General features: G+C 65.4%; 103 protein-coding genes and 1 riboswitch (1 of these 104 running past the window's edge). Of the genes, 53 read left to right on the top strand and 50 right to left on the bottom strand.

The features are described 5' to 3' along the window. Window positions 1-114 precede the first annotated feature (114 nt). The 3 genes from POF53_RS02505 to POF53_RS02515 form a co-directional block, all read right to left on the bottom strand. Window positions 115-651, bottom strand: coding sequence for a BRO-N domain-containing protein (locus POF53_RS02505; RefSeq protein ID WP_203647707.1), 537 nt, complete (start codon window positions 649-651; stop codon window positions 115-117). Between the two features lie 585 nt (window positions 652-1,236). Continuing rightward, window positions 1,237-2,487 carry a ribonucleotide-diphosphate reductase subunit beta gene (locus POF53_RS02510; protein ID WP_050704266.1) on the bottom strand — a complete coding sequence of 417 codons (1,251 nt, stop codon included), beginning with the start codon at window positions 2,485-2,487 and terminating at the stop codon, window positions 1,237-1,239. A 637-nt stretch (window positions 2,488-3,124) separates the two neighbouring features. Beyond that, complete coding sequence (locus POF53_RS02515) at window positions 3,125-6,001, bottom strand: ribonucleoside-diphosphate reductase subunit alpha (RefSeq protein ID WP_203647706.1); 2,877 nt, start codon at window positions 5,999-6,001, stop codon at window positions 3,125-3,127. Between the two features lie 839 nt (window positions 6,002-6,840). Here POF53_RS02515 and POF53_RS02520 point away from each other — a divergent pair. Then, window positions 6,841-7,536 (top strand): response regulator, encoded by a 696-nt coding sequence (locus POF53_RS02520; protein ID WP_475860983.1) that lies wholly within the window; start codon window positions 6,841-6,843, stop codon window positions 7,534-7,536. Beyond that, window positions 7,533-9,137, top strand: coding sequence for an ATP-binding protein (locus POF53_RS02525; RefSeq protein WP_232856689.1), 1,605 nt, complete (start codon window positions 7,533-7,535; stop codon window positions 9,135-9,137). The genes POF53_RS02520 and POF53_RS02525 overlap by 4 nt, the downstream gene beginning before the upstream one ends. Here the strand turns inward: POF53_RS02525 and POF53_RS02530 are convergent. Both POF53_RS02530 and POF53_RS02535 read right to left on the bottom strand, forming a co-directional pair. Next, window positions 9,134-9,835: a 4'-phosphopantetheinyl transferase family protein gene (locus POF53_RS02530; protein ID WP_232856691.1), complete on the bottom strand. Its 702-nt coding sequence runs from the start codon at window positions 9,833-9,835 to the stop codon at window positions 9,134-9,136. The two genes, POF53_RS02525 and POF53_RS02530, sit on opposite strands and share 4 nt — an antisense overlap. 158 nt (window positions 9,836-9,993) lie before the next feature. Next, window positions 9,994-10,785, bottom strand: a complete 792-nt coding sequence (locus tag POF53_RS02535) for a dienelactone hydrolase family protein (protein WP_498966229.1) — start codon at window positions 10,783-10,785, stop codon at window positions 9,994-9,996. Window positions 10,786-10,908: 123 nt separating this feature from the next. On the opposite strand from POF53_RS02535, the gene POF53_RS02540 reads away from it, so the two are divergent. The 4 genes from POF53_RS02540 (at window position 10,909) to POF53_RS02555 (ending at window position 15,399) form a co-directional block, all read left to right on the top strand. Continuing rightward, window positions 10,909-11,514: an outer membrane protein gene (locus tag POF53_RS02540; RefSeq protein WP_050704272.1), complete on the top strand. Its 606-nt coding sequence runs from the start codon at window positions 10,909-10,911 to the stop codon at window positions 11,512-11,514. A gap of 128 nt (window positions 11,515-11,642) precedes the next feature. Beyond that, window positions 11,643-12,320, top strand: a complete 678-nt coding sequence (locus POF53_RS02545) for a response regulator (protein WP_028690933.1) — start codon at window positions 11,643-11,645, stop codon at window positions 12,318-12,320. Then, entirely contained in the window at window positions 12,317-13,657 is a 1,341-nt protein-coding gene (locus POF53_RS02550; protein WP_498966231.1) for an ATP-binding protein, read from the top strand. Before POF53_RS02545 ends, POF53_RS02550 begins: the two co-directional genes overlap by 4 nt. 419 nt (window positions 13,658-14,076) lie before the next feature. Further along, window positions 14,077-15,399: a dicarboxylate/amino acid:cation symporter gene (locus tag POF53_RS02555; RefSeq protein WP_110736363.1), complete on the top strand. Its 1,323-nt coding sequence runs from the start codon at window positions 14,077-14,079 to the stop codon at window positions 15,397-15,399. 205 nt (window positions 15,400-15,604) lie between these two features. Here the strand turns inward: POF53_RS02555 and POF53_RS02560 are convergent, their stop codons facing one another. Together POF53_RS02560 and POF53_RS02565 are read right to left on the bottom strand one after the other, a co-directional pair. Further along, the gene (locus POF53_RS02560) at window positions 15,605-16,099 is read right to left on the bottom strand and encodes a SprT family zinc-dependent metalloprotease (RefSeq protein WP_232856699.1); all 495 of its coding nucleotides are present in this window, start codon (window positions 16,097-16,099) and stop codon (window positions 15,605-15,607) included. A gap of 141 nt (window positions 16,100-16,240) precedes the next feature. Further along, window positions 16,241-16,840: a Yip1 family protein gene (locus POF53_RS02565; protein WP_028690929.1), complete on the bottom strand. Its 600-nt coding sequence runs from the start codon at window positions 16,838-16,840 to the stop codon at window positions 16,241-16,243. 263 nt (window positions 16,841-17,103) lie between these two features. On the opposite strand from POF53_RS02565, the gene ttcA reads away from it, so the two are divergent. Together ttcA and POF53_RS02575 are read left to right on the top strand one after the other, a co-directional pair. Then, window positions 17,104-17,928, top strand: coding sequence for a tRNA 2-thiocytidine(32) synthetase TtcA (gene ttcA, locus POF53_RS02570; protein ID WP_011532643.1), 825 nt, complete (start codon window positions 17,104-17,106; stop codon window positions 17,926-17,928). 4 nt (window positions 17,929-17,932) lie between these two features. Beyond that, on the top strand, window positions 17,933-18,604 hold the full coding sequence (locus POF53_RS02575; protein WP_050704524.1) for a DNA-3-methyladenine glycosylase I: 672 nt from the start codon (window positions 17,933-17,935) through the stop codon (window positions 18,602-18,604). A 116-nt stretch (window positions 18,605-18,720) separates the two neighbouring features. Here the strand turns inward: POF53_RS02575 and POF53_RS02580 are convergent, their stop codons facing one another. The 3 genes from POF53_RS02580 to arsC are packed head-to-tail and all read right to left on the bottom strand — an operon-like array spanning window position 18,721 to window position 20,082. Next, window positions 18,721-19,134: a DUF2069 domain-containing protein gene (locus tag POF53_RS02580; RefSeq protein ID WP_203647702.1), complete on the bottom strand. Its 414-nt coding sequence runs from the start codon at window positions 19,132-19,134 to the stop codon at window positions 18,721-18,723. After that, window positions 19,127-19,732, bottom strand: a complete 606-nt coding sequence (gene wrbA / locus POF53_RS02585; RefSeq protein ID WP_050704525.1) for an NAD(P)H:quinone oxidoreductase — start codon at window positions 19,730-19,732, stop codon at window positions 19,127-19,129. Before wrbA ends, POF53_RS02580 begins: the two co-directional genes overlap by 8 nt. Next, window positions 19,729-20,082, bottom strand: coding sequence for an arsenate reductase (glutaredoxin) (gene arsC / locus POF53_RS02590; protein WP_498966236.1), 354 nt, complete (start codon window positions 20,080-20,082; stop codon window positions 19,729-19,731). Before arsC ends, wrbA begins: the two co-directional genes overlap by 4 nt. A gap of 86 nt (window positions 20,083-20,168) precedes the next feature. On the opposite strand from arsC, the gene POF53_RS02595 reads away from it, so the two are divergent. Next, the gene (locus POF53_RS02595; RefSeq protein ID WP_028690924.1) at window positions 20,169-20,636 is read left to right on the top strand and encodes a TlpA disulfide reductase family protein; all 468 of its coding nucleotides are present in this window, start codon (window positions 20,169-20,171) and stop codon (window positions 20,634-20,636) included. A gap of 121 nt (window positions 20,637-20,757) precedes the next feature. Here POF53_RS02595 and POF53_RS02600 read toward each other — a convergent pair whose 3' ends face one another. The 4 genes from POF53_RS02600 to POF53_RS02615 all read right to left on the bottom strand — a co-directional run bounded on the left by POF53_RS02600 (window position 20,758) and on the right by POF53_RS02615 (window position 25,661). After that, window positions 20,758-21,162 carry an META domain-containing protein gene (locus tag POF53_RS02600; protein WP_203647700.1) on the bottom strand — a complete coding sequence of 135 codons (405 nt, stop codon included), beginning with the start codon at window positions 21,160-21,162 and terminating at the stop codon, window positions 20,758-20,760. After that, window positions 21,163-21,597, bottom strand: coding sequence for a hypothetical protein (locus POF53_RS02605; RefSeq protein WP_028690922.1), 435 nt, complete (start codon window positions 21,595-21,597; stop codon window positions 21,163-21,165). Window positions 21,598-21,628: 31 nt separating this feature from the next. Further along, window positions 21,629-22,618: a 2-hydroxyacid dehydrogenase gene (locus POF53_RS02610; protein ID WP_254464781.1), complete on the bottom strand. Its 990-nt coding sequence runs from the start codon at window positions 22,616-22,618 to the stop codon at window positions 21,629-21,631. 286 nt (window positions 22,619-22,904) lie between these two features. Further along, entirely contained in the window at window positions 22,905-25,661 is a 2,757-nt protein-coding gene (locus tag POF53_RS02615; RefSeq protein WP_203647698.1) for a response regulator, read from the bottom strand. Between the two features lie 219 nt (window positions 25,662-25,880). Between POF53_RS02615 and POF53_RS02620 the strand changes: the two genes are divergently transcribed. The 7 genes from POF53_RS02620 (at window position 25,881) to POF53_RS02650 (ending at window position 34,409) form a co-directional block, all read left to right on the top strand. Next, the gene (locus POF53_RS02620; RefSeq protein WP_254464780.1) at window positions 25,881-26,597 is read left to right on the top strand and encodes a response regulator transcription factor; all 717 of its coding nucleotides are present in this window, start codon (window positions 25,881-25,883) and stop codon (window positions 26,595-26,597) included. Window positions 26,598-26,600: 3 nt separating this feature from the next. Continuing rightward, window positions 26,601-27,995, top strand: a complete 1,395-nt coding sequence (locus tag POF53_RS02625) for a histidine kinase sensor domain-containing protein (RefSeq protein WP_498966241.1) — start codon at window positions 26,601-26,603, stop codon at window positions 27,993-27,995. Window positions 27,996-28,325: 330 nt separating this feature from the next. Then, complete coding sequence (cysM, locus tag POF53_RS02630) at window positions 28,326-29,219, top strand: cysteine synthase CysM (RefSeq protein ID WP_498966378.1); 894 nt, start codon at window positions 28,326-28,328, stop codon at window positions 29,217-29,219. Beyond that, window positions 29,219-30,577, top strand: coding sequence for a 23S rRNA (uracil(1939)-C(5))-methyltransferase RlmD (gene rlmD / locus POF53_RS02635; protein WP_498966244.1), 1,359 nt, complete (start codon window positions 29,219-29,221; stop codon window positions 30,575-30,577). Before cysM ends, rlmD begins: the two co-directional genes overlap by 1 nt. A 99-nt stretch (window positions 30,578-30,676) precedes the next feature. Next, a complete protein-coding gene (gene relA / locus POF53_RS02640) occupies window positions 30,677-32,917 on the top strand; it encodes a GTP diphosphokinase (RefSeq protein ID WP_203647693.1) in 2,241 nt (746 codons plus the stop codon). A gap of 92 nt (window positions 32,918-33,009) precedes the next feature. Next, window positions 33,010-33,843 (top strand): nucleoside triphosphate pyrophosphohydrolase, encoded by an 834-nt coding sequence (gene mazG, locus POF53_RS02645; RefSeq protein WP_232856705.1) that lies wholly within the window; start codon window positions 33,010-33,012, stop codon window positions 33,841-33,843. Window positions 33,844-33,869: 26 nt separating this feature from the next. Continuing rightward, window positions 33,870-34,409: a DUF2058 domain-containing protein gene (locus tag POF53_RS02650; protein ID WP_203647691.1), complete on the top strand. Its 540-nt coding sequence runs from the start codon at window positions 33,870-33,872 to the stop codon at window positions 34,407-34,409. Between the two features lie 46 nt (window positions 34,410-34,455). Here the strand turns inward: POF53_RS02650 and POF53_RS02655 are convergent, their stop codons facing one another. The 4 genes from POF53_RS02655 to purM all read right to left on the bottom strand — a co-directional run bounded on the left by POF53_RS02655 (window position 34,456) and on the right by purM (window position 37,352). After that, the gene (locus POF53_RS02655) at window positions 34,456-34,638 is read right to left on the bottom strand and encodes a hypothetical protein (protein ID WP_203647690.1); all 183 of its coding nucleotides are present in this window, start codon (window positions 34,636-34,638) and stop codon (window positions 34,456-34,458) included. A 292-nt stretch (window positions 34,639-34,930) separates the two neighbouring features. After that, the gene (locus POF53_RS02660) at window positions 34,931-35,641 is read right to left on the bottom strand and encodes a DUF3108 domain-containing protein (protein WP_050704538.1); all 711 of its coding nucleotides are present in this window, start codon (window positions 35,639-35,641) and stop codon (window positions 34,931-34,933) included. An 8-nt stretch (window positions 35,642-35,649) separates the two neighbouring features. Next, window positions 35,650-36,294: a phosphoribosylglycinamide formyltransferase gene (gene purN / locus POF53_RS02665; RefSeq protein WP_203647689.1), complete on the bottom strand. Its 645-nt coding sequence runs from the start codon at window positions 36,292-36,294 to the stop codon at window positions 35,650-35,652. Further along, complete coding sequence (purM, locus tag POF53_RS02670) at window positions 36,294-37,352, bottom strand: phosphoribosylformylglycinamidine cyclo-ligase (RefSeq protein ID WP_498966248.1); 1,059 nt, start codon at window positions 37,350-37,352, stop codon at window positions 36,294-36,296. Before purM ends, purN begins: the two co-directional genes overlap by 1 nt. A gap of 342 nt (window positions 37,353-37,694) precedes the next feature. Between purM and POF53_RS02675 the strand changes: the two genes are divergently transcribed. The 6 genes from POF53_RS02675 (at window position 37,695) to POF53_RS02700 (ending at window position 44,913) form a co-directional block, all read left to right on the top strand. Beyond that, on the top strand, window positions 37,695-38,750 hold the full coding sequence (locus POF53_RS02675) for a DUF2066 domain-containing protein (RefSeq protein WP_498966250.1): 1,056 nt from the start codon (window positions 37,695-37,697) through the stop codon (window positions 38,748-38,750). Window positions 38,751-38,761: 11 nt separating this feature from the next. After that, complete coding sequence (locus POF53_RS02680; RefSeq protein WP_498966252.1) at window positions 38,762-39,835, top strand: AI-2E family transporter; 1,074 nt, start codon at window positions 38,762-38,764, stop codon at window positions 39,833-39,835. 208 nt (window positions 39,836-40,043) lie between these two features. Continuing rightward, window positions 40,044-40,748: a DnaA regulatory inactivator Hda gene (hda, locus tag POF53_RS02685; RefSeq protein ID WP_203647685.1), complete on the top strand. Its 705-nt coding sequence runs from the start codon at window positions 40,044-40,046 to the stop codon at window positions 40,746-40,748. Between the two features lie 224 nt (window positions 40,749-40,972). Beyond that, window positions 40,973-41,509 carry a C40 family peptidase gene (locus POF53_RS02690; protein ID WP_498966255.1) on the top strand — a complete coding sequence of 179 codons (537 nt, stop codon included), beginning with the start codon at window positions 40,973-40,975 and terminating at the stop codon, window positions 41,507-41,509. A 147-nt stretch (window positions 41,510-41,656) separates the two neighbouring features. Next, on the top strand, window positions 41,657-42,190 hold the full coding sequence (locus POF53_RS02695) for a C40 family peptidase (protein WP_232856710.1): 534 nt from the start codon (window positions 41,657-41,659) through the stop codon (window positions 42,188-42,190). A gap of 152 nt (window positions 42,191-42,342) precedes the next feature. Further along, on the top strand, window positions 42,343-44,913 hold the full coding sequence (locus POF53_RS02700; RefSeq protein ID WP_498966257.1) for a dermonecrotic toxin domain-containing protein: 2,571 nt from the start codon (window positions 42,343-42,345) through the stop codon (window positions 44,911-44,913). Between the two features lie 11 nt (window positions 44,914-44,924). Here POF53_RS02700 and POF53_RS02705 read toward each other — a convergent pair whose 3' ends face one another. Then, window positions 44,925-45,503, bottom strand: coding sequence for a hypothetical protein (locus tag POF53_RS02705; RefSeq protein WP_498966259.1), 579 nt, complete (start codon window positions 45,501-45,503; stop codon window positions 44,925-44,927). 154 nt (window positions 45,504-45,657) lie between these two features. Beyond that, window positions 45,658-45,876: riboswitch (cobalamin riboswitch) on the top strand. A gap of 113 nt (window positions 45,877-45,989) precedes the next feature. Here POF53_RS02705 and cobO point away from each other — a divergent pair. The 16 genes from cobO to POF53_RS02785 all read left to right on the top strand — a co-directional run bounded on the left by cobO (window position 45,990) and on the right by POF53_RS02785 (window position 59,484). Continuing rightward, the gene (gene cobO, locus POF53_RS02710; protein WP_028690903.1) at window positions 45,990-46,601 is read left to right on the top strand and encodes a cob(I)yrinic acid a,c-diamide adenosyltransferase; all 612 of its coding nucleotides are present in this window, start codon (window positions 45,990-45,992) and stop codon (window positions 46,599-46,601) included. Beyond that, entirely contained in the window at window positions 46,598-47,893 is a 1,296-nt protein-coding gene (locus tag POF53_RS02715) for a cobyrinic acid a,c-diamide synthase CobB (protein ID WP_203647682.1), read from the top strand. Before cobO ends, POF53_RS02715 begins: the two co-directional genes overlap by 4 nt. Further along, window positions 47,890-48,540 carry a 5,6-dimethylbenzimidazole synthase gene (bluB, locus tag POF53_RS02720; protein ID WP_028690901.1) on the top strand — a complete coding sequence of 217 codons (651 nt, stop codon included), beginning with the start codon at window positions 47,890-47,892 and terminating at the stop codon, window positions 48,538-48,540. Before POF53_RS02715 ends, bluB begins: the two co-directional genes overlap by 4 nt. Next, window positions 48,537-49,445 carry an adenosylcobinamide-phosphate synthase CbiB gene (cbiB, locus tag POF53_RS02725; RefSeq protein WP_232856712.1) on the top strand — a complete coding sequence of 303 codons (909 nt, stop codon included), beginning with the start codon at window positions 48,537-48,539 and terminating at the stop codon, window positions 49,443-49,445. The genes bluB and cbiB overlap by 4 nt, the downstream gene beginning before the upstream one ends. After that, window positions 49,438-50,430 (top strand): threonine-phosphate decarboxylase CobD, encoded by a 993-nt coding sequence (cobD, locus tag POF53_RS02730; protein WP_498966262.1) that lies wholly within the window; start codon window positions 49,438-49,440, stop codon window positions 50,428-50,430. The genes cbiB and cobD overlap by 8 nt, the downstream gene beginning before the upstream one ends. Next, a complete protein-coding gene (locus POF53_RS02735) occupies window positions 50,427-51,881 on the top strand; it encodes a cobyric acid synthase (RefSeq protein WP_234560835.1) in 1,455 nt (484 codons plus the stop codon). The genes cobD and POF53_RS02735 overlap by 4 nt, the downstream gene beginning before the upstream one ends. 1 nt (window position 51,882) lies before the next feature. Then, entirely contained in the window at window positions 51,883-52,404 is a 522-nt protein-coding gene (gene cobU / locus POF53_RS02740) for a bifunctional adenosylcobinamide kinase/adenosylcobinamide-phosphate guanylyltransferase (protein ID WP_498966263.1), read from the top strand. Continuing rightward, window positions 52,401-53,456, top strand: coding sequence for a nicotinate-nucleotide--dimethylbenzimidazole phosphoribosyltransferase (gene cobT, locus POF53_RS02745; protein WP_475861015.1), 1,056 nt, complete (start codon window positions 52,401-52,403; stop codon window positions 53,454-53,456). Before cobU ends, cobT begins: the two co-directional genes overlap by 4 nt. Then, complete coding sequence (gene cobC, locus POF53_RS02750) at window positions 53,453-54,022, top strand: alpha-ribazole phosphatase family protein (RefSeq protein WP_498966266.1); 570 nt, start codon at window positions 53,453-53,455, stop codon at window positions 54,020-54,022. The genes cobT and cobC overlap by 4 nt, the downstream gene beginning before the upstream one ends. A gap of 1 nt (window position 54,023) precedes the next feature. Then, window positions 54,024-54,758 carry an adenosylcobinamide-GDP ribazoletransferase gene (locus POF53_RS02755; RefSeq protein ID WP_254464766.1) on the top strand — a complete coding sequence of 245 codons (735 nt, stop codon included), beginning with the start codon at window positions 54,024-54,026 and terminating at the stop codon, window positions 54,756-54,758. Between the two features lie 232 nt (window positions 54,759-54,990). After that, window positions 54,991-56,181, top strand: coding sequence for a glycoside hydrolase family 5 protein (locus tag POF53_RS02760; RefSeq protein WP_254464765.1), 1,191 nt, complete (start codon window positions 54,991-54,993; stop codon window positions 56,179-56,181). A 42-nt stretch (window positions 56,182-56,223) separates the two neighbouring features. After that, window positions 56,224-56,628: a MarR family winged helix-turn-helix transcriptional regulator gene (locus POF53_RS02765; RefSeq protein WP_203647674.1), complete on the top strand. Its 405-nt coding sequence runs from the start codon at window positions 56,224-56,226 to the stop codon at window positions 56,626-56,628. A 64-nt stretch (window positions 56,629-56,692) separates the two neighbouring features. Then, window positions 56,693-57,895 carry an MFS transporter gene (locus POF53_RS02770; protein WP_186712761.1) on the top strand — a complete coding sequence of 401 codons (1,203 nt, stop codon included), beginning with the start codon at window positions 56,693-56,695 and terminating at the stop codon, window positions 57,893-57,895. Continuing rightward, on the top strand, window positions 57,892-58,014 hold the full coding sequence (locus tag POF53_RS02775; RefSeq protein ID WP_267813785.1) for a hypothetical protein: 123 nt from the start codon (window positions 57,892-57,894) through the stop codon (window positions 58,012-58,014). Before POF53_RS02770 ends, POF53_RS02775 begins: the two co-directional genes overlap by 4 nt. A gap of 46 nt (window positions 58,015-58,060) precedes the next feature. Further along, window positions 58,061-58,612 (top strand): glutathione peroxidase, encoded by a 552-nt coding sequence (locus POF53_RS02780; RefSeq protein ID WP_186712762.1) that lies wholly within the window; start codon window positions 58,061-58,063, stop codon window positions 58,610-58,612. Window positions 58,613-58,695: 83 nt separating this feature from the next. Continuing rightward, complete coding sequence (locus tag POF53_RS02785) at window positions 58,696-59,484, top strand: RHS repeat-associated core domain-containing protein (protein ID WP_498966271.1); 789 nt, start codon at window positions 58,696-58,698, stop codon at window positions 59,482-59,484. 284 nt (window positions 59,485-59,768) lie between these two features. Here POF53_RS02785 and POF53_RS02790 read toward each other — a convergent pair whose 3' ends face one another. From POF53_RS02790 to POF53_RS02800, 3 genes are all read right to left on the bottom strand, one after another. Then, window positions 59,769-61,034 carry an OmpP1/FadL family transporter gene (locus POF53_RS02790; protein ID WP_498966273.1) on the bottom strand — a complete coding sequence of 422 codons (1,266 nt, stop codon included), beginning with the start codon at window positions 61,032-61,034 and terminating at the stop codon, window positions 59,769-59,771. Window positions 61,035-61,191: 157 nt separating this feature from the next. Further along, window positions 61,192-61,674, bottom strand: a complete 483-nt coding sequence (locus POF53_RS02795; RefSeq protein ID WP_232856723.1) for a hypothetical protein — start codon at window positions 61,672-61,674, stop codon at window positions 61,192-61,194. A gap of 258 nt (window positions 61,675-61,932) precedes the next feature. Then, window positions 61,933-62,157, bottom strand: coding sequence for a hypothetical protein (locus POF53_RS02800; protein ID WP_050704563.1), 225 nt, complete (start codon window positions 62,155-62,157; stop codon window positions 61,933-61,935). A 940-nt stretch (window positions 62,158-63,097) separates the two neighbouring features. On the opposite strand from POF53_RS02800, the gene POF53_RS02805 reads away from it, so the two are divergent. Next, window positions 63,098-63,517: a tetratricopeptide repeat protein gene (locus tag POF53_RS02805; protein WP_203647670.1), complete on the top strand. Its 420-nt coding sequence runs from the start codon at window positions 63,098-63,100 to the stop codon at window positions 63,515-63,517. A 215-nt stretch (window positions 63,518-63,732) separates the two neighbouring features. Next, window positions 63,733-65,205: a DNA recombination protein RmuC gene (locus POF53_RS02810; protein ID WP_498966276.1), complete on the top strand. Its 1,473-nt coding sequence runs from the start codon at window positions 63,733-63,735 to the stop codon at window positions 65,203-65,205. On the opposite strand, the gene POF53_RS02815 is transcribed toward POF53_RS02810, so the two are convergent. Continuing rightward, on the bottom strand, window positions 65,177-68,653 hold the full coding sequence (locus POF53_RS02815) for a hybrid sensor histidine kinase/response regulator (protein WP_498966278.1): 3,477 nt from the start codon (window positions 68,651-68,653) through the stop codon (window positions 65,177-65,179). The two genes, POF53_RS02810 and POF53_RS02815, sit on opposite strands and share 29 nt — an antisense overlap. Window positions 68,654-68,867: 214 nt before the next feature. After that, the gene (locus tag POF53_RS02820) at window positions 68,868-70,049 is read right to left on the bottom strand and encodes an MFS transporter (protein ID WP_203647668.1); all 1,182 of its coding nucleotides are present in this window, start codon (window positions 70,047-70,049) and stop codon (window positions 68,868-68,870) included. A gap of 172 nt (window positions 70,050-70,221) precedes the next feature. On the opposite strand from POF53_RS02820, the gene POF53_RS02825 reads away from it, so the two are divergent. Next, a complete protein-coding gene (locus POF53_RS02825; protein WP_234560827.1) occupies window positions 70,222-71,361 on the top strand; it encodes a TDT family transporter in 1,140 nt (379 codons plus the stop codon). Window positions 71,362-71,371: 10 nt separating this feature from the next. Here POF53_RS02825 and POF53_RS02830 read toward each other — a convergent pair whose 3' ends face one another. Then, entirely contained in the window at window positions 71,372-71,941 is a 570-nt protein-coding gene (locus POF53_RS02830; RefSeq protein WP_203647666.1) for a LemA family protein, read from the bottom strand. A 2-nt stretch (window positions 71,942-71,943) separates the two neighbouring features. After that, window positions 71,944-73,044, bottom strand: coding sequence for a hypothetical protein (locus tag POF53_RS02835; RefSeq protein ID WP_498966282.1), 1,101 nt, complete (start codon window positions 73,042-73,044; stop codon window positions 71,944-71,946). Window positions 73,045-73,279: 235 nt separating this feature from the next. On the opposite strand from POF53_RS02835, the gene POF53_RS02840 reads away from it, so the two are divergent. Beyond that, window positions 73,280-75,154: an MFS transporter gene (locus tag POF53_RS02840; protein WP_498966284.1), complete on the top strand. Its 1,875-nt coding sequence runs from the start codon at window positions 73,280-73,282 to the stop codon at window positions 75,152-75,154. Between the two features lie 16 nt (window positions 75,155-75,170). Here POF53_RS02840 and sugE read toward each other — a convergent pair whose 3' ends face one another. From sugE to POF53_RS02875, 7 genes are all read right to left on the bottom strand, one after another. Beyond that, window positions 75,171-75,488 carry a quaternary ammonium compound efflux SMR transporter SugE gene (sugE, locus tag POF53_RS02845; RefSeq protein WP_203647663.1) on the bottom strand — a complete coding sequence of 106 codons (318 nt, stop codon included), beginning with the start codon at window positions 75,486-75,488 and terminating at the stop codon, window positions 75,171-75,173. 234 nt (window positions 75,489-75,722) lie between these two features. Then, on the bottom strand, window positions 75,723-76,376 hold the full coding sequence (locus POF53_RS02850; RefSeq protein WP_498966286.1) for an HAD family hydrolase: 654 nt from the start codon (window positions 76,374-76,376) through the stop codon (window positions 75,723-75,725). A 13-nt stretch (window positions 76,377-76,389) separates the two neighbouring features. Next, window positions 76,390-77,379, bottom strand: coding sequence for an ABC transporter ATP-binding protein (locus POF53_RS02855; protein WP_498966288.1), 990 nt, complete (start codon window positions 77,377-77,379; stop codon window positions 76,390-76,392). Between the two features lies 1 nt (window position 77,380). Continuing rightward, window positions 77,381-78,175 carry an ABC transporter permease gene (locus tag POF53_RS02860; RefSeq protein WP_203647660.1) on the bottom strand — a complete coding sequence of 265 codons (795 nt, stop codon included), beginning with the start codon at window positions 78,173-78,175 and terminating at the stop codon, window positions 77,381-77,383. After that, window positions 78,165-79,004, bottom strand: a complete 840-nt coding sequence (locus POF53_RS02865) for an ABC transporter permease (protein ID WP_011532723.1) — start codon at window positions 79,002-79,004, stop codon at window positions 78,165-78,167. The genes POF53_RS02860 and POF53_RS02865 overlap by 11 nt, the downstream gene beginning before the upstream one ends. Then, window positions 79,001-79,807: an alkaline phosphatase family protein gene (locus tag POF53_RS02870; RefSeq protein WP_186712771.1), complete on the bottom strand. Its 807-nt coding sequence runs from the start codon at window positions 79,805-79,807 to the stop codon at window positions 79,001-79,003. The genes POF53_RS02865 and POF53_RS02870 overlap by 4 nt, the downstream gene beginning before the upstream one ends. Window positions 79,808-79,953: 146 nt before the next feature. Further along, a complete protein-coding gene (locus tag POF53_RS02875) occupies window positions 79,954-81,012 on the bottom strand; it encodes an ABC transporter substrate-binding protein (RefSeq protein ID WP_498966291.1) in 1,059 nt (352 codons plus the stop codon). Between the two features lie 327 nt (window positions 81,013-81,339). Between POF53_RS02875 and POF53_RS02880 the strand changes: the two genes are divergently transcribed. After that, on the top strand, window positions 81,340-82,053 hold the full coding sequence (locus tag POF53_RS02880; protein WP_203647658.1) for a UTRA domain-containing protein: 714 nt from the start codon (window positions 81,340-81,342) through the stop codon (window positions 82,051-82,053). 99 nt (window positions 82,054-82,152) lie between these two features. Here POF53_RS02880 and POF53_RS02885 read toward each other — a convergent pair whose 3' ends face one another. The 7 genes from POF53_RS02885 to minC form a co-directional block, all read right to left on the bottom strand. Then, window positions 82,153-84,306: a mechanosensitive ion channel family protein gene (locus POF53_RS02885; protein WP_232856733.1), complete on the bottom strand. Its 2,154-nt coding sequence runs from the start codon at window positions 84,304-84,306 to the stop codon at window positions 82,153-82,155. Between the two features lie 44 nt (window positions 84,307-84,350). Continuing rightward, complete coding sequence (locus POF53_RS02890; RefSeq protein WP_167388396.1) at window positions 84,351-84,521, bottom strand: hypothetical protein; 171 nt, start codon at window positions 84,519-84,521, stop codon at window positions 84,351-84,353. A gap of 224 nt (window positions 84,522-84,745) precedes the next feature. Beyond that, the gene (locus tag POF53_RS02895) at window positions 84,746-86,035 is read right to left on the bottom strand and encodes a M18 family aminopeptidase (protein ID WP_203647657.1); all 1,290 of its coding nucleotides are present in this window, start codon (window positions 86,033-86,035) and stop codon (window positions 84,746-84,748) included. Window positions 86,036-86,197: 162 nt separating this feature from the next. Continuing rightward, window positions 86,198-86,833, bottom strand: coding sequence for an RluA family pseudouridine synthase (locus POF53_RS02900; protein WP_084941741.1), 636 nt, complete (start codon window positions 86,831-86,833; stop codon window positions 86,198-86,200). 149 nt (window positions 86,834-86,982) lie between these two features. Beyond that, window positions 86,983-87,237 carry a cell division topological specificity factor MinE gene (gene minE / locus POF53_RS02905; protein ID WP_023631120.1) on the bottom strand — a complete coding sequence of 85 codons (255 nt, stop codon included), beginning with the start codon at window positions 87,235-87,237 and terminating at the stop codon, window positions 86,983-86,985. Between the two features lie 3 nt (window positions 87,238-87,240). Then, complete coding sequence (minD, locus tag POF53_RS02910; RefSeq protein WP_203647656.1) at window positions 87,241-88,053, bottom strand: septum site-determining protein MinD; 813 nt, start codon at window positions 88,051-88,053, stop codon at window positions 87,241-87,243. A 96-nt stretch (window positions 88,054-88,149) separates the two neighbouring features. Next, window positions 88,150-88,911 carry a septum site-determining protein MinC gene (minC, locus tag POF53_RS02915; protein ID WP_203647655.1) on the bottom strand — a complete coding sequence of 254 codons (762 nt, stop codon included), beginning with the start codon at window positions 88,909-88,911 and terminating at the stop codon, window positions 88,150-88,152. A 100-nt stretch (window positions 88,912-89,011) separates the two neighbouring features. Here minC and POF53_RS02920 point away from each other — a divergent pair, with 100 nt between their 5' ends. Together POF53_RS02920 and POF53_RS02925 are read left to right on the top strand one after the other, a co-directional pair. After that, window positions 89,012-89,947 carry a lipid A biosynthesis lauroyl acyltransferase gene (locus tag POF53_RS02920; protein WP_203647654.1) on the top strand — a complete coding sequence of 312 codons (936 nt, stop codon included), beginning with the start codon at window positions 89,012-89,014 and terminating at the stop codon, window positions 89,945-89,947. A gap of 144 nt (window positions 89,948-90,091) precedes the next feature. Then, window positions 90,092-91,240 carry a patatin-like phospholipase family protein gene (locus POF53_RS02925; protein ID WP_232856735.1) on the top strand — a complete coding sequence of 383 codons (1,149 nt, stop codon included), beginning with the start codon at window positions 90,092-90,094 and terminating at the stop codon, window positions 91,238-91,240. Window positions 91,241-91,375: 135 nt separating this feature from the next. Here the strand turns inward: POF53_RS02925 and POF53_RS02930 are convergent, their stop codons facing one another. Together POF53_RS02930 and POF53_RS02935 are read right to left on the bottom strand one after the other, a co-directional pair. Beyond that, a complete protein-coding gene (locus POF53_RS02930) occupies window positions 91,376-92,191 on the bottom strand; it encodes an MlaA family lipoprotein (protein ID WP_050704582.1) in 816 nt (271 codons plus the stop codon). After that, a complete protein-coding gene (locus POF53_RS02935; RefSeq protein WP_203647652.1) occupies window positions 92,184-93,482 on the bottom strand; it encodes an alpha/beta fold hydrolase family protein in 1,299 nt (432 codons plus the stop codon). The genes POF53_RS02930 and POF53_RS02935 overlap by 8 nt, the downstream gene beginning before the upstream one ends. A gap of 217 nt (window positions 93,483-93,699) precedes the next feature. Here POF53_RS02935 and POF53_RS02940 point away from each other — a divergent pair, with 217 nt between their 5' ends. Beyond that, the gene (locus POF53_RS02940) at window positions 93,700-94,062 is read left to right on the top strand and encodes a hypothetical protein (RefSeq protein WP_232856446.1); all 363 of its coding nucleotides are present in this window, start codon (window positions 93,700-93,702) and stop codon (window positions 94,060-94,062) included. Between the two features lie 85 nt (window positions 94,063-94,147). On the opposite strand, the gene POF53_RS02945 is transcribed toward POF53_RS02940, so the two are convergent. Beyond that, window positions 94,148-95,695 (bottom strand): glycoside hydrolase family 17 protein, encoded by a 1,548-nt coding sequence (locus POF53_RS02945; protein WP_232856445.1) that lies wholly within the window; start codon window positions 95,693-95,695, stop codon window positions 94,148-94,150. Window positions 95,696-95,912: 217 nt separating this feature from the next. Here POF53_RS02945 and POF53_RS02950 point away from each other — a divergent pair, with 217 nt between their 5' ends. The 3 genes from POF53_RS02950 to POF53_RS02960 all read left to right on the top strand — a co-directional run bounded on the left by POF53_RS02950 (window position 95,913) and on the right by POF53_RS02960 (window position 98,993). Continuing rightward, on the top strand, window positions 95,913-96,773 hold the full coding sequence (locus POF53_RS02950) for a glycine betaine ABC transporter substrate-binding protein (protein WP_498966297.1): 861 nt from the start codon (window positions 95,913-95,915) through the stop codon (window positions 96,771-96,773). A gap of 247 nt (window positions 96,774-97,020) precedes the next feature. Continuing rightward, window positions 97,021-97,332: a DUF485 domain-containing protein gene (locus POF53_RS02955; protein ID WP_110736475.1), complete on the top strand. Its 312-nt coding sequence runs from the start codon at window positions 97,021-97,023 to the stop codon at window positions 97,330-97,332. Then, the gene (locus tag POF53_RS02960; protein WP_232856443.1) at window positions 97,329-98,993 is read left to right on the top strand and encodes a cation acetate symporter; all 1,665 of its coding nucleotides are present in this window, start codon (window positions 97,329-97,331) and stop codon (window positions 98,991-98,993) included. Before POF53_RS02955 ends, POF53_RS02960 begins: the two co-directional genes overlap by 4 nt. An 80-nt stretch (window positions 98,994-99,073) precedes the next feature. Here POF53_RS02960 and POF53_RS02965 read toward each other — a convergent pair whose 3' ends face one another. Then, window positions 99,074-99,226: a DUF3309 family protein gene (locus POF53_RS02965; protein ID WP_082337667.1), complete on the bottom strand. Its 153-nt coding sequence runs from the start codon at window positions 99,224-99,226 to the stop codon at window positions 99,074-99,076. A 202-nt stretch (window positions 99,227-99,428) separates the two neighbouring features. Between POF53_RS02965 and POF53_RS02970 the strand changes: the two genes are divergently transcribed. Together POF53_RS02970 and csrA are read left to right on the top strand one after the other, a co-directional pair. Then, window positions 99,429-100,244, top strand: a complete 816-nt coding sequence (locus POF53_RS02970) for an SDR family oxidoreductase (RefSeq protein ID WP_498966301.1) — start codon at window positions 99,429-99,431, stop codon at window positions 100,242-100,244. Window positions 100,245-100,368: 124 nt separating this feature from the next. Then, window positions 100,369-100,554 (top strand): carbon storage regulator CsrA, encoded by a 186-nt coding sequence (gene csrA / locus POF53_RS02975; RefSeq protein ID WP_203647646.1) that lies wholly within the window; start codon window positions 100,369-100,371, stop codon window positions 100,552-100,554. 7 nt (window positions 100,555-100,561) lie between these two features. Here csrA and POF53_RS02980 read toward each other — a convergent pair whose 3' ends face one another. From POF53_RS02980 to mnmC, 5 genes are all read right to left on the bottom strand, one after another. Beyond that, the gene (locus POF53_RS02980) at window positions 100,562-100,789 is read right to left on the bottom strand and encodes a YheU family protein (RefSeq protein WP_203647645.1); all 228 of its coding nucleotides are present in this window, start codon (window positions 100,787-100,789) and stop codon (window positions 100,562-100,564) included. 176 nt (window positions 100,790-100,965) lie between these two features. Continuing rightward, window positions 100,966-102,150: an osmoprotectant NAGGN system M42 family peptidase gene (locus tag POF53_RS02985; RefSeq protein ID WP_203647644.1), complete on the bottom strand. Its 1,185-nt coding sequence runs from the start codon at window positions 102,148-102,150 to the stop codon at window positions 100,966-100,968. A 181-nt stretch (window positions 102,151-102,331) separates the two neighbouring features. Further along, window positions 102,332-104,077: an N-acetylglutaminylglutamine synthetase gene (ngg, locus tag POF53_RS02990; RefSeq protein ID WP_203647643.1), complete on the bottom strand. Its 1,746-nt coding sequence runs from the start codon at window positions 104,075-104,077 to the stop codon at window positions 102,332-102,334. A gap of 3 nt (window positions 104,078-104,080) precedes the next feature. Next, window positions 104,081-105,868, bottom strand: a complete 1,788-nt coding sequence (locus tag POF53_RS02995) for an N-acetylglutaminylglutamine amidotransferase (protein ID WP_203647642.1) — start codon at window positions 105,866-105,868, stop codon at window positions 104,081-104,083. Between the two features lie 247 nt (window positions 105,869-106,115). After that, window positions 106,116-108,086: a bifunctional tRNA (5-methylaminomethyl-2-thiouridine)(34)-methyltransferase MnmC2/FAD-dependent 5-carboxymethylaminomethyl-2-thiouridine(34) oxidoreductase MnmC1 gene (mnmC, locus tag POF53_RS03000; protein WP_498966305.1), complete on the bottom strand. Its 1,971-nt coding sequence runs from the start codon at window positions 108,084-108,086 to the stop codon at window positions 106,116-106,118. A 135-nt stretch (window positions 108,087-108,221) separates the two neighbouring features. Here mnmC and pap point away from each other — a divergent pair, with 135 nt between their 5' ends. Then, on the top strand, window positions 108,222-109,709 hold the full coding sequence (pap, locus tag POF53_RS03005; protein ID WP_203647640.1) for a polyphosphate:AMP phosphotransferase: 1,488 nt from the start codon (window positions 108,222-108,224) through the stop codon (window positions 109,707-109,709). Between the two features lie 258 nt (window positions 109,710-109,967). Next, window positions 109,968-110,918, top strand: coding sequence for a DMT family transporter (locus POF53_RS03010; RefSeq protein ID WP_498966307.1), 951 nt, complete (start codon window positions 109,968-109,970; stop codon window positions 110,916-110,918). A 139-nt stretch (window positions 110,919-111,057) separates the two neighbouring features. Here POF53_RS03010 and POF53_RS03015 read toward each other — a convergent pair whose 3' ends face one another. Beyond that, window positions 111,058-111,344, bottom strand: the end of a protein-coding gene (locus POF53_RS03015; protein ID WP_232856440.1) for a class II fumarate hydratase. Its footprint extends 1,108 nt past the window's final position; only the last 287 of its 1,395 coding nucleotides appear in the window; its start codon lies off the right edge, out of view; the stop codon is at window positions 111,058-111,060.

The following is a 111,344-nucleotide window of genomic DNA, read 5'->3' on the forward strand; positions in this document are numbered from 1 at the left end:
TGGCCGCTACGCAGCCCTTTCGCGGCACAAGGCCGCTCCTACAAAGATCGCGCAAGGCTTGAGGTTAAATCGGAACTGTTCCGTGACATTGGGCCGCAATACACACGGGGATCTTCAATCCCCCACCCCATGCAACCGCAACGCCCGCTGAGCACATTCCTTCCAGCTCAGCTTGCGCCGCTCGGGCACCACCACGGGCCTCTCCGCCGCCATCACCACCGGCATATCCCGCATCCGTACCCAAGGCTCACTTTGCCAATACAACAGACTCGCCGTATGCCCACCCGGCCAGCACATCCTGCCCAGGCGCGGCAGGTCTTCCAGCGCCGAGTCCTGCCCATCGCGCAGCACCGCCACCACCTCGTGGGTCAGCCAGTGGCGCAGGTGGCGGTTTTCCGGAATGTGATGATGGGCCAGCAGGGTATAGGCCCCGGACTCGCTGACCATGGTGGTCTCGCTGTACTGGCCGTAGCGCAGCAGCTGCACGGTGCGATGCTGGTCCGGGTCGAGCTTGCGGATGCAGTGTTCGTCGAAGAAGCGTCCGGTCATCCGGCCGAGTTCGTGGGCGCAGAACCAGGCCTGGGATTCGAGCCAGAGGGTGTGGAGGGGACGGTTGTGGCGGGTGAAGAGGGTGGTGGAGTAGTGGTCCATGATGGGCTATCCAAAGTCAGGAGAGCCGTTTCTAACGGGAACGGGATTCCGCTGCGTGAGCGTTCTTAGCGCTTGGAGAAATTAGCGTGATTTGCTGGTGGTAAAAAGTGGCAAATCTGTAGGGCGTTTCTTGATTTGATATCAGATGTTTGAGGGCATTTGAGTGCTATTGCATGAGGGCCACCAAGTGTTCGCCGAAAGCCTTGTGGCGCCTATCAGATCGAGCGCCGCCCGCGCGGCGCATCGCGGCACAAGGCCGCTTCTACATCTGTTTCGGGCCAGTTATGCCTGTTAGCGGGGCGGCGCCTGCCTTGGTGCATGTCTTGAGTCATGTGGGGCGGGGGTAAGGCACACGCTGAAACCGCGTCGTGCCAACAAGGCGGACCAGGTGATGGCGCAGGAGAAACTGGCCCGAAACAGATGTAGGAGCGGCCTTGTGCCGCGATGCGCCGCGCGGGCGGCGCTCGATCTGGTAGGCGCTACAGGATCCCCGACGAACACCTTTCGACCCTCACGCAAACACTTTGAAAGCGAACGCAATAAAAAAGGCTGCCCGAGGGCAGCCTTCTGGAGTGGCCGGACAAATTAGTCCCAGCTCAGCGCCCCACCAGTCTGATACTCAATAACCCGAGTCTCAAAGAAGTTCTTCTCCTTCTTCAAGTCCATGATCTCGCTCATCCATGGGAACGGGTTGGTAGTCCCCGGATACTCTTCCTTCAACCCAATCTGGGTCAGTCGACGGTTGGCAATGAACTTGAGGTAATCCTCCATCATCGCCGCGTTCATGCCCAGCACGCCGCGTGGCATGGTGTCACGGGCGTATTCGATCTCCAGCTGGGTACCCTGCAGAATCATCTGGGTAGCCTCTTCCTTCATCGCGGCATCCCACAGGTGCGGGTTCTCGATCTTGATCTGGTTGATCACGTCGATGCCGAAGTTCAGGTGCATGGACTCGTCGCGCAGGATGTACTGGAACTGCTCGGCGACGCCGGTCATCTTGTTGCGGCGGCCCATGGACAGGATCTGGGTGAAGCCGCAGTAGAAGAAGATGCCTTCCAGTACGCAGTAGTAGGCGATCAGGTTGCGCAGCAGCTCTTTGTCGGTCTCGACGGTGCCGGTGTTGAACTCCGGGTCCGAGATGGCGCGGGTGTACTTCAGGCCCCAGGCGGCTTTTTTCGCGACCGACGGGATCTCGTGGTACATGTTGAAGATCTCGCCTTCATCCATGCCCAGCGACTCGATGCAGTACTGGTAGGCGTGGGTGTGGATCGCCTCTTCGAAGGCCTGGCGCAGGATGTACTGGCGGCACTCGGGGTTGGTGATCAGACGGTACACGGCCAGGGCCAGGTTGTTGGCCACCAGGGAGTCGGCGGTGGAGAAGAAGCCGAGGTTGCGCATGACGATGCGGCGCTCGTCTTCGGTCAGGCCGTCCATGCTCTTCCACAGGGCGATGTCGGCGGTCATGTTGACCTCTTGCGGCATCCAGTGGTTGGCGCAGCCGTCGAGGTACTTCTGCCAGGCCCAGTCGTACTTGAACGGTACCAGCTGGTTGAGGTCGGCGCGGCAGTTGATCATGCGCTTTTCGTCAACGGCGACACGGGCCGAGGAGCCTTCCAGCTCGGCCAGGCCTTCAGCGATATCCAGGGCGTCCAGCGCAGCCTTGGCGCGCTTGACGGCGTCGGAGTCGGCGGCGGTGGCGGCACGGGCTTCCAGGGCGGCGGCACCGCCGGCGCTGTCGAGCTTGTCGAGGGTGGTGGCGGCTGCGGCCTGCGCGGGGGTGTTGCCTTTGGCGGCGACTTCACCGTCTTCTTTGTCGAATTCGTCCCAGCTCAGCATGGTCCTGGCTCCTGCTAGAGGGTTGCGCGGGGCAACCGGTTGGATTTTGAAGTGATGCCTGTACGGCGCGACGCCAACAGGCGCTGCGGCAAGCAATGAGAGCGGGCTCTCGTCACGTTTGAAGGTGTTCGGGTCGGCGCCTGGCCTGCACTCGGGCGAGGGGGCAGGGCACCTGGAAGCTGTACGGCAACGATAAAACCTGCGGTGTGGCCCGGGGGGGCTTGCTTCACGCAGTCGATCATTGGCTCATCCCTTTTTGGGGCCGCGAAGTATACCGGAAATCACTTTGGATCGGGGCGGCGCAGGAGGCGCAAGGCGGTAAATTTTCGACCTGCATTACGTGCTTCCGTTCACTGGATACCGGTGGTTCGTCACGGGGTAAGAGTCTAGCCCTAAATGGGATTAGATCCTATATGTAGTGTGATTTTTTTTGTTTGGCGCTACATATGGTGTTTTGATCTTGGTCAGGGCCTAGGGGGTGTATTGCCTGTAGGGGCCCTATCGCGGGGCAAGCCCGCTCTCACGTGCCGTTCCCACGCACCGCTCCCGCAGGGGATGTCGGGGCGCAAAAAAATGCCGCCTCAGCCACCCGTGAGGGCGGTTGAGGCGGCATCTTCAGCTCAGCGCTGCGAAGGCCTTATTGGCAGGCTTCGCAATCCGGCTCGTCGATGGCGCAAGCCTTCGGTACCGGGGCAGGGCCCGCGGCCTGGACCGGGGCGCTGTCGCCGCCGCTCGACACGGCGTTGAGCTTGCCGGTGTTGATGGTCGACTTCTCGGTGCTGGTCGCGGCCAGGGCACGGAGGTAGTAGGTGGTCTTCAGACCACGGTACCAGGCCATGCGGTAGGTCACGTCCAGCTTCTTGCCCGAAGCGCCGGCGATGTACAGGTTCAGCGACTGGGCCTGGTCGATCCACTTCTGGCGACGGGAGGCGGCATCGACGATCCACTTGGTCTCGACTTCGAACGCGGTGGCGTACAGGTCCTTCAGCTCTTGCGGGATACGCTCGATCTGCTGCACCGAACCGTCGTAGTACTTCAGGTCGTTGATCATGACCGAGTCCCACAGGCCACGGGCCTTGAGGTCGCGGACCAGGTACGGGTTGATCACGGTGAATTCGCCCGACAGGTTCGATTTCACGTACAGGTTCTGGTAGGTCGGCTCGATGGACTGCGACACGCCGGTGATGTTGGCGATGGTCGCGGTCGGCGCGATGGCCATGATGTTCGAGTTACGAATACCTTTTTGCACGCGCTCGCGCACCGGTGCCCAGTCCAGGCTCTCGGTCAGGTCGACGTCGATGTACTTCTGGCCACGGGCCTCGATCAGGATCTGCTGGCTGTCCAGTGGCAGGATGCCCTTGGACCACAGCGAACCCTGGAAGGTCTCGTAGGCGCCGCGCTCGTCGGCCAGGTCGCAGGAAGCCTGGATCGCGTAGTAGCTGACCGCTTCCATCGACTTGTCGGCGAACTCGACGGCAGCGTCCGAGCCGTACGGGATGTGCTGCAGGTACAGCGCGTCCTGGAAGCCCATGATGCCCAGGCCGACAGGGCGGTGCTTGAAGTTCGAGTTACGCGCTTGCGGCACCGAGTAGTAGTTGATGTCGATCACGTTGTCGAGCATGCGCACGGCGGTGTTCACGGTGCGTTGCAGCTTGGCGGTGTCCAGCTTGCCATCGACAATGTGGTTCGGCAGGTTGATCGAGCCCAGGTTGCAGACCGCGATCTCGTCCTTGTTGGTGTTCAGGGTGATCTCGGTGCACAGGTTCGAGCTGTGGACCACGCCCACGTGCTGCTGGGGCGAGCGCAGGTTGCACGGGTCCTTGAAGGTCAGCCATGGGTGGCCGGTCTCGAACAGCATCGACAGCATCTTGCGCCACAGGTCTTTGGCCTGGATGGTCTTGAATACCTTGATCTTGTTGTACTCGGTCAGGGCTTCGTAGTACTCGTAGCGCTCTTCGAAGGCCTTGCCGGTCAGGTCGTGCAGATCAGGCACTTCCGATGGCGAGAACAGGGTCCACTTGCCGTCATCGAAGACACGCTTCATGAACAGGTCAGGGATCCAGTTGGCGGTGTTCATGTCGTGGGTACGACGACGGTCATCACCGGTGTTCTTGCGCAGCTCGATGAATTCTTCGATATCGAGGTGCCAGGTTTCCAGGTAGGCACACACGGCGCCCTTGCGCTTGCCACCCTGGTTCACGGCGACGGCGGTGTCGTTGACCACTTTCAGGAACGGCACGACGCCTTGCGACTTGCCGTTGGTGCCCTTGATGTACGAGCCCAGGGCGCGCACCGGGGTCCAGTCGTTGCCCAGGCCACCCGCGAATTTCGACAGCATGGCGTTGTCGTGGATCGCGTGATAGATGCCCGACAGGTCGTCCGGCACGGTGGTCAGGTAGCAGCTCGACAATTGCGGGCGCAGGGTACCGGCGTTGAACAGGGTCGGGGTCGAGGCCATGTAGTCGAAGGACGACAGCAGGTTGTAGAACTCGATCGCACGGGCTTCTTTATCTTTCTCTTCCAGCGCCAGGCCCATGGCCACACGCATGAAGAACACCTGCGGCAGCTCGAAGCGCACGCCATCCTTGTGGATGAAGTAGCGGTCGTAGAGGGTCTGCAGGCCCAGGTAGGTGAACTGCTGGTCACGCTCGTGGTTGATCGCCTTGCCCATGCGCTCCAGGTCGTAGCCTTTCAGCGCCGGGTCGAGCAGTTCGAACTCGACGCCTTTCTCGACGTAGGCCGGCAGGGCCTTGGCGTACAGGTCGGCCATCTCGTGGTGGGTGGCGCTGTCGGCGACATTCAGGAAGCCCAGGCCTTCGGCGCGCAGGGTGTCCATCAGCAGGCGGGCGGTGACGAACGAGTAGTTCGGCTCGCGCTCGACCAGGGTACGGGCGGTCATCACCAGGGCGGTGTTGACGTCCTTCAGGGCGACGCCGTCGTACAGGTTCTTCAGGGTTTCGCGCTGGATCAGCTCGCCATCGACTTCGGCCAGGCCTTCGCAGGCTTCGCTGATGATGGTGTTCAGGCGGGCCATGTCCAGGGGGGCCAGGCTGCCGTCGGCGAGGGTGATGCGGATGCTTGGGTGCGGCTCGACCACGCTGTCGGCGTTGGAGCGGGTGGCACGCTCCTTGGCACGCTGGTCGCGGTAGATCACGTAGTCGCGGGCGACTTTCTGCTCGCCGGCGCGCATCAGGGCCAGTTCGACCTGGTCCTGGATTTCTTCGATGTGGATGGTGCCACCCGATGGCATGCGACGCTTGAACGTGGCGGTGACCTGCTCGGTCAGGCGCGCGACGGTGTCGTGGATGCGCGACGAGGCGGCGGCGGTGCCGCCTTCAACTGCGAGGAACGCCTTGGTGATGGCCACGGTGATCTTGTCGTCGGTGTAGGGGACGACAGTGCCGTTGCGCTTGATCACGCGCAGTTGGCCGGGGGCGGTGGCAGCCAGATCCTGGTTGGATTCGGCCTGCGGCGCCTTGGCCTGCGGGTTCTCGCGAGTTGTGTCGGTTTGCATGGGTGGGTGTCTCCACAGTTTCTAGTTTGTTCAGGCGCCTTGTTGGGGCGCCCACCGTTCCGTCCACTTGCTCGATGGCCCGGGCGGGGAGGCGTCATGCACGCGCACACGCCCGCTCGGGCTTACCGACTTCGGGACAGACTCAGGAATAAGGGGCAATAACCTGCCGCTCCCTGGCCGAAGTCAAAGGTTCTGGGCGTACCCAAAATCTGTTGCTGATGAGTGGCAAGGCACCGCCTGCAACACTCATACCCGAACAAGGCCGTTTGCGGCTTGCCTCGGTCGCCCTCCGCAGGAGCGGTTTGGCTGTTGAAATCACGTTAAGTTCAGTCGGTAAATTCGCTTGAATTTGCCTGGCGACTTGTGTTTGTGATTTTGCGCGAAACCCAACATCTAGTGGTTCGCTGCGATAGGGATACAAGATAATGCGGTCTCGGGGGCTTTGCAAGGTGAGCACCTGTGGATAACTTGTGGGTACTTTGTGAGTGATCCGTGGGTATTCGCTGTAGCCCTTGTCCCAAGAGGTTTGCACTATTTTTTGTCTGTGCTACGCCGTCGCGCAGTTTTTTTCGGGCGCGCACCCTATCACAAAAAACGGTTCAGTCGAGGGCTGTTTGCGGTGGTTGGCAGGGGTGGGGGCGGGACGTAGTATCCGTGGCTGATGTTGCGCTTTGGTGAAGGTGGATTTTCGCTGGAATCAAAGGGTTGTACTGGCCTCATCGCGGGACAAGCCCGCTCCCACGTTGCCATACGAGGCCATGCGTGGGAGCGGGCTTGCCCCGCGATAAGGCCGGCACGGACAACACAAGGCCAGACAATAACCAGAAGAAGGGGAGGCCATGGACCAGCCAATCAACCGCATCCTCATCGTCGAGGACGACCAGCGCCTCGCCGAGCTCACCGCCGAGTACCTCCAGGCCAACGGCTTCGAGGTGGCGGTGGAGGGCGACGGCGGCCGTGCCGCCCGGCGTATCATCGACAGCCAGCCGGACCTGGTGATCCTCGACCTGATGCTGCCCGGCGAAGACGGTCTGAGCATCTGCCGCCGGGTGCGTGGCCAGTACGCAGGCCCGATCCTCATGCTCACCGCCCGCAGCGATGAACTGGACCAGATCCAGGGCCTGGACCTGGGCGCCGACGACTATGTGTGCAAGCCGGTGCGCCCGCGTGTGCTGCTGGCGCGCATCAACGCCCTGCTGCGCCGCAGCGAGGCCCCGGAGCGGCGCCAGGAACTGAGCTTCGGCCCGCTGCATATAGACAGCCGCCAGCGCGAGGCGCGCCTGAGCGGCCAGTTGATCGAGCTGACCGGCGCCGAGTTCGACCTGCTCTGGCTGCTGGCCAGCAACGCCGGGCGGGTGCTGTCCCGCGAGGAGATCTTCACCTCGCTGCGCGGCGTCGCCTACGACGGCCAGGACCGCTCAATCGATGTGCGCATTTCCAAGATCCGCCCCAAGATCGGCGACGACCCGATCACCCCGCGGCTGATCAAGACCCTGCGCAGCAAGGGCTACCTGTTCGTCGGCGAGGCGCCATGAATTCGATCTTCCTGCGCATCTATGGCGGCATGCTCGCGGTGCTGGTGCTGGTGGCCGTGCTCGGCGTGCTCAGCCTGCATCTGCTCAACGAAATCCGCGCCGGCCAGCACCGCGAGCGCCTGGCCCAGGGCACTTTCAGCCTGATGGCCGACAACCTGGCGCAACAGAACGCGGTGGAACGCACCCGTTCGCTGGTGATCTGGGAGCGCCTGCTCGGCGTGCCGCTGGACCTGCAGCCGCTGTCGGCGTTCACCCTCGACGGCGGGCAGCGGGCGCGGCTGTACCGCGACCTGGTGGTGGTGGAAAAGACCGGCCCGCATGCCGCCCGGGTGTTGCGCCGGGTTGGTCACGAGGATCTGTTGCTGGTGGCCGAGGTCAAGCAGATCAGCGAACAGCTGGCCCGCGCCACGCTTTACCTATTGGCCGACGAACTGGTGCGCTACCCGGTGACCGAGCAGCAGGCGCGTCTGGCGCAGCTGCGCCAGAGCAAGGGCTTCGGCTTCGACATCGCCCTGCAGCGTATCGAGCGCGCTGCCCTGGACGACGACCAGCGCCGCCGGGTAGAGGAAGGCGATACGGTGATGGCCCTGGGCAGGGACGGCGATTCGATCCGTGTGTTCTCGGGGCTGTCCGGCTCGCCCTGGGTGCTGGAGATCGGCCCGCTGTACCAGCTCAACCCGTATCCGCCGCAGTTGCTGATCCTGATCGCCTTCCTCGGCCTGTGCCTGATCGGGCTGGTGGTCTACCTGCTGGTGCGCCAGTTGGAAAGACGGGTGTCGGGCCTGGAGGTGGCGGCCACGCGTATCGCCCAGGGCAGCCTCGACACCCGCGTGCCGGCCGGCGACGCCGACTCGGTTGGGCGCCTGGCCGAGGCCTTCAACGGCATGGCCGAGCACCTGCAGCGCTCATTGACCATGCAGCGCGAGCTGGTGCGGGCGGTGTCCCACGAGTTGCGCACGCCGGTGGCGCGCCTGCGCTTCGGCCTGGAGATGATCGAGAGCGCCAGCACCGACGAGGCCCGGGCCAAGCACCTGGCCGGCATGGACGGCGATATCCAGGACCTGGACAAGCTGGTCGACGAGATGCTGACCTACGCCCGCCTGGAGCAGGGCGCGCCGGCCCTGCATTTCCAGGTGGTGGACCTGGACGAGCTGCTGGCACGGGTGATCGAGGAGCTGGCACCGCTGCGGGCCGAAGTGCGCGTGGTGCGCGGAGTGTGCCACGGGCTCGACGGTGGCGACGCCCGGGTCGAGGCCGAGCCGCGCTACCTGCACCGGGCCCTGCAGAACCTGGTGCGCAATGCCATGCGCCATGCCGAATCGCAAGTGCGGCTGAGCTACCAGATCGGCCAGCAGCGTTGCCGCATCGATGTGGAGGATGACGGCCCCGGGATTCCAGAAGGAGTGTGGCACCGCATCTTCACCCCGTTCACCCGTCTCGACGACAGCCGCACCCGGGCCTCGGGCGGGCATGGGCTGGGGCTGTCGATCGTGCGGCGGATCATCTACTGGCACGGCGGCCGCGCCCTGGTCGGGCACAGCGAGCAGCTGGGCGGGGCGTGTTTCAGCCTGAGCTGGCCGCGTGAGCAGCCGCGCGACTAGACGCTGATCAAGCTGAGCAGATGGCCGTTCTGCAAGCAGAACTGGCCATCGAGTTCGACGCCGTGGTGCCACTCGGCCGACAGGTCGGTGAGCAGGCGCAGGCGGGCATGGCCGTCGTCGGACCAGGCCAGCAGTTCGGCGTGCTCGAAATAGAAGCGCTGCCGGGTGAGCGGGTAGAGGGTCTTGAACAGGCTTTCCTTGAGCGAGAAGGTCAAGGTCACGGCCAGGGCCTGCTGGCTGTGGTCCAGGCGCTCCAGCTCGGCGGGCGTTAGGATCTCCCCGGCCAGGCGTTCGGCGCGCTCTTCGCTGAGCAGGGTTTCCTGGTCCAGGCCCAGGCCACGGCATTGGCCGTCGGCTGCGACAACCGCGGCGGCCCAGCCTTGGCCGTGGGTGATCGAGCCGTGGATGCCGGCGGGCCAGATTGGCGAGCGGTCTTCATGAGGGGTGGGAACGTAGCTTCGACCATCGAGAATCCGCAGTGCCTCGCGGGCGCAGACCCGACCGGCCAGGTACTCGGCCTGGCGCTTGGCCACCGAGCGTTGCAGGCTGGCGGTCTGCTCGATGCCGGCGCGCTGGAAGTCGTCGGCGGCCAGGCGGGCCGGGTCGAAGGCGCAGCTGACCAGCACCGCGCCGGGGACCGGGCGGGGCAGGGGCCAGTGGTGCTGGAGCGGGGCGCAGCAGGTGGGGAGTCTGTTCATGGCGGGTATTGTGCCAGCCTGGTGACTGGTGGTGGAGCAGATATTTGGGGCTGCTTTGCAGCCCTTTCGCGGCACAAGGCCGCTCCTACAAGGGCATGCGGTCTCCTGTAGGAGCGGCCTTGTGCCGCGAAAGGGCCGCAAAGCGGCCCCGGCGATCATCAGTCGAACGCGTCTTTCAAGAACGCCTGCATATCCTTCCAGGAGCTCTCATCAGCCGCCTTGTCATACCCGATATCCGGCCCGCCATGCCCCCCATGCCCCAACCGATCCGCATCCGGGTTGGTAAACCCATGCTTGGCCCCCGGAATCCCGACGAACTGGTAGTCGGCCTTGGCCGCATCCATCTCCGCCTTGAACGCCGCCACCTGCTCCGGGGTAACCATGCTGTCGGCCTCGCCATGCTCCACCAGGATCTTCGCCCGGATCACCCCGGGCTTGGCCGGTGTCTGGGTCACCAGCGCGCCATGGAAGCTCACCACGCCATCGAGCTTCTCGCCCCGGCGCGCCGCATCCAGCACCACCTTGCCGCCAAAGCAGTAGCCAATGGCCGCCAGCTGGTGCTTGTTGGTGTTGGGCTGGATCTTCAACAGCTCAAGCCCGGCATCGAAGCGCCGGGCAGCGGCTTTCGGATCCTTCATCGCCGCCGCCATGAACGCCTGGGCGTCGGCCGGGTGCTCGGTGTTCTTGCCGTCGCCATACATGTCGATGGCCAGGGCGTTGTAGCCCAGCGCCGCGAGGTCGCGGGCGCGGCGCTTGGCGTAGTCGTTCAGCCCCCACCACTCATGCACCACCACTACGCCCGGGCGCTTGCCCTCGATAGCGTCGTCATAGGCGTAGTAGCCGACCAGGCGCTTGCCGTCGGCATCCTGGTAGGGAATCTCGCGGGTCTGCACCGCCGCCTGGGCAAGGCTGGCGCTGCACAACAAGGCCAGGGCAAGCAGGGTACGCATGGTCGAGCTCCTTCTTCGGTTCGTTCAGCCAAGGTTCAGGCCGGGTTCAGCAGGGGTTCAGGGCGCCCTCCCTACTCTAGCCCCCAGACAGCAACAACGCATCCAACCCGGAGTACCTGAATCATGAAAACCCTCAACACCCTGATTGCCGCCATGGCCGTTTGCGCCGCCGGCCTCACCAGCGTTGCCCAGGCCGATGACAACTTCGCCAGCCTGACCTACGGCCAGACCAGCGACAAAGTCCGCAAGTCCGGCCTGCTGCAACGCAACACCGACGGCCTGAACGCCGACGGCATCATCGGCAAGGACAGCACCTGGGGCGCGCGCCTGGGCAAGATCAACGACCAGGGCCGCTACTACATCACCTACGACAACGTCTCGGGCGATCACAGCGGCGTCAAGCTGCGCCAGGAGAACCTGCTGGGCAGCTACGACCTGTTCCTGCCGGTGGGCGATACCACCAAACTGTTCGGCGGCGGCAGCCTGGGCATGACCAAGCTGACCCAGGATTCGCCGGGCGCCCGCCGCGACACCGACTACGGTTACGCCGTCGGCCTGCAGGCCGGTGTGATCCAGGAAGTGACCGACAACACCTCGGTGGAGCTGGGCTACCGTTACCTGCGCAGCAACGCCGCCACCGAGATCGGCGCCCACGGCGGGCCGAAGGACGGTACCCTGCGCCTGACCAGCAGCGCGCAGACCTACCTGGCGGCTACCTACAAGTTCTGAGGTCGCTGTTATCCTGTGCCGGCCTCTTCGCGAGTAAACCTGCTCCCACAGGTGGTGCACAACCCTGTGGGAGCGGGTTTACCCGCGAAGAGGCCGGCACAGGGCATTCCCATTGAAAGGAGATCCACATGAAATTGCTGGTGGTCGAGGACGAGGCGCTGCTGCGTCATCACCTGTTCACCCGCCTCGGCGAGGGCGGCCATGTGGTGCAGGCGGTGGCCAACGCGGAAGAGGCCTTGTACCAGGCCGAGCAGTACAACCACGACCTGGCGGTGATCGACCTGGGCCTGCCGGGCATGAGCGGGCTGGATCTGATCCGCCAGCTGCGCAGCCTCGGCCAGACGTTCCCGATCCTCATCCTGACCGCCCGCGGCAACTGGCAGGACAAGGTCGAGGGCCTGGCTGCCGGCGCCGACGACTACGTGGTCAAGCCGTTCCAGTTCGAGGAGCTGGAGGCCCGCCTGAACGCCTTGCTGCGCCGCTCCAGCGGCTTCACCCAGTCGACCATCGCTGCCGGGCCCCTGGTGCTTGACCTCAACCGCAAGCAGGCGACCCTGGACGAGCAACCGCTGGCGCTGACCGCCTACGAATACCGCATCCTCGAGTACCTCATGCGTCATCACCAGCAAGTGGTGGCCAAGGACCGCCTGATGGAGCAACTGTACCCGGACGACGAGGAGCGCGACCCGAACGTCATCGAGGTGCTGGTCGGCCGCCTGCGCCGCAAGCTCGAGGGCGACAACGGCTTCAAGCCGATCGACACCGTGCGCGGCCTGGGCTACCTGTTCACCGAGCGCTGCCGATGATCCGTTCGCTGCGGGTGCGCCTGATGCTGGCGGCGGCGTTGCTGGCGCTGCTGTTCATGCTGGCGCTGCTGCCGGCCTTGCAGAAGGCCTTCAGCCTGGCGTTGCAGGAGTCGATCGAGCAGCGCCTGGCCTCGGACGTGACCACCCTGATTTCGGCCGCGCGCATCGAGCGCGGCCAGCTGCAGATGCCGGCGCTGCTGCCGGACGAACGCTACAACCTGCCTTACACCGGTCTGCTTGGCTACATCTTCGACCGCCAGGGCTCGCTGGTGTGGCAGTCGCGGGCTACGCGCAACCGCAATATCAACTACCACCCCCGCTATGACGGGCGCGGCAATGAGTTCGCCCGCATCCACCAGGACGACGGCGACGAGTTCTTCGTCTACGACGTCGAGGTCAAGCTGCTCGGCGGCAAAAGCGCGGCATTCAGCATCGTCGCCCTGCAGCCGGTGCGCGAATACCAGGACACCCTCAACGGCCTGCGCGAGAAGCTCTACCTGGGCTTCGGCGCGGCGCTGCTGGCGCTGATGGTGCTGCTCTGGGCCGGCCTGACCTGGGGCCTGCGCTCGTTGCGCCGGCTCAGCTCCGAGCTCGACGATGTGGAGAGCGGGGCCAGGGATGGACTAAGTCGCGAGCACCCACGGGAACTGCTGCGCCTGACCGGCTCGCTCAACCGCCTGCTGCGCAGCGAGCGCGAGCAGCGTCAGCGCTACCGCGACTCGCTCGACGACCTGGCCCACAGCCTCAAGACCCCGCTGGCGGTGCTGCAGGGCGTTGGCGAGAGCATGGAGCAGGGCGACCGCGAACAGGCGCGGGTGCTGCAGAGCCAGATCGAGCGCATGAGCCAGCAGATCGACTACCAGCTGCAGCGCGCCAGCCTGCGCAAGAGCGGCCTGGTGAAGCACCAGGTCGAGCTCAAGCCGTTGCTCGACAGCCTGTGCAGCACCCTGGCCAAGGTCTATCGCGACAAGCGCGTCGAGGTCAGCCTCGATATTCCGGCCCTGGCACGGGTGCCGATGGAGCAGGGCGCCTTGCTGGAGTTGCTGGGCAACCTGCTGGAAAACGCCTACCGGTTATGCCTGGGGCAGGTGCGGGTCAGCCTGCAGCAGTCGCCGGGGCTGCTGCAGCTGTGCGTCGAGGACGACGGGCCGGGCGTGCCGCCGGATCAACGCGAGCGGATTCTCGAACGCGGCGAGCGGCTGGACCGCCAGCACCCGGGGCAGGGGATCGGGCTGGCGGTGGTCAAGGACATCATCGACAGCTATGACGCCGAGCTGAGCCTGGGTGATTCGCCGTTGGGCGGGGCTGCGTTCCGTATCGCGTTCCGACTCGATTGATTCTGCCTTTCCAGTGCAGGGGGCGGTGCGTGGGAGCGGGCTTGCCCCGCGATACCGGCGAAGCCGGTGCCATCCGGCCCGGGCCTCATCGCGGGGCAAGCCCGCTCCCACCGGAAAGTCCCACTGAATACCTCTGAGGCGGATTCCCGCCAACCTGCCCTGTACGATTTCCGCCATCGGGCGGAAATCCGCCATTTCCTACGTGGTTCTTCGCCCCGTCCCGGGGCATTCACACCCTGTAATCATTGGCTGTGCACCTCAAGCGGGCACTTTGGCATCGCCCTTGCTATTCAGCTGACAGAGGCCTGCCCAGGCACTCGCCCACAACGACAAATCCCTCCGGGTACAGGAGGGTTCGCGATTCAGGTGCCCCGACATCCTGGGAAGGATGCGCCGGCCCACTTGAGGAAAAACTAGCCATGACGACTCGTCAGCCGCTGTACAAATCGCTGTATGTCCAGGTGATCGTTGCCATCACCATCGGTATCCTGCTCGGCCACTACTACCCGGAAACCGGCGTAGCCCTCAAACCCCTGGGTGACGGCTTCGTCAAACTGATCAAGATGGTCATCGCCCCGATCATCTTCTGCACCGTGGTCAGCGGCATCGCCGGCATGCAGAGCATGAAATCGGTCGGCAAGACCGGCGGTTACGCGCTGCTGTACTTCGAGATCGTCTCCACCATCGCCCTGATCATCGGCCTGGTCGTGGTCAACGTGGTCCAGCCGGGCGCCGGCATGCACGTCGACGTCAGCACCCTGAACGCCAGCAGCGTGGCCGCCTACGCCGCCGCCGGCGCGCAGCAGACCACCGTGGGCTTCCTGCTCAACGTCATCCCCAACACCGTGGTCGGCGCCTTCGCCAACGGCGATATCCTGCAAGTGCTGATGTTCTCGGTGCTGTTCGGCTTCGCCCTGCATCGCCTGGGCAGCTACGGCAAGCCGGTGCTCGATCTGATCGATCGCTTCGCCCATGTCATGTTCAACATCATCAACATGATCATGAAGCTGGCCCCGATCGGCGCCTTCGGTGCCATGGCCTTCACCATCGGCCAGTACGGCGTGGGTTCGCTGGTGCAACTGGGCTACCTGATGGCCTGCTTCTACATCACCTGCGTGCTGTTCATCCTGGTAGTGCTGGGCGGTATCTGCCGCGCCCACGGCTTCAGCGTGATCAAGCTGATCCGCTACATCCGTGAAGAGCTGCTGATCGTGCTGGGCACCTCGTCCTCCGAGTCGGCCCTGCCGCGCATGCTGGCCAAGATGGAGCGCCTGGGCGCGAAGAAATCCGTGGTTGGCCTGGTGATCCCGACCGGCTACTCGTTCAACCTGGACGGTACCTCGATCTACCTGACCATGGCCGCGGTGTTCATCGCCCAGGCCACCGACACCACCATGGACATCACCCACCAGATCACCCTGCTGCTGGTGCTGCTGGTAGCGTCCAAAGGTGCTGCGGGCGTCACAGGTTCCGGCTTCATCGTGCTGGCCGCGACCCTTTCGGCTGTCGGCCACCTGCCGGTGGCGGGCCTGGCGCTGATCCTGGGTATCGACCGCTTCATGTCCGAAGCCCGCGCCCTGACCAACCTGATCGGCAACGCCGTGGCCACCGTGGTCGTGGCCAAGTGGGTCAAGGAGCTGGACACCGACACCCTGCAGGCGGAACTGGCATCCGGCGGCTCGCCGCTGATCGACACCCGTCCGACCGACGACCTGGGCGTGGCCGAAGGCCCGGCACGTTGATCGCGGTGTGAAATGAAGAAGGCGACCCTCGGGTCGCCTTTTTTGTGCCACTTGCATAAGCCTACCCCCCCCTGTAGGAGCGGCCTTGTGCCGCGAAAGGGCCGCAAAGCGGCCCCAGGATTTCAGCGTTGATGCAAGGATCGCCGGGGCCGCTGCGCGGCCCTTTCGCGGCACAAGGCCGCTCCTACAGGGAGGTGTCCGGCATCTACTCGACGCGGGTCTCGCCGCTGTACACCAGAATCTCCCGACACCGCCGGCACAGGTACCGCCGCCCCTGGCGCACCAGCTTGTGCCGCTGGGCGGTGAACGGGAAATCACTCTCCGGGCACGGACAGCGGTAGATGTAGCGCGTCGTCACCCGCCGCTGCACTTCATAGTTGTGGCAACGGTTCGGCGGCAGCTCGTACACCCCGCGCATGATCAGTTGCCACTCCTCGCCATGGGCCTGGATGCGCTCGCCGAACAACTGGTGGGCCACCAGATGGGCCACCTCGTGGGCCACGGTCTGGCGCAGGAAGTCGTCCTGGTTCTCGCGGTACAGCTGCAGGTTGAAGCGCAGCAGGTTCTCGTGCAGGTGGGCGACACCGGCTTTCTGGCCGCGCAGCTTGAAGCTGACCTGCGGGCGCGGAAAAGGGCGTTTGAAGAAGGTTTCGGCTTGCTGGTAACAGGTTTCGACGCGTTGTCTGAGCAGCTCGGGCATGGCGGGGCAGTTCTCCTGACCGGGCATTATGCCGCAGGCAATGACCGGTTGCCGAGCCGCCGGTCAGGCACACGAAACGAAGCCGCCTTGCGGCGGCCTCGGGTGATGCCCCAGTGTTGGTTGGATCTGATAGGTATGCGTTCAGTTGGTGTAGACGGGCCCCACGCCCAGTCCCCAGATGATCACGGTCGCGGCCATGATCGCCACCAGTACCACCAGGCCCACCGCCAGCACGGAGCTGGAGAACAGGAAGCCTTCATCCGACGGTATGTTCATGAACGTCGGCAAGCCGACATACAACAGGTAGACGGTGTAGCAGATGGCCGCCGTGCCGATCAGCATGCCGAGCCACAGGTGCGGGTACAGCGCCGCGAGGCCGCCGATGAACAGCGGGGTGGCGGTGTAGGTGGCGAAGGCGATGCACTGCGCCATGCTCGGGTTGGCGTCGTAGGTGCGCGCCATCCAGTGGATGAAGGCGCCCATCACCGCGACCCCGGCGAGCATCGCCAGGTACGACATGATGCTCATCCACAGCGCGCTTTCCATGGTCAGCATCACCGCTGGCCGCTCGCCGATCACCCAGCCGACCTGGGTGGTGCCGATGAACGCCGAGACGGCGGGGATCGCCGCCAGGATCAGCGTGTGCGTCAGGTACATGTGGCTGATGCTTTCTTCCTCGCCACGGATCTCCCGCCACTCCTGGTCAGGGTGGGTGAACAGCCCAACAACGTGATGAATCATACGGGTCACTCCTATCGTCGTTGCCAAACGCCCCCCGGATGGAGCGCCTATGGCCCGAGGCCAGGACACCAAGTGCTGCGCCAATGTGGCCTTATGTCGCAGTATAGGAAGCGGATCCCGGCACAAAACCGGCTTTTTAGAGCAAATTGCGCTGTCAGGCGTGGTGCTGATTCCCTTGAAGTCTTTATCGGATTCACCTACTGCGCCGTGCGGTTTGTGCGTAAAATAGCCGGCTTTTGTCACACCTCGCGGATCCAAGCGCTATGGGCACCCTCTCGGTCAACCAGAACAAACTGCAAAAACGCCTGCGTCGTCTCGCCGGCGAAGCCATCACCGACTACAACATGATCGAGGATGGCGACAAGGTCATGGTCTGCCTGTCCGGCGGCAAGGACAGCTACACCATGCTCGACGTTCTGTTGCACCTGCAGAAGGTGGCGCCGATCAAGTTCGACATCGTCGCGGTGAACATGGACCAGAAGCAGCCGGGCTTCCCCGAGCACGTGCTGCCTGCCTACCTCAAGGAACTGGGCGTCGAGTACCACATCGTCGAGAAGGACACCTACTCGGTGGTCAAGGAGCTGGTACCCGAGGGCAAGACCACCTGCTCGCTGTGCTCGCGCCTGCGTCGCGGCACCCTGTACACCTTCGCCGACGAGATCGGCGCGACCAAGATGGCCCTGGGTCACCACCGCGACGACATCGTCGAGACCTTCTTTCTCAACATGTTCTTCAACGGCGCGCTCAAGGGCATGCCGCCGAAGCTGCGCGCCGACGACGGTCGCAACGTGGTGATCCGCCCGCTGGCCTACTGCAGCGAGAAGGACATCCAGGCCTACTCGGACATGAAGGAATTCCCGATCATCCCGTGCAACCTGTGCGGCTCGCAGGAGAACCTGCAGCGCCAGGTGGTCAAGGACATGCTGGTGGAGTGGGAGCGCAAGCACCCGGGCCGTACCGAGAGCATCTTCCGCGCCCTGCAGAACGTCGCGCCGTCGCAACTGGCCGACCGCAACCTGTTCGACTTCACCAGCCTGAAGATCGACGAGAGCGCCACCCCGCGTTTCCTCGACGTGCTGAACATCTGAGCCCATGCGCGACTATCAGTGGTTGCATGAGTACTGCCTGAACCGCTTCGGTTCGGCCCAGGCGCTGGAAGCCTTCCTGCCGCAGCCGCGCACGCCCGCGCAGCTGCGCGACATCCCTGACGATCGCTACCTGTCGACCCTGGCCCTGCGCGTGTTCCGCGCCGGGCTCAAGCACAGCCTGGTGGACGCCAAGTGGCCGGCGTTCGAGCAGGTGTTCTTCGGTTTCGATCCGCAGAAGGTGGTGCTGATGGGCGCCGAGCACCTGGAGCGGCTGATGCACGACGAGCGCATCATCCGCCACCTGGGCAAGCTCAAGAGCGTGCCGCGCAATGCGCAGATGGTGCTGGACGTGGCGAAGGAGAAGGGCAGTTTCGGCGCGTTCATCGCCGACTGGCCTGAGACCGATATCGTCGGGTTGTGGAAGTACCTGGCCAAGCATGGCAACCAGCTGGGCGGGTTGTCGGCGCCGCGGTTCCTGCGGATGGTCGGCAAGGATACCTTCATTCCCACCGATGACATGGCGGCGGCGCTGATCGCGCAGAAGATCATCGACAAGCCGCCGACCAGCCAGCGTGACCTGGCGCTGGTGCAGCAGGCGTTCAACCAGTGGCATGCAGAGAGTGGTCGGCCGCTGTGCCAGTTGTCGGTGATGCTGGCGCATACCGTCAATCATTGAGATCGCCGGGGCCGCCGTGCGGCCCTTTCGCGGCACAAGGCCGCTCCTACAGGAGTACGCGTCCCCCTGTAGGAGCGGCCTTGTGCCGCGAAAGGGCTGCAGAGCAGCCCCGGAACTTAACGCCCTTCACCCGCCAGGCGCCGCTCCTGCTGGAACTTCCAGCGCACAAACAGCAACCCGCTGACGAACAACCCCAGGCTCACCAGCACCTCGACCCAGCCGAACAGCGCCCGCGCCGGATCGAACGCCGCCAGCACGCCCTTGATGAAATAGATGTTCACCACGAAGCAGGTCCAGGCGTGCGCCCGGGCGCTGCCCATCAGCATGCCCGGCAGCAATAGCAGCAGGGGGATCAGCTCGATGGCCATGATCACCTCGACCCGCGCCCCGTGCAGGTCGGCGAACCACAGGTTGTTCACCACCAGCAGGGCGATCAGGCCGAAGAAGCAGGCCAGGCTCAGGGCGCGGGTAAAGCGCACCCGGGGGGCCAGCCAGTCCAGTGGCGGCAAGACCTTGGGCTTTCTAGCCACGTTCGCCACCCAGGGCCTTGGCCGTCTTCGCCAGGCGCTGCCCGAGCGCGCGACACAGGGTGATCTCGTGCGGGTCCAGCTCACGCTTGCCGTCGGCGCCGGCATGGTGGCTGGCGCCGTACGGCGTGCCGCCGCCACGGGTCTCGAGCAGCGCCGATTCGCTGTAGGGCAGGCCGGTGACCAGCATGCCGTGGTGCATCAGCGGCAGTAGCATCGACAGCAGGGTGGTCTCCTGGCCGCCGTGCAGGCTGGCGGTGGAGGTGAACACCGCCGCCGGCTTGCCCACCAGCTCGCCGCCCAGCCACAGGCTGCTGGTGCCGTCGAGGAAGTACTTGAGCGGCGCGGCCATGTTGCCGAAGCGGGTCGGGCTGCCCATGGCCAGGCCCGCGCAGTGGCGCAGGTCGTCGAGGGTGGCGTAAAGCGCGCCGCTGGCCGGGATGTCCGGGGCCACGGCCTCGCACTCGGTGGAGATTGCCGGCACGGTGCGCAGGCGCGCCTCCAGGCCGGCCATCTCGACACCGCGGGCGATATGCCGGGCCATCTCGCTGGTCGAGCCGTGGCGGCTGTAGTACAGCACCAGGATGTAGGGTTCGCTCACGGCAGGATCTCCAGGACCTTCTCTGGTGGGCGGCCGACCACGGCCTTGTCACCGGCCACCAGGATCGGGCGCTCGATCAGCTTGGGATGCTCGACCATGGCCTTGATCAGCTGGGCGTCGCTCAGGGCCGGGTTGGCCAGCTCCAGGTCCTTGTATTCGTCCTCGCCGGTGCGCAGCAGCTGGCGCGCGCCGATGCCCAGCTTGGCAAGCAGCTGTTCGAGGGTGGCGGCGTCCGGCGGGGTCTCGAGGTAGCGCACGATGGTCGGCGCGAGGCCGCGTGCCTCGAGCAGTTCCAGGGCGCCGCGGGATTTCGAGCAGCGCGGGTTATGATAGAGGGTCAGATCGGTCATGACGGGTCGCATCCAGCTGGGTGTGGCGGCTATTCTAACCGCAGCGACCGACTTCAATGCTTGAAAACTTCGAGAAGGATTGACCCATGGCAAGGCGTTTGGCAGCTGCACTGGCCATCACCGCGAGCCTGTTGCTCGGCGGCTGCGGTGCGGACTACGGCGTGGACCAGCACGGCAACACGGTAAAGGCCGAACAGATCGACGGGCACTGGCTGGTGCTCAACTACTGGGCCGAATGGTGCGGCCCGTGCCGCACGGAAATCCCTGAGCTCAATGCCGCCGCCAAGCAGTGGGAGGCCCAGGGCATTCGGGTGGTGGGGGTGAATTTCGACGGCCTGCAGGGGCCGGACCTGAAAGCCGCCGCCGACACCCTGGGCATCGGTTTTACCGTGCTGGCCCAGGACCCGGCCGAGCGCTACGAGTTGCCGCGCAGCGAGGCGCTGCCGGTGACCTACATCATCGACGACAAGGGCAAGGTGCGTGAGCAGTTGATGGGTGAGCAGACGCTTGAAGGGCTGCAGGCGAAGATCAGGGCTTTGAAAGGCGGCGCCTGATCGATCATGGGGCCGCTTTGCGGCCCTTTCGCGGCACAAGGCCGCTCCTACAAGGGAATGCGAAACCCTGTAGGAGCGGCCTTGTGCCGCGAATGGGCTGCAAAGCAGCCCCCGGCGATGATCAGCCTTCCTCAGGCCAGAAGCGCAGCGGCTTGCCCTCGGCCGGCCAGAAACGGATCTGCTCGATCGGCGACACATCCCAGCGCTGCACCGTTTCCAGCGCCTGCAGGAAGCGTTTTTCCTGGTCCATCAGCGCTGGCGCGCACAATTTGCGGGTCTTGCCGACCTTGCCGAAGCTGATACGCTCGCCCTCCAGCGTGTAGGGCGCGAACCAGTGGTTGCAGCCGCCGTTGCCGTAGGCGCGACCATCGCTGGCCAGGGTCAGCGTCAGGTGGCTGTAGTCGATCAGCGGGCGCTCACCGATCCACTCCAGCACGTAGCTCTGCTCCTGCTGCAGCTTCGAGGGTTGTGCGGCGCAGCCCAGCAGGCCGCAGGCGATCAGCGCGCCGGTCAGCAGCTGTTTCACTCAACCACGCTCCCGGCACTGCGGGCACAGGTGCTTGTCGCCCTTGCTCGCCCAGCCCAGTTCCTGGATACGCGCGCTGGCGGCCGGGGCCTGGCCCTTCTTGCCCAGCTTGGCGTCGTTGGCGAACTCGAAGTCCAGCACCGCGTCGCAGCTGTCGCACTTGACCTGCCAGTTGAGGATCTCAAGCTCGTTGAACGCCGGGCCCTGGGCCACGGCGACCCACTGGCCATGCGGGTTGATCAGGTGGCGCACGGTCTCGACGGTCAGGCGCATGGACAGGTCCTTGCTGCCCTTGAGGGTGACCAGCAGGACGTCGCCCTTCTGGATCGAGCCGCCGTTGCCGGTAACCTGGTAGCGGCCAGGCACCAGCGCGCGGCACTCGATCAGGGTGTGTTGCGGGTTAAAAAGGGTGTAGCGGAAATCGTGTTCGACCATGGCTCCTCCAAAATTGCCGCGTATCCTAGCATCAACCGTTTACAAGATTGTGCGGATTGCCTGCCGCCCAGCGGTTGATGTTGTCCAGGGTGGTCGCGGCGATGGCATCCAGGGCCTCGCGGGTGAGGAAGGCCTGGTGGGCGGTGACGATCACGTTGGGGAAGGTCAGCAGGCGTGCCAGCACGTCGTCCTGCAACGGCAGGTCGGAGCGGTCCTCGAAGAACAGCTGCGCTTCCTCTTCATACACATCCAGCCCCAGGTAGCCGAGCTGGCCGCTCTTGAGCGCGTCGATCAGCGCTGGGGTGTCGACCAGCGCGCCGCGACCGGTGTTGATCAGCATGGCGCCGGGCTGCAGCTGGGCCAGGCTCTGGGCGTTGATCAGGTGGCGGGTGTGCTCGGTCAGCGGGCAGTGCAGGCTGATGATGCGCGCCTGGCGCAGCAGCTCAGGCAGTTCCAGGTAGCGGGCGCCGAGGGCGACCAGCTCGGGGTTGGGGTAGGGGTCGTAGGCCAGCAGTTGGCAGCCGAAGCCGGCCATGATGCGGGCGAAGGCGGCGCCGATCTGGCCGGTGCCGACCACGCCGACGGTCTTGCCGTGCAGGTCGAAGCCGGTCAGCCCGTGCAGGGTGAAGTCGCCTTCGCGGGTGCGGTTGTAGGCCCGGTGCAGGCGGCGGTTGAGGGCCAGGATCAGGGCCACGGCGTGCTCGGCGACGGCGTGGGGCGAGTAGGCCGGGACGCGGACCACGGTCAGGCCCAGGCGCTGCGCCGCAGCCAGGTCGACGTGGTTGTAGCCGGCCGAGCGCAGGGCGATCAGGCGCGTGCCGCCGGCGGCCAGGCGCTCCAGCACTGGTGCGTCGAGCTCGTCGTTGATGAAGGCGCAGACCACCTCGAAGCCCTGGGCCAGCGGCGCGGTGTCGAGGGTCAGGCGGGCGGGCTGGTAGTGCAGCTCCACGTTGCCCGCACTGGCGGCGCGGGTGAAGCTTTCCTGGTCGTAGTGCTGGCTGCTGAACAACAGGGCGCGCATGGTCTGAGTCCTATCTTAAATGCCACCAGTCTAGCCAAATGGTCAGTCTGGGCGTTGACCTGTGTCTCCTGTGGGAGATCGCCCAGTCTGCTGGGCTGCGCTGTCGCGCTGGGAACTGACTTCACAGGTGATCCGCGCACCCTGTGGGAGCAACTGTCTTGCTCAATTTTTAGAATCTGGCGCGGTCCCTGTGGGAGCGGGCTTGCCCGCGAACACCGGCGCAGCCGGTGCCATCCATCGCGCTGGATTCTTCGCGGGTAAACCCGCTCCCACAGGGGACAGTTACCTACGCGCTCTCGCGCGCCTGTTCGGCCAGTCGGCTGATGGCCTGGTCCAGTTCGTCCAGCGCCTGCAACGCCTGGGGGCTGTCCTGCTTGAGCAAGGTTTCGCTGCGCTGGCAGGCCGCCCGTAACTGCGGTACGCCGCAATAGCGCGAGGCGCCGTTGAGCCGGTGCACGCGCTCGATCATCGCCGTGCGGTCGGCGGCGTTGCGCGCGGCGCGGATGGCTTCACGGTCGGACTCCAGCGAGGCCAGCAGCATGGCCAGCATGTCCGCCGCCAGGTCCGGCTTGCCGGCCGCCAGGCGCAGGCCTTCCTCCGGGTCGAGCACCTTCAGCTCGCTGCTGTCGGCCAGGCGTTCGCTGGCGCGTTCCGGTGGTGGTGAGCCCAGGCTCAGGCCGGTCCACTTCATCACCACCTGGCCCAGCTGGCGCTCGCTGATCGGCTTGGTCAGGTAGTCGTCCATGCCGCTGTGCAGCAGGGCGCGCTTTTCGTTGGCCATGGCGTGGGCGGTGAGGGCCACGATCGGCAGGGGCGGGCCGCTTTGGCTGCTTTCCCACTGACGGATCTGCTCGGTGCAGGCGCGGCCATCCATGCCGGGCATCTGTACATCCATCAGCACCAGGTCGAACGGTTCGTCCTGCACGGCCTGTACCGCGCCGTAGCCGTTGTCCACTGCCAGCACCTCGGCGCCCATGCCTTCGAGCAGGGTCTGTACCAGCAGCAGGTTGGCCGGGTTGTCGTCGACGCAGAGGATCTTCGGCATGCGCTGGCCACCGTGGTTGCGCTGTTCGCACACCGGGCGGCGCGGCTGCACCAGCTCCAGCAGCAGGCGACGCAGCTTGCGGGTGCAGGTCGGCTTGGCCAGCAGTTGGCCATGGGCATTGGGCAGGTAAGGGTGGTAGAGCGGCTGCTCGGTGGTCGGACAGAGCACCACGCACTGGCAGCCGAGACGTTCGAGCTGCTGGTGGTACTGGCCCAGCTGTTCCGGGGCCAGGCTGCCCAGGTTGACCCCGAGCACGGCGAACTCGAACGGCTGCCCGGCCTGGCTGGCGGCCTGCACGCCTTGCAGCAGCTGGTCGCAGGAGGCGAACACGCTGACCGCCAGGCCGCAGTCCTCCAGTTGGTGCTCCAGTGCCTGGCGCGCCAGGTCGTGGCCGTCGACGATGGCCACGCGGCGGCCGAGCAGGGCCTGGGCGGGTTGTTCCTCGGCGTCGTCGTGGGCCTTGGGCAGGTTGAGGCTGATCCAGAACTGCGAGCCCTCACCAGGGGTGCTGTCGACGCCGATCTCGCCGCCCATCTGCTCGATCAGGCGCTTGGAGATTACCAGCCCCAGGCCGGTGCCGCCGGGTTGGCGCGACAGCGAGTTGTCGGCCTGGCTGAACGCCTGGAACAGGGTACGCACATCCTGGGGCGACAGGCCGATGCCGGTGTCCTGCACGCTGATGCGCAGTTGCACGCTGTCTTCCTGCTCGTCCTCGAGCATGGCGCGCACGACGATGGTGCCTTCGCGGGTGAACTTGATGGCGTTGCTCACCAGGTTGGTGAGGATCTGCTTGAGCCGCAGTGGGTCGCCGACCAGCGACAGCGGCGTGTCGCGGTAGACCAGGCTGAGCAGTTCCAGCTGCTTGGCGTGGGCGGCCGGGGCGAGGATGGTCAGGGTGTCCTGGATCAGGTCGCGCAGGTTCAGCGGGATGCTGTCGAGCACCAGCTTGCCGGCCTCGATCTTGGAGAAGTCGAGGATCTCGTTGATGATCCCCAGCAGGTTGTCGGCGGACTTCTCGATGGTGCCGAGGTAGTCGAGCTGGCGCGGGGTCAGCTCGCTCTTCTGCAACAAGTGGGTGAAGCCGAGGATGCCGTTGAGCGGGGTGCGGATCTCGTGGCTCATGTTGGCGAGGAACTCGGACTTGATGCGGCTGGCCTCCAGGGCCTCCTTGCGCGCCATGTCCAGCTCGATGTTCTGGATCTCGATCGTCTCCAGGTTCTGGCGCACGTCCTCGGTGGCCTGGTCGATGCTGTGCTGCAGCTCTTCGTGGGCGCTGTGCAGGGTTTCGGCCATGCGGTTGATGCCGGCGGCCAGCTCGTCGAGCTCGTGGCTGCCCATGGCCGGCAGGCGCTCGTCCAGGTGGCCGTCCTTGAGCTGGTTGACCGCGTGCTTGATGCGGTTGATCGGGTTGTTGATGGTGCGGCTCATGCGCAGGGCCAGCAGCGCGGTCAGGCTCAGGCAGGCGAGGATCAGCAGCAGGCTGGTGAACAGGTTGCGGTAGCCGCGCAGCAGGGTGCCGTCGTGGGACAGTTCGATCTCCACCCAGCCGAGCAGGCGCTCGGCCTCGGCCGGCACGGCGTCGGTGGCCAGGTCGCGGTGATGGCCGAACACCGGCATCAGGTAGCGGGTGGCGTCGTTGCCCGTGCGCTGCAGCAGCTGCGTGCCGGTGCCGCCGCTGGGCGGCTGGTTGAGCATGCTGGGGCCGGCATGGGCCAGGCGCGTGCGGTCGGCGGCAAGGAACGCCACGGCGCGCACATCGGCCTGCTCCAGGGCCTGGGCGGCGATGCGCTCCAGTTGCGCCGGAGCCTGGCGGGCGAGGGCCGGTGCCGCCAGTGGTGCCAACTGCTCGGCGATCATCTTGCCGCGTTGCAGCAGTTGCGTGCGCAGGTCGCTTTGTTGCAGCCAGGTGAAGTAACTGCCCAGCACCAGGGCCATCAGGCTGGCGGGCAGCAAGGCCAGCAGCAGGACGCGGCTGCGGATTCCCAAACGGTCGAGCACACCTGTCTCCTGTCATGTGCTGTTAAAGGCGCGGTTCGCGCATCAGCGGGAACGTTACTCTGCGCTGAGGGGTAATGCACAGGATTTGTAATGGTTTTTGCTTTTCTCGGCTGGCGTTGCCGGTGTGGGCACTTCAATGTCACGCCAGTCGGACGGAGGTTGCCTTGTTCGGACCGCTTGTCCAATAATCGCGTAATTGAGAATTGATGGCAGTTGCCAATGCATCCTGAAGCGATTCACGCGACCAACATCCTCGCCATCGAGGACGATCCCGTGCTGGGCGCCTACCTGCATGACGAGCTGCAGCGCGGCGGCTTCCAGGTGACCTGGTGCCGCAATGGCCTGGAAGGCCTGGAGGCGGCGGGCCGGCAGGTGTTCGACCTGGTGCTGATGGACATCCTGCTGCCCGGGCTCAACGGCCTGGACGCACTGGCCAGCCTGCGTCGACGCAGCGCCACGCCAGTGATCCTGATGTCGGCGCTGGGCGCCGAGGCCGACCGCATCAGCGGCTTCGAGAGCGGCGCGGACGACTACCTGCCCAAGCCGTTCAGCTTTGCCGAGCTGCGGGTGCGCATCGAGGCGATCCTGCGCCGGGTGGCCTTCGAGCGGCGCGCTCGGGCGCCGCGTGGGGTGGAGGCCGGGCAATTGCATTTCGACGAGCAGGCCACCGATGTCAGCCTCGCCGGCGCCTGGGCCGGGCTTACCCCCAGTGAATATCGCCTGCTCGACACCCTGCACCGCAGCCAGGACGAGGTGCTGAGCAAGCCCTTCCTCTACCAGCAGGTGCTGCAGCGTGGCTACTCGCGGCATGACCGCAGCCTGGACATGCACGTCAGCCAGATCCGCCGCAAGCTCAAGGCCATCGGCTACCACGAGCGGCAGGTGCGTACCGTGTGGGGCAAGGGCTATGTGTTCGGCGCGGGCGAGGCCGACTGAACCGTGCTCGACCGTCACTCGCTGTTCTGGAAACTGACCGTCCTGCTGGTGGGCTTCTGCCTGCTGATGATCGGCCTGAGCTACAGCTGGGGCCGGCACATGGAAACCCAGGATGCCTTCCTGTCCGAGCCGGCGCGGCAAGTGCTGCGCGGCTACGCGGCGCAGGCCGAGCAGGCCTGGCGCAGTGGCGACCGCGAGGGCGTGGACGCCTGGCTGGCCGAGATGCGCGAGCGCGAGCAGGGCTGGGTGGGCGTGCTCGACGGTGACCTGCAACCGTTGGGCAGCGCCGACCTGAGCGCCGGCCAGGCCCAGCGCCTGACCCGCCTGCGTGGCGTCGACTGGCCCATGAGCCGACGCAGTGTCGGCCAGCCCTGGTTGCGCCTGCCGTTCCCCGGCGCGCCGGAGCAGGGCATGCTGGTGATCGAGCTGCCGGAGCGCTTCAACCCCGGCCAGTACCGCTTGTTCTGGCGCGTCGTCACCAACGGCATCATCCCCGGGTTGTTCACCCTGCTGCTGTGCGTCGGCCTGTACCGCATGCTGATCGTGCCGCTCAACCAGTTGCGCGAGCAGGCCAATGCCTGGCGGGCCGACCAGCTGGCCGCGCGCCTGGATTCGCGCACCACCCGGCGCAAGGACGAACTGGGCGAACTGGCCCGGGCCTTCGACCAGATGGCCGAGCGCCTGCAGGGCACCGTGGCCTTGCAGCAGCAGTTGCTGCGCGATCTGTCCCACGAGATGCGCACGCCGCTCAGCCGCCTGCGCGTGGCCTGCGATGGCGAGACCGACCTGCAGCGCCTGCGCGAACGCCTGCACCGCGAGGTGGATGGCATGCAGCAACTGGTCGAGGACACCTTGCAGCTGGCCTGGCAGGACGCCGAACGCGCACCGGTGAACCTCGAGCCGATCCAGGTGGCGGCGCTGTGGGACCTGCTCAGCGAGAACGCCTGCTACGAAAGCGGCTGGGCACCGCAGCGGCTGCGCTGCGACTTGCCGGTCGGCTGCTGGGTGCAGGGCAGCCTCAACGACCTGGCCCAGGCATTGGAGAACATGCTGCGCAACGCCATCCGTCATTCCCCGGAGGCGGGCGTGGTGCGCCTGAGCGGTTGGCGAGAGGGCGGGTACTGGCGTATCGACCTGGAGGACGAGGGCGGTGGCGTGGCCGAGGAAGACCTGGAGCGGATATTCGCGCCGTTTTCCAGGCTGGAGGGTTCGCGGCCCGGGGATGGTGGTTTCGGCCTGGGCTTGAGCATTGCCCGCAATGCGATCCGGCGCCAGGGCGGGAGCGTGTGGGCGGTCAATGGCGAGCATGGCCTGCGCTTGTGCATGCGCCTGGCTGCGGGGGAGTCGAGCTCATCGCGGGACAAACCCGCACCCACAAAGGCTTCGCACACCCTGTAGGAAACTTGCGTTGCCGCGCTGGGAACTGTCCTCCTGTGGGAGCGGGTTTATCGGACCGCCGCACCGCCGCGAACACCGGCGGAGCCGGTGCCATACACCGCGCTGGATTCTTCGCGGGTAAACCCGCTCCCACAGGGTCCACCTAAATCTATGAGTTACGGTTTGTTCCATGGGAGCGGGCTTGCCCAGCGATCACCCACAAAGCGGGTGCCAGGTCCATGCCCTTATAGCCATGCGCTATAACATCCAGCAATTGCGTGATATGGCCGCGCTGGGTTTGCCGGTATGATAGACGCCCCTGCCGTCCGGATTGCGAAAACGCCCATGACCCTGCAGTACCCAACCATCGCCGATTGCATCGGCCATACGCCACTGGTTCGCCTGCAGCGCATCGCCGGGGACACCAGCAACACCTTGCTGCTCAAGCTCGAAGGCAACAATCCGGCAGGTTCGGTCAAGGACCGCCCGGCGCTGTCGATGATCACTCGCGCCGAGCTGCGTGGCCAGATCAAGCCCGGCGACACCCTCATCGAAGCCACCTCCGGCAACACCGGTATCGCCCTGGCCATGGCCGCGGCGATCAAAGGCTACAAGATGATCCTGATCATGCCGGACAACTCCACCGCCGAACGCAAGGCGGCGATGACCGCTTATGGCGCCGAGCTGATCCTGGTGACCAAGGAAGAGGGCATGGAGGGCGCGCGCGACCTCGCCGAGAAGATGCAGGCCGAAGGCCGCGGCCTGGTCCTCGACCAGTTCGCCAACGGCGACAACCCGATCGCCCACTACAACAGCACCGGCCCGGAAATCTGGCAGCAGACCCAGGGCAGCATCACTCATTTCATCAGCTCCATGGGCACCACCGGCACCATCATGGGCTGCTCGCAGTACCTCAAGGAGCAGAACCCGGCGGTGCAGATCGTCGGCCTGCAGCCGATGGAAGGCTCGGCCATCCCCGGCATCCGCCGCTGGCCCCACGAGTACCTGCCGAAGATCTTCGACGCCACCCGCGTCGACCGCGTGGTCGACATGTCCCAGCAGGAGGCTGAGGAGACCACCCGTCGCCTGGCCCGCGAAGAGGGCATTTTCTGTGGCGTATCCTCCGGCGGTGCCGTGGCAGCCATGCTGCGCCTGTCCCGTGAAGTCGAGAATGCGGTGATGGTCGCCATCATCTGCGACCGCGGCGACCGTTACCTCTCCACCGGCCTGTTCGACCCGACCTGATGTCCAGAAAGAAAAGCAACACCGGCCTGCGCTTCCAGCCGGCCGGCGGCAACCGTGCCGCACAGCTGCCCGTGGGCAAGAAGCAACGTCTGTCGATCGAGCGCGTGGCCGGTGACGGTCGCGGCATCGCCTTCATTGAAGGACGTACCTGGTTCGTCAGCGGCGCGCTGGCCGGCGAGGACGTCGAGGCGCGGGTGCTCGCCGCCCGCGGCAAGGTGGTCGAGGCGCGCCTGGAGCGCGTGTTCCAGGCCAGCCCCGAGCGCCGTGAAGCGCCTTGCCGGCACTACGCCCGCTGCGGTGGCTGCAACCTCCAGCACCTGCCCCATGACGGCCAGCTGGCACTCAAGCAGCGCCTGCTCGCCGAGCAACTGCAGCGGGTGGCTGGCGTGCAGCCCGAGGAGTGGGCTGTTCCCCTGAGCGGACCGGAATTCGGCTACCGCCGCCGGGCGCGGGTCGCGGTACGCTGGGACACCAAGGCGCGCCAACTGGACGTGGGGTTTCGCGCCGAGGCGAGCCAGGACATCGTCGGCATCGACGAATGCGCGGTGCTGGTACAACCCTTGCAAACGATCATGCGCCACCTGCCGACCGTGCTGCGCAGCCTGGGCAAGCCACAGGCGCTGGGGCACGTGGAGCTGTTCAGCGGCACCGCCGAGGCGGTGCTGGTGCGGCATGTAGCGCCCCTGCCAAGTGACGACCTGGCGCGGCTCGAGGCGTTCTGCCGCGAGGCCGGCGCCCAGCTGTGGCTGCAGGGCGAGGGCGAGCCGGCGCCGGTGGATGCCGCGGCGCAACTGGGCTTTGCCCTGGAGCCCTGGGGCCTGGAACTGGCCTGGCGGCCGGGTGACTTCGTCCAGGTCAACGCCCAGGTCAACACCTTGATGATCCAGCAGGCTCTCGCCTGGCTGGCGCCCGAGGCGCACGAGCGGGTCCTGGACCTGTTCTGCGGCCTGGGCAACTTCGCCTTGCCCCTGGCCCGCCAGGCGCGCGAGGTGGTGGCGGTGGAGGGCGTGCAGGCCATGGTCGAGCGCGCCGCGGCCAACGCCGATGGCAACAATGTGCATAACGCTCGGTTTTTTCAGGCCGATTTATCGCAGCCTTTGGCGGGCGCCGGATGGGTCGCCGAGGGCTTTTCTGCGGTACTCTTGGATCCACCGCGCGACGGGGCTTTCGAGGTGGTGCAAGGCATCGCCCGGCTGGGCGCGAAGCGGCTGGTCTACGTATCGTGCAACCCGGCCACGCTGGCGCGAGACGCGCAGGTGCTGGTCGGGCAGGGGTACCGGTTAAAAAGGGCCGGGATTCTCGACATGTTTCCTCAGACGGCGCATGTCGAGGCCATGGCGTTATTCGAAGCGGGCTAGCTGGGCTGGCCCTCTTGGTGCGCCCTTCAGGGAGTGAGGGGCGCACAGGTGATAGCCAGTGCACCCGTGTGGTGCGCTGTATGGAAAGGTAGAACAAAGATGGTACAGGTGAGAGTGCACCAGCCGGTCAACAACGACGGCAGTATCAATCTCGAAGCATGGCTCGATCATGTGGTGAGCGTCGATTCGCAGCTCGATCGCCCTGGGCTGAAAGAGGCCTGCGAGTTTGCCCATGAAGTCGAGAGGAAGGGTAATCCGGCCAAGCATTCCTGGGCCGACGGTACCTCCAGTTTCCAGGCGGGGCTGGAGATCGCCGAAATTCTCGCCGACCTAAAGCTCGACCAGGATTCGCTGGTGGCGGCGGTCATCTACCGTTCGGTGCGCGAAGGCAAGGTGACCCTGGCCGAGGTCGGCCAGCGTTTCGGCCCGGTGGTGTCCAAGCTGATCGACGGCGTGCTGCGCATGGCGGCCATCAGTGCCAGCCTCAGCCCGCGCCAGTCGCTGGTGCTCGGCTCCCAGGCGCAGGTCGAGAACCTGCGCAAGATGCTGGTGGCCATGGTCGACGATGTGCGCGTGGCGCTGATCAAGCTCGCCGAACGTACCTGCGCCATTCGTGCGGTCAAGGCCGCCGATGACGAGAAGCGCCTGCGCGTGGCCCGCGAGGTGTTCGACATCTATGCGCCGCTGGCGCACCGGCTGGGTATCGGCCATATCAAGTGGGAACTCGAGGACCTGTCGTTCCGCTACCTCGAGCCCGACCAGTACAAGCAGATCGCCAAGCTGCTGCACGAGCGCCGGCTGGACCGCGAGCGCTTCATCAGCGACGTGATGAACCAGCTGCAGAACGAGCTGCTGGCCACCGGTGTCAACGCCGACATCAGCGGCCGGGCAAAACACATCTATTCGATCTGGCGCAAGATGCAGCGCAAGGGCCTGGAGTTCAGCCAGATCTACGACGTGCGCGCGGTGCGCGTGCTGGTGCCGGAAGTGCGCGACTGCTACACCGCGCTGGGCATCGTGCACACCCTGTGGCGGCACATTCCGAAGGAGTTCGACGACTACATCGCCAACCCCAAGGAAAACGGCTACCGCTCCCTGCACACCGCAGTGATCGGCCCTGAGGGCAAGGTACTGGAGGTGCAGATCCGCACCCACGCCATGCATGAGGAAGCCGAGCTGGGCGTGTGCGCGCACTGGCGCTACAAGGGCACCGACGTCAAGCCCAGCTCCAACCACTACGAAGAGAAGATCTCCTGGCTGCGCCAGGTGCTGGAGTGGCACGAAGAGCTGGGCGACATCGGTGGCCTGGCCGAACAGCTGCGCGTCGATATCGAGCCGGACCGGGTCTACGTGTTCACCCCCGACGGCCACGCCATCGACCTGCCCAAGGGCGCCACGCCGCTGGACTTCGCCTACCGGGTGCACACCGAGATCGGCCACAACTGCCGGGGTGCCAAGATCAACGGCCGTATCGTGCCGCTGAACTACAGCCTGCAGACCGGCGAGCAGGTGGAGATCATCACCAGCAAGCATGGCAACCCGAGCCGCGACTGGCTGAACTCCAACCTGGGCTACGTGACCACCTCGCGGGCCCGGGCCAAGATCGTCCACTGGTTCAAGTTGCAGGCCCGCGACCAGAACGTGGCCGCCGGCAAGACCCTGATCGAGCGCGAACTGAGCCGCCTGGGCCTGCCCCAGGTGGATTTCGAACGCCTGGCGGAAAAGGCCAACGTCAAGACTGCCGAGGACATGTTCGCCGCCCTTGGCGCCGGCGACCTGCGCCTGGCGCACATGGTCAACGCCGCGCAGCAGTTGCTCGAACCCGAGCGCCTGGAGCCGGTCGAGCTGATCCCGCGCCAGGCCCGGGGCATCCGCGCGGGCAAGCGCAGCGACATCCAGATCCAGGGTGTCGGCAACCTGCTTACGCAGATGGCCGGGTGCTGCCAGCCGCTGCCGGGCGACGCCATCGTCGGCTATATCACCCAGGGCCGTGGCGTGAGCATTCACCGCCAGGATTGTGCCTCGGTGCTGCAACTGGCGGGCAAGGAGCCGGAGCGCATGATCCAGGTCAGCTGGGGACCGATCCCGGTGCAGACCTATCCGGTCGACATCGTCATCCGTGCCTACGACCGCCCGGGGCTGCTGCGCGACGTGTCGCAGGTGCTGCTCAACGAGAAGATCAACGTGCTGGCGGTCAACACCCGCTCGAACAAGGAAGACAACACCGCGCTGATGTCGCTGACCATCGAGATCCCAGGCCTGGACGCCCTCGGGCGCTTGCTGGGGCGGATCTCGCAGTTGCCCAACATCATCGAGACGCGGCGTAATCGTACCCCTTGAGACTGCTATCGCGGGGCAAGCCCGCTCCCACGCTGTTGTACCGTCAGCGTGGGAGCGGGCTTGCCCCGCGATGAGGCCGGTAAGGACAACCCATGACCTACACCCTTGAAGACCTGCTGCACCTCATGGCCCGCCTGCGCGATCCGCAATATGGCTGCCCCTGGGACCTCAAGCAGGACTACGCCAGTATCGTCCCGCATACCCTCGAGGAAGCCTACGAAGTCGCCGATACCATCGAGCGCGGCGACTTCGAGCACCTTCAGGGCGAGCTGGGCGATCTGCTGTTCCAGGTGGTCTACTACAGCCAGCTGGCCCGCGAGGAAGGGCGCTTCGAGTTCGATGGCGTGGTCGATTCGATCACCCGCAAGCTGATCCGCCGCCATCCCCATGTATTCCCCACCGGCGAGCTGTACGCACCGTTGGACACACCCAAGCTCGACGAGGCCCAGGTCAAGTCGCGCTGGGAGGAGATCAAGGCCGAGGAGCGTGCCGAAAAGAGCGAGCCCGAGCAGTTGTCGCTGCTCGACGACGTGCCCGCGGCCTTGCCCGCGCTGTCTCGCGCCGCCAAACTGCAGAAGCGCGCCGCCACGGTCGGCTTCGACTGGCCCGAGGCGTTGCCGGTGCTGGACAAGGTCCGCGAGGAGCTCGACGAAGTGCTGCAGGCCATGGCCGATGGAGACAGCGAGGCGCTGGAGGACGAGCTGGGCGACCTGCTGTTCGCCACCGTCAACCTGGCCCGGCACCTCAAGCACGACCCGGAAAACGCCTTGCGCCGCGCCAACCGTAAATTCGAGCGCCGTTTCCGTTTTATCGAACAGGCATTGCGCGAGCAGGGCCTGAACATTCAAGATCGTACCCTCGACGAGCTGGACGCCTTATGGGGCGAGGCCAAGCGTCAGGAAAAGAACCTGCCCAGCTGCGGCTGAGCCGATGCATAAGTGAGTGAACACCCATGAGCCTTTCCCTTCGCGACCAATTGCTCAAAGCCGGCCTGGTCAACCAGAAACAGGTCTCGCAGACCAACAAAGCCGAGAAGAAACAGAAACGCCTGGAACACAAGGGCCAGGTCGAGGTGGACGACAGCCAGCAGCGCCTGGCCAGGGAAGCCCAGGCCGAGAAGGCCAAGAAGGACCAGGAGCTGAACCGCCAGGTCCAGGAAAAGGCCGAGCAGAAGGCCCGTGCCGCGCAGGTCAAGCAACTGATCGAAGCGACCCGGCTGCCCAAGCTGACCACCGAGGATTACTACAACTTCGTCGATGACAAGAAGGTCAAGCGCATCGCCGTCAACGCCCTGATGCGCAGCAAGCTGAGCAATGGCGCGCTGGCCATCGTCGCCCATGGTGGCGGCTACGAAGTGATCCCGCGCGAGGCGGCAGTGAAGATCCAGGAGCGCGACCCCAACCGTATCCTGCTGCTCAACACCCATGTCGAGGAAGCGGACGAGGACGATCCTTACGCGGCCTACAAGATCCCAGACGATCTGATGTGGTAAGCACGAAAAACCCCGCCTTGGCGGGGTTTTTTATTGCAGGGCCGGGTCACTGCGCCGGGCGTTGGCGCTCGAGGCATTCCAGCTCCATGCGGTACTGGTGAGCCTGTTGCTCGTCATGGAACATGCCGACCAGCTGGCCTTGCTGATGCACGTCCCAGATCCGCAGGCCAGCGGCCTGGCCTTCGTGGGACATTTTCGATTCGTCGCGTTCGGTTACTTGGACTGTCATCGTCAAACTCCACTGCTTGGTTGGCTGCGGCACTGTGTCGCAGGCCTTCTTTATAGAATTTGTTAGCAGGCTAAGTAAATAAAACAGCGATGAAACAAGTTTCATGTAGGAGCGGCCTTGTGCCGCGAAAGGGCTGCGCAGCAGCCCCAGGATGTCAGCACCGACGCAGAAATTGCCGGGGCCGCTTTGCGGCCCTTTCGCGGCACAAGGCCGCTCCTACACAGGGGAGGGCGGACAGCAGCAAAAAAAAGCCCCGCACGAGGCGGGGCTTCGGGCGTTACAGGCAGCGGTATCAGTTACCCTTGACCGCCTTGCCATCGACCGTGCCATCCTGCAGCACGATCACGTACTCCTTGCCATCGGTCTCGACCTGGCGCAGCTGGACCAGCAGGTAGTCCCAGTCCTTGGCGAACCACAGCTCGGTGATGCGCTTGCTCTGGCTCGGGTCGCGCACGCGCTCGACCTTGATCGCGTCGACCTGGCCGGTCTTGGTGGTCACTTTTTCGGTGCCCAGCACGCGGAAGTCGTAGGTGTCGATCTCGTCACCGTCGACCACCTGGTAGGTCATGCTCTTCTTGCCGGCGGCCACGTCATGCTGCAGGGCCAGCTGGTAGGACGACTTGTCCAGCACGCCGCGGTTGAGCGGCAGGTTGATGGCGTCGCCACGGTCGCTGCCGGTGATCTTCTTGCCGGCCCAGTCGAAGTTCAGGTCGACCTTCTTCGCCTTGCCCAGGCCGCCGCGTTCGAAGTGATACTGCTGCGGCAGCAGGGTGTCGTTCTCGAACTTGAGGGTGCTTTGCTCGGTCAGGCTGGCGATCATCATCGAAGCCTTGAAGTTCAGGCTCCAGGTGCCGTTGGCGTTCTTTTCCAGGCTGCGTGCGGCGGTGCCGCTCATCGGCAGCTGTTTCCAGTCGGCGGTGTAGCTGGCCGCGAAAGGCTTCAGGTCAGCTGCCTGGAGGGGCAGGGCGAGCACGGCGAGAGCCAAGAGCAGGGCGCGACGCATAAATTCTCCTAGGATCGAATCAAGTGACCGCTGGCCGCCAGCGGCTGGCCATCCAGTAATGCACCCTGTTCGCCCAGACGCAAGCGTCCTTCGGCGAACCAGCGCACCGCCAGCGGGTAGATCTGGTGTTCCTGCAGGTGCACGCGCTGGGCGAGCGTCTGCGCGGTGTCATCCGTTGCCACGGGTACCACAGCCTGTACGACCAGAGGCCCGCCATCGAGTTCCTCGGTGACGAAGTGCACGCTGCAGCCGTGCTCGGCGTCACCCGCTTCCAGCGCGCGCTGGTGGGTGTGCAGGCCTTTGTACTTCGGCAACAGTGACGGATGGATGTTCAGCAGGCGGCCCTGGTAGTGGCGCACGAAATCGCCACTGAGGATGCGCATGAAACCGGCCAGCACCACCAGGTCGGGTTGGAAGCCATCGATCAGCGCCATCAGCGCCGCGTCGAAGGCTTCACGCCCGTCGAAACCGGTGTGCGACAACACGGCGGTTTCGATGCCGGCGCCCTTGGCGCGCTCGAGGCCATAGGCATCGGCACGGTTCGAGATGACCGCGCGGATGCGTGCCGGGCTGTCGCTGGCGCTGTTGCTGTCGATCAGTGCCTGCAGGTTGCTGCCGGAGCCCGACAGCAACACGACTACATTGCAGGGCATCAGTGCGCCTTGAGGTTCTGCAGCTCGACCTGGGCGGCGCCTTCGGCGGCCACGTTGATACGGCCGATCACCCACGGTTGCTCGCCTTCGGCGCGCAGCACGTTCAGGGCGCTTTCGACCTGGTCCTGGGCCACGCAGATGACCATGCCCACGCCGCAGTTCAGCACGCGGTGCATTTCATGCTCGTCGACGTTGCCTTTTTCCTGCAGGAAGTCGAACACCGCCGGGCGCTGCCAGCTGGCCACGTCGACCACGGCCTGGGCGCCTTTTGGCAGCACGCGCGGGATGTTGTCCAGCAGGCCGCCGCCGGTGATGTGGGCCATGGCCTTGACCGCGCCGGTCTGCTTGATCAGCTGCAGCAGCGGCTTGACGTAGATGCGGGTCGGCGCCATCAGCAGGTCGGCCAGCGGCTTGCCGTCGAGCTGGGTGTTGTCGATGTCGGTGCCGGAAACCTCGAGGATCTTGCGGATCAGCGAGTAGCCGTTGGAGTGCGGGCCGGAGGACGGCAGGGCGATCAGGGCGTCGCCGGTGACCACTTTCGAGCCGTCGATGATCTCGGCCTTTTCCACCACGCCGACGCAGAAGCCAGCCAGGTCGTAGTCTTCGCCTTCGTACATGCCTGGCATCTCGGCGGTTTCACCACCGACCAGCGAGCAACCGGCCAGTTCGCAACCGGCGCCGATGCCGGTGACCACGGTGGCGGCCACGTCGACGTTGAGCTTGCCGGTGGCGTAGTAGTCGAGGAAGAACAGCGGCTCGGCGCCGCACACCACCAGGTCGTTGACGCACATGGCGACCAGGTCCTGGCCGATGCTGTCGTGCTTGTTCAGGTTCAGCGCCAGGCGCAGCTTGGTGCCGACGCCGTCGGTGCCGGAGACCAGCACCGGCTGCTTGTAGCCGGCCGGGATCTCGCAGAGGGCGCCGAAGCCGCCCAGGCCACCCATGACTTCAGGACGTGCGGTGCGCTTGGCGACGCCCTTGATGCGTTCGACCAGTGCTTCGCCGGCGTCGATGTCTACACCGGCGTCTTTGTAGCTCAGGGAGGGTTGCTTGCTCATTGATCCAGGCCTTTAGGAGGGAGGGATTCAGAAAAACGACCGGGACGGCCAAGGCCGGTTTCAGAAACGGCGGCTGCCTGTACGTCACTGGTCTGCGAAGGCGCGCGATTTTATCAGGGTTGCCCCAAGGCGGCCATCCTCAGGCCGACGGGCAGGCGGGAAATCTGGTCAAAAAACCGTGTTTCACCCCGTGCGACTGGTTGCCGCGCCGGTGCCTGTATAAGGTATAGGCATGGCGACCCACGTAACGGGCCGGCAACGCGGAGCATTTTCCGTGGTTGCGCGGTCACAGCCGACAGGCAAGGGCGTGTCGCCCCAAGGTCATCTGGACAGGAATCCTCAATGCGTCTTCTCAATTTCCTCGCGGGCGCCTGCCTGGCTGTGGCCGGCACCGTCGCCCAGGCCGAAACCGTCTCCGGCTTGTATCAGGTGCGCGAACCGGTCGAAGGGCAGGGCAGCGAAGCCCGCGCCCAGGCCACCGGCAAGGCCCTGGATACCCTGGTGCTGCGCCTGACCGGCGATGCCAAGGCGGCGCAGAACCCGGCACTGGCCGCGCTGCGCAAGGACCCGCAGCAGATCATCAACCAGGTCGGCACCGAAGCCGGGCCGCCGGAGTCGGTGCTGGTCGAATTCGACCCCGGCAGCACCGAGCGCGCCCTGCGCCAGGCTGGCCTGGCGCTGTGGGGCAGCAACCGGCCGTCGATCCTTGGCTGGTGGCTGAATGACAGCGTCGAGGGCAGCAACCTGGTCGGCGATGGCCAGGCCGTCGCCGAACCCCTGCGTCGGGCCGCCCAGCACCGTGGCCTGCCCCTGCGCCTGCCGTTGGCCGACCTGCAGGAGCAACTGGTGGCCAATGCCAAGCTGCTCGAAGGCAACGACCCGGCGCCGCTGCGCGAGGCCTCCGAGCGCTATGGCGCCGATGCCCTGCTGGCGGTGCACGCCCACGAGGCTGACGGCAAGTGGCAGGGTAAATGGCAGCTGTGGCTAGGTGACCAGCGTGAGCAGGGCAACGCCGAGGGCGCCGACCAGGCGGCCCTGGCCGATGCCGTGCTGCTGGCGGTGAGCAATCGCCTGGCGCCGCGTTACGTCACCCGTCCCGGCGCCAGCAGCGACCTGCAAGTGCAGGTCCAGGGCATGAACCTGCAACGCTACGCCGAGTTGAGCCGGGTGCTCGAGCCTTATGGTGCGCGGCTGCAGATGGCCGATGGTGGCACCCTGACCTACCGCGTCAGCGGCAATCGCGAACAGCTGCGCGCGCAGTTGAGCCTGGCCAAGCTCCAGGAGCTGTCCGCCGAGCCTGCTCCCGCCACACCTGTGCCGAGCGCGCAGGACCCGGCCGGCGCAACGCCGCCGGCCACCGCCGCCAAGCCGTTCGACGGCCTGCGTTTTCGCTGGTAAGGAATACTTGAATGATTGATATGCGTCGCTGGATCTGGTTGGGCGCGGCTTTTGTGGTCGCCGTGCTGCTGTACTTCCTGCACAACATCCTCTCGCCGTTCCTGGTGGGCATTCTGCTGGCCTACCTGGCCGACCCGCTGGTGGATCGCCTGGAGCGGCTCGGCCTTTCACGCACCTGGGGCGTGGTGGTGGTGTTCAGCCTGTTCACCCTGATCTTCCTGGCCCTGCTGCTGGTGCTGGTGCCGATGCTAGCCAAGCAGTTGCTGCGCCTGTACGAGCTGGCGCCGCAGATGCTCGACTGGTTGCAGCATGTGGCACTGCCCTGGGTGCAGAGCCGCCTGGGCCTGGCCGATGGTTTCTGGAAATTCGACAAGATCAAGGCCGCCATCGGCGAGCATATGGGCCAGACCACCGACATCGTCGGCGTGCTGCTGTCCCAGGCCACCGCCTCGAGCCTGGCGCTGATCGGTTGGCTGGCCAACCTGGTGCTGATCCCGGTGGTGGGCTTCTACCTGCTGCGCGACTGGGACCTGATGATGGCCAAGCTGCGCAGCCTGCTGCCGCGCCAGCGCGAGCCGCAGGTGGTGGGGCTGGCCGGCGAGTGCCATGAGGTGCTGGGGGCGTTCGTGCGCGGGCAGTTGCTGGTGATGCTGGCGCTGGGCGTCATCTATTCCAGCGGCCTGATGCTGGTGGGTCTGGAGCTGGGCCTGCTGATCGGCATGCTCGCGGGGCTGGCGGCGATCGTGCCGTACATGGGCTTCATCATCGGCATCGGCGCGGCGCTGGTCGCCGGGTTGTTCCAGTTCGGCGGCGAGCTTTACCCGATGCTGGGCATCGTTGCGGTGTTCATGGTCGGGCAGGCCCTCGAAGGCATGGTGCTGACGCCGCTGCTGGTGGGTGACCGCATCGGCCTGCACCCGGTGGCGGTGATCTTCGCGATCCTGGCCGGCGGTGAGCTGTTTGGTTTCACCGGAGTGTTGCTGGCGTTGCCGGTGGCGGCGGTGATCATGGTGCTGCTGCGGCATGTGCATGACCTGTACAAGGAATCGGACATGTATGCCGGGGAGATCGACCCGGAGCTATGACCCATCGCGGGGCAAGCCCGCTCCCACGCCGACCTGTGAGGGGTACCAGCGTGGGAGCGGGCTTGCCCCGCGAAGCTTTAAAAGTAGTGCAACTAATTGATTTTACTTGCGCTATTCCCCTCGCCGATTGTGCCGTCCGCGCTGCGGGTATAGACTTTGCACACTGTTAATCAAAGGCCCCCTGTGGTCCCCGCGACCGCCCGCGAGCATGAAACCGATCCAGTTGCCCCTGGGTGTGCGTCTGCGCGACGACGCCACCTTCATCAACTACTACCCCGGCGCCAATGCCGCGGCACTGGGCTATGTCGAGCGGCTGTGCGAAGCCGACGCCGGCTGGACCGAGAGCCTCATCTACCTGTGGGGCAAACAGGGCGTGGGCCGTACCCATCTGTTGCAGGCCGCCACCCACCGTTTCCAGCAGTTGGGTGAGCCCGCCGTCTACCTGCCCCTGGCGCAACTGCTCGATCGCGGCGTCGAACTGCTTGACCGCCTTGAACAGTACGAGCTGGTGTGCATCGACGACCTGCATGTGATTGCCGGCAAGGCGGACTGGGAAGAGGCCATGTTCCACCTGTTCAACCGCCTGCGCGACAGCGGCCGGCGCTTGCTGCTGGCAGCGTCCAGTTCGCCGCGGGAGCTGCCGATCAAGCTGGCAGACTTGAAATCGCGGCTGACCCTGGCACTGATCTTCCAGATGCGCGGGATGTCCGACGAGGACAAACTGCGTGCCCTGCAACTGCGTGCCTCGCGCCGCGGGCTGCACCTGACCGACGAGGTCGGTCACTTCATCCTCACCCGCGGCACGCGCAGCATGAGCGCGCTGTTCGACCTGCTCGAGCGCCTCGACCAGGCTTCCCTGCAGGCCCAGCGCAAACTGACCATCCCGTTCCTCAAGGAAACCCTAGGCTGGTGACCTTGGGAACACGGTGCCAGAGCGTCAAAACGGAAAAGTCACATCTTTTTCGATAAAATTTGCAAATGGGTCCGATAGAAGGCATAGTTTCCCCCTTCTAAAGGACTACAGACACGGTCGTGCCCATGCTGAAGCGCTTCGCACCCCTCGTGCCACTTGCACTTGTCACCCTACTTTACGGCTGCGCCTCCACCGGCCCGGTCGCACCCTCGCAGGATCACCGCGTGGCCGCCGAGCAGTCGGTCAAGGCCAAGGCTTCCGCCTCTTCCGTATTCACCGAGGAAGAACTGGCCAGCGAAGACGACCTCGAGGCCTTCTCCAGCAACAGCAAGCCGTACCAGCTGCCTGTGCTGGCCGACAGCATTCTCGAACGCGGCATGGCCCTGATCGGTACCCGCTACCGCTTCGGCGGCACCTCCGAGAAGTCCGGCTTCGATTGCAGCGGCTTCATCGGCTACCTGTTCCGCGAAGAGGCGGGCATGAACCTGCCACGCTCGACCCGCGAGATGATCAACGTCGACGCGCCCAAGGTCGCCCGCAACAAGCTCAAGCCCGGCGACCTGCTGTTCTTCAGCACCAACGGCCGTGGCCGCGTCAGCCACGCCGGCATCTACCTGGGTGACAACCAGTTCATCCACTCCAGCAGCCGCCGCAGCGGTGGCGTGCGCATCGACAGCCTGGGCGATCGCTACTGGAGCAAGACGTTCATCGAGGCCAAACGCGCGCTCGCCATGGCGCCGACCACGATCTCGCGCAATTGATTTGATATCAAAATGCTGTAACCTCGCACGGCGGCGTAGCTGAAAAGCTCGCCGCCGTGCGCATTTACAGAAAGCGTCTAATCTAAATTCTCAACTCTTTTCGACCTTCGGCCGTGGCCGCAGGGTTCCTGACAGGACGTTCGCATCATGGCGATGTTGGCGCGCTTCGCATTCCTCTCCCTGCTGGCCCTGCTCGCGGCCTGTTCCAGCCGTGCACCTGCGCCGGCGCCCATGCCCAAACAGCCGATGGTGTTCAATCAGGCGCCTTCATCGCCGGCGGCGGACGATGTGCTGTTCCGCGCCATCGGCCTGGTGGGCACCCCGTATCGCTGGGGGGGCAACACGCCGGATGCCGGGTTCGATTGCAGCGGCCTGATCGGCTACGTCTACCGTGACGCGGCGGGTATCAGCCTGCCGCGCTCGACCCGCGAGATGATCGTCATGCGCGCGCCGAACGTGGATATCAATGCGCTGCAGTCGGGCGATCTGGTGTTCTTCGCCACCAGCGGCGGTTCGCAGGTCAGCCACGCCGGCATCTACGTCGGTGAAGGGCGCTTCGTGCACGCGCCGTCGACGGGCGGGACCGTGCGCCTGGACTACCTGTCCAACAGCTACTGGGCCAAGGCCTACCTCCAGGCCAAGCGCGTACTGCCGCCGGGCCACCTGGCGCAGAATCCTTGATGGCGCTTCATTAAGCCTGTGGGAGCGGATTTACCCGCAATCGCGTCATAGGATCCACCGCCTTCGCGGGTGCTGCGACAATCTTCTACCGCGTCTGCCATTTCCCGTCGAGCCAGGATGTCCGTCCGACAACGACATCCCGGGAGTGGAGCATGAGCAGTATCAAGGAGCGTGTGGAGCGCAGTCTCGAGGCGTTGGACGCGGGGCGGCCGCTGGTACGCCTGGTCGACGAGATCATTCGCGAATACCCCGACCCCTATGTGCTGGCCTCCCAGCATGCGCAACGCATCGTGCTCAAGCACACGGGCAAGCCGATCGATCCACGGTTCATCTGGTGGCACCAGTTCGCCACCGCCAGTTCCAGTCACCGCAGTTTCACCGGCTGGCAGCACAGCGGCCCGCCGCTGAAGTCGATGCACCTGGTCGAGCTGGTGATCAAGCGCTTCGATGCGCATTTCCAGGAAGCGACCGACGAACTCGACCTGTACGGTGGTTTCTACCGCCAGGGTCGGCAAGCCGATTGTTTCGACGAACGCAATGAAGTGCCAATGCTTGCCAGCAAGGTCCAGGAGGATCTCTGGGCGTTGGACTTCGCCGTTGCCTACCGCGGCGCGATCAGCTGCTTCTGGAACACCTACTCGCAGCATTTTCGCGTACTGGCCAAGGTCAACCTGCTGGGGCAGGGGGCGGGCGCGGTGAGGGCCGGACGTATCAGTCGAAGCGACTGGGCGCTGCTGCGGTCGATGGTCGCCGACGGCCTGCAGGGCGGCGTGCTGCCGACCCTGGACAAGCTGAAACAGGCCAGCACCACGCACCCGTTTTCGGCCTGTCGCTACGTGCTCGATCGCGGCGATCGTGGTTGCCTCTACAGCTTTGCGACCGACACGGGGCGGACGCTGCTGTACCGCCCTTGGGCGAGCGACGCGTTCAAGAGCTTCGACTCCGAGCAGGCCATGGCGGGCTGGCTGCGTGAACAGTTGCAGGATGCCGACACCCTGGCCAGCTACGTCAAGGCGGCGCACACCGATGCCCGCGATCCCGCGCGCGCCCACTCGGTGAGGACCCACCTGCAAAGTATCGCCAACAGTGCGAGCGAGCAAGCGGCACGGGTGTTGCTCGGTTACCTGAAAAGGCCGATCAGCGACGATATCTTCACCTACCTGGCCAGCCAGGCCACCGGCGAGATGAATGACAACGCCGCGGCGATGCTTGGCAATGCCGACCTGCGCAAGGCGATGTGGAGCGGTTACCTGTCGGTATTCATCAAGGTGTTCGGCGGCTTTGCCCCGCTCGGTTGGCCAATGACCCTGATGCTGCTGGGGGCAAGCCTGGGCAAGGTGGGCCTGGACATCGATGCGGCGTTGCATGCCGCGGATGAGCAGAGCCGCAAGAGCGCCCTGCGCGATGCCATGCTCGACAGCCTGTTCGCCGCCTTGAACATGGTCGATCTGGGGTTTCAGTCGAGCTTTGCCTCACTGGCCTATGAAACGCCGGCCGGCGAGATGGATGTGCACCTGGAGCGCTGGCAGGTGGCGCAGACCGCCACGCTGCCGGTGGAAGGACGAGAGAGCAACGTGTTGCCGAGGGGGGAGTTGCAAGGCAGCGGGCGCTTGCGGGGTATCAGGGTCGATGCGCACGGCAGCTGTTGGATCATGCTCAACGGCCTGTCCTACCGGGTGCGCTACAACCATGAGCTGCGGGTCTGGCAGGTGGTGCCCGCGCATAATCCCTTTGCCTTTGGCCCCCTGTACCCGGTGCGCCTGAACGACGGTAACGAATGGGAGCTGCTGGTGCCGCCGCGGCTGGCCGGTGGCGCGCCTCCCGTCGTCGAAGGCATGCCCAGCGCCACCTCGCGCTTCTGGAACCGCCACGTGGTGGTGGATGACGCGCGGGCCAAGGCGTTTTCCGCCAATGCCTTGCACCGCCAGAAGGCATTGCTGGAGCCCCAGCCTATTCCACGCCTGGCGCGCGACCAGGTTCCCGAGCTGGACGAGCATGGCCTGGATTGCGTGCGGATGGAGGGCGTTGTCCAGTATTCCTACCGTTACGATCGCGAGTACTTCAATTCGTTGATCGAGTACTACACCAGCGACGAGTCGAGGGTGAACGATGTGTTCCGCTCAGGCACGTACCGCTATGGCGACGAGGATGACTACATCGCCAAGCTGGCCGATACCCTGGAGCAACTGCCCGAGAGCAGTGAGGTGAGCCTGTATCGTGGCGGGCATGCTTCGCGTGGCACCAGTGGCGAACACTATCGCAATGGCCGGATACGGGTTGGCGATGTGCTGGTCAATACCGACCTGACCTCGTTTACCGAGAATCCCTACAAGGTCGCCGAGTTCGCCTCGCAACCTTCGGTCAATGCACCCGGTCACCTGCCGGGGGTGTTCGACGACACGTCGGTGGTGTTCGAGCTGCCCCTGGGGCGTTACCAGGAGGGCACGCCGATCAGCGCATTCTCGCTTTACTGGGACGAAGGGGAGACCCTGTTCCTGCCGGGCCACTACTTCCGGATCGACAACCTGGAGCAGGTCTACGGTGAGCACTATCGCTTCGTCCATGTCACGCTCCAGCAGGTGCCCAAGCCTGCTGTCGGGCCGGTCTACGATCTGCGCACAGGCCTGTTGTTCGACGAACAGGCCTACAAGGTGCGATTCAGGACGCCTGGGCTGGCAGAGCGTTTCTTTCCCGTCGACCCGCCGGCTGCCGCTGCCAACTGAGGCGGCGCCGATCAAGCCTGCTTGAGCAGCAATGCCACCCCGGGATAGTACTGTCCCAGTTCGTTATGCAGCTTGCGGTAGGCATACGGGAAGTACCAGGCTATCGCGCAGGCCGTGTGCTTTTGCAGGTCGTCCACCAGGTCCTGCAGTTCCTCGGGGCTGGCATGCTGGCCGGCCTTCCATGGCGTGACGAACAGCGCCCCGGCCTTGAGCTGGCTGCCATAGGCGATCGGCTTGGCCAGGGCGGCGGTTTCCTGCAGGGCTGCTGTCAGGTCGAGGCGGGCGATGCGTGGCCAGCGCTGGCCGGCGTGCAGGTACAGCGACTCCTCGGCGCTGCTGATCGACAGGTCGCAGCGCCCATCGCGCTCACCCTCGTCGCGCTGCTTCTTGCTCATGTGCCGTTCCAGCGCCACCAGCTCACCCTGCCAGGCGGCGGCGGCGAGCAGGCCGACGTTGGCGACGGTGCCGTGCCAGTAGGGTGCCTCGTTGTCGCCCTGCAGCTGGTTGAAGCGGTCGATGCAGTCGACCCAGCGTTCCAGGGCCGGGCGCAGGAACTCCAGGCGCGGGTTGTTGATGATCAGGCCTTGCATGCTGCGCTCTCCTTGTCATTGTGATCGAGGTCAGCCGATAAAGTGGTGGCTATGTGATATCACTGCTTTGAGTGTGGCACAAGCTGGCGGATCGGCCATTGATCCAGGCCAGATCGGCCCTCGTTCGATTGACGCTCCCGATTCAACCCTCTAACCTTCGCGGCGTGTTTCAGGTGCCCTGCGAGCCGCGGTTCGGCAGGGTGAAACTGGGAAGCCGGTGGGCGCCAGCAGGCGCGAGCCCGGCGCTGCCCCCGCAACGGTAGATGAGTCGACGGTTACGCAAGGCCACTGGATTTCCAAGTCCGGGAAGGCGCGTGGCCAGGGCCTGCGCCCGCTCATGAGCCCGGAGACCGGCCTGTCACTGCCAAACGGCATCACGGAGGGTGATGCGCGGTGCGATGTGGCCGTTGCCATGCCCCCTGCGCGCTCCTCGTCTGCCTGCCTTTTATCTGTCGCCGCCGCCGCGACAGCCTGCGGAGACCCCTGATGAGCGAATCCATCGAACGCGACGAACGTCACCTGGCGCGCATGCAGCGCAAGAAGGCGATCATCGACGAGCGCATCGCCAATTCCCCCAACGAATGCGGCCTGCTGCTGGTGCTGACCGGCAATGGCAAGGGCAAGAGCAGCTCGGCCTTCGGCATGCTCGCCCGCGCCCTGGGCCACGGCATGCAATGCGGCGTGGTGCAGTTCATCAAGGGCCGCAACAGTACCGGCGAGGAGCTGTTCTTCCGTCGTTTCCCCGAGCAGGTGCGCTACCACGTGATGGGCGAGGGCTTTACCTGGGAAACCCAGGACCGTCAGCGTGACATCGCCGCCGCCGAAGCCGCCTGGGCGGTGTCGCGGCAGTTGCTGCAGGACCCGTCGATCCAGTTCGTCGTGCTCGATGAGCTGAATATCGCCCTCAAACATGGCTACCTGGACCTCGATCAGGTGCTTTCGGATATCCAGGCCCGTCCACCGATGCAGCATGTGATCGTCACCGGTCGCGCCGCCAAGCCGGAAATGATCGAACTGGCCGACACCGTCACCGAGATGGGCATGCTCAAGCACGCCTTCCAGGCCGGTATCCGCGCGCAGAAGGGCGTCGAACTGTGAGTGAGTCGCGCCAGTGTCCCGCCGTGCTGATCGCGGCCCCGGCCTCGGGCCAAGGCAAGACCACGGTCACCGCCGCCCTGGCTCGCCTGCACCGCAACCTCGGGCGTAAGGTGCGGGTGTTCAAGTGCGGGCCTGACTTTCTCGATCCGATGATCCTGGAGCGCGCCAGCGGCGCGCCGGTCTACCAGCTCGACCTGTGGATGATTGGCGCCGAGGAAAGTCGTCGCCTGTTGTGGGAAGCGGCGGGCGAGGCCGACCTGATCCTGATCGAAGGCGTGATGGGCCTGTTCGACGGTACCCCGTCAAGCGCCGACCTGGCACGCCACTTCGGCGTGCCGGTGCTGGCGGTGATTGACGGCACGGCCATGGCCCAGACCTTCGGCGCCCTGGCCCTGGGCCTGGCGCGCTACCAGCCCGACCTGCCGTTCGCCGGGGTGCTGGCCAACCGGGTCGGCAGCCTGCGCCATGCGCAACTGCTCGAAGGCAGCCTGACCGAAGGCCTGCGCTGGTACGGCGGGTTGTCCCGCGAGCGCGGCATCGAGCTGCCCAGCCGCCACCTCGGCCTGGTCCAGGCCAGCGAGTTGAACGATCTGGATGCTCGACTGGACGCTGCCGCCGAAGCGCTCGGTGCCAGCTGCGATGCCGCGTTGCCGCCACCGGTCAGTTTTGCCGGGCCTGAGCCGGTGAGCGTGACCTCGTCGCTGACCGGGGTGCGCATCGGCGTGGCCCGCGACGAAGCCTTTGCGTTCACCTACGGTGCCAACCTCGACCTGCTGCGCGGCCTCGGTGCGCAGCTGGAGTTCTTCTCGCCGGTGCATGATCGCGAGCTTCCCGTGGTGGACAGCCTCTACCTGCCCGGCGGCTACCCTGAGCTGCATCACCAGGCCCTGGCCGCCAACGCGCCGATGCTGGAGGCGATCCGCGCCCATCATGCCGCCGGCAAGCCGCTGCTGGCCGAGTGCGGTGGCATGCTCTACCTGCTCGACGCACTGACCGACGTGGCGGGCGAGCGCGCCGCGCTGCTGGGCCTGCTGCCGGGCGAGGCAACCATGCAGAAGCGCCTGGCGGCCCTGGCCCTGCAGGCGGTCGAACTGCCTGAAGGCACCCTGCGTGGCCACACCTACCACCATTCGCTGACCAGCACCGAGCTGGCGCCGATCGCCCGTGGCCTGAGCCCCAACGGTGGGCGGGGCAACGAGGCGGTCTATCGCCTGGGGCGCCTGACCGCCTCCTACGTGCACTTCTATTTCCCCTCCAACCCCGATGCGGCGGCGGCGCTGCTGCGACCATGAGCCGACACGCCTACAGTGAAGCCGAACGCCAGGCCATCTACCGGGCCATTGGCGAACGCCGCGACATGCGCCATTTCGCCGGGGGCGAGGTGGCCCCCGAGTTGCTGGGGCGCCTGCTCGCCGCCGCCCATCAGGCACCCAGCGTGGGCCTGATGCAGCCGTGGCGCTTCATCCGGATCAGCCAGCGTGCATTGCGCGAGCGGATCCAGGCGCTGGTGGAGCAGGAGCGGGTACGCACCGCCGAGGCCCTGGGCGAGCGCTCCGATGAATTCATGAAGCTCAAGGTCGAAGGCATCAACGACTGCGCCGAAGTGCTGGTGGCGGCGTTGATGGACAAGCGCGAGGCGCACGTCTTTGGTCGCCGCACCTTGCCCGAGATGGACCTGGCCTCACTGGCCTGCGCCATCCAGAACCTGTGGCTGGCGGCGCGTGCCGAAGGGCTGGGCATGGGCTGGGTGTCGCTGTTCGACCCCGAGGCCCTGGCCGAGCTGCTGGGCATGCCCGCCGGCGCCAAGCCCATGGCGGTGCTGTGCCTGGGGCCGGTGACCGAGTTCTATCCGGCACCGATGTTGGTACTGGAAGACTGGGCCGAGCAACGACCGTTGAGCGAGATGCTGTACGAAAACCATTGGGGAGAGCGTCCATGAGCGTGGCCTTGCTGACCGTGGCGGGCGTGGCCCTGGATGCGCTGCTGGGCGAGCCGCGTCGACGTCATCCGCTGGTGGGTTTCGGCAACTTCGCCTCGCGCCTGGAACAACGTTTCAACGCCGGCGGGCGCGGCTGGCGCAGCCATGGCGTTACCGCGTGGTTCCTGGCCGTGGTGCCGCTGACTCTGCTGGCGCTGATCCTGTCGTGGCTGCCGTATATCGGCTGGCTGGTGGATGTGCTGGCGCTGTACTGCGCCTTGGGCCTGCGCAGCCTGGGCGAGCATGTGCTGCCGGTGGCCCAGGCGCTGCGCCAGGGCGACCTGGCCGAGGCGCGGCGGCGCGTCGGTTACCTGGTCAGCCGCGAGACCCGCGAGCTGGACGAGCCCGCCGTGGCCCGGGCGGCTACTGAGTCGGTGTTGGAGAACGGCAGCGACGCGGTGTTCGCCGCGCTGTTCTGGTTCGTCGTGGCCGGCGCGCCGGGGGTGGTGCTGTATCGCCTGAGCAATACCCTGGACGCGATGTGGGGCTATCGCAACGAGCGCTTCGAGCGCTTTGGCTGGTGCGCGGCGCGCATCGACGATGGCCTGAACTATATTCCCGCCAGGCTGGTGGCGCTGACCTACGCGCTGCTGGGCAAGACCCGCCTGGCCCTGGCCTGCTGGCGCAGCCAGGCGCCGCTGTGGGACAGCCCGAACGCCGGCCCGGTGATGGCGGCGGGGGCCGGTGCGCTGGGCGTGGAGCTGGGCGGCCCGGCGGTGTATCACGGCGAGTTGCACGAACGGCCGCGCCTGGGTGAAGGGTCAATGGCCGACGCCGATGCCATCGAGCGCGGCTGGAGCCTGGTGCAGCGCGGCGTGTGGCTGTGGGTGCTGTTGATCTGCGTGGGAGCCTATCTGAATGCTTGAACACGGTGGCCGCCTGCTGCGGGCGGTGAAACAGTACGCCATCCCTCGGGAGCAGTGGCTCGACCTGTCCAGCGGTATCGCGCCATGGCCTTACCCGATACCGCCGATTCCGCTGGAGGCCTGGGCCCGCCTGCCGGAGACCGAGGATGGCCTGGAGGCGGCGGCGCGGCAGTACTACGGCGCGCAGCCGTTGCTGGCGGTGGCCGGTTCCCAGGCGGCGATCCAGGCCTTGCCGTACTTGCGCCCGGTCGGGCGGGTCGGGGTCCTGTCGCCGTGCTATGCCGAGCATCCGCATGCCTGGGCACGGGCAGGGCACACGCTGGTCGAACTGGACGAGACCGAGGTCGAGGACGTGCTCGACAGCCTCGACGTGCTGGTGCTGGTCAACCCCAACAACCCCACTGGCCGCCGGGTGACCCGCGAACGCCTGCTGGCCTGGCATACGCGCCTGGCCGAGCGCGGTAGCTGGCTGCTGGTGGACGAAGCCTTCATGGACAACACGCCCGAACACAGTGTGGTCGATCAGGCCGGGCAACCGGGCTTGATCGTGTTGCGCTCGTTCGGCAAGTTCTTCGGCCTGGCCGGCGTGCGGCTGGGGTTTGTCGTCGCCCAGGTGGATGTGCTGCGACGCCTGGCCGAGGCACTCGGGCCCTGGACCGTCAGCGGCCCGACCCGTGAGCTGGGGCAGGCGTGTTTTGCCGACGACGCGGCGCACCAGGCACAAATTGCCCGTTGCGCCCAGGCCAGCCAGCGTATGGCCACCTTGCTTGATGGTGCAGGCCTGCCACCCAGCGGTGGCTGCGACCTGTTCCAGTACGTGCGTGATGAGCGTGCCGCGCACCTGCATGAATTTCTCGCCCGCCGTGGCATCCTGGTGCGCTTGTTCGAGCAGCCGCCCGCGCTGCGTTTCGGCCTGCCTGCCACGTCGGCGGACGAACAACGTCTGGCCCAGGCCCTGGCGGACTACCAGAAGGAATCGGCATGACCACCCTCATGGTGCAAGGCACCACCTCCGATGCCGGCAAGAGCACGCTGGTCACCGCCCTGTGCCGCTGGCTGCTGCGCCAGGGCGTTGCCGTGGTGCCGTTCAAGCCGCAGAACATGGCCCTCAACAGCGCCGTGACCGCCGACGGCGGCGAGATCGGCCGCGCCCAGGCGGTGCAGGCCCAGGCCTGCCGGCTGGCGCCGCACACCGACATGAACCCGGTGCTGCTCAAGCCCAACAGCGATACTGGTGCCCAGGTGATCGTCCATGGCCGCGCGGTGACCAGCATGAACGCCGTCGCCTACCACGACTACAAGGCCATCGCCATGCAGGCGGTGCTGGCGTCCCACGAGCGCCTGAGCGCAGCCTATCCGGTAGTGATGGTCGAAGGTGCCGGCTCCCCGGCGGAGATCAACCTGCGGGCCGGCGATATCGCCAACATGGGCTTCGCCGAGGCGGTCGACTGCCCGGTGATCCTGGTGGCCGATATCAACCGGGGCGGCGTGTTCGCCCACCTGGTCGGCACCCTGGAGCTGCTGTCGGCAAGCGAACAGGCGCGGGTCAAGGGCTTTGTCATCAACCGTTTCCGTGGCGACATCGCCTTGCTGCAACCGGGCCTGGACTGGCTGGAGCAGCGCACCGGCAAGCCAGTGCTGGGGGTGCTGCCCTATGTCACCGACCTGCACCTGGAGGCCGAGGACGGTATCGATACCCGCCAGGGGACGAAGGGCGAGCGCGTGCTCAAGGTGATCGTCCCGGTGCTGCCGCGGATCAGCAACCACACCGACTTCGACCCGCTGCGCCTGCATCCGCAGGTGGACCTGCAGTTCATCGGCCCGGGCCAGCCGATCCCGCCCGCCGACCTGATCATCCTGCCAGGCTCCAAGAGCGTGCGCGGCGACCTGGCGCAACTGCGCGAGCGTGGCTGGGACACCGCCATCGCCCGGCACCTGCGCTACGGCGGCAAGCTCATCGGCATTTGCGGCGGCCTGCAGATGCTCGGCGAGCAGGTGCATGACCCACTGGGCCTGGAAGGGCCCGCCGGCTCCAGTGCGGGCCTCGGCCTGCTGGCCTACAGCACCGTGCTGGAGGCCGAGAAGCAACTGCGCAATGTCACAGGCACGCTGTACCTCGAACAGAGCCCGGTGTCGGGTTACGAGATCCATGCCGGTGTCACTCAGGGGCCGGCGCTGGAGCGTCCGGCGGTGCAACTGGCCGATGGCCGTGCCGACGGCGCCATAAGCGCCGACGGACAGATCCTCGCCACCTACCTGCATGGCCTGTTCGAGGGCAGCCAGTCGTGCGCCGCGCTGCTGCGCTGGGCAGGTTTGGCCGATGTGCAGCCCATCGACTACGAGGCCCTGCGCGAACGCGATATCGAGCGCCTGGCCGACCTGGTCGAGCAGCACCTGGACACCGCGCGCCTGCGCCAACTGTGTGGAGTCGTCTGACATGCGCAACCTGATCCTCGGCGGCGCCCGTTCGGGCAAGAGCCGCCTGGCCGAGCAACTGGCCGAGGCCAGCGGCCTGTCGGTGACCTACATCGCCACCAGCCGGCCGCTGGATGGCGAGATGAATGAACGCGTGCGCCTGCACCGCGAGCGCCGTCCGGCCCATTGGGGGCTGGTGGAGGAGCCCGTGGCGCTGGCTGATGTACTGCGTGCCGAAGCCGCCGAAGGACGCTGTCTGCTAGTGGACTGCCTGACCCTGTGGCTGACCAACCTGCTGATGCTCGAGGATGACCTGCGCTTGGCGCAGGAGCGCGACGCACTGCTCGAGTGCCTGGCGCAGTTGCCGGGCACCGTCATCCTGGTCAGCAACGAAACCGGCCTGGGCGTGGTGCCCATGGGAAAACTGACCCGTCGCTACGTCGACCTGGCGGGCACGCTGCACCAGGCTGTGGCCGAACGCTGCCAGCGCGTGGTGTTGACCGTGGCCGGCCTCCCTCTCATGCTCAAAGGACCTGCCCTATGACCCAGATGTGGTGGCGTGATGCCTGCCAACCCCTCGACACCGCCGCCATGGACCAGGCCCGCGCCCGTCAGCAGCAACTGACCAAGCCGGCCGGCTCCCTCGGCCAGCTCGAAGACCTTGCAATCCGCCTGGCCGGCCTGCAAGGGCGCGAGCGTCCCAGCCTGGAACGCATCGCCATCACGGTCTTTGCCGGTGACCATGGCGTGGTGGAGGAGGGCATCTCCGCCTATCCACAGGCGGTGACCGGGCAGATGCTGCGCAACTTCGTCGGCGGTGGCGCGGCGATCAGCGTGCTGGCGCGCCAACTGGATGCTCAACTGGAGGTGGTCGACCTCGGTACCATCGACCCGACCCTGCAACTGCCCGGTGTCCATCACCTGAACCTCGGGCCCGGCACCGCCAACTTCGCCCGTCAGCCGGCGATGACCGACGCGCAATTGGCGGCGGCGTTGCAGGCGGGGCGCGACAGTGCCCTGCGCGCACTCGATAACGACACCCAGTTGTTCATCGGCGGCGAAATGGGCATCGGCAACACCACCGCAGCGGCGGCGCTGGCCAGTACGTTGCTGGGCTGCCCGGCGCGTGAGCTGAGCGGGCCGGGCACCGGCCTGGACAGCGCCGGCGTGCGGCACAAGGCCGAAGTGATCGAACGTGCCTTGGTGCTGCACGGCCTGCGCGCCGACCAGCCGCTGCAGGCGCTGGCCTGTGTCGGCGGCTTCGAGATCGCCGCCCTGGCCGGTGCCTACCTGGCGTGCGCCCAGCATGGCGTGGCAGTGCTGGTCGATGGCTTCATCTGCAGTGTCGCCGCCCTGGTGGCGGTACGCCTCAATCCACAGTGCCTGCCGTGGTTGCTGTTCGCCCACCAGGGCGCCGAGCCGGGGCACAAGGTCCTGCTGGCGGCCCTGGAGGCCGAGCCGCTGCTGGTCCTGGGGCTGCGCCTGGGCGAGGGCAGCGGCGCGGCGCTGGCGGTGCCGCTGATCCGCCTGGCCTGCGCCCTGCACGGACAGATGGCGACCTTCGCCGAGGCGGCGGTGGCGGATCGCCCGGCATGATCCTCGAACTGCTGCGCCATGGCGAGACGGAACTGGGTGGCGGCTTGCGCGGCAGCCTCGACGACGCCCTGACCGAGACTGGCTGGGCGCAGATGCGCCAGGCTGTCGCCGAGGCCGGCCCTTGGGATGTGCTGGTCAGTTCGCCGTTGCAGCGCTGTGCGGCGTTCGCCGATGAGCTGGGTGCGCGCCTGAACTTGCCGGTGCTGCGCGAGGCCGGTGTGCGCGAGCTGCACTTCGGCGAGTGGGAAGGGCAAAGCGCCGCGCAGATCATGCAGGTTGACGCCGATGCCCTGGGGCAGTTCTGGAATGACCCGTATGCGTTCACCCCGCCGGGCGGCGAGTCGGTGCTGGCCTTTGCCGAACGGGTGCTGGCGGCGGTCGAGGGCATGCGCCGTGCGTACGCAGGCAAGCGCGTGCTGATGGTCACCCATGGCGGGGTGATGCGTCTTCTCCTGGCGCGGGCACGTGGCTTGCCGCGTGAGCAATTGCTTCAGGTCGAGGTCGGGCATGGCATGCTGGCTCGCCTGATGCTGGAGAACGACGGCCAGATGCGCGAGGTGGGTTGAGATGCTGCCGTTCTGGATCGCCCTGCAGTTCCTCAGTAGCTTGCCGGTACGCTTGCCGGGCATGCCGGAGCCTCGCGAGATGGGGCGTTCGCTGCTGTGCTATCCGCTGGTGGGGCTGCTGTTCGGCCTGTTGTTGTGGCTGGCCAGCCATCTGCTGCAAGGCACCGCGGCGCCCTTGCACGCGGCCTTGCTGCTGGCGCTGTGGGTGCTGCTCAGCGGCGGGCTGCACCTGGACGGCCTGGCTGACAGCGCCGACGCATGGCTGGGGGGCTTCGGTGATCGCGAGCGCACTTTGCAGATCATGAAGGACCCGCGCAGCGGGCCGATTGCCGTGGTCACGCTGGTGCTGGTGCTGCTGCTGAAGTTCTGTGCCCTCTGGGTGCTGGTCGAGCGGGGCGCTGGCGGCCTGCTGGTACTGGCGCCGGTGGTGGGAAGGGCGGCGATGCTTGGGCTGTTTCTCGGCACGCCTTACGTGCGTGCGGGTGGGTTGGGTGCGGCCCTGGCCGAACACCTGCCCCGGCGCGGCGCGATCTGGGTATTGTTGGTTTCTGCGCTGGCCGGACTGGCGCTGGGAGGCTGGGCGGTGCTGTGGCCACTGCTGGCGGCGTTGGTGGTATTCGTGTGGCTGCGTAAGCTGATGTGCCGTCGCTTGGGTGGAACCACAGGGGACACGGCCGGGGCGCTGTTGGAACTGCTGGAATTGACGGTGGTAATTACCCTGGCACTACGCGCATAGCTTCAGGCCGACACGTTCCCCTGTGTAGGAGCGGCCTTGTGCCGCGAAAGGGCCGCCTAGCGACCCCAGGATTTCAGCGTTAATGCAATGATCGCCGGGGCCGCTTTGCGGCCCTTTCGCGGCACAAGGCCGCTCCTACAGAAAGCGGACGTGTCCTGCATGGATCTCGGAAACCATCCCCACGTAATGCGGCTATCCTCGTTCGCCCCTCCAAATATCAGGAGCCCCCGCCATGCACCCCTGGATACTCGCCAGCCTGCTGGCCCTTGCCGCCATACCCGCCACCGCCGCCGACCTGATCGATTTCTGGAACACCCCCCGCCACGGCGGCAACAGCTTCAACCGCCTGCCCCCGGACCAGGCCTACTTCGATGCGCTGAAAGGCTACGGCGCCAGCTGGGTACGCCTCTCCTACGATAAATGGCACCCGGCCGAACGCGACTTCCTGCTGGGCAACGCCGACGATTACCAGGGCCTGGCCGACGCCGACCTGAAGCAGCTCATCGCGGTGCTGGACCGCGCCCACGCCGCCGGCCTCAAGGTGGTCATCACGCCGCTGTCGCTCCCCGGCATGCGCTGGGCGCAGAACAACCAGAACCGCTTCGACGACAGGCTTTGGCAGGACAAGCGTTACTGGACCCAGTCCGCCCGTTTCTGGCGAGACGTTGCCCAGGCCCTCAAGGACCACCCGGCTGTTGCCGCGTACAACCTCATCAACGAGCCCGCTCCAGAGAAACAGGGAAACCTGGCCGAGCACGCCGACCTCGATCGGATGAAGCAGTGGTACGCCCGCGAGCAGGGCGGGGCGCGTGACCTGCCGGCGCTCTATCGGCAGTTGCTGGCGGCGATCCGCAAGGTCGACGGCAAGACGCCGGTCATGGTCGATGCCGGCTGGTACGCCGCCGCCGATGCCTTCGGCTACTGGCCCAAGGCGTTGGCGGATGAGCGTGTGCTGTACAGCGTGCACATGTACGAACCCTATGCCGCCACCAGTGCGCCTAATCTTGCTCGCGAGCAACCTTTCGCCTATCCGGGGCCTGTGCCGTTTGCCGGGCAGACCCGGCAGTGGGATGCCGAGCAGGTCGCCCGCTATCTGCAACAGCCGGTGGATTGGGCCGATTCGATCAAGTTGCCGCGTTCGCGCCTTGTGGTGGGGGAGTTTGGCTGCATGCGTCGGTTGCCCGGGTGCCGACAATACCTGGAGGATGTGCTCGCGGTGCTGGATCGCCAGCAATTGCATTGGGCCTTCTACAGCTTCCGCGAGGACAGTTGGGATGGCATGGACTACGAACTGGGATCGGCCAAGGTGCCGTGGCGTTATTGGCAAGCCATCGAAAACGCCGCGCCGGACCCTTTGCCGCGCAAGGCCACGGCCGAGTTCGAGCCGATCCGCCAGCGCCTGCTACCTAAACCGATACCGTGAAATTTCTTGCAACATCCATAATGCGGGTATATACACGTAACCATGCTGACCAGTGAATGCATCTGCACCCATCTGCGTCGCGCCGCCCGTGGGGTGAGCCGGCATTACGACGAGGCGCTTGCCGGCTTCGGCATCAATGTCGCCCAGTTTTCCCTGCTGCGCCATGTGCAGCGCCTCGATCGCCCCAGCATCACCTGCCTGGCCGAGGCCATGGGCCTGGAGCGTAGCACCCTGGGCCGCAACCTCAAGGTGCTCGAGGCCGATGGCCTGGTGCGTCTTGCCGACGGCGACGACCAGCGTAACCGCGTGGTGCTGCTGAGCGAAGCGGGCAGGGCGCGCCTGGACGCCGCCTACCCGGCCTGGCAGCAGGCTCAGAGGCAGTTGGTGGAGCGACTGGGTGAAAGCCAGCGTGACGAGTTGGTGCGCTTGCTGGAGCAGCTTGCCTGAACGACCACGATAGAAAGCGGGTATATACCCGTATCAACCTTGCGATGGGCTGGAGACAACGACAATGACTTCCCTTTGGCGGAGCAGCGGTTGGGTACTTGTGGGGGCGGCGCTGATCCTGGCGTTGTCGCTGGGGGTGCGACATGGTTTCGGCCTGTTCCTGGCGCCGATGAGTGCCGAATTCGGCTGGGGTCGTGAGGTGTTCGCCTTCGCCATCGCCCTGCAGAACCTGATCTGGGGCCTGGCCCAGCCGTTCACCGGCGCCCTGGCCGACCGTCTGGGCGCGGCCAAGGTGGTGGTGATCGGCGGCATCCTCTACACCGCCGGACTGGTGATGATGGGCATGGCCGACTCGGCCTGGTCGCTGTCGCTGAGTGCCGGCCTGCTGATCGGCATCGGCCTGTCCGGCACTTCGTTCTCGGTGATCCTTGGCGTGGTCGGGCGCGCCGTGCCGCCGGAGAAACGCAGCATGGCCATGGGCATCGCCAGCGCCGCCGGCTCCTTCGGCCAGTTCGCCATGCTCCCCGGCACCCTCGGCCTGATCCAGTGGCTGGGCTGGTCGGCGGCCTTGCTGGTGCTGGGCCTGATGGTGGCGCTGATCGTGCCGTTCGTAGGTATGCTGCGTGATCGACCGCTGCCCAGCCATGGCGCCGAGCAGAGCCTCGGCCAGGCGCTGCGCGAGGCCTGTTCGCACTCCGGCTTCTGGCTGTTGGCGCTGGGCTTTTTCGTCTGCGGCTTCCAGGTGGTGTTCATCGGCGTGCACCTGCCGGCCTACCTGGTCGACCAGCACCTGCCGGCGATCACCGGCACCACCGTGCTGGCGCTGGTCGGCCTGTTCAATATCGTCGGCACCTATACCGCCGGCTGGCTCGGCGGGCGCATGTCCAAGCCGCGCCTGCTGACCGGCCTGTACCTGCTGCGCGCCGTGGTCATCGTGCTGTTCCTCTGGGCGCCGGTGACCCAGTTCAGCGCCTACCTGTTCGGCATTGCCATGGGCCTGCTGTGGCTGTCCACGGTGCCGCTGACCAATGGCACCGTGGCCACGCTGTTTGGCGTGCGCAACCTGTCGATGCTCGGCGGCATTGTGTTCCTGTTCCACCAGTTGGGCGCGTTCCTGGGTGGCTGGCTGGGCGGGGTGGTCTATGACCAGACCGGCAGCTACGACCTGGTATGGCAGATCTCGATCCTGCTCAGCCTGCTGGCCGCGGCCCTCAACTGGCCAGTGCGTGAACGCCCGGTCGCCCGTCTGCAGGCCCAGGCCGCATGAACCGCCTGCTCGGGCGTGGCCTGATGCTGGTCGCCGCCGTGCTGGTGCTGGCGTTGGTGTGGTGGGGCTGGCACAAGGGCGGGCTGGCGTTGATGCAGTTGGGCATGAGCCTGTGTTAAGCGCTACCCTGCACATTCAAGGAATCATGTGCAGGAGACCGCTATCATGCATGCCCGCTGGCTGACCCTCCCCCTGCTGGCCCTGGCCGCCGCCACTTCGAGCTGGGCAGCCGACTGCCCGGCACTGCTCCAGGGCAGCCTGCCGGAGCTGCGTGGCAAGGAGCAGATCGACCTGTGCCAGCGCTTCGCCGGCAAGCCGCTGGTGGTGATCAACACCGCCAGCTACTGCGGCTTCGCCCCGCAGTTCGAAGGACTCGAGGCGACCTACAAGGACTACCACGAACAGGGCCTGGAAATGCTCGGCGTGCCGTCCAACGACTTCAAGCAGGAAGACGCCGACAGCGACAAGACCGCCAAGGTCTGTTACGCCAACTACGGCGTGACCTTCACCATGACCAAGGCCCAGCCGGTGCGCGGCAAGGACGCGATCCCGCTGTTCGTCGAGCTGGCCCGGCAGAGCAGCGCGCCGAAGTGGAATTTCTACAAGTATGTGGTGGACCGCAAGGGCAAGGTGATCGGCAACTTCTCCAGCCTGACCAAGCCGGATGATCCGGCGTTCAGGGCGGCGATCGACAAGGCGATTGCTTCGCAGCCTTGAGGGGGTACCTGGCATTTTTGCCAGTTATTCGCTGGTCGAGCAGATGTTAGGTTGTCGGCATCTACCGCTCGGTTGGGTCTGACATGTCGACTACCTATCTTGCAATGTGTGACTGGCAGCAATCGGTGCTTGGTGATGGCCAGGTGGGCAGGCGCTATACACCCTATGGCGCGTTGCCGCAGGTTGCCGGCCCCCGATTGGCCTATTGTGGGATGCCTTGTGAGGTGCTGACGGGTAACTATTCTCCGGGGAATGGGCACCGGACTTATGATCCTTTATTGAAACGATTCCACTCTCCTGATCGGCTGAGTCCGTTTGGAGATGGCGGTATCAATGCATATGCATATTGCAGTGGGGATCCGATCAATCGCGAGGATCGTAATGGGCGTATTGATGGGTTTATCTTTGCGGCCAAAGCTGCTGCGACGGTTGGTGGAGTGCTGAGTCCGCTGACGCTGGCAGAAGGGGCGGCGGCTATCAATATGACGATCGCGCGAGCAAAGGGGGGAGATAATGCGCCAACAATTTCGCAGATAGCTCTTCAGGCCGGGGTGACTATTTATACAGGAGCCACTGATGTAGTTTCGTTTGCTGTACTTTCCGGCGTGGCGCCTAAATCGGCCTATCCTGGAACAAATCGTGATAAAGCGCAGAAAGGTATGACTGCACGAGGTGTGATCATGATGAATGCACTAGCGATTCCTGCGAGGATTGTTGCATTCAAAAATAACAAAAAATACTATCCAGGTTTTGGCGTTTCGGATCGAACAGGGGAAATAGCTCAGCCTGTAGAGTTGACGACGATTCTTCGTGATACGGGTGGAGAATCAGCAACTACTCCGGATAATTTCGGTGAAAATTTAACGGTTTAATTGATTGGCGTTGGCGATGTTTGATTGTGGGATGGTGAGGTCACATCTCGGTATAGCTGGCATCGCGCGACAATATTGCTTTGGTCTGAGGGGGTATCTGCTCCTGTGTAAGTATAACGTCAGGCCTACGCCCAGACCGAGTCCATGGATGTCCACCTGTGCCTGGTCGGCCGCTTTGCCCTGACGACCAACGTGCGGGTGCGCGGCGATGCCTGGGCGAGCAATGTTGGGTGTAGCATGAAAAAACCGCCACAAGGGCGGTTTTTTCATGCAGCGGGTGCCACTCAGAAGCGGTAGGTCAGCGAAGCACCAACGCCGTGGGCGCTGTTTTCGTACTTGGCCTGGTAGCTGCCCTTGAGGCCAGCTTCCGTCGCGCTGTGCGGCTGGTTGTTGACCTTGGTGTCTTCTTCCCACAGGTAGGAGTAGGCCACGTCGATGGTCATGTCGTCGGTCGGGCTCCAGCCGGCACCGATGCTGAAAATCTTGCGATCACCAGTAGGGATGCGCGGGGAGCGGTTGGTGTTGTTGGTCGGCGACTGGTCAACCGAGAAACCGGTGCGCAGGACCCACTCCTTGTTCACCTTGTAGGAGGCGCCGATGGCGTGAGCCCAGGTGTCGTGCCAGTTCTGTTCCTCGTTGATGGTCTTGAACTGCCCGGCAGGGCCTGCCGGCACTTCGTTGTTGACCGTGATGTTTTCCAGGCGGCTCCAGCGGGTCCAGGTGCTGCCTGCGTACAGGGTCCACTGGTCGTCCAGTTCGTGGGTGACCGAGAAGTCCACCGACTCGGGGGTCTTGATCTTCAGGGTGGCATCGAACTTGTTGCCGTCCAGGCCGAGCAGCGGGTAGCTGACCTTGGTCTTGCCTTCGAGCTTGTAGTCGACCATCGAGTGGTAGGTCAGGCCGACGCGGGTGCGGTCGGTGGCCTGCACCAGGACACCGATGTTGTAGCCGACGGCGGTGTCGTCGCCCTTGATCTTCACCTCGCCATCAGCCGGACGCAGCGGCGAGATACTGGCCAGGTTCGAACCCAGCTCGCCCTTGATGCGGTTGATGGTCGGGCCGAAGCCGATCGAGACCTTGTCGTTGAACGCATAGCTCACGGTCGGCTGGAAGGTCACGACCTCGACATGGCTCTTCTTGCCCCAGTAGCGCGCGGCATCGTCGCTACCGTAGTCGGTGACCAGGCCGAACGGCACGTAGACGCCGAAACCGACGCTCCAGTGGTCATCGATGGACTTGACGTAGTAACCCATCGGCACGCCGACCACGGGCACCATGTCACCGTCCATTTCCCCCCCTTTGTTACTGCCGCGTCCGGAAATATCGGACTTGGCGATGACCGCGGCACCACCGACGGTCATCTGGTCGCGCTTCAGGCGGGCCATGCCCGCCGGGTTGCCATACACGGTGCTGGCATCTTCGGCAGAAGAAGAACGACCCGCGAAACCTGTCCCCATGCCGCTGACGCTCTGTTCGTTCAGGGCAAAGCCGCTGGCGAGCAATTGGCTGGAAGCGAGGGCAACGGCAATGCCGAGAGAGGTTTTGAGCATAACTTTTTTCATTATTAGAAAACTCCTTGGGATCTCCGGGGCGAAAAGCTACCAACAAATGCCGCGCTGCGCCATAGGCTGAAACACAGGAGATAGAGCGGTTTTGTAGGACAATCCGACCAAAATTCCGTTTATTCCGGTTGTAGGACGTGTTGGCTCAGGAGGCTGGGGTGAGCATTGGCTCGATACAGTGTTGCCAGGCCTGAGTGAAATCCCGCAGGCGCCCCTGGGGCTGGAAGGTCTGCCGCCAGATCCGCGCCAGGCCCAGCAGATCGTCGGCCGCCGGCAACGGCATGGCCTGCTCTTCGATGAGCATCCAGGCGATGGCAGTGGCGTAGCGCAGGTTGACGGTCAGCTCGAGGTGCGGGCCGCCCAGGAAGGCGTGCTGGCTGGCCAGGCCACGTACCAGGCTGGCCAGTTCGGGGTCGCGGGCCAGGTATTCGTCCCACAGGCAGCGGTGACGATTCCCACCGATCCTGTAGAGCCCATGGCCGCGTCGGTCATGCAGGGCGGCCCCCAGCGCAGACTGGCTTGCGGCAACGCCCAGTAACAAAGCTTCTGCGCTGTCGCAGTGACGACCCAGGTAGACCAGGGTCGGCCGGATCACATATCGACTCAACTCGTTCGCAGCGATGCCCATGATGCCCTCTGCTGGATGCCCTCTGCTGGAAAGGGCCGACGGGCGCTGGAGCTTGGCAGCTGGTGAGTGGTCAGGCCCGCCGGAAGCGGCAGGAGCCGCTCGAGTTGAAGTGTAGTGTGATAACTGTGGTGTAAAGGGCTGTTTTTAAATCGATTGCAGCCCGAAGGCGCGGGGCATATGCCCGCTGGCGATTAGGCCAATTGCCTTCAGGCTGGGTTTTGCATGGCGTATTCATGGCGTGAATCACCCGCCATTCGTTCATGCGGTCAGCGACTGGCGGGTGCGCTCGATCACTGCCTGCAGCGGTTCGGCCCGGTTGTATTGTTCCGGGTAGAGCCGCTCGCTGTGGCAGGCGATGCCATGCTCGTCGACCAGGGTGAAGCTGAAGCTGCCCTTGCGTGGGGCAACGATAAGGCACTTCAGTGGGGCGAAGGCCTGGGAAAGGGTGCCAAAGGCAGCCTGGATCTGTTGATGGTTACTCATATTGTTGGATGTTCCTGCGTAAGACACGGTGTTTGATCCGTGCACAATAGAAACGTTCCAGTGACGTCTTTATTAAGGAGACGCAGAACCTGACTGGAACAGGGCAGCCAGAGGGGCGCATGCAATAGGTGGGCGCTGGGCTGACTGGTAGGTACGACAGAAGGCAGGCAGCACACCGACACCAGGGTTCTGGGCGTCGGGGAAGATCCTGATCAATCTGAAACGTGATTCGTGCTGGGCAAGGTCTGCCGAGTGAATCATCGAATGGGCCGGTCCCGATGGGGCAGTGCCTGCTCGTTGTCGAGCGGTGGGCTGCGGGGACTGAGTGGCCAGAATGACTTCAGCTGGGTACTAACAGGGCGCAACCCTACACGAACATTTCGGGGTTGGCAAGCTTTTGGCATTCTGGCGGGAAGCCGATCATTATGTCGTCAATCGCGCCTGCTGTGAAGAGGGGGAAATGCCCCGGCAATCGCCCGGCTGTACCGTTTTCGTGCACCGTGCTGCCGTTTGTTGGTGCACTTGTACACACTCGGCTGAACAGTTGTAACCCTCCTGCAACATCCTGTGGACGGCTCGCCAATGACTTGACTGGGGGCTTAAGTCAATGAAAAAAAACACTAATTTTTGCTGGTGAAAAAATCGACAGTTTGAGCGAAAGCCCCATTTCACAGGGGTTTGCGGGCTGCCTCAAGGGGTTGTCCACCGAGTTATCCACAGGTTCTGTGGATTGTCCCGGGCGCTTGCTCTAGGACGGGCGTGCCAGCTGTTTCATCGATTGTCCGACAATCGGTGGATTGAGGTGGCATGGGCATTTTCCCTGGGAAAACGTCAAGAAAAAATCATGGAAAAAAATGTCGATCAGCCGAAGGTCGCCCGGGCCAGACCACGAAAAATGGAGTAGAGTGGCGCGCCTCTCGAGTCACCCTTGCTGTTGGTCATGAAGCTTCGCGGTAAACACCTCGCCAGTCCTGATGCCTCGCCATCGCTGCCTTCCCCCAAGCGCTTTTCCCTGAAAGTGGCCCTGTGGCTGCTCGACAGCCCACGCCTGGGCGACAAGCCCAGCGTCAAGCACCTGGCCGGGCGCATGCTCAAGCAGCCCGCGCGCCAGGGCGTGGTGGTGGCCCAGAGCCGCTTGGGGCAGATGCTCTGCCGCGACTGCGGCAATGCCCGCGACCGGCGTATCGGCCATGAATTGCTGCGCCAGGCGGCCCGTGCCGGTGATCGGCGGGCCCAGTTGGAATATGGCCGGTTGTGCCAGTCCCAGGAGCCGGAGCAGGCCCGCTACTGGTTGGAGCTGGCGGCGGGGCAGGGCTCGCAGGAGGCGCGGCGGTTGTTGCGCCAGTGGTTCGGTGGTTAGGGGTATCGATCCTCGCGTCCCCCTGTAGGAGCGACCTTGTGCCGCGAAAGGGCCGCACAGCGGCCCCGGCGATCTTTGCGTCAACACCGAACCCCGGGGCCGTTGCACGGCCCTTTCGCGGCACAAGGCCGCTCCTACAGGGGGCACTGACCAGGCAGCCCTGCCACCAGGCTGATAAGCTGCGCAGCATTCGTCAATGTTCGATCGGGGTAAGCATGACAGTGGATCTGACCAGCATTCTGCTGGGCTTGGTGGCGGGCGCCGTGCCCTGCCTGGGCTGGGTCATGCAGGTGCAGCGCGGCCAGGGCGCGCGCAAGGCCGAGCAGGCTTTGCTCGAGGAGCGCCTGAATGCCGCCCAGTTGACCCAGGCCGGCCTGCAGGCGCAGTTGGAGGCCAGCCGCGACGAGGTCAGCGACCTCAGCGAGGCCAACACCGTCAAGCAGACCCAACTGGCCGCCCAGGGCCGTGAACTGGAACTGCTGCAGATCGACCGCGACAACGCCCGTGACGCCGCCCATGCCTGGCACCTCGAGCGCGCCAACCGCGAGGCCGAGCTGCGTCGCCTCGAGGCCCAAACCGCACGCCTGGAGGCCGAGCTGCGTGAACAGCAGGAGAGCCACCAGCAACGCCTCGAGGACCTGCAGGAGGCCCGCGACACCCTGCGCGCGCAGTTCGCCGACCTGGCCACCAAGATCTTCGACGAGCGCGAACAACGCTTCGCCCAGACCAGCCAGCAGCACCTGGGGCAATTGCTCGATCCGCTCAAGGAGCGTATCCAGGCGTTCGAGAAGCGCGTCGAGGAAAGCTACCAGCAGGAGGCCCGCGAACGCTTCTCCCTGGGCAAGGAGCTCGAGCGCCTGCAGCAGCTCAACCTGCGCCTGTCCGACGAGGCCACCAACCTCACCCAGGCGCTCAAGGGCCAGAAGACCCAGGGCAACTGGGGCGAGCTGATCCTGGAGCGGGTGCTGGAGCACGCGGGCCTGGAGAAGGGCCGCGAGTACCAGACCCAGGTCAGCCTGCGCAGCGCCGACGGCGAGCGCTTCCAGCCCGATGTACTGATCATGCTGCCGGGCGACAAGCAGGTGGTGGTGGACGCCAAGGTCAGCCTGACGGCCTACCAGCAGTTCGTCGGCAACAACGACGAAGCCGCGCTCAAGCAGCATGTGCAGTCGTTGCGCAACCACGTCAAGGGCTTGTCGAGCAAGGACTACAACCGCCTCGAGGGCTTGCACAGCCTCGACTTCGTGCTGCTGTTCGTGCCCATCGAGGCGGCCTTCTCGGCGGCGCTGCAGGCCGAGCCTAACCTGTTCCAGGAGGCCTTCGACCGGCAGATCGTGATCGTCAGCCCTACCACCCTGCTCGCTACCCTGCGGGTGATCGACAGCCTGTGGAAGCAGGAACGCCAGGGGCAGAACGCCCGGGAGATCGCCGAGCGCGCCGGCTGGCTGTACGACAAGTTCGTGCTGTTCATCCAGGACCTGGACGAGCTCGGCGCGCGCCTGGCCCAGGTGGACAAGGCCTACGCCGCGGCGCGCAACAAGTTGTGCGAGGGGCGCGGCAACCTGGTCAGCCGCAGCGAGCAGCTCAAGCTGCTCGGTGCCCGGGCCAGCAAGAGCCTGCCCGCCGAGCTGATCGAGCGCGCCCTGGCCGACGAAGCGCTTACTGAACCAGGCTCAGATGCCGATTGAGCAGGGCGCGCAGGGCCGCTGGCTTGACCGGCTTGGCCAGGTAGTCCAGGCCCGCGGCATGCACCAGGGCGATGGTCTCGTTGCGTCCGTCAGCGCTGATCACCACCCCGGGCACCGGCTCGCCCAGGCGCGTCCGTAGCCAGCCCATCAGCCCGGTGCCGGTCTCGCCGTCATCCAGGTGGTAGTCCACCAGCGCCAGGTGCGGGCGCAGGCCCTTGCCGAGCAGGGCCTCGCATTCGGTCTGGTTACGCGCCGTCCACACCTGGCAACCCCAACGGCTGAGCAGGCTGTTCATGCCGATCAGGATGCTGTCCTCGTTGTCCACGCACAGCACCTGCAGCCCGGCCAGCGGCTGCCCGGCCTGCTCCACGGGGGCGGGCGTCGCGGGCGCGGGGCTGTGGGCGATGGGCACGCTGACGCGGAACACGCTGCCCTTGCCCGGCCAGGAGCGCACCTCCAGCGAATGCCCGAGCACCCGGCACAGGCCGTCGGCGATCGCCAGGCCCAGGCCCAGGCCTTTCTCGGCGCGGGTCTGGTGGCTGTCCAGGCGCTTGAACTCCTGGAAGATCACCTGCAGCTTGTCGTCGGCGATGCCCGGGCCGCGGTCCCACACCTCCAGCCACAGGCGTTCGCCCTGGCGCCGTGCGCCCAGCAGCAGCGGGCTCTTGCCGTAGCGCAGGGCGTTGGTGAGGAAGTTCTGCAGCACCCGGCGCAGCAGCTTGATGTCGCTGTCCACCCGCAGGCGGCTGCCGCGCAGGCGGAACTCCAGGCCTTTTTCGGCGGCCAGCACCTTGAACTCGGCGCCGAGGGTATCGAACAGCTCGTTGAGGGCGAAGGGTTTGATGTCGGGGGTGACCTTGCCGTTCTCCAGGCGCGAGATGTCGAGCAGGTCGCTGATCAGCTCCTCGGCCGAGCGCAGCGAGCTGTCCATGTGCTGCACCAGCTGCCGGGCCTCGTCGTTCATGGCCTCGGCCTGTTGCGACAAGGCGGCGGAGAACAGCCGGGCGGCGTTGAGCGGTTGCATCAGGTCGTGGCTGACGGCGGCGAGGAAGCGGGTCTTGGACTGGCTGACCGCCTCGGCGCGGCTCTTGGCCTCGGTCAGCGCCTGGTTGAGCTGCGACAGTTCGTGGGTACGTTCGGCGACGCGTTGTTCCAGGCCTTCGTTGGAATCGCGCAGGGCTTGCTCGGCCTCGCGGAACGGGGTGATGTCGGTGAAGCTCATGACGAAGCCGCCGCCGGGCATCGGGTTGCCGATCAGCTCGATCACCCGGCCATTGGGGAACAGCCGTTCGGAGGAGTGGGCCCGGCCCTGGCGCATCCAGTGCAGGCGCCGCGCCACATGCACCTGGGCCTCGCCCGGGCCGCACAGGCCGCGCTCGGCGTTGTAGCGGATGATGTCGGCAATCGGTCGGCCGACGCTGATCAGCCCGTCGGGGTAGTTGAACAGCTCCAGGTAACGCCGGTTCCAGGCCACCAGGCGCAGGTTCTGGTCGACCACGCTGATGCCCTGGTTGATGTTCTCGATGGCGCCCTGCAGCAGCGCGCGGTTGAACTGCAGCACCTCGCTGGCTTCGTCGGCGATGCGCACCACGTCCTCGAGCTGCATGTCGCGGCCTTCGATGGCAGCCTTGACCACGGCGCGGGTCGAGGAGGTGCCGAGCACGCCGGCCAGCAGCCGCTCGGTGTGCTCGATCCAGTCGCCGTCGGCGTTCTGGTTGGGGTTGAAACCCTTGCCCTGGCGGTAGGCGAAGCGGATGAAGCTTTGCCGGGCGCGCTCCTCGCCGACGAAGCGCGCGGCAAGCTTGAGCAGGTCGTCGATCTGCACCGCCAGCAGGGGTTTGCTGGAAGGGCGGGCGCTGGTCTGCTGGCCGATGAAGCGCCCGGCCTGCCAGTGCTCGGAAACCCGTGTACGGGAGAGGATCGAGACCCAGGCGAACAGGGTGAAGTTGCCCGCCAGCGACAGCACCACGCCCTGGGTGAGCGGGGTGATCGGCAGGTTGAGCGGGTTGCCGTGCAGCCAGGCCAGCCCTGGGAACAGCTGCAGCGACCAGCCCAGGCTGTGGGCGGCGATCGGCAGCACCAGGGTGTAGAACCACAGGAAGATGCCGGCGGCCAGGCCGGCGAACACGCCGCGGCGGTTGGCCTGTTTCCAGTACAGCGCGCCGAGCATCGCCGGGGTCAGCTGGGTCACCGCGGCGAAGGCGATCTGGCCGATGGTCGCCAGGCTCGCGGTGGAGCCGAGCAGGCGGTAGCTGACGTAGGCCAGCAGCAGGATGACCACGATGGTCACCCGGCGCACCGACAGCATCCAGTGGCGGAACACCTCGAAAGGCCGCTCGGCGTTGTTGCGTCGCAGCAGCCAGGGCAGCAGCATGTCGTTGGAGACCATGGTCGACAGCGCCACGGCCTCGACGATGACCATGCCTGTGGCCGCCGAGGCGCCGCCGATGAACGCCAGCAGGGCCAGGCTCGGGTGGGCCTCGGCCAGTGGCAGGCTGATCACGAACGAGTCGGAGATCACCGTGCCCGGCAGCAGCATCTGCCCGGCCAGGGCGATGGGCACCACGAACAGCGCGGCCAGGGCCAGGTACAGCGGGAACACCCAGCGCGCCAGGCGCATGTCCTGGGGCTCGATGTTCTCCACCACGGTGACGTGGAACTGCCGCGGCAGGCAGATGATCGCCATCATCGCCACGGCGGTCTGCACCACCATCGACGGCCAGTTGATGGTTTCTTCCCAATAATCGTTCAGGTGCACCGACTGCCGGGCCTGGGTGAACAGGTCGTCGAAGCCGTCATACAGGTTGAACACCACGAAGGCGCCCACGGCGAGGAAGGCCAGCAGCTTGACCAGCGACTCGAAGGCGATCGCCAGGACCATGCCACGGTGGTGCTCGGTGACGTCCAGGCTGCGGGTGCCGAAGACGATGGCGAACAGCGCCAGCACCAGCGACACCACCAGCGCGGTGTCCTGCACCCGGCTGCCGGTGGCATCGGCGTTGGCGCCGATCAACAGGTTCACCCCCAGCACGATGCCCTTGAGCTGCAGGGCGATGTAAGGCAGCACGCCGACCAGGCAGATCAGCGCCACCACCACCGCCAGGGTCTGCGACTTGCCGTAGCGGGCGGCGATGAAGTCGGCGATCGAGGTGATGTTCTGCTGCTTGCTGATCAGCACCATCTTCTGCAGCACCCAGGGCGCGAAGATCAGCAGCAGCACCGGACCCAGGTAGATGGGCAGGAACGCCCACAATTGTTCGGCGGCCTGGCCGACCGCGCCGAAGAAGGTCCAGCTGGTGCAGTACACCGCCAGCGACAGGCTGTAAACCCAGGCGCGCAGGCGCGGCGGCAACGGCGTGCTGCGGCGGTCGCCATAGAAGGCGATGGCGAACATGATGGCCATGTAGACCAGGGCGACCACGGCGATCAGCCCGCTGGACAACGACATGCAAACTCCGGAGCAAAAATAGAAACGCGGTCCCGATCAATCAGTCTGGCACGCAGGGCGCGGTTCGTCAGCGCCGACCATGGTCGCAGTGGCAGGACGTCGCAGGGACCATCGCGGGGCAAGTCGCATCGGCGCACCGCCGCTCCCACGAATGTCGAGCTGCCCTTGGGCGTGGGAGCGGCGGTGCGCCGATGCGACTTGCCCCGCGATGGCATCACTCAGCTCGGCGCGTCCCCAGCCAGTAGAACACACCGGCCAGTATCACCGACCCGATCAGCAGATAGAACACCGCCACCGGCACCAGGTGCCCGAGCGCGACGCCCACCAGCACCGGCCCCAGTGCCGCGCCCAGGTTGCCCAGGTTCTGTGCGCCGTAATAGATGCCGCGCAGGTGCTCCGGGGCGATGAGGTCGATGAACATGTACTCGGCCGGAATCACGATGATCTCGCCCAGGGTGAACACCAGCATCGCCAGGCACCAGGCCAGCGCCGTGCCGGCCAGGGAAAAACCCAGCAGCCCGGCGACGAACAGGCCCATGCCGGCCATCAGCCAGGGCATCAGTCGGCGCCGGTCGATGCGCTTGCCGATCAGGTACTGCAAGGCGATTACCGTCACCGCGTTGGTGGTCACCAGGTAGCCGACCAGCCGCGCCGCCTCGGCGGGGTTGCGGGTCACCACCAGGTACTGCGACAGGTAGGCGGTGAACTGGCCGAACACCACCGCGCTGAGCACGCCGCCCAAGGTGAAGCATACCAGCCGCCGGTCGCGCAGCAGGCCCAGCGCCACCTGGCCGAAGCCGGCGCCGGGCTGCGGCCGGTCCTGGGGCTGCAGGTCGCGAACGCCCAGGCGCTGGTAAGCCAGGCACATGGCAAGCCCAATGAGTGCCGAGACCACAAAGGGCAGGTGGCCGTCCACCTCGATCAGGGCCACGCCGAGCATCGGCCCCACGGCATAGGCGATGTTGCTCAGGGTGTACTTGATGGCGAACACCTCGGCGCGCTGCTCCACCGGCAACAGGGCGCAGAAGGCGGCCTTGGCGGCGATGTCGACCAGCGCCAGGGCCAGGTTGATCACCACCAGGCAGAGAAAGAACAGGGCGGCCGAGCGACTGGCGATGGCGCCGACGAAGGCCAGGGCGAACACCAGCAGGCTGGCGATCACCAGGGTGTGGTTGCGCACGGTGTCGACCAGGTGCCCGCCATACAGGCTCAGCAGCGAGGCGACGATCAGCGCGCCGCCGATCACCAGGCCGATACGGCCGACTGAAAGCTGGAAGTTGTCGGCCAGGTAGACCACCAGGTAAGGCAGGGTGATCGCCCGCGCCATGGTCAGGGTAAAGGTGGTGAGCAGGAGCAGGCGTACCGGGTTGGGGTAGCGCTTGAGGGCGGTGAGCATCGACAGGTCCTTGTCATTATTGTCATCAGGAAAACCGCGCCAAGCATATTCCAGGGCCTGGGGTTTTAGCTATATCTACAAAACAGATAACAGATAGAGAAATTACCCGTTATATAGATATTCTTGGAAGGCATAAGATGAATCCACCTTACACAAGGCCAGGAGACATCCCATGCCATGCACCCAGACCCGCGCCCCCTCGTGGCGCCCGTTGAGCCATCTGGCCCATCCCCGTGAAGTGATTCGCCAGTTCACCCCCAACTGGTTCGCCGCGACCATGGGCACCGGCGTACTGGCCCTGGCGTTGCACCAGGTGCAGGTGCCACTGCTGGACACCCTTGCCGAGGGCCTGTGGTGGCTGACCATTGGCCTGTTCACCCTGTTCTGCGTCTTGTATGGCGCCCGCTGGGTGATGTTCTTCGATGAGGCGCGGCGGATCTTCGCCCACTCCACCGTGTCGATGTTCTTTGGCACCATCCCCATGGGCCTGGCCACCATCCTCAACGGCGCCCTGGTGTTCGGCTTGGCGCGCTGGGGCGAGTCGGTGGTGCCGTGGGTGGAAATGCTCTGGTGGCTGGACGTGGGCCTGGCGCTGCTGTGCGGCGTGGCCATTCCCTACCTGATGTTCACCCGCCAGGAGCACAGCATCGACCAGATGACCGCGGTGTGGCTGCTGCCGGTGGTGGCGGCGGAAGTCGCCGCCGCCAGTGGCGGGTTGCTGGCGCCGCACCTGGTGGATGCGCACCGGCAGTTTCTGGTGGTGATCACCAGCTATGTGATGTGGGCGGTGTCGTTGCCGGTGGCGTTCAGCATCCTCACCATCCTCATGCTGCGCATGGCCCTGCATAAACTGCCGCCAGCGAACATGGCCGCCTCCAGCTGGCTGGCGCTGGGCCCGATCGGTACCGGCGCGCTGGGCATGCTGGTGCTCGGCGGCGATGCTCCGGTGGTGTTCGCCGCCAATGGCCTGGGTGGCCTCGGCGAGGTGGCCCGTGGGCTGGGGCTGGTGGCCGGCATCGTGCTCTGGGGCGCGGGGCTGTGGTGGTTGCTTACGGCGGTGCTGATCACCCTGCGCTACATGCGCCAGGGCATGCCGTTCAACCTCGGCTGGTGGGGGTTCACGTTCCCGCTGGGTGTGTATTGCCTGGCCACCCTGAAGCTGGCGGCCTGGCTTGAGCTGGGTTTCTTCAGTGTGTTTGGCCAGGCACTGGTGGTAGCGCTGGCGCTGCTCTGGCTGCTGGTGGCCAGCCGTACCCTGCGTGGGGCGTGGCGTGGCGAGCTGTTCGTCTCGCCTTGCATCGCCCGGCAGTAACGGCGGGGATTCAGAGATTGGGCGTGTAGTTGAAGCTGCCTGAGGCCTCTGCGTCGGTGAACGGGGCGATCGGTGCCTTGCGGTTCAGCATGTCATTGACCATCGAGCCCGGTAACATCTGGATGCTGTTATTGAAGCGCTCCACCTCGCCGTTGAAGATGACGATCGCCGCACCGACGTTTTCCTGTTGTTCGGTGATTTCCCGCATGAAGTTGCCGAGCACTTCGGACGCCTTGAGGTCAGGATAAGCTTCGACGGCAACGCGCAGGCCATTGAGCAGCGAGCGAGTGGCGCTCTCGGCGGCGACCAACGAAGTGCCGTTGGCCGCGCTCGGCAGCTCGGCAATGGCGCTGCGCAGGCGCGTGATCTCGCTCATCAGGTTGTGTTCGTAGTCCTGATAGTGGCTGACATGCGGCTGCAAACCGTCGAGTACCTTGCTCTTCTGCCGCTCGTAGGTCAGCACGTCGGCCCAGGCCCGTTGCGCACGGTTGTGGCCGCCGATGATCGCGTTGTAGTAGCTGATCACGGCCAGCAGGCCCAGAACGGCGACGCTAATGCCGATGATGACGGGTAGATCCATTGTCAGTTTTCCCTCTGAATGGCGGTTGGGGTGGGTGATTCGAAATTGTCGTCATGCTGCTCGGCGAGCACGTGGATCGCTTCCAGCAAGGTAGTCAGCGCGGGCAAGTCGATGCCAGCTTCGATGGCCTTGTAAAAGGCCCCTGGGTTGCTCAAGTCACCCGGCATCTCGAAGTCGATGAGGTTGTTGTCGTCGAAGCTGAGGCAGAGCCCGGCGCCGTCGGCGGCGAATTCCAGATTGGGGTTGCGCAGGCGCGCGGTCATGCTCAGCAGGTGCAGTACCGTGACGGGCTTGGCGAACCGGGCGCAGGCCATCGCACTCGTGCCGCTGAGGGTGAGTGTGCTGTTGAAGGCGCTTGAGGTGGTTTCGTAGGTGTGGTCGAGGTCGATCTTGGTCTGTTTGTCGCTGCGCACGGCGATACCTTGCACCCACGGGAAATCCACCACCAGGCTGTAGCGCCGATACTGGTCGTAGACGTTTCGGGACCGTGTCACGGTTTCACCCTTGCTGTTTGTCTCGGTATAGGTCTGTGTATGCCTGTCGACGTATTCCAGGTCGACATAGTGGTAAGTGAGGGTGTGCAGAGGGCCTTTGAACGTACCTTTCAACGCGAGTTGTATCTGGCGACGGTGATTGCCTCGCGCGTAATCACGGAAGGATTGCTGCAACCGGACCAGCAACTGTTCGGGGGACGTGCCGATTTCCCCGAGGCCGTTGGCGAACCTGCTCGAGCGCAGCGCCAGTGCCCTGGACAGTTCGGGCAGCAGGTGGCGGCCGCGAGCGATGTAGGAAAGCGTGCCGGTGACGAAAAGGATGCTTGGCCCCGCGATGATCCAGGCGCAGGTCGACGGTGTGAAACCCCAGGCCTCAGCCAACCAGGTCAGGATTGCCCAGGGCCCCAGGTAGTTGGCCGCCAGGGCGACGATCGCCAGGACCGTAAAGGCTTGGATCGCTTGCCAGTCGGCTTTGTACTCGAACCGCAGCTTGCCCTTGTAATCAACGAATTTGCCCACGATAGTCAGGAGATCGGCGGTGTTTTTCGCCGATTTCGTGGCTTCGGTGGCGGCGTCGATCATCGCCGCCAACCGCTTGTCTTCATTCATGGTATTTCGATGTCCATTTCCTGGGGGCGTCCTGCAGAGAGGCTCTCGGTGCATCTAGCCTCGTTCATGCGCCCTGGATGGGGCGGCTTTTTTCGGTGCCTGGCAGTCTGCCATCGCCCTGGCTGTCTTTCCAGCGTGTCGGCAAGGTTGCCATGACCAGGCATTCCCGTGCAGATTTGTGGCTTATCACGCTGTACGTGCCTCCAATGACAAAGCCCAACCAGGTACAAGGACGATGAGTCACCCCTCGCAATTCACCCTGCTCGGCAAGCGGCGCTTCCTGCCGTTCTTCATTACCCAGTCGCTGGGCGCCTTCAACGACAACCTGTTCAAGCAGTCGCTGATCCTGGCGATCCTCTACAAGCTGAGCCTGGAAGGCGACCGCTCGATCTGGGTCAACCTCTGCGCCTTGCTGTTCATCCTGCCGTTCTTCCTGTTCTCGGCGCTGGCCGGGCAGTTCGGCGAGAAGTTCGCCAAGGACCGGCTGATCCGCGCGATCAAGCTGGCCGAGATCGTCATCATGGCCATCGGCGCGACCGGTTTCGTCACCCATCACCTGGAGCTGATGCTGGTGGCGCTGTTCGCCATGGGCACCCACTCGGCGCTGTTCGGCCCGGTGAAGTACTCGATCCTGCCCCAGGCCCTGCGTGAGGAGGAGCTTGTAGGCGGCAACGGCCTGGTGGAGATGGGTACCTTCCTGGCGATCCTGGCCGGCACCATCGGCGCCGGGATGCTGATGTCCTCCAGCCAGTACGCGGTACTGTCTGCCGCCGGGGTGGTGGCCACCGCCGTGCTGGGCTACCTGGCCAGCCGCTGGATCCCCCGCGCCGCCGCCGCCGCGCCGCAGATGAAGCTGGACTGGAACATCTTCAAGCAGTCCTGGTTGACCCTGCGCCTGGGCCTTGGCCAGACCCCGGCGGTGTCACGCTCGATCGTCGGCAACTCGTGGTTCTGGTTCGTCGGCGCCATCTACCTCACGCAGATCCCGGCCTACGCCAAGGACTGGCTGCACGGCGACGAGACCGTGGTGACCCTGGTGTTGACCCTGTTCTCGGTGGGCATCGCCGTCGGCTCGCTGCTCTGCGAGCGCCTGAGCGGGCGCAAGGTGGAGATCGGCCTGGTGCCGTTCGGCTCGTTCGGCCTGACCCTGTTCGGTTTGCTGTGGTGGTGGCATTCGGGGGATGTGCCGGTCGGCGCCGTGCCCCATGACTGGCTGGCGTTGCTGGGCATGAGCCAGGCTTGGTGGATCATGCTGTCGATCGTCGGCCTGGGCATCTTCGGCGGCTTCTACATCGTGCCGCTGTACGCGCTGATCCAGGCGCGCACCCCGGAAGACCAACGGGCCCGGGTAATCGCCGCCAATAACATCCTCAACGCGCTGTTCATGGTGGTGTCGGCGATCATCACCATCGCCCTGTTGAGCGTGGCCAAGCTGAGCATCCCGCAGCTGTTCCTGGTGGTATCGCTGCTCAATATCGCCGTCAACGCCTACATCTTCCGCATCGTGCCGGAATTCACCATGCGTTTCCTGATCTGGCTGCTCAGCCACTCGATGTACCGGGTCGAGCACCGCGAGCTGCAGCGTATTCCCGATGAAGGCGCGGCGCTGCTGGTGTGCAACCATGTGTCGTTCGTCGATGCGCTGCTAATCGGTGGGGCGATCCGCCGGCCGATCCGTTTCGTCATGTACTACAAGATCTACAACCTGCCGGTGCTCAACTTCGTGTTCCGCACCGCCGGCGCCATTCCCATCGCCGGGCGCGGCGAGGACGAGGCCACCTACGAGCGTGCCTTCGCCCGCATCGCCCAGTACCTGGCCGACGGCGAGCTGGTGTGTATTTTCCCCGAAGGCAAGCTGAGTTCGGACGGTGAGATCGATGTGTTCAAAGGTGGGGTGAACCGCATCCTGCAGGAGACGCCGGTACCGGTGATTCCGCTGGCGCTGCAGGGGCTGTGGGGCAGTTTCTTCAGTCGCGACCCGAACAAGGGCTTCTTCAAGCGCCTGTGGTCGCGGGTGACCCTGGTGGCTGGCGCCGCCATCCCGGTGGAGGCGGCGCAGCCCGAGGCGCTGCGCGAGCAGGTGAGCCTGCTGCGCGGCGACATGCGCTAAGGGAAAAGGAGGGAGGTCAGCTGGCGCTGACCTTCAGGCCGACCAGGCCGGTGATGATCAGGGCGACACTGGCCAGGCGGATCAGCGCCATGGATTCGCCGAACAGGATGATCCCGGCGATCACCGTGCCGACCGCGCCGACGCCGGTCCAGATGGCATAGGCGGTGCCCAGCGGCAGCTCCTTCATGGCCAGGCCCAACAGGCCAAGGCTGATGACCATGGCACCGACGGTGAGGATGGTGGGCATGGGGCGGGTGAAGCCGTCGGTGTACTTGAGGCCGACAGCCCAGCCAACTTCGAACAGGCCGGCGAACAACAGGATGATCCAGGACATGGTGAGTCTCCATCGATTCAATGATGGGGCCGTCCCCGGTATGTTCACGCACAGCGTCGTGAGGCCGTCCTCACAGTGCGCACTATACTGCACATTTGTGGCGGGAGTGGCAAGTGTGACGGATCAATGGTGCCTGTGCCGGCCTCTTCGCGGGTAAACCCGCTCCCACAGGATCACCACAGGCTTGATGCTACGCAATACCTGTGGGAGCGGGTTTACCCGCGAAAGGCCCGTTCAGGACCAGCTCAGAATGGGCCAGCGATTGGTCTGCGCATGCTCGCGCAGCACCGGGTCCGGGTTCACCACGTGCGGGTGATCGACCTTCAGCAGCAGCGGCAGGTCGTTGCGTGAATCCGAGTAGAAACTCGCGCCCTCCAGGTTCTCCTGCTCCTGGTCCAGCCACTCCAGCAAACGGGTGATCTTGCCCTCGCGGTAGGTGAGCACGCCGTGGGTCTTGCCGGTGAACACGCCATTGACCGCCTCCAGCTCGATGGCCAGGTACTCGTCGACGCCCAGGCGCGCCGCGATCGGCCCGACCAGGTGGGTGCCGCTGGCCGAGATGATCAGGATCCGGTCACCATGCTTGCGGTGTTCGGCGATGCAGCGGCAGGCGTCGCCGTAGATGATCGGCTCGATCACGTCCTCCACCCAGGGCTCGACCAGGTGCTCGACCTCTTCCAGGGTACGCCCGGCGATGGGCTCCAGGCTGAAGGCCATGTAGTCCTCCATGGCCAGGTGGCCCTTGCCGTAGGCTTCCATCAGCTCATGGTCGCGCTTGAGGAAAGCCTTGCCGTCCACCCAGCCCAGCCGGGCCATCTGCTCGCTCCACAGTGACGCGCAGTCGCCGTGGATCAGGGTTTCGTCCAGATCGAAGATTGCCAGTGCCATGCGTTGCTTCTCCTTAGGCCACTTCCCGTAGCGCCGTGGGGTCGATCGACAAGGATACCCGCTGCCCGTCCGCGTGCAGGTCGGCCGCGCAGCGGTTGAGTACGTCCACCACCAGCTCGACGTCGCGCACCCGTACCCGGTAGCGGATGACGTTGCCCAGCAGGCTGTGGCTGCGGATCTCGCCGTCCAGTTCGCCGTTCAGGCCCAGGGTGATGGACTCCGGGCGGATCGCCAGGCGACCGTTGACCGGGCGTTGCAGCAGGCGGCTGGCGCTGTCGGCGTCGAGCAGATTGTAATTGCCGATGAAGCCTGCGGCGAACAGGTCCACGGGCGCGGTGTAGAGGGTCTCGGCATCGCCGCTCTGGACGATGCGGCCCTGGTTCATCAGGACGATGCGGTCCGACATGGTCAGCGCCTCTTCCTGGTCGTGGGTGACGAAGATGGTGGTCAGCCCCAGCTCGCGCTGGATGGCGCGAATCTGTTCGCGCAGGTGCTTGCGGATGCGCGCATCCAGCGCCGACAGCGGTTCGTCGAGCAGCAGTAGGCGCGGGCGGGTGACCAGCGAGCGGGCCAGGGCCACACGCTGGCACTGGCCACCGGACAGCTGGTGCGGGTAGCGCCCGGCGAAGCTGCCGAGTTCGACCAGATCGAGTACTTCGCGCACCCGCGCCTGGCTTTCGTCGGCCTTGACCTTCTGCATGCGCAGGCCGAAGGCGACGTTCTGTTCCACGGTCATGTTGGGGAACAGCGCGTAGCTCTGGAACACCATGCCGATGCCGCGCTTCTGCGGGCTCACTGGCACGATGTCCTGGCCGTCGAGGAGGATTCGCCCGCTGTCCACCGAGGTCAGGCCGGCGATGCAGCGCAGCAGCGTGGACTTGCCGCAGCCCGAAGGGCCGAGCAGGGTGACGAACTCGCCGCGCTCGATCTGGCAGTCGATGTTCTCGAACACCGGGCTGCCGGCGTAGCTCTTTTGCAGTTTCTGTACGCTGACGAAGCTCATGTCAGGTCTTGTCCTTGTTCAGGCGGTTGGCGACCCAGGTCAGCACCAGCACGAAGGCGAAGTAGGAGATGACCAGCGCGCTGTTGAAGTGGCCGCTGCTGTTGCGCATGTTGTTCAGGTACACCTGCAGGGTCTCGTAGCGGGTGCCCACCAGCAGGTTGGCGAACACGAACTCGCCGAACAGGAACGAGAACGACAGCAGCAGCGCCACCATCAGGCCCTTGCGCAGGTTCGGCAGCACCACCAGCAGCGCCGCCTTCAGAGGGCTGGCGCCAAGCAACTGGGCGGCGTCCATCAGGTCGCGCAGGTTGATGGCTTGCAGGTTGTTGGTGATCGCCCGGTACATGAACGGCAGGGCGATGGTGAAGTAGCAGCCGATCAGGATCCACGGCGTGCCGACCATGGCCAGCGGCCCGCTGCCATACAGCTGCAGCAGGCCCACCGCCGACACCACCGGCGGCACCGCGAAGGGCAGCAGGATCAGCACGTTCATCAGCGCGTCGAGTTTCGGGAAGTGGTAGTGCACCACGAACAGGAGCGGCAGGATCAGCACCACCGAAAGCACCAGCGCACCCACGCACACCAGCAATGACTGGCCGAAGGCGGCGAGAAAGCGCGGCTCGCTCCACAGCGCCAGGTACCACTTGAAGGTCAGCCCGCTGGGCAGCAGGGTCGCCGACCAGCTGGTGGCCAGCGAGTAGAGCAGGGTGCCGGCCAGCGGCAGTAGCAGGATGAGGAACAGCAGATACACCACCACGCGGTGGTAGAGTCCGCCGGCGTTGTTCTCAGCGCGCATGGTAGCTCCTCTTGAGCAGCCATTGATGGACCACCGTGACCACCGTCATCAGGCCCACCAGCACCATCGCCAGGGCGCTGGCCAGGTTCGGGTCGAGGCTGATGTCGCCGGCCACCAGCCCGGCGATGCGGATCGGCAGCACGTTGAAGTTGCCGGTGGTCAGGGCGTAGACGGTGGCGTAGGCGCCCAGGGCGTTGGCCAGCAGGATGACGAAGGTGCCGAGCAGCGCCGGGGTCAGCACCGGCAGGCCGATATGCCGCCAGAACTGCCAGTGGCTGGCGCCGAGCAGTGCGGCGGATTCGCGCCAGTCCTCGCGCAGGGCGTCGAAGGCCGGGTAGAGCAGCAACACGCCCAGGGGGATCTGGAAGTAGGTGTACACCAGGATCAGGCCGGTCTTGGAGTAGATGCTGAAGTCGCCGAGCAGGCCCATCTGCTTGAGCAGCAGCGTCAGTGCACCGTTAAAGCCAAGCAGGATGATGAAGGCGAACGCCAGGGGCACGCCGGCGAAGTTGCTGGTCATGTTGGCGAAGGCGCTGACGAAGTCGCGCAGCTTCGAGTCGACCCGGCGCAGCGAATAGGCGCCCAGGGTGGCGATGACGATGCCGAACAGGCTCGACCAGAAGCTGATCTCCAGGCTGCGTTGCAGCGCCTGCAGGTAGAACTTCGAGGCGAAGATCTTGCTGAAATTGGCCAGGCCCCAGCCGCTCTCGCTCTGCAGGCTGTTGAGGGCGACCCAGGCCAGCGGCGCGACCTGGAAGATGATGAAGAACACGGCGAACGGCAGCAGGCAGAGCAGGGCCAGGTAGCGGCCGCGATGGCTTGCATTCACTTGAGCAGCTCCCGGCAGACCGGTTTGTCGTGGGCGGCGCCAAGCAGTTCGCAGATCGTGCCGCACAGTTCGGTCTGCAACGGCTTGGCCGCGGGATCGAGGCTGAACGCCTCGCCGAACACGAACAGCGGCACTTCGCGCTCCTCGGCCAGCAGGCCGTTGTGCGAGCGGTCGTTGTTCATGCCGTGGTCGGCGGTGACCAGCACCTGGTAGCCCTCCTCGAGCCAGCGTGGCAGGTAGTCGGCCAGGAGGATGTCGGCGCTGCGCGCGGCATTGCGGTATTGGCTGCTGTCCAGGCCGTGGCGGTGGCCGGCGTCGTCGATGTTCATCGGGTGCACCAGCAGGAAGTTCGGGGCGTGGCGGCGGCGCAGGTACTCGGCGTCGGCCAGCAGGTGCGAATCGGGGTAATGGTCGGCGTAGTAGAACAGGCCGTGCTGGATCGGCAGCTTCGGCGCGTGGGTATGGCGGTCGCGCAGCGGGTCGAAGGGCGAGCGGTTGTACAGCTCGCTCATCCAGTGATAGGCCGCGGCGGCAGTGCCCAGGCCAGCCTCGCGGGCGTAGTGGAACACGCTGCGCTGGTTGGACAGGCGGTTGACGTTGTTGTGCACGATGCCGCTGTCGATCGGCGGCACGCCCGTGAGGATGCATTCGTACAGCGGTCGCGACAGTGACGGCAGTTCGCATTCAAGCCGGTACAGCGCGGCGCGGTCGGCCTCGACGTAGGCGTGCAGGTGGCCCATGGCATGGTGCGCGACCTGGTGGTTGAGGCCGTCGAGCAGGACCAGGATGACGTTGTGTTGCATGGTGGCTCCAGTCATATACCGCGTTGCCTTCTTCGCGGGTAAACCTGCTCCCACAGGAAGTGATGCTGTCCTCAAGGTCAGCACGGCACCTGTGGGAGCGGGTTTACCCGCGAAAGGGCCGGTTCAGGCGCTAGACAACTCGCCCCTTACTCCATCTCGATGATCACCTGCTCCTGCCACTTCTGCGGCAGGGCCTTGGAGGTCGTTTCCCAGACTGCGGCGTCTTTGATCGGCTGGGCGGCCTTGTACTGCTCGTTGGGCAGCAGCTTGGCCTGCACGTCCGCTGGCAGCTTCAGGTGCTCGGCGCGGATCGGTCGGGCGTGGCCGATGGCCAGGTTGGTCTGCCCGGCGTCGCTGAAGATGTACTCACGCGCAAGCTTCGCCGCGTTCGGATGCTTGGCGTACTTGTTGATGATGGTGGTGTAGCCGGAGGTGATCGAGCCATCCGATGGAATCAGCACTTCGAAGCGTTTCGGGTCGATCTGGTCGCGGTAGCTCAGGCCGTTGAAGTCCCACACCACGCCGACTTCCACTTCGCCCTTCTCGAGGGTCTGGATGGTCGGGTTGGCCAGCGACAGGCGCTTCTGCTGGGCCAGCTTGGTGAACAGCTGCAGGCCCGGCTCGATGTTGCTCTCGTCACCCTTGTAGGCGATGGCGGCGGCAAGCACGCCGTTGGCGGCCTGGGCGGCGGTGCCGACGTCACCGATGGCGACCTTGTACTTGCCCTTTTCCAGGTCGTGCCAACTGGTGGGGCGTTCGCCTTCCTTGACCAGGTCCTTGTTGATGATGAAGGCGATGGTGCCGGTGTAGGCCAGCGCCCAGTGGCCGTCCTGGTCCTTGGCCCACGCCGGCACCTGGTCCCAGGTGCTCGGCTTGTAGGCCTGGGTGACGCCCTTGGCGACCGCGATCGGGCCGAAGGCGGCGCCGACGTCGCCGATATCGGCGCTGGCGTTGTCCTTCTCGGCGTCGAACTTGGCGATCTCCTGGGCCGAGCTCATGTCGGTGTCGCTGTGCTTGAGGCCGTACTTCTTGGCCAGGTCTTCCCAGGTGCCTTTCCAGTTGGCCCAGGCATCGGGCATGCCCACGCTGTTGACGGTGCCTTCCTTGCGGGCGGCGTCTTCAAGGGCCTTGAGGTCCTGGGCCATGGCCGAGGTGCAAAAAGCGATGGCCGAACCGAGCAGTGACGCCATGAACAACTTTTTCATCCGAAGCTCCTTTGGTGGGTGCCTTGCATTCGTTGTTATGAACAGAAGCGGTGCTTGCGAACCCTTGGTCTAGGTCAGCAAACCTTGAGCCAAGGTAGGCCTGTTGCGTGACAGTTTGATGTAAGGAGAGGGCGCGGGTGGCAGGCCGATGGCTCTGGGAATACAGCGTAGACCACATCGAAAGCCTTGAATCGCGTGGCCTGGCCCGGATCTGGCAAGTCCCTGGGCGAGGCTTTGTCACAGGATGTTCATCAGCCATGCCTAGGCTTGTAGCCATCGCCACATGCCCTGTTATGGGGCTGGACTAGTCCAGATAGGTAACCTTTGATGCAAGCGACGCCACCGCGCGCGGTAACAGCCATCTGCCATGCCCTGCAGGAGCAGATTGAACACGGCCTGCTGGCCCCCGGCGGCAAGCTGCCGGCCGAGCGCAGGCTCAGCGAAGTGTTCGACACCACGCGCATCACCCTGCGCGAGGCGCTGGTGCAGCTGGAGGCCCAGGGGCTGATCTACCGCGAGGAGCGCCGTGGCTGGTTCGTCGCGCCCGAGCGGCTGACCTACGACCTGATCGAGCGCAGCCATTTCCATGCGATGGTCCGCGACCAGGGGCGGGTACCGAGCACCGAGTTGTTGTCGGCGCGCCTGCAGCCGGCCTCGGCGTCGATCTGCGCGCGCCTGCGCCTGCCGGCGTTGTCCAGCGTGGTGCGGATCTGCCGTCTGCGGCGCATTGACGGCAGGGCGGTGCTGTATGCCGAGCACTACCTCAACCCGCGCTACTTCCCGAAGATTCTTGAGCTGGACCTGGCCCGGTCGCTGACCGAGATCTATGCGCGGGAGTACGCCATTCACTATGGGCAGGTGTGCTTCGAGATCCTGCCGACCGCGTTGCCGGTGGCGGCGGCGGGGGCGTTGAAGGTTTCGGCGGGCAGTCCGGGCTTGCATATCACCCGGGTCAACAGCGACCAGCATGGGCATCTGATCGACTGTGACCTGGAATATTGGCGCCACGATGCGATCCGCATCCGTGCCCAGGCGGGATAAGGTGTTGGATTCTTCGCGGGTAAACCCGCTCCCACAGGGACCCCACAATTTTCGAATGTGTGGCAATCCTGTGGGAGCGGGTTTACCCGCGAAAGGGCCCTAACTGGAGGACCCGGCTTCCGCCATCTGGCCCCCTCCGGCCGTCACCACCTGCACCGACAACCGCGGCGTCGCCAGGTCCAGCCCCGCCTCGTCCAGCTGCCGCTTCAACGCCAGGTTGAACGCCCGCGACACCTCCCACTGCTTGATCGGTGCGGTCTTGAACCGCGCCCGCAGGATCGCCGAACCCGACTCGAAACTCTCCACCCCCTGCAGCTCCAGCGGCGACCAGATGTTGCGGCGCATCAGCGGGTCGTTGCGCAACTTCTGCCCCACTTCGCGGATCAGCGTGATGGCCTGGTCGATGTTCATGCTGTGCGGAATGGCCACGCGGAAGATCGCATAGCCGAACTCCCGCGAGTAGTTCTTGATGCTCTTGATCTCGCTGAACGGGATGGTGTGCACGATGCCGTCGATGTCCCGCAGGCGCACGGTGCGGATGGTCAGGCCCTCGACCGTGCCCAGGTGGCCGCCGACGTCGACGTAGTCGTCGATCGCCAGCGAGTCCTCGATGATGATGAACAGCCCGGTGATCAGGTCGGCCACCAGCGACTGCGCGCCGAAACCGATGGCCAGGCCGATGACGCCGGCACCGGCCAGCAGCGGGGTGACGTTCATGCCCATGTTGGCCAGGGCGACGATCACCGCGATGATGAAGATCACCACGAACATCACGTTGCGGATCAGCGGCATCATGGTCTGCGCCCGGGCGTTGGCCAGGCCCCGGCGCGAGCGCACCAGGGCATGGTGCACGGCGGTGTCGGCGAGGATCCACACCAGCCAGGCGACGATCAGCGTGCCGGCCAGGCCCAGCAGGCGCAGGCTGACCTCATGGCCGTCGCCTTCGGCGAAGCTGATCATCGAGCGACCCCACACACGCAGGCCCAGTTCGATGAACACCAGCCAGATGAACAGGTGCACCAGCACGTAGCCGAAGTTGCGCAGGCGTTCGGTGTAGACCGCCTGGCGCTTGTTGGCGCGCCTGGGCTTGGCGGCGTGGCGTCGGACCAGGCCGTTGAGCACCATGCACACCACCACCAGCACCGTGCACATCAGCGATTGGCGCAGGGCGGTGCTGGTGTCGCCGGCGGAGACGAAGGTGGCGAACAGCGAGATCGCCACCAGGATCAGCGCCGGGACGTACCAGAAACTGCCGAGCAGCTCGATGGTGTCGCTCAGGGTGCGCCGGGTCAGGCGTCGGGACAGGGGCTGGTTGCGGATCAGGTGGGCGATCGGGCGGCGAAAGCGCAGGATGAACAGCCCGGTGCACAGCGCGGCGACGACATTGGCCAGGGTGGCCAGGGCGTGGGCCAGGTGGCTGCCCAGCGCGGTGGTCAGGCGCGGGTCGCTCATCGCCTCGCCGAACGCGGCGAAGCTGCCGATCAGCCACAGCGGGCGGAATGCCTGGTGGCGCAGGATGTGCAGGGCGCGGTGGCGATGCGGGCCGTCGAGCAGCGAGAAGGCGATCACGCAGATCGCCGAGAACAGCGTGCCGACCACCAGCGCGTAGGCCAGCACCATGGCCATCGACTTGCCCAGCGAGGAGGGCAGGGCGAAGCTCAGGTACACGGTGAACACCAGCGCCACCAGCCACGGTCCCAGCTTGCGCAGGGCGAAGCGCACCAGGTCCCAGGTACGTGGGTGCTGGGGCAGTTCCTCGGTCAGGCCGAAGCGCAGGCGCACGCGGTGGCCGATCCAGTTGAAGGTGTAGGCCAACAGGCTCCAGACCAGGATCACCCCGGCAAAGCCGAACAGGATCGCCGGCCACTGGTGCACCGGCACCACCAGCGCGGCCAGCTCGTCCTGCGCCTGGTCGATTTCCAGCGACCAGCGCTTGAACGGGCTGGCATCGCCGCTGAACTGCTGCTCGAAATCGTGCAGGGCGCCGCCGATCAGGCCGAGCACGCCCTGCTCGACGGTGGGTTGCGATTGTTTGGTGGCGTCGCGCAGCTTCTTCAGGTCGGCCAGCAGCTTGGTCCGTTGCTGGTCGTTCTCCAGGTTCTTGATCACCTCGTCCAGCGACTTGCCCAGCGGTTCGCTGGCTTCGGGCTGGGCGGGTGTGCTGGAGCCGAGCAGGCCGGGCAGGCCGGCGGCGTGCGCCGGGGTGACGAACAGCAGGAACAGCAGCGTGATGCAACGCAGAAGGGCTGGCACCGGAAACTCTACCTCAGGTCAAACGTTTGCCCGAGTGTAGTGGTTTACGACGGCAGTTTCTCGAGGATCTTCCAGCAGGTGAGGCCAAAGATGCCGAGGGTGCCGATCCACATCATCAGCACGCCGACATTGCGCTCGCGCAGGCTGAAGCCGATGGTCAGCAGCATCAGGAACAGGAACACCGGCACGAAGAGGGAGAGGAAGGGGGATGACATGGACGGCAATCCTTTTGCTGTGGGGCATGTCTTAAGCATAGCGGGTTGCGCGCGGAGGGCGTTGATCCGGGACAGTTGCGTCGCCTGTGCCGGCCTCTTCGCGGGTGAATCGCATCGGCGCACCGCCACTCCCACAGGAATATCACTGGGCTCAATAACAGTGATATCCCTGTGGGAGTGGCGGTGCGCCGATGCGATTTACCCGCGAAGAAGGCGACTCGGTCTCAGGGCAGTTCGCGACTGCGGTAGAACGCGCTGAGCACCTTCACCAGGTGTGCCAGGTCATGGCTGCCGCACAGCTCGCGGATCGAGTGCATGGCGAAGGTCGGCAGGCCGATGTCGACCGTGCGCACGCCCAGGTGGCTGGCGGTGATCGGGCCTATGGTCGAGCCGCAGCCCATGTCGCTGCGCACCACGAAGCTCTGCACCGGTACTTCCTCGGCCATGCACAGGTGGCGGAAGAAACCGGCGGTTTCGCTGTTGGTGGCGTAGCGCTGGTTGTTGTTGACCTTGATCACGGGGCCGGCGTTGAGCTTGGGACCGTGGTTGCCGTCGTGCTTGTCGGCGTAGTTGGGGTGCACGCCGTGGGCGTTGTCGGCCGAGACCATCAGCGAGCGCTGGATGGTGCGCACGTATTCGTCGCCCTCGGGCAGCAGGCGCTGCAGGGTCTGCTCGAGCATCGGGCCGTCGGCGCCGCAGGCCGAGCACGAGCCGACTTCCTCGTGGTCGTTGCACACCAGCACGCAGGTCTCGTCGCTGTCGGCACCCAGCAATGCCTGCAGGCCGGCATAGCATGACAGCAGGTTGTCCAGGCGGGCGGCGGCGATGAAATCGCCGTTCAGGCCGATCAGCGCGGCGTCCTGGGTGTCGTAGAAGCTCAGCTCGTAGTCCAGCACCACGTCGGCATTGAGGTCGTGCTCGCGGGCCAGCTGCTCGGTGAGCAGGGCGCGGAAGTCGATGCGCTCGTCGCCGGCCACCTGGGCCAGGATCGGCGGCAGCTCGGTCTGCGGGTTGATCTGCCAGCCTTCGTTGGCGGTGCGGTTGAGGTGGATCGCCAGGTTCGGGATCACCGCGATCGGCAGCTTGAAGTCGATCAGCTGGCTCTCGACCTTGCCGTCACGGCGGAAGGTGACCCGCCCTGCCAGCGACAGGTCGCGGTCGAACCAGGGCGCGAGCAGGGCGCCGCCGTACACTTCCACGCCCAGTTGCAGGAAGCCCTGGCGTTGCAGCTCGGGCTGCGGCTTGACCCGCAGGCACGGGCTGTCGGTGTGGGCGCCGACCATGCGGATGCCGCCCAGCAGCGGCGAGAGCTTGCCGAGCTTGATGGCGATGATCGAGGAATCGTTGCGGGTCACGTAGTAGCGACCACCGGGCACGGTGGCCCAGCTGTCGCGTTCGTCCAGGCGCTGGTAACCGGCGGCCTCGAGGCGCTGCGCGAGGCTGGCGGTGGCATGGAAGGGCGTCGGGGAGGCCTTGAGGAATTCGATCAGGCCGGCGTTCAGGGCATCGCGCATAAGTCACTCCAGACAGCAGTGGCGCGAGTTTAGCGTAAATACTCGAAAATTTGTGTCGGCCTCTTCGCGGGTAAACCCGCTCCCACAGCTGCCGCGCAGATTTCAAGTTAGGCACTCTCCTGTGGGAGCGGGTTTACCCGCGAAGAATCCAGCGCCGATGGATCAGAACGGTGCCGGACACTCGAACTTCAACCGCTCACCCGAAACCGGATGGGTAAAGCTCAGCATCGACGCATGCAGGCACAGCCGCTCATGGGCCGCCAGCGCCTCGGGGTTGGCGTACAGCCGGTCGCCCAGCAGCGGGTGGCCGATCGACAGCATGTGCACGCGCAACTGGTGCGAGCGTCCGGTGATCGGTGTCAGCTCGACCCGGCAATGATCGCCACAGCGCTCGACGATGCGCCAGAAGGTCAGGGCGTGCTTGCCCTGTTCATGGTCGACCACATGACGCGGCTTGGTCGGCGGGTCGTAGCGCAGCGGCAGGTCGATGCTGCCGCTGTCCAGGGTCGGTTGGCCCCAGCACAGCGCGGTATAGGCCTTTTCCGTCTCGCGGTCGTGGAACTGGCGCGACAGCTCGCGGTGGCTGTCGGCGTCGCGGGCGAGCAGGATGATCCCCGAGGTTTCCCAGTCCAGGCGGTGGACGATCAGGGCATCCGGGTAGCCGTTTTCCTGCAGGCGGGTGATCAGGCAGTCCTTGTTGTCCTCGGCGCGGCCCGGCACCGACAACAGCAGGGTCGGCTTGTTGATCACCAGGATGGCGGCGTCTTCGTGAAGGATCTGGATGTTCGACAGCGGCATTGCAGGTTCTCTATAGACAATCGGGGCCGCTTTGCGGCCCTTTCGCGGCACAAGGCCGCTCCTACAGGGGGGGCAGGGCCTGTGTAGGAGCGGCCTTGTGCCGCGAAAGGGCTGCAAGGCAGCCCCAGGATCAGCCGGAAGTGCTTGAATCAGCGATCAGGCAAAGTGATGTTCAGTTCCAGAATCGAGCAACTGCCCTGATTTTCCAGCTCGATCTGCACGTCATCGTTGCCGATATTGACGTACTTGCGGATCACCTCGACCAGCTCCTTCTGCAAGGCTGGCAGGTAGTCCGGGGTGCTGCGCTGGCCACGCTCGTGCGCCACGATGATCTGTAGACGCTCTTTCGCTACCGACGCGCTGCTCTGTTTCTGTCTGCCACGAAAGAAGTCAAAAAGGTTCATGGTTTATTTGCCTCCAAACAGGCGCGCGAAGAATCCTTGCTTCGGCACTTCGATGAACCGCAGCGGCTTTGGCTTGCCCAGCAGGCGGTCGACGGTGTCGCTGTAGGCCTGGCCGGCATCGCTCTGGTCGTCAAGGATGACCGGGATGCCCTGGTTGGAGGCCTTGAGTACGGCTTGGGATTCGGGAATCACACCCAGCAATTCGACCGAGAGGATTTCCTTGACGTCTTCGACGCCAAGCATTTCGCCTTTCTCGACGCGCTCCGGGTGATAGCGGGTGATCAGCAGGTGTTCCTTGATCGGGTCGTCACCTTGCTCGGCACGGCGCGACTTGCTGGACAGCAGGCCGATCATGCGGTCGGAGTCACGCACCGACGAGACTTCCGGGTTGGTCACGACAATGGCTTCGTCGGCGAAGTACATCGCCAGGTGAGCACCTTTTTCGATACCGGCCGGCGAGTCGCAGACCACGAACTCGAACTGCTCCTTGAGCTCCATCAGGACCTTTTCGACGCCTTCCTTGGTCAGGGCGTCCTTGTCGCGGGTCTGGCTGGCGGCCAGGACGAACAGGTTCTCGAGGCGCTTGTCCTTGATCAGGGCCTGTTGCAGGTTGGCTTCGCCATTGACCACGTTGACGAAGTCGTACACCACGCGGCGTTCGCAGCCCATGATCAGGTCGAGGTTACGCAGGCCGACGTCGAAGTCGACGATGACAGTCTTGTGCCCGCGCAGCGCGAGGCCGGTACCGATAGCGGCGCTGGTGGTGGTCTTGCCCACACCCCCCTTGCCGGAAGTAACCACGAGAATCTTGGCCAAGGTGTTTCACCCCTAAATAATCGGGACAGGCGTCCCTGCAAATACAAAAAACGGCAACTGGAAAAAAGTTGCGCTAAAAATGCCGGCAAGTATCCGTTAAAGACGGGTGATGTTCAACACGTCGCCGGACAGGCTGACCTGCACGCCCGATCCCCACAGCGGGTCGCGGCGCAGGTCTTCGCAGACTTTGTACTGGCCGGCGATCGAGACCATTTCCGCGGTCATCTGCAGGCAGAAGATGCGCGCCTTGGTATTGCCTTTGATACCCGCCAAGGCACGGCCGCGCATGGCGCCGTACACATGGATGTTGCCATCGGCGAGAAGTTCCGCGCCGGGGCTGACGGAGCCCGTGACCACGAGGTCGCCGCCCTGGGCGTAGATCTGCTGGCCGCCGCGCACGGTCGAGGTGATGATCCGCGTCGGGCGTACCTCGGGTTCGGCCGGTGCCGCTGGTGGAGCGGGTGCAGGCTCGGGCGTCTTCACTTCCGGCTCGGGTTCCAGCGGGCGTTCGCGGGCCCCGGACGGCGGCAGCACCGGCAGGTCGATGGCGATCGCCGCGGCGATGTCCTCGATGCGGCTGGCACGGATCGCCAGGGTGCGCAGGCCATGATGACGGCAGATGCGCATCAGCCCGGGCAGGTCGATGGCGCCCGAGTCATGGGGCAGCTTGTCCAGGGCCAGCACCAGCGGGGTGTTGCTGAAGAAGTTCGGCGCCTGCGCCACCTTCGCCGCCAGCTGGCGGTCGAGGGATTCGAGGTCGTTGCGCGCCAGTTCCAGCACGGTGATGGCAAGCATGCTGCCCTTGAGCTGGAACACGGGGGCGTTGTCGGGTGTCTGGTTGGGGCTCATGGTCTGCATAGACGGCTTGTTGCGAAAAAAGTGCCCTGACTTATAGCGATAAGACCGATTGCCCGCAACCGATGTAGAATGCCGGGCTCATGTCTTGCCGGAAGCTTCAATGGAACGCCCGCGTTTTCGATCCTCTTTCCTCCACCCGCGATTCTGGGGCCTGTGGCTGGGCCTGGGCCTGCTGTGGCTGGTCGCCCAGCTGCCGTACCGCGCCCTGCTGGGGCTGGGTCGCGCCCTGGGCGCGGTGATGTACCGGGTGGCCGGCGAGCGCCGGCGCATTGCCGCGCGCAATCTCGAACTGTGTTTCCCCGAACTGTCCGGCGACGAACGGCAACGCCTGCTCAAGGAAAACTTCGCCTCCACCGGCATCGCCTTCTTCGAGATGGCCATGAGCTGGTGGTGGCCAAAGGCCCGTCTTGCACGCCTGGCCCACATCGAGGGCATCGAGCACCTGCAGGCCGCCCAGCGCGAAGGCGAGGGCGCCATCCTCATGGCCGTGCACTTCACCACCCTGGAGATCGGCGCCGCGCTGCTGGGCCAGGCCCACACCATCGACGGCATGTACCGCGAGCATGGCAACCCGGTGTTCGACTTCATCCAGCGCCGTGGCCGCGAGCGCCACAACCTCGATTCGCTGGCCGTGGAGCGTGATGACGTGCGCGGCATGCTCAAGCTGCTGCGCAAGGGCCGGGCGATCTGGTACGCGCCGGACCAGGACTATGGCGCCAAGCAGAGCATCTTCGTGCCGCTGTTCGGTATCCCCGCAGCCACCGTCACGGCCACCACCAAGTTCGCCCGGCTGGGCAAGGCCCGGGTGATTCCGTTTACCCAGCGACGGCTTGAGGACGGCAGCGGCTATCGTCTGGTGGTGCACCCGCCGCTCGAGGACTTCCCCGGCGAAACCGAGGAAGCCGACTGCCTGCGTATCAACCAGTGGGTCGAGGGCGTGCTGCGCGCGTGTCCCGAGCAGTACCTGTGGGCGCACCGGCGCTTCAAGTCGCGGCCCGAGGGCGAGCCACGGCTGTACGACAAGAAGAAACGCTGACTGTTGCTATAGCAGGGCCGGCCTCTTCGCGGGTAAACCCGCTCCCACAGGGGGTATGTATATGCTAAGGCCGGCACTGTACCTGTGGGAGCGGGTTTACCCGCGAAGAGGCCAGACCTGTCAACCATGATCCAGGAAGGAAGCATGTCCCCAACCACCGGCCTGATCCTCTCCGGCGGCGGCGCCCGCGCCGCCTACCAGGTCGGCGTGCTGGCCGGCATCGCCGAGCTGCTGCCCCCTGGGGCGGCGAACCCCTTTCCGGTGATCGTCGGCACCTCCGCCGGCGCCATCAACGCCGTCAAGCTGGCCAGCGGCGCCACCCGCTTCGCCGAATCGGTGCAGCACCTGACCGCCTTCTGGCAGAACTTTCGCAGCCACCTGGTGCTGCGCAGCGACTGGCCCGGGGTGATCCGCCAGGCCAGCCGTTTCGTCGGCCACAGCCTGCTGGGGCTCGGCGGCCAGGTGCCGGTGGCGCTGCTCGACAGCCGCCCGCTGCGCCGTCTGCTGCATGAGCACCTGGACCTGGATGGCATCGCCCACTCCCTGGCGGCCAATCAGCTGCGCGCCATCGCCGTGACCGCGTTCGGCTACGAGTCCGGCCAGGCGGTGACCTTCTACCAGGGCCGCGACACCATCGAACCCTGGCTGCGCCACCGGCGCATCGGCATGCCCACGCCGCTGACCATCGACCACCTGCTGGCCAGCTCGGCGATCCCGCTGCTGTTCGCGCCAGTGCGCCTGGGCGATGAGTTCTTCGGCGACGGCGCGGTGCGCCAGTCGGCGCCGATCAGCCCGGCGCTGCACCTGGGCGCCAGCCGCGTGCTGGTGGTCGGCGTCAGTGGCAACCCCCAGCGCCCGGCGCCGCCCTTGCCGACCCAGCGCGTGTTCAGCGGCCAGCAGCCAAGCCTGGCGCAGATCGGCGGGCACATGCTCAACAGCACCTTCATCGACAGCCTCGAGGACGATATCGAGCTGCTGCAGCGGCTCAACCATCTGAGCCACCTGATGCCGGCGCACCTGGACGCCCGGCGCCTGGGGCTGGCGCCGATCGAGGTGCTGGTGGTAGCGCCCAGCCAGCCGCTGGACGAGATCGCCGCCCGTCATCGGCGCGAGCTGCCGGCGGCGCTGAGGCTGTTCCTGCGTGGGCCTGGCGCTACCAAGACCAGCGGCGCGGGGGTGCTGAGCTACCTGCTGTTCGAGGCGAGCTATTGCAGCGAGCTGATCGAACTGGGGCGCAAGGATGCATTGGCCAAGAAGCGGGAGTTGTGTCAGTTCCTGGGATTGCCCGCCTGACCCTGTAGGAGCGGCCTTGTGCCGCGAAAGAGCTGCAGAACAGCCCCAGGATGTGTGCCCATCTCAAGACTGCCGGGGCCGCTTTGCGGCCCTTTCGCGGCGCAAGGCCGCTCCTACAGGGGATCGGGGTTGCCGTTATTCAGCGATCTGCAACTTGCGCGCCTGGGTATACACGTACCGCAGCTTCTCATACTCGAACGGCGAGTTGGTCTGCCCATAGCGGAAGTTGGTGGTGTAGCGCTTGTCCACCGCCCGCAGCACGGTGAGTTCCGGGTGGTCGCTGGCGGTGTCGGGCACGTTCAGGTAGTTGATCTCCTTCTCTCCCACATAGTCGACCACCAGCCCGGTGGTGTCGCGCAGGTTGGATGGCCCGAGGATCGGCAGCATCAGGTACGGCCCGTCCGGCACCCCATAGAAGCCCAGGGTCTGGCCGAAGTCCTCGCTCTGGCGGGGCAGGCCCATCTTGGTCGCCGGGTCCCACAGGCCGCCAACACCGATGATGGTGTTGAACATCAGCCGCGCGGTAATTTCCGCCGAGCGCTTGGGCTTGAGCTGCAGCACGCTGTTGAACAGGTTGGGCACATCACCCAGGTTGTTGAAGAAGTTGCTCACCCCGGTGCGCACGAAGCCTGGGGTGACATAGCGGTAGCCATCGACCACCGGCAGGAACACCCACTGGTCGAAGCGGTAGTTGAAGTGGTAGATGCGCCGGTTCAGCGATTCCAGCGGGTCGTAGATGTTCAGCGCGGCGAGGGTCGAGCGTTCGAACTCGCGCTGGTCCAGGCCGGGGTTGAACTTGAGCTCGCGCAGCGGATCGACGAAACCGTCGGCCTCCACGGTGAGGGTTTCGGTCTTGTCGGCCTCGACCACGCTGGCACGCGGCGCGACTTCCTCGGCCAGGGCGCAGCCGCTGGCGAGCAGGGCGGTGACGAGCAGCAGTCTGTTAACCACGGAAGAACTCCAGCATGGCGTCGCTGTTGACGCGGTAGTTGAGGTTGCCGCAATGGCCGCCATGGGGGTAGAGCGTAAGGCGTTCGCCGAACACCCGGCGCAGGAAACCGATGTCGCCGGGGCCGAGGATCACATCGTCGGCATTGTGCATCACGGCGATCTTGGGGCTGGCGCGCAGGTAGTCCTCCAGTGCGTACAGGCTCACCTGGTCGACCAGTTGCAGCAGGCTGTTGCCGTCGGTGCGCGCTCGCCACATGGGGATTACCTGCTCGGTCAGGTAGCAGTCGAAGTCGCATTGCAGGGCCCGTTTGAAGAACGGCTCCAGGCTGCTGCCCTCGGTGATCGGGAATTTCGGCGGGATGATCAGGCCGCGGCGGTTGATCAGGTCGGAGGTGAAGGCGATGTCGGCGGCCGAGAAGCGGAACGAGGTGCCGATGAGCATGGCCATCTGTTCATTGGACAGGTGCTGGCGCGACTTCTGGAAGTCGTACAGCAGCGCTTCGTTGAGGTCGATGTAGCCCTTGTCCTGGAAATATCGGGTGAGTTTCTCCAGCATCAACTCGTAGAACGTGGTGCTGCGATCGATGCCCTTGACCCGGGTCTGCACCAGCTTGTCCAGGTTGCTGATCGAGGTGTACAGGTTGACCGGTGGGTTGAGCAGCAGTACGCGCTTGAAGTTGAAGCTCTGGCGGGTCTCGTCGAGCTTGCTGACGAACGCCGCGTCCAGCGCCCCGAGGCTGTAGCCGGTGAGGTAGTACTCGCTGACCGGCAGGTGTGCCTGCTGGGCGCGCACCGCCTGCATGACCCGGTACAGGTCCTTGGCATCCTCGCTGGTCACCCCGGGGGTAGCGAAGCGCGAGGCGGCGCTCATGAAGTCCCAGCTGGTCGGCGAGGACAGTTGCACCACGTGGTAGCCGGCCTGGTAGAACAGCTTCTTCAGGTACTCGTTGATGCTGCTGGAATAGGGCGCGCCGGTACCGGCGATCAGGAAGATCAATGGCGCTTCGTGGTCCTGCCTGGCCAGGCGATAGCGCAGTTTTTTCACCGACCAGAAGTTATCGGGCAGGGTGAACTCGCGCTCCGGGCGCAGGGTGAGGCTGTAGTCGGCCTGGTCGATGTCGTCGTCGCTGGGCAGCGTCGGGCGCTGTTCCGGCGGCGTGGTGGCGATGGTCGCCTCGAACGGGTTGGTCAACGGATAGCCGTAGCTCGCCGCGTCGATATCCCGCGCCGAAGCGGCCGCAGCCATGAGCAGGCCACCCAGCAGGGCGGCGAGGCGCAAAGATCGAAGCATTTATGTCCCCCAGGGAAAACGCAAGGTCGTGCAGTACGCAGGCTAGGACCACGGCATGTCGGACAAAGTTGCCCGTTGCCCTGTCGTTCGTCGCACAAGATGTTGCCGCGCCGGACAACGTTTGTCTTGTGCAACATAGCTGCCGGGCCATGATTTTGCCTTGTCGCGGCCCCTGGGCGATCATGCAACGTTTCGATTACCGCTATTGGAGATCCGCATGGCGCGTTGGAGGCCGGTCGTTGCCCTGTTGCTGTTCCTGCCGCTGTGGCTCGCGGCCAGTTATGGCGTGCGCTATGGGCTGATGGAGGATGCTCGGTGGGTCGGGCTGTGCAGCGTGCCGGGAGAGGTCTGGCAATGCCAGGTGCGTTCGCTGCTGGGGCTGGGGATACATTTCCAGATAATTGCCTGGGGGGCATTGGGGTTGGCGTTGCTCTGCCAACTGGTGCCTGGCCGAGGCGGATGGTGGCTGGCGGCGCTGGCGCTGCTGTTCGGGATTCCGGCGCTGGTGCTGTATACCGCGAGCATCGCGGTGTTTGCCGTGGTGCTGGCGGGGTTGCGGCTGGTACGGCGCACGGCTTGAGGTCGTATCGCGGGGCAAGCCCGCTCCCACGCTCAAACAAGGCGTTGACCTCAACGTGGGAGCGGGCTTGCCCCGCGATGGGCCATCAGGCTTTGCGCAAGCTGCGCCACAACGCGCCAACCATCAACACGCTGACCACCGCCCAACCCCAGGCCTGTCGATTCGCCAACCCTTCCTGGAACAACTGCGGCGCCACTCCAGCGCCCACGATAAAGGCCAGCAACGCCACCTCCGCCCGCCGCGCCGACACCGGCCGCAACAGGTAGACCACTGCCGGCAGCAACAACGCCGCGCTGGGGAAGCTGCGATAGCGCGGGTCGAACACCATCGCCAGCATGCTCACCGCCGCGGCGAATCCGGCTGCCAGCAGCCATGTGCCGGCATGCTTTTCCAGCCAGGCGAACAACCGCTGGCGCCAGCCGTCTCTGCGAGCCAGGGCCAGCGCGCCATGGGCCAGCACCAGCAGGTTCAAACCGGCCAGGGCCACCGCCCACAACCATTCCCCGGCAAAGCGGGCATTGGTGCGCATCAGCTCCCCCCACAGCCCCAGGCTGCCGGCACCCAGGGCCGCCAGCAACGGCAGCAGCAGGGCGGCGCGGCGGCTTGCCGGGCGCCCGGCCAGAGCCAGGGTCGCCAGCATCAGCAACACACTGGCCAGCAACCACTGCGGCCACAGCGCCAGGTTGCTCACCGGCCCTTCAAGCACGCCCTTGTCCTGGCGGTCGGCATCGTACAGCCCCCAGTAGCCGCCCACGGCGCCTTCGCTGGCACGCTTCCAGGGCTGGTCGAACGCCTCGATCAGGTTGTAGCGCCAGCCGTTGGCCTCGGCCAGGGCGATGAAGCCGCGGATGAAACGCGCCTCGTTGACCCGGCTCGGCTCTGCGGTCTCGCGCTGGCGTCCTTCACTGGGCCAGCCGGTTTCGCCGATCAGGATGTCCTTGGGCGCGAAGCGGTTGCCGAACACCTGGCGCACCTCGGCCACATGGGTCAGTGCCGCATCGATGCCACGCGGGTCGTCTTCCCAGTACGGCAACAGGTGGATGGTGAGGAAGTCCACCGCCGGTGCGATCTGCGGGTGTTGCAGCCAGAACTCCCAGACGTCGGCGTAGGTCACCGGCACCTTCACCTGGCTTTTCACTTTCTCGATCAGCCCGGCCAGGCGCTCGCCGGTAACTTCCTTGCGCAGCAGCGCCTCGTTGCCGACGATCACCGCGCTGACCACGTCGGGGTTGGCGTTGGCCGCGGCGATCAGCAATTCGATTTCCTTGTCGGTGTCCACGGGGCTTGAGTTGACCCAGGCACCGAGCATCACCTTCAGGCCATGCTTGCGGGCCAGCGCCGGGATCGCCTCCAGGCCGGTCATCGAATAGGTGCGGATGCACTGGAATCGCTCGCTCAGCAACGCCAGGTCGGCGTCCATGCGCGCCGGGCGCAGGCGAAACGGCTGGTCGAACGGCGACTGGTCCTTGTCGAACGGGGTGTAGGACGCGCACTGCAATTTGTGCGTCGGGCTCGCCGCATCGGGCAGGTGCACCGGCTTGCCGAGGCCGTACCAGAGCGCCCACAGCCCGATGAGGGCGAGCAGGCAGGCGAGCAGGTAAGCAGGCAGGAGCAGTCGGGTGTTACTGGGCATCGGGCGGTCCGTCGGCAAGCACAAAGGGCTAGATGATAGCCGCAAATGACCGGCGCCAAGCCTTTGGCATGCAAGGATCGCGCAGGCCGCTCGGCTGGCATGGCGTTAATGGCACAGTGCTGTCGCTGATCGTTCGCTGGAGGTCGCTGACAGAGCAGGTCGTGCGCGGGGGCAGGTCGATGATGCTCTCTCCAAGACCTGACGAGGGGATGCTTTGATGGCGACTTTTACAAGAGTACGACGTTTCCTGAGTGTGGGCGCCGCCCTGGTATTGACCATGAGCACTGCGCAGGCCATGGCCAAGGAAGTGAGCATCGGTTACGTGGACGGCTGGTCGGACAGCGTGGCCACCACCAACGTGGCCGCCGAGGTGATCAGGCAGAAACTCGGCTATGACGTGACGCTGCAGGCCGTGGCCACCGGGATCATGTGGCAGGGCGTGGCCACCGGCAAGCTCGACGCCATGCTCTCGGCCTGGCTGCCGGTGACCCATGGCGAGTACTGGGCCAAGAACAAGGACAACGTCGTCGACTACGGGCCGAACTTCAAGGACGCCAAGATCGGCCTGATCGTTCCCGAGTACGTCAAGGCCAACAGCATCACCGACCTCAAGACTGATACCAGCTTCAAGAACAAGATCGTCGGCATCGATGCCGGCTCCGGGGTCATGCTCAAGACCGAGCAGGCCATCAAGGACTACGACCTGACCGGCTACAAACTGACGGCCAGCTCCGGCGCGGCGATGACCGCCGAGCTGGGCCGCTCCTACAAGAAGAACGAGTCCATCGCCGTGACCGGCTGGGTACCGCACTGGATGTTCGCCAAGTGGAAACTCAAGTTCCTTGAGGACCCCAAGGGCGTGTACGGCGCCGCCGAAACGGTCAACAGCATCGGCAGCAAGGAACTGGCGAGCAAGGCGCCGGAAGTGGCCGAGTTCCTGAAGAAGTTCCAGTGGCAGTCCAAGGATGAGATCGGCGAGGTCATGCTGGCGATCCAGGAAGGCGCCAAGCCCGAGGCCGCTGCCAAGGACTGGGTGGCCAAGCATCCGGAGCGGGTCAAGGAGTGGACCGGCAAGTAACCTCGCCGTAGAGGCCAGTGCGACCATTTCGCGGGTAAACCCGCTCCCACAGGATCACCACAAACTTGAACATTGTGGCTTACCTGTGGGAGCGGGTTTACCCGCGAATGCCCCTACTCGGGTTTTGGTTGTTGCGAAATCTGTAAAACACCGTTGCATCTAAGACTAAGGTCGTCTGGTTGGCGTCCAGCGGCAGCATAAAGTTGGAGTCGGGTTATCCCTACTCTGTGCTGCTAGGACAAAAACAATGAACGACAGCATTTACCAATCGATACAGAACAGTCCGCGCTTCAAGGAACTGGTTACCAAGCGCGAGCGCTTCGCCTGGATTCTCTCGGCGATCATGCTCGGCCTTTACTGCGCCTTCATCCTCCTCATCGCCTATGGCCCGCACGTGCTGGGCGCCAAGCTCAGCCCCGAGTCGTCGATCACCTGGGGCATTCCACTGGGCGTCGGCCTGATCCTCTCGGCCTTCGTGCTCACCGCGCTCTACGTGCGTCGCGCCAACGGCGAGTTCGATGAACTGAACAAGGCCATTCTCGAGGAGGCCAAGCAATGATCCGTCACGCCAAAACCCTGGCCGTCCTGGCCTGCGGCGCTTTCGCACCCGCCGTGTGGGCCGCCGATGCCCTGACCGGCGAGGTGCAGAAACAGCCGCTGAACGTCTCGGCGATTGCCATGTTCGTGGCCTTCGTCGCCTTCACCCTGGGCATTACCTACTGGGCCTCCAAACGCAACAAGTCGGCGGCCGACTACTACGCCGCCGGCGGTAAGATCACCGGCTTCCAGAACGGCCTGGCGATTGCCGGTGACTACATGTCGGCGGCCTCGTTCCTGGGTATTTCCGCGCTGGTGTTTACCTCGGGCTACGACGGCCTGATCTACTCCATCGGCTTCCTGGTCGGCTGGCCGATCATCCTGTTCCTGATCGCCGAGCGCCTGCGCAACCTGGGCAAGTACACCTTCGCCGACGTGGCCTCGTACCGCCTCGGGCAGAAGGAGATCCGCACCCTGTCGGCCTCCGGTTCGCTGGTGGTGGTGGCGTTCTACCTGATCGCGCAGATGGTCGGTGCCGGCAAGCTCATCGAGCTGCTGTTCGGCCTGGACTACCACGTGGCGGTGATCCTGGTGGGCATCCTGATGTGCCTGTACGTGCTGTTCGGCGGCATGCTCGCCACCACCTGGGTGCAGATCATCAAGGCGGTGCTGCTGCTGTCCGGTGCCAGCTTCATGGCGCTGATGGTGATGAAGCACGTGGGCTTTGACTTCAACACCCTGTTCTCCGAGGCGATCAAGGTGCATGCCAAGGGCGAGGCGATCATGAGCCCGGGCGGCCTGGTCAAGGACCCGATCTCGGCGTTCTCGCTGGGCCTGGCGCTGATGTTCGGCACCGCCGGTCTGCCGCACATCCTGATGCGCTTCTTCACCGTCAGCGATGCCAAGGAAGCGCGCAAGAGCGTGCTGTACGCCACCGGCTTCATCGGCTACTTCTACATCCTGACCTTCATCATCGGCTTCGGCGCGATCCTGCTGGTCAGCACCAACCCCGACTTCAAGGACGCCGCCGGCGCCCTGATCGGCGGCAACAACATGGCGGCGGTGCACCTGGCCGATGCCGTGGGCGGCAGCGTGTTCCTCGGCTTCATCTCGGCGGTGGCCTTCGCCACCATCCTGGCGGTGGTCGCCGGCCTGACCCTGGCCGGTGCCTCGGCGGTGTCCCATGACCTGTATGCCAGCGTCTGGCGCAAGGGCAAGGCCAACGACAAGGACGAGATCCGCGTGTCGAAGATCACCACCATCGCCCTGGGCGTGCTGGCGATCGGCCTGGGTATCCTGTTCGAGAAGCAGAACATCGCCTTCATGGTCGGCCTGGCCTTCTCCATCGCCGCCAGCTGCAACTTCCCGGTGCTGCTGCTCTCGATGTACTGGAAGAAACTGACCACCCGCGGCGCCATGATCGGCGGCTGGATGGGCCTGGTCAGCGCGGTGGGCCTGATGGTCCTGGGCCCGACCATCTGGGTGCAGATCCTCGGTCACGAGAAAGCCATCTACCCGTACGAGTACCCGGCTTTGTTCTCGATGATCATTGCCTTCGCCGGCATCTGGTTCTTCTCGGTCACCGACAAGTCCAAGGCTGCCGAGAACGAGCGCGCGCTGTTCTTCCCGCAGTTCGTCCGTTCGCAGACCGGCCTTGGGGCCAGCGGGGCGGTTTCCCACTGATCCTGGTTGTTGCCTGAACGAAAACGCCCCGGCTTGCCGGGGCGTTTTCGTTCAACAGGGAGCCAGCTGCAATGGCTGGCTCAGATCCGACCGAGCAGCAACAGGATCAACAACACCACCAGCACCACGCCGATGATGCCGGAAGGACCGTAGCCCCAACTGCGCGAGTGCGGGAAGACCGGTAAGCCACCGACCAGCAGCAGGATCAGGATGATGATGAGGATCGTGGTCATGATGGAGTCCTTGCGTGGTTGAGGGTCAAGGGCCTCGGAATGCTGGGCGCTTACTGTTCCGACCGTTGGCGGTGGGCAAAGATTCCATCGGTTGTGCAGGCCCCGGGTGGATGAATCCTCATTCAGCATTCTGATGCTGCACCGCTGTGGCCCGCGTTCTGGCTAGACTCCAGGCCAATCCCACTGTTCAAGGCAGCTGACCATGCACAACCGAATGATGATCACTGGCGCCGGCTCCGGCCTTGGTCGCGAGATCGCCCTGCGCTGGGCCCGCGATGGCTGGCGCCTGGCCTTGGCCGATGTCAATGAAGCGGGCCTGCGCGAGACCTTGGAGCTGGTGCGTGGCGCCGGTGGTGACGGCTTCATCCAGCGCTGCGACGTGCGCGACTACAGCCAGCTCACCGCCCTGGCCCAGGCCTGCGAGGAGAAGCTCGGCGGCATCGACGTGATCGTCAACAATGCCGGGGTGGCGTCGGGCGGGTTCTTCGCCGATTTGTCCCTGGAGGACTGGGACTGGCAGATCGCGGTCAACCTGATGGGCGTGGTCAAGGGCTGCAAGGCGTTCCTGCCGCTGCTCGAGCGCAGCCGTGGGCGGATCATCAATATTGCCTCCATGGCTGCCCTGATGCAGGGGCCGGGCATGAGCAACTACAACGTGGCCAAGGCCGGGGTGCTGGCCTTGGCCGAGAGCCTGCTGGTGGAGCTGCGCCAGGTCGAGGTGGCGGTGCATGTGGTGTGCCCGTCGTTCTTCCAGACCAACCTGCTCGACTCGTTCCGCGGGCCGGATCCGGCGATGAAGGCGCAGGTGGGCAAACTGCTGGAAGGCTCGCCGATCAATGCCGCCGATATCGCCGAGTATATCCATCAGCGGGTTGCGGCTGGCGAGTTCCTGATCCTGCCCCACGAAGCCGGGCGTCAGGCCTGGCAGCTCAAATGCCAGTCGCCCCAGCGGCTGTACGATGAAATGGCGGACATGGCGGTGAAAATGCGGGCGAAGGCACGCAAAGCCGCACATTGAGGGAAGTTTCTGTAGGTTTTTTTACCCTCGCCAGTAGGGCATGTCTATTTATCCGAAGAAGGATTGAGTAGGCCAAAGCTGGCGGGGCAGTCTCCGATTTTCCATTGAGCGGGAGGATCGGAGCATGCTGGTAATCGGACGAGAAGTGGGCGAGGTCATCGTCATTTCCGACAACATCAGGATCCAGGTGATGTCCGTGGAGAACGGCCAGGTCCGTTTCGGCATTTGCGCGCCGCGCGAAGTGGAGGTGCACCGGGTCGAGGTGTACAAACGCATCAAGGCACTGGAGTTGGAGAAGCAGCAGGCCTGAAGGCCGGCTACTCGAAGAGCTCCCGCGGCACGTCATGCTTGGCCAGCAACTGGCACTGCTGGCTGTCCATGTCGAACAGGATGAACGCCTGCCCCTTGGCCAGGGCCTGGCGTACCCGCAGCACGCGGGTTTCCAGTGGGGTGTCGTCGCCGTTGTCGGTGCCGTCGCGGGTGACGAAGTCCTCGATCAGGCGGGTCAGGGTTTCGGCTTCGAGTTGGTCGTAGGGGATCAGCATGGTCTGGGCAGTGGTTGTGGGAATGGGGGCATGCTACGTGAATTTGCAATTCCCTTGTAGGAGCGGCCTTGTGCCGCGAACGGGCCGCAAAGCGGCCCCGGCGATCTTTGATCCAGGGGCCGCTACGCGACCCGTTCGCGGCGCAAGGCCGCTCCTACAGGGATAGGCGTTTGAGCTTAGCCTTTGTTGCCCACCAGGCTGTCCACCGCCGGCACCCGGGTATCGCTTTCCATCTGCGCGTCGTGTTCCAGCTGGTGGCTGAAGCGCTCCAGTGAGGCATTGGCCGGCTGCGAGTCGCTGGCGAACACCGGCGGGCTGAGCAGGTAGGCGCCGAGCAGCCGGCTGAGCGCCGCCAGGCTGTCGATATGGGTGCGCTCGTAGCCATGGGTGGCATCACAGCCGAAGGCCACCAGGGCGGTGCGGATATCGTGCCCGGCGGTCACCGCCGAGTGGGCGTCGCTGAAGTAGTAGCGGAACAGGTCGCGGCGTACCGGCAAATCAGCATCGCCGGCCAGCTTCAGCAAGTGGCGCGACAGGTGATAGTCGTAGGGACCGGACGAATCCTGCATGGCCACGCTCACCGCGTGCTCGCTGGACGCCTGCCCCGGCGCCACCGGGGCGATGTCGATGCCGACGAATTCGCTGACGTCCCAGGGCAGGGCGGCCGCGGCGCCCGAGCCGGTCTCCTCGGTGATGGTAAACAAGGGGTGGCAGTCGATCAGTGGCTGACGGCCGCTTTGCACCACGGCCTTGAGCGCCGCCAGCAAGGCCGCCACGCCGGCCTTGTCGTCCAGGTGGCGGGCGCTGATATGGCCGCTTTCGGTGAACTCCGGCAGCGGATCGAAGGCAACGCAGTCACCGATGGCGATCCCCAGCGCCTCGCAATCGGCGCGGGTGGCGCAGTAGGCGTCCAGGCGCACTTCAACGTGTTCCCAGCTGATCGGCATCTGGTCGATGGCGGTGTTGAAGGCGTGCCCGCTGGCCATCAGTGGCAACACGCTGCCGCGGTACACGCCGGTATCGGTGAACACACTGACCCGGCTGCCCTCGGCGAAGCGGCTCGACCAGCAACCCACCGGTGCCAGGGCCAGGCGACCGTTGTCCTGCAACTGGCGCACGCTGGCGCCGATGGTGTCCAGGTGCGCCGAGACGGCGCGGTCGGGCGAGTTCTGGCGGCCCTTCAGCGTGGCGCGTATGGTGCCGCGACGGGTCAGCTCGAAGGGGATGCCCAGTTCGTCCAGGCGCTCGGCGACATAGCGCACGATGGTGTCGGTGAAGCCGGTGGGGCTGGGGATGGCGAGCATCTCCAGCAGCACACGTTTGAGGTAGTCGAGATCGGGTTCGGGGAGTCGTTCGGACATGTCCAGGTCTCCGGTCGGGGTGAAATTTCCAAACTGCGGGCAAGGCCTTTGTAGGAGCGGCCTTGTGCCGCGAAAGGCCCGCAAAGCGGGCCCGGCGATAGATGCAGCGAAGCTGAAATCCTGGGGGCGCTTCGCACCCCTTTCGCGGCACAAGGCCGCTCCTACAAATAACGAGGGGTTGTCAGGCCACAGGTCGGCTATGTGGGAACAACAAATCGACAAAGCGCTCGGCCGTAGGCTGCGGTTCATGATTGGCCAATCCCGCACGCTCGTTGGCCTCGATGATCACGTAGTCCGGATGTTCGGCATCGCGGACCATCAAATCCAGGCCCACCACCGGGATCTCCAGGGCGCGGGCGGCGCGCACGGCGGCATCGGCCAGTACCGGGTGCAGGCGCGCGGTGACATCCTCCAGGGTGCCGCCGGTGTGCAGGTTGGCGGTGCGGCGCACGGCCAGGCGTTGCCCGGCGGGCAGGATGTCGTCGTAGCCCAGCCCCGCGTCCTTGAGCGTGCGCTCGGTCTCTTCGTCCAGTGGAATGCGGCTCTCGCCGCCGGTGGCCACCTGGCGGCGCCGGCTCTGGGCTTCGATCAGCGCACGGAGGCTGTGCTTGCCGTCGCCGATCACCTGGGCCGGATGGCGGATTGCAGCCGCCACCACCTCGTAGCCGATCACCACGATGCGCAGGTCGACGCCTGCATGGAAACTCTCCAGCAGCACGCGGCTGTCGAAGACGCGGGCCTGTTCCACGGCATGGCTCAGCGCTTCAAGCGTGGTGATATTGACCGCCACCCCCTGGCCCTGCTCTCCATCCACCGGCTTGACCACCACCGTGTCGTGCTCGTCGAGGAATGCCTGGTTGTCATCGGCATTGCCCGCCAGTTGCTGCGCCGGTACCTGCAGACCCGCGTTGTACAGGGCTTGGCGGGTCAGACGCTTGTCCTGGCAGAGGGTCATGGTCACGGCGCTGGTCAGGTCGCTCAACGATTCCCGACAGCGGATGCGCCGTCCGCCCAGGGTCAGGGTGAACAGCCCTACACCCGCGTCCTCCACCTGCACCTCGATGCCCCGGCGCAGCGCCTCGTCGACAATGATCCGTGCATAGGGGTTGAGCCCGGCCTCGGGACCGGGGCCGAGGAACAGCGGCTGGTTGATGCCGTTCTTGCGCTTGATGGCGAAGGTCGGCAGGGTGCGCAAACCAAGCTTCTTGTACAGCCGCTTGGCCTGGCGGTTGTCGTGCAGCACCGACAGGTCGAGGCAGGCCAGGCCGCGGCTCATGAAGTGCTCGATCAGGTGGCGCACCAGCACTTCGCCGACGCCAGGGCGGGTACAGTGCGGGTCCACCGCCAGGCACCAAAGGCTACAGCCGTGCTCGGGGTCGTCGAAGGCCTTGCTGTGGTCCAGGCCCATGACGCTGCCGATCACCGCGTGGCTGTCTTCGTCCTCGGCCAGCCAGTACACCGGCCCGCCGAGGTGGCGTGGGGTGAGCAGTTCGGGGTCGACCGGCAGCATGCCGCGGGCCTGGTACAGCGCATTGATCGCCTGCCAGTCCGCCGGTCCTTGCGCCCGCCGAATGCGAAAGCCGCGAAACACGCGCCGCGCCGGCCGGTAGTCGGTGAACCACAGGCGCAGGGTATCCGACGGGTCAAGGAACAGCTGTTGCGGCGCCTGGGCCAGTACCTGCTGCGGGGCGGCGACGTACAGGGCGATGTCGCGCTCGCCGGCCTGCTCTTGCAGCAGCGCTTCGGCCAGGCTGAGCGGATCGGGGTAGGTATGCCCGATCAGCAGCCGCCCCCAGCCGCAATGCACGGCTCGCGGCTGGTCGTGGGGGTCGCTGCCGTCGCCGGCCAGGCGTGCCTGCAAGCGCTCGTAGGACGGCGCCTGGCCGCGCAGCAGGCGCTGGCCATAGGCGATCTCGTGGGCTTTCATCGGTCAGATTCCTTGTTCGCTGAGCCACAGGTTCAGGGCCGCCAACTGCCACAGCTTGGAGCCGCGCAGCGGGGTTAGCTGGCCGTGGGGGTTGCTCAGCAGGCGGTCGAGCATGGCCGGGTCGAACAGCCCGCGATCCTGGCTGGGGTCGGTCAGCAGCTCGCGCACCCAGTCCAGGGTGGCGCCTTGCAGGTGCTTGAGGCCGGGAACCGGGAAGTAGCCCTTCTTGCGGTCGATCACCTCATGGGGGATGACCCGGCGCGCCGCCTGCTTGAGCACCTGCTTGCCGCCGTCGGGCAGCTTGAAGCGTGCCGGAATGCGCGCCGACAGCTCCACCAGGCGGTAGTCGAGGAACGGCGTGCGCGCCTCCAGGCCCCAGGCCATGGTCATGTTGTCCACCCGCTTGACCGGGTCGTCCACCAACATCACCGTGCTGTCCAGGCGCAGGGCCTTGTCCACCGCGTCCGGCGCGCCGGGGCGGGCGAAGTGTTCGCGGACGAAGTCGCCGGCCGCGTCGTTGTCCAGGCGCCACGGCGCCTGCACGGTGGCGCGGTATTCGGCGTGGCTGCGGTCGAAGAACGCCTCGCGATAGGCGCCAAAGGCATCCTCGGCACCGTCCACCTGCGGGTACCAGTGGTAGCCGGCGAACAGCTCGTCGGCGCCCTGGCCGCTCTGCACGCCCTTGCAGTGCTTGGCCACTTCCCGCGAGAGCAGGTAGAAGGCGATGCAGTCGTGGCTGACCATCGGCTCGCTCATGGCACGGAAGGCCGCCGGCAACTGCTCGATGATCTCGTGCTCGGCAATGCGCAGCTTGTGGTGGCGGGTGTGGTAGTGCCTGGCGATCAGGTCGGAGTACTGGAACTCGTCGCCGCGCTCGCCGCCAGCGTCCTCGAAACCGATGGAGAAGGTCGACAGGTCGTCCACCCCGGCCTCGCGCAGCAGGCCGACCAGCAGGCTGGAGTCGACGCCGCCGGAGAGCAGCACGCCGACGTCCACCGCGGCGCGCTGGCGGATCGCCACGGCGTCGCGGGTGGCGTCGAGCACGCGGCTGGTCCAGCCCTCCAGGTCGAGCTCGCGCTCGTCCGGGTTCGGGCCGTAGTGCAGTTGCCACCAGGTCTGGCGTTCGACCTCGCCATGGCGGTCGATGCGCATCCAGGTGCCGGGCTCGAGCTTCTGCACATTGGCCAGCAGGGTGCGTGGCGCCGGTACCACGGCGTGGAAGTTCAGGTAGTGGTTCAGTGCCACCGGGTCGATCACCGGGTCGATATCGCCGCCCTTGAGCAGTGCCGGCAGGGTCGAGGCGAAGCGCAGGCGCTCGCCGTTGCGCGACAGGTACAGAGGCTTGACGCCCAGACGGTCGCGGGCCAGGAACAGGCGCTGGTTGTCGCGCTCCCAGATGGCCAGGGCGAACATGCCGTTGAGCTTGGGCAGCAGCGCCGCGCCCCAGGCGTGGTAGCCCTTGAGCAGCACTTCGGTGTCGCCGTCGGACCAGAAGCTGTAGCCCAGGGCCTGCAGTTCCTCGCGCAGTTCGGGGAAGTTGTAGATGGCGCCGTTGAAGGCCAGGGCCAGGCCCAGGGTGCTGTCGACCATGGGCTGGGCCGAGCCGTCGGACAGGTCCATGATCTTCAGGCGCCGATGGCCGAGGGCAATCGCGCCCTGGCTATGGAAGCCCCAGGCGTCGGGGCCGCGGGGCGCCAGGTGGTGGGTGATGCGCTCCACCGCGGCGAGGTCCGCCGGGCGTGGGGCTTGGTCGATGGGGGTGAAACGTAACTCTCCTGCTAATCCGCACATAAGTCCTTACCGGTTTTGCCGTTGGGGAGGTGTGCCGCGAAGGTGGGCACTTAGGTAGGGACCGGGGTAGCTTGTGAGAGTTTTAGATCAATCTGTTATATGTGGTTGTCGGGGACTGGGACCGCTGTGCGGTCCTTTCGCGGCACGAGGCCGCTCCTACAGGAGATCGCGGTCGCCTGTGTAGGAGCGGCCTTGCCGAGGCGTCGGACCGGCCGGAAAGGGGCGCAAAGCGCCCCCGGCGATCTGGCTATTTACCGCGAATCAACCGGCGCAACGCGAACCTGTTCGGGTGGCAGGCCTCGGCCACGGCTCGGGGCACCGGCAATGGTTCACCACTGACCCACGCCGCAATCAGCTCCCCGGACAGCGGTGCAGTAATCAATCCCCGCGACCCATGCCCACTGTTCACATACAGCCCCTCCAGCCACTGACAGGCCACATCGGGCACCTGTCGCGCATCCTTGGCCAACATGGCGTAGGCCTGGTTGAACGCCTCGACATCGGCCAGCGGCCCGATGATGGGCAGGTAGTCCGGGCTGGTGCAACGGAACGCTGCCCGACCCTGTAGTTGCGCCGGATCCAGCTCGGCGGTGCGCAGGCGGGTGGCCAGGTCTGCGGAAATATCATCCAGTAGCGCCAGGTTGCCCTGGTGCTCGGCCACGGTCGGCGCCAGGTCCTCGCTGTGGAAGTCGAAGCTGGCGCCCAGGGTGTGCTCATCGCCGCGAGGTGGCGCGACGTAGCCGTCGGCGCAGACCACCGTGCGTAGTTCCTGGCTGGCCACGGTGGCCGGCAGGCGGGTGATCTGCCCGCGAATGCGCTTGAGCGGCAACCCGGCGCAAGCCGGGAAGTCACGGACATCGGCAGCCCCGGCCAGCACCACCAGCGGCGCACTGGCCAGCAGGCGCTCGCCGTCCCAGGCCTGCCACAGACCGTCGGCCTTGCGCAGCGCGATGACGTTGGCATGGCCGAGCAGGCGGATGCGCGGATGGTCCAGCTGCGCCTGGCACAGCGCCGGCGGGTGCACCCAGCCACCCTCGGGGTAGAACAGGCCGCCGCTGGCCAGCGCCACGCCTGCCACGGCTTCGGCCTGTTCGCGGTCGAGCTGGCGCAGCAGGCTGTTGTCGAAGGCGGTCGCCAGCTTGGCCTGGCGTTCGCCTTCCTTGTTGTCGAAGGCCAGTTGCAGCACACCGCAGGCATCCCAGTCCTGGCCACGTTGCAGGTGCTCGAGCCAGCGACGGGTGTAACCGAAGCCGGAAAGGATCATCTGCGACAGGGCGGTGCCATGGGCGGACAGTTTGAGATACAGCACGCCCTGGGGATTGCCCGAGGCCTCCTGGGCCGGCCCGTCGTGACGCTCCAGCACGCTGACCTGCCAACCCCGGGCCGCCAGGCTGCGCGCCGTGGCGCTGCCCGCCAGGCCGGCACCGATCACCAGCGCCTCGCGTGGCCCCGGCAAGGGCGCCGGGCGTGCGTACCAGGGCGCCGCGGGGGCGGCTGGCGCGCCGCTGTAGACGCCATGCATCACCTCCCACTTCTTGCCGATACCGGGCACCTTCTTCATGGTGAAGCCGGCCTCGATCAGCGAGCGGCGGACCCAGCCGGTGGTGGTGAAGGTGCCGAGGGTGGTGCCGGGGTGCGACAGCCGCGCCAACTGGGCGAACAGCTCCGGCGTCCACATGTCGGGGTTCTTCGCCGGGGCGAAGCCGTCGAGAAACCAGGCGTCGATGCGCGCGTCCAGTTGCGGCAGTTGCGCCAGCGCATCGCCGATCATCAGCGTGAGGGTGACGCGGCCGTCATCGAGGCTCAGTTGCTGGAAACCCGGATGGATCGCCACGTACTGATCGAGCAGGGGCCGGGTGAAGGCCGCCAGCGCCGGCCACAGTTGCATGGCGCGCTCCAGGTCGTCGCGGCTCAGGGGGTACTTTTCCACGCTGACGAAGTGCAGGCGCGCCTCGGCGTGGCCCAGCTCGGCGAACAGCTGCCAGGCGCAGAAGAAATTCATGCCGGTGCCAAAGCCCGTTTCCCCGATCACCAGGCAGTCCCGCGGCGCCAGCTCGGCGAAGCGCTGGCGCAGGTGGTTCTGCTCGATGAACACGTGCAGGGTTTCGTCGATGCCTTCGTTGACGGCGAAATAGACATCGTCGTATTGCCGGGAGTGGGGGCGGCCCTGGTCGTCCCAGTCGATCTGGGCGTGCAGGGGGAGGGTGGTGTCGGACATGGTCGGCTCGGTTGCAGCGGATGACGGATTTTAAGCGATCCGAGCGGCGAGTGCCGGTCTTATCGCAAGGCGCGACAGGATCGATACGGATGGCGCAAATCCGCTAATCTTGCTTATCCATTGAAGGAGCCCTCCATGTTCGAATCCGCCGAAATCGGTCACAGCATCGACAAGGACACCTACGAAGCAGAAGTCCCCGCCCTGCGCGAGGCGCTGCTCGAAGCCCAGTACGAACTCAAGCAGCAGGCGCGCTTCCCGGTGATCGTGCTGATCAACGGCATCGAGGGCGCCGGCAAGGGCGAGACGGTCAAGCTGCTCAACGAGTGGATGGACCCGCGACTGATCGAAGTGCGCACCTTCGACCAGCAGACCGACGAGGAACTGGCCCGGCCACCGGCCTGGCGCTACTGGCGGGCGTTGCCGCCGAAAGGGCGGATGGGCGTGTTTTTCGGCAACTGGTACAGCCAGATGCTCGAAGGCCGCGTGCACGGCCAGTTCAAGGATGCCGTGCTCGACCAGGCCATCGCCGGCGCCGAGCGCCTGGAGCAGATGCTCTGCGACGAAGGCGCGCTGATCATCAAGTTCTGGTTCCACCTGTCCAAGAAGCAGATGAAGGCGCGACTCAAGGCGCTCAAGGAAGATCCGCTGCACAACTGGCGCATCAGCCCGCTGGACTGGCAGCAGTCGGAAACCTACGACCGTTTCGTGCGTTTCGGCGAGCGTGTGCTGCGCCGCACCAGCCGCGACTACGCGCCCTGGCATGTGATCGAGGGCGTCGACCCGCACTACCGCAGCCTGGCAGTCGGGCGCATCCTGCTGGAGGGCCTGCAGGCCGCCCTGGCCAACAACCCCAAGGGCAAGCATCAGGGTAACGTCACGCCGCTGGGGCGCAGCATCGACCAGAAGAGCCTGCTCGGCGCCCTGGACATGACCCTGCGCCTGGACAAGCACGACTACCAGGAACAGCTGGTCACCGAACAGGCGCGCCTGGCCGGTCTGCTGCGCGACAAGCGCATGCGCCGCCACGCCCTGGTGGCGGTGTTCGAAGGCAACGACGCGGCCGGCAAGGGCGGGGCGATCCGCCGCGTGGCGGCGGCGCTGGATCCGCGCCAGTACCGCATTGTGCCAATCGCCGCGCCCACCGAGGAAGAGCGTGCCCAGCCATACCTGTGGCGGTTCTGGCGACACATTCCGGCGCGGGGCAAGTTCACCATCTTCGACCGCTCCTGGTATGGCCGGGTGCTGGTGGAGCGGGTCGAGGGCTTCTGCAGCCCGGCGGACTGGATGCGCGCCTATGGCGAGATCAATGACTTCGAGGAGCAGTTGAGCAACGCCGGGGTGGTGGTGGTCAAGTTCTGGCTGGCCATCGACCAGCAGACCCAGCTGGAGCGCTTCGAGGAGCGTGAGCAGATCCCGTTCAAGCGCTACAAGATCACCGAGGAGGACTGGCGCAACCGCGACAAGTGGGACGTCTATTCCGAGGCGGTGGGCGACATGGTCGACCGCACCAGCACCGAGATCGCGCCGTGGACCCTGGTGGAGGCCAACGACAAGCGCTGGGCGCGGGTGAAGGTACTGCGCACGATCAACCAGGCGCTGGAGGCGGCGTTCGCCAAGAGGTAGGAGCGGCCTTGCCGAGGCGTCGGACCGGCCGGAAAGGGCCGCAGGCGGCCCCAGGATCGGCGTTTACCCATGGATTGCCGGGGCCGCTACGCGCCCCATTCGCGGCACAAGGCCGCTCCTACAGTGACGGTGTCAGCCCGGCTGGGGTAATCAGACATGCATCCAGGGAATGACCTGATGAAATCTTTTCCCGCCACACGTCCCCCGCCAAGCCCGTAGACTGCACCTTCCCCCACCAAGGCCCGACTCGAGGACACCATGCACATTTCTTCCGGACGCTGGGTCCAGGGCCTTCTGCTGGCGCTGTTGACTGCCTTTCTCTGGGGCATCCTGCCGATCAAGCTCAAGCAAGTGCTGCAGGTGATGGACCCGGTAACCGTCACCTGGTACCGCCTGAGCGTTTCCGGCGGCCTGTTGTTCGCCTGGCTGGCGGCCAATCGGCGGCTGCCGTCGTTCAGTCGTCTTGGAATGAAGGGCAAGGGCCTGGTGGCCGTCGCGGTGGCCGGCCTGGTCGGCAACTATGTGCTGTACCTGGTCGGCCTCAACCTGCTCAGCCCCGGCACCGCGCAACTGGTCGTGCAGCTGGGGCCGGTGCTGTTGCTGGTGGCCAGCGTGTTCGTGTTCAAGGAGCGTTTCAGCCTGGGGCAGGGCCTGGGCCTGCTGGTGCTGCTGGCGGGATTCGGGCTGTTCTTCAACCAGCGCCTGGAAGAGCTGCTCACATCACTTGGCACCTACACCACCGGCGTGCTGACCATTATCCTGGCGACCAGCATCTGGGTGTTCTATGCCTTGAGCCAGAAGCAACTGCTGACGGTGTGGAACTCGCAGCAGGTGATGATGGTGATCTACCTGTGCTGCGCACTGCTGCTCACGCCCTGGGTGCATCCGCTGGAGGTGTTGCAGCTCAGCCCGTTGCAGGGCTGGTTGCTGCTGGCCTGCTGCCTGAACACGCTGGTGGCCTATGGCGCGTTCGCCGAGGCGCTGGCACATTGGGAGGCCTCGCGGGTCAGCGCGACCCTGGCACTGACGCCGCTGGTGACGTTCGTCGCGGTGGCGCTGGCGGCCTGGCTGTGGCCGGATTACGTGCATGCCGAGCAGATCAATGGCCTGGGCTATGTCGGGGCAGTGACGGTGGTGCTGGGGTCGGCATTGGTGGCGTTGGGGCCGTCGCTGATCGCGGGGTGGAGAGCGAAGAGCCAGGCTCAATAACCCTCGCGGTACCTGTAGGAGCGGCCTTGTGCCGCGAAAGGGCTGCGCAGCAGCCCCGGCGATCTTTGTATTAAATGCCGAATCCTGGGGCTGCTGCGCAGCCCTTTCGCGGCACAAGGCCGCTCCTACAGGTGATGAGTCAGCCTTTCCCGCCAGGCGCCAGCATATTCTCCGGCCTTACCCACTGGTCGAACTGCTCATTGGTCAGGTACTTCAGCTCCAGCGCCGCCTCGCGCAAGGTCTTGCCCTCGCTGTAAGCCTTCTTGGCGATTTCCGCCGCCTTGTCGTAACCGATATGCGGATTCAGCGCCGTCACCAGCATCAGCCCGCGCTCCAGGTGCGCGGCCATCTGTCCGGCATCCGGCTCGATACCGGCCACACAGTGCTGCTGGAAGTTGCGACAGCCATCGGCCAGCAGCTCGATCG

The sequence above is a fragment of the Mitsuaria sp. RG genome, from assembly GCF_028369275.1.
In the GTDB taxonomy this organism is placed as follows: Bacteria; Pseudomonadota; Gammaproteobacteria; order Pseudomonadales; family Pseudomonadaceae; genus Aquipseudomonas; species Aquipseudomonas peradeniyensis.

What these genes read in the sequence shown, in the direction of transcription:
- POF53_RS02505 (WP_203647707.1), bottom strand. Translation starts at nt 651, where the DNA reads ATGGACCACTACTCCACCACCCTCTTCACCCGCCACAACCGTCCCCTC.
- POF53_RS02510 (WP_050704266.1), bottom strand. Translation starts at nt 2,487, where the DNA reads ATGCTGAGCTGGGACGAATTCGACAAAGAAGACGGTGAAGTCGCCGCC.
- POF53_RS02515 (WP_203647706.1), bottom strand. Translation starts at nt 6,001, where the DNA reads ATGCAAACCGACACAACTCGCGAGAACCCGCAGGCCAAGGCGCCGCAG.
- POF53_RS02520 (WP_475860983.1), top strand. Translation starts at nt 6,841, where the DNA reads ATGGACCAGCCAATCAACCGCATCCTCATCGTCGAGGACGACCAGCGC.
- POF53_RS02525 (WP_232856689.1), top strand. Translation starts at nt 7,533, where the DNA reads ATGAATTCGATCTTCCTGCGCATCTATGGCGGCATGCTCGCGGTGCTG.
- POF53_RS02530 (WP_232856691.1), bottom strand. Translation starts at nt 9,835, where the DNA reads ATGAACAGACTCCCCACCTGCTGCGCCCCGCTCCAGCACCACTGGCCC.
- POF53_RS02535 (WP_498966229.1), bottom strand. Translation starts at nt 10,785, where the DNA reads ATGCGTACCCTGCTTGCCCTGGCCTTGTTGTGCAGCGCCAGCCTTGCC.
- POF53_RS02540 (WP_050704272.1), top strand. Translation starts at nt 10,909, where the DNA reads ATGAAAACCCTCAACACCCTGATTGCCGCCATGGCCGTTTGCGCCGCC.
- POF53_RS02545 (WP_028690933.1), top strand. Translation starts at nt 11,643, where the DNA reads ATGAAATTGCTGGTGGTCGAGGACGAGGCGCTGCTGCGTCATCACCTG.
- POF53_RS02550 (WP_498966231.1), top strand. Translation starts at nt 12,317, where the DNA reads ATGATCCGTTCGCTGCGGGTGCGCCTGATGCTGGCGGCGGCGTTGCTG.
- POF53_RS02555 (WP_110736363.1), top strand. Translation starts at nt 14,077, where the DNA reads ATGACGACTCGTCAGCCGCTGTACAAATCGCTGTATGTCCAGGTGATC.
- POF53_RS02560 (WP_232856699.1), bottom strand. Translation starts at nt 16,099, where the DNA reads ATGCCCGAGCTGCTCAGACAACGCGTCGAAACCTGTTACCAGCAAGCC.
- POF53_RS02565 (WP_028690929.1), bottom strand. Translation starts at nt 16,840, where the DNA reads ATGATTCATCACGTTGTTGGGCTGTTCACCCACCCTGACCAGGAGTGG.
- ttcA (WP_011532643.1), top strand. Translation starts at nt 17,104, where the DNA reads ATGGGCACCCTCTCGGTCAACCAGAACAAACTGCAAAAACGCCTGCGT.
- POF53_RS02575 (WP_050704524.1), top strand. Translation starts at nt 17,933, where the DNA reads ATGCGCGACTATCAGTGGTTGCATGAGTACTGCCTGAACCGCTTCGGT.
- arsC (WP_498966236.1), bottom strand. Translation starts at nt 20,082, where the DNA reads ATGACCGATCTGACCCTCTATCATAACCCGCGCTGCTCGAAATCCCGC.
- POF53_RS02595 (WP_028690924.1), top strand. Translation starts at nt 20,169, where the DNA reads ATGGCAAGGCGTTTGGCAGCTGCACTGGCCATCACCGCGAGCCTGTTG.
- POF53_RS02605 (WP_028690922.1), bottom strand. Translation starts at nt 21,597, where the DNA reads ATGGTCGAACACGATTTCCGCTACACCCTTTTTAACCCGCAACACACC.
- POF53_RS02610 (WP_254464781.1), bottom strand. Translation starts at nt 22,618, where the DNA reads ATGCGCGCCCTGTTGTTCAGCAGCCAGCACTACGACCAGGAAAGCTTC.
- POF53_RS02620 (WP_254464780.1), top strand. Translation starts at nt 25,881, where the DNA reads ATGCATCCTGAAGCGATTCACGCGACCAACATCCTCGCCATCGAGGAC.
- rlmD (WP_498966244.1), top strand. Translation starts at nt 29,219, where the DNA reads ATGTCCAGAAAGAAAAGCAACACCGGCCTGCGCTTCCAGCCGGCCGGC.
- relA (WP_203647693.1), top strand. Translation starts at nt 30,677, where the DNA reads ATGGTACAGGTGAGAGTGCACCAGCCGGTCAACAACGACGGCAGTATC.
- mazG (WP_232856705.1), top strand. Translation starts at nt 33,010, where the DNA reads ATGACCTACACCCTTGAAGACCTGCTGCACCTCATGGCCCGCCTGCGC.
- POF53_RS02650 (WP_203647691.1), top strand. Translation starts at nt 33,870, where the DNA reads ATGAGCCTTTCCCTTCGCGACCAATTGCTCAAAGCCGGCCTGGTCAAC.
- POF53_RS02655 (WP_203647690.1), bottom strand. Translation starts at nt 34,638, where the DNA reads ATGACAGTCCAAGTAACCGAACGCGACGAATCGAAAATGTCCCACGAA.
- POF53_RS02660 (WP_050704538.1), bottom strand. Translation starts at nt 35,641, where the DNA reads ATGCGTCGCGCCCTGCTCTTGGCTCTCGCCGTGCTCGCCCTGCCCCTC.
- purN (WP_203647689.1), bottom strand. Translation starts at nt 36,294, where the DNA reads ATGCCCTGCAATGTAGTCGTGTTGCTGTCGGGCTCCGGCAGCAACCTG.
- purM (WP_498966248.1), bottom strand. Translation starts at nt 37,352, where the DNA reads ATGAGCAAGCAACCCTCCCTGAGCTACAAAGACGCCGGTGTAGACATC.
- POF53_RS02675 (WP_498966250.1), top strand. Translation starts at nt 37,695, where the DNA reads ATGCGTCTTCTCAATTTCCTCGCGGGCGCCTGCCTGGCTGTGGCCGGC.
- POF53_RS02680 (WP_498966252.1), top strand. Translation starts at nt 38,762, where the DNA reads ATGATTGATATGCGTCGCTGGATCTGGTTGGGCGCGGCTTTTGTGGTC.
- hda (WP_203647685.1), top strand. Translation starts at nt 40,044, where the DNA reads ATGAAACCGATCCAGTTGCCCCTGGGTGTGCGTCTGCGCGACGACGCC.
- POF53_RS02695 (WP_232856710.1), top strand. Translation starts at nt 41,657, where the DNA reads ATGGCGATGTTGGCGCGCTTCGCATTCCTCTCCCTGCTGGCCCTGCTC.
- POF53_RS02700 (WP_498966257.1), top strand. Translation starts at nt 42,343, where the DNA reads ATGAGCAGTATCAAGGAGCGTGTGGAGCGCAGTCTCGAGGCGTTGGAC.
- POF53_RS02705 (WP_498966259.1), bottom strand. Translation starts at nt 45,503, where the DNA reads ATGCAAGGCCTGATCATCAACAACCCGCGCCTGGAGTTCCTGCGCCCG.
- cobO (WP_028690903.1), top strand. Translation starts at nt 45,990, where the DNA reads ATGAGCGAATCCATCGAACGCGACGAACGTCACCTGGCGCGCATGCAG.
- bluB (WP_028690901.1), top strand. Translation starts at nt 47,890, where the DNA reads ATGAGCCGACACGCCTACAGTGAAGCCGAACGCCAGGCCATCTACCGG.
- cbiB (WP_232856712.1), top strand. Translation starts at nt 48,537, where the DNA reads ATGAGCGTGGCCTTGCTGACCGTGGCGGGCGTGGCCCTGGATGCGCTG.
- cobD (WP_498966262.1), top strand. Translation starts at nt 49,438, where the DNA reads ATGCTTGAACACGGTGGCCGCCTGCTGCGGGCGGTGAAACAGTACGCC.
- POF53_RS02735 (WP_234560835.1), top strand. Translation starts at nt 50,427, where the DNA reads ATGACCACCCTCATGGTGCAAGGCACCACCTCCGATGCCGGCAAGAGC.
- cobU (WP_498966263.1), top strand. Translation starts at nt 51,883, where the DNA reads ATGCGCAACCTGATCCTCGGCGGCGCCCGTTCGGGCAAGAGCCGCCTG.
- cobT (WP_475861015.1), top strand. Translation starts at nt 52,401, where the DNA reads ATGACCCAGATGTGGTGGCGTGATGCCTGCCAACCCCTCGACACCGCC.
- cobC (WP_498966266.1), top strand. Translation starts at nt 53,453, where the DNA reads ATGATCCTCGAACTGCTGCGCCATGGCGAGACGGAACTGGGTGGCGGC.
- POF53_RS02755 (WP_254464766.1), top strand. Translation starts at nt 54,024, where the DNA reads ATGCTGCCGTTCTGGATCGCCCTGCAGTTCCTCAGTAGCTTGCCGGTA.
- POF53_RS02760 (WP_254464765.1), top strand. Translation starts at nt 54,991, where the DNA reads ATGCACCCCTGGATACTCGCCAGCCTGCTGGCCCTTGCCGCCATACCC.
- POF53_RS02765 (WP_203647674.1), top strand. Translation starts at nt 56,224, where the DNA reads ATGCTGACCAGTGAATGCATCTGCACCCATCTGCGTCGCGCCGCCCGT.
- POF53_RS02770 (WP_186712761.1), top strand. Translation starts at nt 56,693, where the DNA reads ATGACTTCCCTTTGGCGGAGCAGCGGTTGGGTACTTGTGGGGGCGGCG.
- POF53_RS02775 (WP_267813785.1), top strand. Translation starts at nt 57,892, where the DNA reads ATGAACCGCCTGCTCGGGCGTGGCCTGATGCTGGTCGCCGCCGTGCTG.
- POF53_RS02780 (WP_186712762.1), top strand. Translation starts at nt 58,061, where the DNA reads ATGCATGCCCGCTGGCTGACCCTCCCCCTGCTGGCCCTGGCCGCCGCC.
- POF53_RS02785 (WP_498966271.1), top strand. Translation starts at nt 58,696, where the DNA reads ATGTCGACTACCTATCTTGCAATGTGTGACTGGCAGCAATCGGTGCTT.
- POF53_RS02790 (WP_498966273.1), bottom strand. Translation starts at nt 61,034, where the DNA reads ATGCTCAAAACCTCTCTCGGCATTGCCGTTGCCCTCGCTTCCAGCCAA.
- POF53_RS02795 (WP_232856723.1), bottom strand. Translation starts at nt 61,674, where the DNA reads ATGGGCATCGCTGCGAACGAGTTGAGTCGATATGTGATCCGGCCGACC.
- POF53_RS02800 (WP_050704563.1), bottom strand. Translation starts at nt 62,157, where the DNA reads ATGAGTAACCATCAACAGATCCAGGCTGCCTTTGGCACCCTTTCCCAG.
- POF53_RS02805 (WP_203647670.1), top strand. Translation starts at nt 63,098, where the DNA reads ATGAAGCTTCGCGGTAAACACCTCGCCAGTCCTGATGCCTCGCCATCG.
- POF53_RS02810 (WP_498966276.1), top strand. Translation starts at nt 63,733, where the DNA reads ATGACAGTGGATCTGACCAGCATTCTGCTGGGCTTGGTGGCGGGCGCC.
- POF53_RS02815 (WP_498966278.1), bottom strand. Translation starts at nt 68,653, where the DNA reads ATGTCGTTGTCCAGCGGGCTGATCGCCGTGGTCGCCCTGGTCTACATG.
- POF53_RS02820 (WP_203647668.1), bottom strand. Translation starts at nt 70,049, where the DNA reads ATGCTCACCGCCCTCAAGCGCTACCCCAACCCGGTACGCCTGCTCCTG.
- POF53_RS02825 (WP_234560827.1), top strand. Translation starts at nt 70,222, where the DNA reads ATGCCATGCACCCAGACCCGCGCCCCCTCGTGGCGCCCGTTGAGCCAT.
- POF53_RS02830 (WP_203647666.1), bottom strand. Translation starts at nt 71,941, where the DNA reads ATGGATCTACCCGTCATCATCGGCATTAGCGTCGCCGTTCTGGGCCTG.
- POF53_RS02835 (WP_498966282.1), bottom strand. Translation starts at nt 73,044, where the DNA reads ATGAATGAAGACAAGCGGTTGGCGGCGATGATCGACGCCGCCACCGAA.
- POF53_RS02840 (WP_498966284.1), top strand. Translation starts at nt 73,280, where the DNA reads ATGAGTCACCCCTCGCAATTCACCCTGCTCGGCAAGCGGCGCTTCCTG.
- sugE (WP_203647663.1), bottom strand. Translation starts at nt 75,488, where the DNA reads ATGTCCTGGATCATCCTGTTGTTCGCCGGCCTGTTCGAAGTTGGCTGG.
- POF53_RS02850 (WP_498966286.1), bottom strand. Translation starts at nt 76,376, where the DNA reads ATGGCACTGGCAATCTTCGATCTGGACGAAACCCTGATCCACGGCGAC.
- POF53_RS02855 (WP_498966288.1), bottom strand. Translation starts at nt 77,379, where the DNA reads ATGAGCTTCGTCAGCGTACAGAAACTGCAAAAGAGCTACGCCGGCAGC.
- POF53_RS02860 (WP_203647660.1), bottom strand. Translation starts at nt 78,175, where the DNA reads ATGCGCGCTGAGAACAACGCCGGCGGACTCTACCACCGCGTGGTGGTG.
- POF53_RS02870 (WP_186712771.1), bottom strand. Translation starts at nt 79,807, where the DNA reads ATGCAACACAACGTCATCCTGGTCCTGCTCGACGGCCTCAACCACCAG.
- POF53_RS02875 (WP_498966291.1), bottom strand. Translation starts at nt 81,012, where the DNA reads ATGAAAAAGTTGTTCATGGCGTCACTGCTCGGTTCGGCCATCGCTTTT.
- POF53_RS02880 (WP_203647658.1), top strand. Translation starts at nt 81,340, where the DNA reads ATGCAAGCGACGCCACCGCGCGCGGTAACAGCCATCTGCCATGCCCTG.
- POF53_RS02890 (WP_167388396.1), bottom strand. Translation starts at nt 84,521, where the DNA reads ATGTCATCCCCCTTCCTCTCCCTCTTCGTGCCGGTGTTCCTGTTCCTG.
- POF53_RS02895 (WP_203647657.1), bottom strand. Translation starts at nt 86,035, where the DNA reads ATGCGCGATGCCCTGAACGCCGGCCTGATCGAATTCCTCAAGGCCTCC.
- POF53_RS02900 (WP_084941741.1), bottom strand. Translation starts at nt 86,833, where the DNA reads ATGCCGCTGTCGAACATCCAGATCCTTCACGAAGACGCCGCCATCCTG.
- minE (WP_023631120.1), bottom strand. Translation starts at nt 87,237, where the DNA reads ATGAACCTTTTTGACTTCTTTCGTGGCAGACAGAAACAGAGCAGCGCG.
- minC (WP_203647655.1), bottom strand. Translation starts at nt 88,911, where the DNA reads ATGCAGACCATGAGCCCCAACCAGACACCCGACAACGCCCCCGTGTTC.
- POF53_RS02920 (WP_203647654.1), top strand. Translation starts at nt 89,012, where the DNA reads ATGGAACGCCCGCGTTTTCGATCCTCTTTCCTCCACCCGCGATTCTGG.
- POF53_RS02925 (WP_232856735.1), top strand. Translation starts at nt 90,092, where the DNA reads ATGTCCCCAACCACCGGCCTGATCCTCTCCGGCGGCGGCGCCCGCGCC.
- POF53_RS02935 (WP_203647652.1), bottom strand. Translation starts at nt 93,482, where the DNA reads ATGCTTCGATCTTTGCGCCTCGCCGCCCTGCTGGGTGGCCTGCTCATG.
- POF53_RS02940 (WP_232856446.1), top strand. Translation starts at nt 93,700, where the DNA reads ATGGCGCGTTGGAGGCCGGTCGTTGCCCTGTTGCTGTTCCTGCCGCTG.
- POF53_RS02945 (WP_232856445.1), bottom strand. Translation starts at nt 95,695, where the DNA reads ATGCCCAGTAACACCCGACTGCTCCTGCCTGCTTACCTGCTCGCCTGC.
- POF53_RS02950 (WP_498966297.1), top strand. Translation starts at nt 95,913, where the DNA reads ATGGCGACTTTTACAAGAGTACGACGTTTCCTGAGTGTGGGCGCCGCC.
- POF53_RS02955 (WP_110736475.1), top strand. Translation starts at nt 97,021, where the DNA reads ATGAACGACAGCATTTACCAATCGATACAGAACAGTCCGCGCTTCAAG.
- POF53_RS02960 (WP_232856443.1), top strand. Translation starts at nt 97,329, where the DNA reads ATGATCCGTCACGCCAAAACCCTGGCCGTCCTGGCCTGCGGCGCTTTC.
- POF53_RS02965 (WP_082337667.1), bottom strand. Translation starts at nt 99,226, where the DNA reads ATGACCACGATCCTCATCATCATCCTGATCCTGCTGCTGGTCGGTGGC.
- POF53_RS02970 (WP_498966301.1), top strand. Translation starts at nt 99,429, where the DNA reads ATGCACAACCGAATGATGATCACTGGCGCCGGCTCCGGCCTTGGTCGC.
- csrA (WP_203647646.1), top strand. Translation starts at nt 100,369, where the DNA reads ATGCTGGTAATCGGACGAGAAGTGGGCGAGGTCATCGTCATTTCCGAC.
- POF53_RS02980 (WP_203647645.1), bottom strand. Translation starts at nt 100,789, where the DNA reads ATGCTGATCCCCTACGACCAACTCGAAGCCGAAACCCTGACCCGCCTG.
- POF53_RS02985 (WP_203647644.1), bottom strand. Translation starts at nt 102,150, where the DNA reads ATGTCCGAACGACTCCCCGAACCCGATCTCGACTACCTCAAACGTGTG.
- ngg (WP_203647643.1), bottom strand. Translation starts at nt 104,077, where the DNA reads ATGAAAGCCCACGAGATCGCCTATGGCCAGCGCCTGCTGCGCGGCCAG.
- POF53_RS02995 (WP_203647642.1), bottom strand. Translation starts at nt 105,868, where the DNA reads ATGTGCGGATTAGCAGGAGAGTTACGTTTCACCCCCATCGACCAAGCC.
- mnmC (WP_498966305.1), bottom strand. Translation starts at nt 108,086, where the DNA reads ATGTCCGACACCACCCTCCCCCTGCACGCCCAGATCGACTGGGACGAC.
- pap (WP_203647640.1), top strand. Translation starts at nt 108,222, where the DNA reads ATGTTCGAATCCGCCGAAATCGGTCACAGCATCGACAAGGACACCTAC.
- POF53_RS03010 (WP_498966307.1), top strand. Translation starts at nt 109,968, where the DNA reads ATGCACATTTCTTCCGGACGCTGGGTCCAGGGCCTTCTGCTGGCGCTG.